The sequence below is a fragment of the Arthrobacter sp. P1_B4 genome (genome assembly GCF_056406555.1).
The window spans coordinates 1-111,508 of sequence record NZ_JBFTZW010000003.1 but is presented as its reverse complement, the minus strand read 5'-3'; the positions used below and the strand labels follow the sequence as shown (position 1 = coordinate 111,508).

General features: G+C 67.9%; 104 protein-coding genes, 1 tRNA gene and 3 pseudogenes (1 of these 108 cut by a window edge). 55 read left to right on the top strand and 53 right to left on the bottom strand.

The window, feature by feature from the left end; genetic code table 11:
- Positions 1-34, bottom strand: partial view of a cation:proton antiporter gene (locus AC1D1W_RS02820; protein ID WP_243181650.1) — the beginning only. It extends 1,307 nt beyond the left edge of the window; only the first 34 of its 1,341 coding nucleotides appear in the window; its start codon is at positions 32-34; its stop codon lies off the left edge, out of view.
- A gap of 112 nt (positions 35-146) precedes the next feature.
- Positions 147-1,232, bottom strand: a complete 1,086-nt coding sequence (locus AC1D1W_RS02815; protein WP_243181651.1) for a LacI family DNA-binding transcriptional regulator — start codon at positions 1,230-1,232, stop codon at positions 147-149.
- Between the two features lie 205 nt (positions 1,233-1,437).
- On the opposite strand from AC1D1W_RS02815, the gene AC1D1W_RS02810 reads away from it, so the two are divergent.
- The 5 genes from AC1D1W_RS02810 (at position 1,438) to AC1D1W_RS02790 (ending at position 6,253) form a co-directional block, all read left to right on the top strand.
- Positions 1,438-2,283, top strand: a complete 846-nt coding sequence (locus AC1D1W_RS02810) for an ABC transporter substrate-binding protein (protein WP_243181731.1) — start codon at positions 1,438-1,440, stop codon at positions 2,281-2,283.
- Positions 2,284-2,425: 142 nt separating this feature from the next.
- Positions 2,426-3,214: an amino acid ABC transporter permease gene (locus tag AC1D1W_RS02805; protein ID WP_018775513.1), complete on the top strand. Its 789-nt coding sequence runs from the start codon at positions 2,426-2,428 to the stop codon at positions 3,212-3,214.
- Positions 3,211-4,008: an amino acid ABC transporter ATP-binding protein gene (locus AC1D1W_RS02800; protein WP_279294383.1), complete on the top strand. Its 798-nt coding sequence runs from the start codon at positions 3,211-3,213 to the stop codon at positions 4,006-4,008. The genes AC1D1W_RS02805 and AC1D1W_RS02800 overlap by 4 nt, the downstream gene beginning before the upstream one ends.
- A complete protein-coding gene (locus AC1D1W_RS02795; protein WP_476942867.1) occupies positions 4,008-5,063 on the top strand; it encodes a Gfo/Idh/MocA family protein in 1,056 nt (351 codons plus the stop codon). Before AC1D1W_RS02800 ends, AC1D1W_RS02795 begins: the two co-directional genes overlap by 1 nt.
- A gap of 68 nt (positions 5,064-5,131) precedes the next feature.
- Positions 5,132-6,253 (top strand): NAD(P)/FAD-dependent oxidoreductase, encoded by a 1,122-nt coding sequence (locus tag AC1D1W_RS02790; protein ID WP_476942866.1) that lies wholly within the window; start codon positions 5,132-5,134, stop codon positions 6,251-6,253.
- Positions 6,254-6,394: 141 nt separating this feature from the next.
- On the opposite strand, the gene AC1D1W_RS02785 is transcribed toward AC1D1W_RS02790, so the two are convergent.
- Entirely contained in the window at positions 6,395-6,982 is a 588-nt protein-coding gene (locus AC1D1W_RS02785; protein WP_476942865.1) for a hypothetical protein, read from the bottom strand.
- A 263-nt stretch (positions 6,983-7,245) separates the two neighbouring features.
- Between AC1D1W_RS02785 and AC1D1W_RS02780 the strand changes: the two genes are divergently transcribed.
- From AC1D1W_RS02780 to AC1D1W_RS02760, 5 genes are all read left to right on the top strand, one after another.
- Entirely contained in the window at positions 7,246-7,656 is a 411-nt protein-coding gene (locus tag AC1D1W_RS02780) for a TOBE domain-containing protein (RefSeq protein WP_476942864.1), read from the top strand.
- The gene (gene modA, locus AC1D1W_RS02775) at positions 7,653-8,471 is read left to right on the top strand and encodes a molybdate ABC transporter substrate-binding protein (protein ID WP_476942863.1); all 819 of its coding nucleotides are present in this window, start codon (positions 7,653-7,655) and stop codon (positions 8,469-8,471) included. Before AC1D1W_RS02780 ends, modA begins: the two co-directional genes overlap by 4 nt.
- A gap of 5 nt (positions 8,472-8,476) precedes the next feature.
- Complete coding sequence (locus AC1D1W_RS02770) at positions 8,477-9,298, top strand: ABC transporter permease (protein ID WP_459385632.1); 822 nt, start codon at positions 8,477-8,479, stop codon at positions 9,296-9,298.
- Positions 9,295-10,344: a sulfate/molybdate ABC transporter ATP-binding protein gene (locus AC1D1W_RS02765; protein WP_459385631.1), complete on the top strand. Its 1,050-nt coding sequence runs from the start codon at positions 9,295-9,297 to the stop codon at positions 10,342-10,344. The genes AC1D1W_RS02770 and AC1D1W_RS02765 overlap by 4 nt, the downstream gene beginning before the upstream one ends.
- 85 nt (positions 10,345-10,429) lie before the next feature.
- On the top strand, positions 10,430-10,876 hold the full coding sequence (locus AC1D1W_RS02760) for an SRPBCC domain-containing protein (RefSeq protein ID WP_476942862.1): 447 nt from the start codon (positions 10,430-10,432) through the stop codon (positions 10,874-10,876).
- A 145-nt stretch (positions 10,877-11,021) separates the two neighbouring features.
- Here the strand turns inward: AC1D1W_RS02760 and AC1D1W_RS02755 are convergent, their stop codons facing one another.
- The 6 genes from AC1D1W_RS02755 to AC1D1W_RS02730 all read right to left on the bottom strand — a co-directional run bounded on the left by AC1D1W_RS02755 (position 11,022) and on the right by AC1D1W_RS02730 (position 17,866).
- Positions 11,022-12,182, bottom strand: a complete 1,161-nt coding sequence (locus AC1D1W_RS02755; RefSeq protein WP_476942861.1) for a glycerate kinase — start codon at positions 12,180-12,182, stop codon at positions 11,022-11,024.
- Position 12,183: 1 nt separating this feature from the next.
- Complete coding sequence (gene dctA, locus AC1D1W_RS02750; RefSeq protein ID WP_476942860.1) at positions 12,184-13,659, bottom strand: C4-dicarboxylate transporter DctA; 1,476 nt, start codon at positions 13,657-13,659, stop codon at positions 12,184-12,186.
- Positions 13,660-13,831: 172 nt separating this feature from the next.
- Positions 13,832-14,929, bottom strand: coding sequence for a tartrate dehydrogenase (locus tag AC1D1W_RS02745; protein WP_476942859.1), 1,098 nt, complete (start codon positions 14,927-14,929; stop codon positions 13,832-13,834).
- Between the two features lie 116 nt (positions 14,930-15,045).
- Positions 15,046-15,978: a LysR family transcriptional regulator gene (locus AC1D1W_RS02740; protein WP_243181659.1), complete on the bottom strand. Its 933-nt coding sequence runs from the start codon at positions 15,976-15,978 to the stop codon at positions 15,046-15,048.
- Positions 15,979-16,165: 187 nt separating this feature from the next.
- Entirely contained in the window at positions 16,166-16,738 is a 573-nt protein-coding gene (locus tag AC1D1W_RS02735) for an MOSC domain-containing protein (protein WP_243181660.1), read from the bottom strand.
- 114 nt (positions 16,739-16,852) lie between these two features.
- Positions 16,853-17,866 carry a medium chain dehydrogenase/reductase family protein gene (locus AC1D1W_RS02730; RefSeq protein WP_476942858.1) on the bottom strand — a complete coding sequence of 338 codons (1,014 nt, stop codon included), beginning with the start codon at positions 17,864-17,866 and terminating at the stop codon, positions 16,853-16,855.
- Between the two features lie 123 nt (positions 17,867-17,989).
- Between AC1D1W_RS02730 and AC1D1W_RS02725 the strand changes: the two genes are divergently transcribed.
- The 3 genes from AC1D1W_RS02725 to AC1D1W_RS02715 all read left to right on the top strand — a co-directional run bounded on the left by AC1D1W_RS02725 (position 17,990) and on the right by AC1D1W_RS02715 (position 19,803).
- Positions 17,990-18,409, top strand: a complete 420-nt coding sequence (locus AC1D1W_RS02725; protein WP_476942857.1) for an ArsR/SmtB family transcription factor — start codon at positions 17,990-17,992, stop codon at positions 18,407-18,409.
- 18 nt (positions 18,410-18,427) lie between these two features.
- A complete protein-coding gene (locus AC1D1W_RS02720) occupies positions 18,428-18,925 on the top strand; it encodes an SRPBCC family protein (protein ID WP_028275161.1) in 498 nt (165 codons plus the stop codon).
- An 89-nt stretch (positions 18,926-19,014) separates the two neighbouring features.
- Complete coding sequence (locus AC1D1W_RS02715; RefSeq protein WP_243181663.1) at positions 19,015-19,803, top strand: alpha/beta fold hydrolase; 789 nt, start codon at positions 19,015-19,017, stop codon at positions 19,801-19,803.
- A 7-nt stretch (positions 19,804-19,810) separates the two neighbouring features.
- Here AC1D1W_RS02715 and AC1D1W_RS02710 read toward each other — a convergent pair whose 3' ends face one another.
- Positions 19,811-20,593 (bottom strand): TetR/AcrR family transcriptional regulator, encoded by a 783-nt coding sequence (locus AC1D1W_RS02710; protein WP_476942856.1) that lies wholly within the window; start codon positions 20,591-20,593, stop codon positions 19,811-19,813.
- Positions 20,594-20,727: 134 nt separating this feature from the next.
- On the opposite strand from AC1D1W_RS02710, the gene AC1D1W_RS02705 reads away from it, so the two are divergent.
- Together AC1D1W_RS02705 and AC1D1W_RS02700 are read left to right on the top strand one after the other, a co-directional pair.
- On the top strand, positions 20,728-21,519 hold the full coding sequence (locus tag AC1D1W_RS02705; protein WP_476942855.1) for a DUF2306 domain-containing protein: 792 nt from the start codon (positions 20,728-20,730) through the stop codon (positions 21,517-21,519).
- Positions 21,516-22,055: a DinB family protein gene (locus tag AC1D1W_RS02700; RefSeq protein WP_243181666.1), complete on the top strand. Its 540-nt coding sequence runs from the start codon at positions 21,516-21,518 to the stop codon at positions 22,053-22,055. Before AC1D1W_RS02705 ends, AC1D1W_RS02700 begins: the two co-directional genes overlap by 4 nt.
- Before the next feature lie 125 nt (positions 22,056-22,180).
- Here the strand turns inward: AC1D1W_RS02700 and AC1D1W_RS02695 are convergent, their stop codons facing one another.
- The 4 genes from AC1D1W_RS02695 to AC1D1W_RS02680 all read right to left on the bottom strand — a co-directional run bounded on the left by AC1D1W_RS02695 (position 22,181) and on the right by AC1D1W_RS02680 (position 28,335).
- On the bottom strand, positions 22,181-23,908 hold the full coding sequence (locus AC1D1W_RS02695; RefSeq protein WP_243181667.1) for a thiamine pyrophosphate-dependent enzyme: 1,728 nt from the start codon (positions 23,906-23,908) through the stop codon (positions 22,181-22,183).
- 298 nt (positions 23,909-24,206) lie between these two features.
- Positions 24,207-25,721: an amino acid permease gene (locus AC1D1W_RS02690; protein WP_243181668.1), complete on the bottom strand. Its 1,515-nt coding sequence runs from the start codon at positions 25,719-25,721 to the stop codon at positions 24,207-24,209.
- A 74-nt stretch (positions 25,722-25,795) separates the two neighbouring features.
- Positions 25,796-26,740: a glutaminase gene (locus AC1D1W_RS02685; RefSeq protein WP_476942854.1), complete on the bottom strand. Its 945-nt coding sequence runs from the start codon at positions 26,738-26,740 to the stop codon at positions 25,796-25,798.
- Positions 26,737-28,335, bottom strand: a complete 1,599-nt coding sequence (locus tag AC1D1W_RS02680) for a PucR family transcriptional regulator (protein WP_243181670.1) — start codon at positions 28,333-28,335, stop codon at positions 26,737-26,739. Before AC1D1W_RS02680 ends, AC1D1W_RS02685 begins: the two co-directional genes overlap by 4 nt.
- 329 nt (positions 28,336-28,664) lie before the next feature.
- Here AC1D1W_RS02680 and AC1D1W_RS02675 point away from each other — a divergent pair, with 329 nt between their 5' ends.
- Positions 28,665-29,660: an MBL fold metallo-hydrolase gene (locus AC1D1W_RS02675; RefSeq protein ID WP_476942853.1), complete on the top strand. Its 996-nt coding sequence runs from the start codon at positions 28,665-28,667 to the stop codon at positions 29,658-29,660.
- Positions 29,661-29,687: 27 nt separating this feature from the next.
- Here AC1D1W_RS02675 and AC1D1W_RS02670 read toward each other — a convergent pair whose 3' ends face one another.
- Together AC1D1W_RS02670 and AC1D1W_RS02665 are read right to left on the bottom strand one after the other, a co-directional pair.
- Entirely contained in the window at positions 29,688-31,727 is a 2,040-nt protein-coding gene (locus AC1D1W_RS02670; protein WP_476942852.1) for a glycosyltransferase family 2 protein, read from the bottom strand.
- Between the two features lie 131 nt (positions 31,728-31,858).
- Entirely contained in the window at positions 31,859-32,092 is a 234-nt protein-coding gene (locus tag AC1D1W_RS02665; protein WP_243181674.1) for a hypothetical protein, read from the bottom strand.
- 245 nt (positions 32,093-32,337) lie between these two features.
- On the opposite strand from AC1D1W_RS02665, the gene AC1D1W_RS02660 reads away from it, so the two are divergent.
- From AC1D1W_RS02660 to AC1D1W_RS02650, 3 genes are all read left to right on the top strand, one after another.
- Positions 32,338-32,958 (top strand): DnaJ family domain-containing protein, encoded by a 621-nt coding sequence (locus tag AC1D1W_RS02660; protein WP_243181675.1) that lies wholly within the window; start codon positions 32,338-32,340, stop codon positions 32,956-32,958.
- Positions 32,959-33,064: 106 nt separating this feature from the next.
- Positions 33,065-33,976: an SDR family oxidoreductase gene (locus AC1D1W_RS02655; RefSeq protein WP_243181676.1), complete on the top strand. Its 912-nt coding sequence runs from the start codon at positions 33,065-33,067 to the stop codon at positions 33,974-33,976.
- Between the two features lie 161 nt (positions 33,977-34,137).
- A complete protein-coding gene (locus tag AC1D1W_RS02650) occupies positions 34,138-34,899 on the top strand; it encodes a DUF4386 family protein (RefSeq protein WP_243181677.1) in 762 nt (253 codons plus the stop codon).
- A 133-nt stretch (positions 34,900-35,032) separates the two neighbouring features.
- Here the strand turns inward: AC1D1W_RS02650 and AC1D1W_RS02645 are convergent, their stop codons facing one another.
- The 3 genes from AC1D1W_RS02645 to AC1D1W_RS02635 form a co-directional block, all read right to left on the bottom strand.
- Complete coding sequence (locus tag AC1D1W_RS02645; RefSeq protein WP_476942851.1) at positions 35,033-35,953, bottom strand: aldose 1-epimerase family protein; 921 nt, start codon at positions 35,951-35,953, stop codon at positions 35,033-35,035.
- 26 nt (positions 35,954-35,979) lie between these two features.
- Positions 35,980-37,146, bottom strand: coding sequence for an ROK family protein (locus AC1D1W_RS02640; RefSeq protein ID WP_476942850.1), 1,167 nt, complete (start codon positions 37,144-37,146; stop codon positions 35,980-35,982).
- A gap of 82 nt (positions 37,147-37,228) precedes the next feature.
- Entirely contained in the window at positions 37,229-38,488 is a 1,260-nt protein-coding gene (locus AC1D1W_RS02635) for an FAD-binding protein (RefSeq protein ID WP_476942917.1), read from the bottom strand.
- 259 nt (positions 38,489-38,747) lie between these two features.
- Between AC1D1W_RS02635 and xylA the strand changes: the two genes are divergently transcribed.
- Positions 38,748-39,938, top strand: coding sequence for a xylose isomerase (xylA, locus tag AC1D1W_RS02630; protein WP_223981120.1), 1,191 nt, complete (start codon positions 38,748-38,750; stop codon positions 39,936-39,938).
- Between the two features lie 19 nt (positions 39,939-39,957).
- Positions 39,958-41,484 (top strand): xylulokinase, encoded by a 1,527-nt coding sequence (locus tag AC1D1W_RS02625; protein ID WP_476942849.1) that lies wholly within the window; start codon positions 39,958-39,960, stop codon positions 41,482-41,484.
- A gap of 75 nt (positions 41,485-41,559) precedes the next feature.
- On the opposite strand, the pseudogene AC1D1W_RS02620 reads toward AC1D1W_RS02625, so the two are convergent.
- Positions 41,560-42,248, bottom strand: a pseudogene (locus AC1D1W_RS02620) (substrate-binding domain-containing protein); the annotation flags it as partial.
- On the opposite strand from AC1D1W_RS02620, the pseudogene AC1D1W_RS02615 reads away from it, so the two are divergent.
- Both AC1D1W_RS02615 and AC1D1W_RS02610 read left to right on the top strand, forming a co-directional pair.
- Positions 42,229-42,528: pseudogene (locus tag AC1D1W_RS02615) on the top strand (ThuA domain-containing protein); the annotation flags it as partial. The pseudogenes AC1D1W_RS02620 and AC1D1W_RS02615 sit on opposite strands and share 20 nt — an antisense overlap.
- Positions 42,513-43,625: a Gfo/Idh/MocA family protein gene (locus AC1D1W_RS02610; RefSeq protein WP_476942848.1), complete on the top strand. Its 1,113-nt coding sequence runs from the start codon at positions 42,513-42,515 to the stop codon at positions 43,623-43,625. The pseudogene AC1D1W_RS02615 and the gene AC1D1W_RS02610, both read left to right, overlap by 16 nt.
- Before the next feature lie 110 nt (positions 43,626-43,735).
- On the opposite strand, the gene AC1D1W_RS02605 is transcribed toward AC1D1W_RS02610, so the two are convergent.
- The 3 genes from AC1D1W_RS02605 to AC1D1W_RS02595 all read right to left on the bottom strand — a co-directional run bounded on the left by AC1D1W_RS02605 (position 43,736) and on the right by AC1D1W_RS02595 (position 46,196).
- Positions 43,736-44,377, bottom strand: coding sequence for an NADPH-dependent F420 reductase (locus tag AC1D1W_RS02605; protein ID WP_476942847.1), 642 nt, complete (start codon positions 44,375-44,377; stop codon positions 43,736-43,738).
- Between the two features lie 213 nt (positions 44,378-44,590).
- Positions 44,591-44,740, bottom strand: coding sequence for a hypothetical protein (locus AC1D1W_RS02600; protein ID WP_164468554.1), 150 nt, complete (start codon positions 44,738-44,740; stop codon positions 44,591-44,593).
- Between the two features lie 97 nt (positions 44,741-44,837).
- On the bottom strand, positions 44,838-46,196 hold the full coding sequence (locus AC1D1W_RS02595; protein ID WP_476942846.1) for an LssY C-terminal domain-containing protein: 1,359 nt from the start codon (positions 46,194-46,196) through the stop codon (positions 44,838-44,840).
- A 122-nt stretch (positions 46,197-46,318) separates the two neighbouring features.
- Between AC1D1W_RS02595 and AC1D1W_RS02590 the strand changes: the two genes are divergently transcribed.
- On the top strand, positions 46,319-47,659 hold the full coding sequence (locus AC1D1W_RS02590) for a sensor histidine kinase (RefSeq protein WP_476942845.1): 1,341 nt from the start codon (positions 46,319-46,321) through the stop codon (positions 47,657-47,659).
- Entirely contained in the window at positions 47,652-48,332 is a 681-nt protein-coding gene (locus AC1D1W_RS02585) for a response regulator (protein WP_476942844.1), read from the top strand. Before AC1D1W_RS02590 ends, AC1D1W_RS02585 begins: the two co-directional genes overlap by 8 nt.
- 153 nt (positions 48,333-48,485) lie before the next feature.
- Here the strand turns inward: AC1D1W_RS02585 and AC1D1W_RS02580 are convergent, their stop codons facing one another.
- From AC1D1W_RS02580 to AC1D1W_RS02555, 6 genes are all read right to left on the bottom strand, one after another.
- Complete coding sequence (locus AC1D1W_RS02580; protein WP_476942843.1) at positions 48,486-49,766, bottom strand: S8 family peptidase; 1,281 nt, start codon at positions 49,764-49,766, stop codon at positions 48,486-48,488.
- A 284-nt stretch (positions 49,767-50,050) separates the two neighbouring features.
- Entirely contained in the window at positions 50,051-51,418 is a 1,368-nt protein-coding gene (locus AC1D1W_RS02575; protein ID WP_476942842.1) for an ammonium transporter, read from the bottom strand.
- A 239-nt stretch (positions 51,419-51,657) separates the two neighbouring features.
- Positions 51,658-52,905, bottom strand: coding sequence for a multicopper oxidase domain-containing protein (locus AC1D1W_RS02570; RefSeq protein ID WP_476942841.1), 1,248 nt, complete (start codon positions 52,903-52,905; stop codon positions 51,658-51,660).
- 105 nt (positions 52,906-53,010) lie between these two features.
- Entirely contained in the window at positions 53,011-54,018 is a 1,008-nt protein-coding gene (locus tag AC1D1W_RS02565; RefSeq protein ID WP_476942840.1) for a CapA family protein, read from the bottom strand.
- Positions 54,019-54,062: 44 nt separating this feature from the next.
- Positions 54,063-54,308, bottom strand: a complete 246-nt coding sequence (locus tag AC1D1W_RS02560) for a DUF2630 family protein (protein ID WP_028276110.1) — start codon at positions 54,306-54,308, stop codon at positions 54,063-54,065.
- Positions 54,309-54,457: 149 nt separating this feature from the next.
- A complete protein-coding gene (locus AC1D1W_RS02555) occupies positions 54,458-56,326 on the bottom strand; it encodes a Na+/H+ antiporter (RefSeq protein ID WP_476942839.1) in 1,869 nt (622 codons plus the stop codon).
- Positions 56,327-56,500: 174 nt separating this feature from the next.
- Here AC1D1W_RS02555 and AC1D1W_RS02550 point away from each other — a divergent pair, with 174 nt between their 5' ends.
- The 4 genes from AC1D1W_RS02550 (at position 56,501) to AC1D1W_RS02535 (ending at position 58,956) form a co-directional block, all read left to right on the top strand.
- Positions 56,501-57,067: a type 1 glutamine amidotransferase domain-containing protein gene (locus tag AC1D1W_RS02550; protein ID WP_243181698.1), complete on the top strand. Its 567-nt coding sequence runs from the start codon at positions 56,501-56,503 to the stop codon at positions 57,065-57,067.
- A gap of 205 nt (positions 57,068-57,272) precedes the next feature.
- On the top strand, positions 57,273-57,686 hold the full coding sequence (locus AC1D1W_RS02545; RefSeq protein ID WP_028276112.1) for a VOC family protein: 414 nt from the start codon (positions 57,273-57,275) through the stop codon (positions 57,684-57,686).
- Positions 57,687-57,781: 95 nt separating this feature from the next.
- Positions 57,782-57,991, top strand: coding sequence for a hypothetical protein (locus AC1D1W_RS02540; protein WP_243181699.1), 210 nt, complete (start codon positions 57,782-57,784; stop codon positions 57,989-57,991).
- Between the two features lie 170 nt (positions 57,992-58,161).
- Positions 58,162-58,956: an alpha/beta fold hydrolase gene (locus AC1D1W_RS02535; protein WP_243181700.1), complete on the top strand. Its 795-nt coding sequence runs from the start codon at positions 58,162-58,164 to the stop codon at positions 58,954-58,956.
- Between the two features lie 25 nt (positions 58,957-58,981).
- On the opposite strand, the gene AC1D1W_RS02530 is transcribed toward AC1D1W_RS02535, so the two are convergent.
- The gene (locus AC1D1W_RS02530) at positions 58,982-59,716 is read right to left on the bottom strand and encodes a GAF and ANTAR domain-containing protein (protein ID WP_028276114.1); all 735 of its coding nucleotides are present in this window, start codon (positions 59,714-59,716) and stop codon (positions 58,982-58,984) included.
- A gap of 243 nt (positions 59,717-59,959) precedes the next feature.
- Between AC1D1W_RS02530 and mgtA the strand changes: the two genes are divergently transcribed.
- Both mgtA and AC1D1W_RS02520 read left to right on the top strand, forming a co-directional pair.
- Positions 59,960-62,695, top strand: a complete 2,736-nt coding sequence (gene mgtA / locus AC1D1W_RS02525; protein ID WP_243181701.1) for a magnesium-translocating P-type ATPase — start codon at positions 59,960-59,962, stop codon at positions 62,693-62,695.
- Positions 62,696-62,813: 118 nt separating this feature from the next.
- Entirely contained in the window at positions 62,814-64,178 is a 1,365-nt protein-coding gene (locus AC1D1W_RS02520) for a phosphoribosyltransferase family protein (RefSeq protein ID WP_476942838.1), read from the top strand.
- A gap of 63 nt (positions 64,179-64,241) precedes the next feature.
- Here AC1D1W_RS02520 and AC1D1W_RS02515 read toward each other — a convergent pair whose 3' ends face one another.
- Together AC1D1W_RS02515 and AC1D1W_RS02510 are read right to left on the bottom strand one after the other, a co-directional pair.
- Entirely contained in the window at positions 64,242-64,928 is a 687-nt protein-coding gene (locus AC1D1W_RS02515; RefSeq protein WP_253906714.1) for an SRPBCC family protein, read from the bottom strand.
- Between the two features lie 10 nt (positions 64,929-64,938).
- On the bottom strand, positions 64,939-65,409 hold the full coding sequence (locus AC1D1W_RS02510; protein WP_230012441.1) for a universal stress protein: 471 nt from the start codon (positions 65,407-65,409) through the stop codon (positions 64,939-64,941).
- A 174-nt stretch (positions 65,410-65,583) separates the two neighbouring features.
- Between AC1D1W_RS02510 and AC1D1W_RS02505 the strand changes: the two genes are divergently transcribed.
- Entirely contained in the window at positions 65,584-66,456 is an 873-nt protein-coding gene (locus tag AC1D1W_RS02505) for an NAD-dependent epimerase/dehydratase family protein (RefSeq protein WP_476942837.1), read from the top strand.
- 19 nt (positions 66,457-66,475) lie between these two features.
- Positions 66,476-67,507, top strand: a complete 1,032-nt coding sequence (locus AC1D1W_RS02500; protein ID WP_476942836.1) for an aldo/keto reductase — start codon at positions 66,476-66,478, stop codon at positions 67,505-67,507.
- Positions 67,508-67,583: 76 nt separating this feature from the next.
- On the opposite strand, the gene AC1D1W_RS02495 is transcribed toward AC1D1W_RS02500, so the two are convergent.
- Positions 67,584-68,348: a FadR/GntR family transcriptional regulator gene (locus tag AC1D1W_RS02495; RefSeq protein WP_243181705.1), complete on the bottom strand. Its 765-nt coding sequence runs from the start codon at positions 68,346-68,348 to the stop codon at positions 67,584-67,586.
- Positions 68,349-68,488: 140 nt separating this feature from the next.
- Here AC1D1W_RS02495 and AC1D1W_RS02490 point away from each other — a divergent pair, with 140 nt between their 5' ends.
- From AC1D1W_RS02490 to manD, 7 genes are all read left to right on the top strand, one after another.
- Complete coding sequence (locus AC1D1W_RS02490) at positions 68,489-69,784, top strand: ABC transporter substrate-binding protein (protein ID WP_243181706.1); 1,296 nt, start codon at positions 68,489-68,491, stop codon at positions 69,782-69,784.
- Between the two features lie 132 nt (positions 69,785-69,916).
- Positions 69,917-70,885, top strand: coding sequence for a carbohydrate ABC transporter permease (locus AC1D1W_RS02485; RefSeq protein ID WP_243181707.1), 969 nt, complete (start codon positions 69,917-69,919; stop codon positions 70,883-70,885).
- Entirely contained in the window at positions 70,882-71,775 is an 894-nt protein-coding gene (locus AC1D1W_RS02480) for a carbohydrate ABC transporter permease (protein ID WP_243181708.1), read from the top strand. Before AC1D1W_RS02485 ends, AC1D1W_RS02480 begins: the two co-directional genes overlap by 4 nt.
- A 7-nt stretch (positions 71,776-71,782) precedes the next feature.
- The gene (dgoD, locus tag AC1D1W_RS02475; protein ID WP_028276125.1) at positions 71,783-72,931 is read left to right on the top strand and encodes a galactonate dehydratase; all 1,149 of its coding nucleotides are present in this window, start codon (positions 71,783-71,785) and stop codon (positions 72,929-72,931) included.
- A 77-nt stretch (positions 72,932-73,008) separates the two neighbouring features.
- The gene (locus AC1D1W_RS02470; RefSeq protein WP_476942835.1) at positions 73,009-73,680 is read left to right on the top strand and encodes a bifunctional 4-hydroxy-2-oxoglutarate aldolase/2-dehydro-3-deoxy-phosphogluconate aldolase; all 672 of its coding nucleotides are present in this window, start codon (positions 73,009-73,011) and stop codon (positions 73,678-73,680) included.
- Entirely contained in the window at positions 73,680-74,711 is a 1,032-nt protein-coding gene (locus AC1D1W_RS02465) for a sugar kinase (RefSeq protein WP_476942834.1), read from the top strand. The genes AC1D1W_RS02470 and AC1D1W_RS02465 overlap by 1 nt, the downstream gene beginning before the upstream one ends.
- Before the next feature lie 166 nt (positions 74,712-74,877).
- On the top strand, positions 74,878-76,107 hold the full coding sequence (manD, locus tag AC1D1W_RS02460; protein WP_243181711.1) for a D-mannonate dehydratase ManD: 1,230 nt from the start codon (positions 74,878-74,880) through the stop codon (positions 76,105-76,107).
- Positions 76,108-76,246: 139 nt separating this feature from the next.
- Here manD and AC1D1W_RS02455 read toward each other — a convergent pair whose 3' ends face one another.
- The 3 genes from AC1D1W_RS02455 to AC1D1W_RS02445 form a co-directional block, all read right to left on the bottom strand.
- Complete coding sequence (locus AC1D1W_RS02455) at positions 76,247-76,456, bottom strand: hypothetical protein (protein ID WP_028276129.1); 210 nt, start codon at positions 76,454-76,456, stop codon at positions 76,247-76,249.
- A 202-nt stretch (positions 76,457-76,658) separates the two neighbouring features.
- Positions 76,659-77,825: a cyclase family protein gene (locus tag AC1D1W_RS02450; RefSeq protein ID WP_476942833.1), complete on the bottom strand. Its 1,167-nt coding sequence runs from the start codon at positions 77,823-77,825 to the stop codon at positions 76,659-76,661.
- The gene (locus AC1D1W_RS02445; protein WP_476942832.1) at positions 77,822-79,480 is read right to left on the bottom strand and encodes a purine-cytosine permease family protein; all 1,659 of its coding nucleotides are present in this window, start codon (positions 79,478-79,480) and stop codon (positions 77,822-77,824) included. Before AC1D1W_RS02445 ends, AC1D1W_RS02450 begins: the two co-directional genes overlap by 4 nt.
- Before the next feature lie 234 nt (positions 79,481-79,714).
- Between AC1D1W_RS02445 and AC1D1W_RS02440 the strand changes: the two genes are divergently transcribed.
- Positions 79,715-80,497, top strand: coding sequence for a phosphatase PAP2 family protein (locus AC1D1W_RS02440; RefSeq protein ID WP_243181713.1), 783 nt, complete (start codon positions 79,715-79,717; stop codon positions 80,495-80,497).
- Positions 80,498-80,503: 6 nt separating this feature from the next.
- On the opposite strand, the gene AC1D1W_RS02435 is transcribed toward AC1D1W_RS02440, so the two are convergent.
- Positions 80,504-80,791 (bottom strand): MerR family transcriptional regulator, encoded by a 288-nt coding sequence (locus AC1D1W_RS02435; RefSeq protein WP_243181714.1) that lies wholly within the window; start codon positions 80,789-80,791, stop codon positions 80,504-80,506.
- A gap of 136 nt (positions 80,792-80,927) precedes the next feature.
- Between AC1D1W_RS02435 and AC1D1W_RS02430 the strand changes: the two genes are divergently transcribed.
- Positions 80,928-81,356, top strand: a complete 429-nt coding sequence (locus tag AC1D1W_RS02430; protein ID WP_476942831.1) for an Hsp20/alpha crystallin family protein — start codon at positions 80,928-80,930, stop codon at positions 81,354-81,356.
- A 65-nt stretch (positions 81,357-81,421) separates the two neighbouring features.
- The gene (locus AC1D1W_RS02425; RefSeq protein WP_243181715.1) at positions 81,422-81,787 is read left to right on the top strand and encodes a J domain-containing protein; all 366 of its coding nucleotides are present in this window, start codon (positions 81,422-81,424) and stop codon (positions 81,785-81,787) included.
- Between the two features lie 17 nt (positions 81,788-81,804).
- On the opposite strand, the gene AC1D1W_RS02420 is transcribed toward AC1D1W_RS02425, so the two are convergent.
- Positions 81,805-82,350: a TspO/MBR family protein gene (locus AC1D1W_RS02420; protein WP_476942830.1), complete on the bottom strand. Its 546-nt coding sequence runs from the start codon at positions 82,348-82,350 to the stop codon at positions 81,805-81,807.
- A gap of 123 nt (positions 82,351-82,473) precedes the next feature.
- Here AC1D1W_RS02420 and AC1D1W_RS02415 point away from each other — a divergent pair, with 123 nt between their 5' ends.
- A complete protein-coding gene (locus AC1D1W_RS02415; protein ID WP_476942829.1) occupies positions 82,474-83,991 on the top strand; it encodes a glycoside hydrolase family 1 protein in 1,518 nt (505 codons plus the stop codon).
- A gap of 42 nt (positions 83,992-84,033) precedes the next feature.
- Here the strand turns inward: AC1D1W_RS02415 and AC1D1W_RS02410 are convergent, their stop codons facing one another.
- Both AC1D1W_RS02410 and AC1D1W_RS02405 read right to left on the bottom strand, forming a co-directional pair.
- Complete coding sequence (locus AC1D1W_RS02410; protein WP_243181718.1) at positions 84,034-85,101, bottom strand: App1 family protein; 1,068 nt, start codon at positions 85,099-85,101, stop codon at positions 84,034-84,036.
- Positions 85,102-85,176: 75 nt separating this feature from the next.
- A complete protein-coding gene (locus tag AC1D1W_RS02405) occupies positions 85,177-85,932 on the bottom strand; it encodes a DUF72 domain-containing protein (RefSeq protein ID WP_476942828.1) in 756 nt (251 codons plus the stop codon).
- Positions 85,933-86,021: 89 nt separating this feature from the next.
- Between AC1D1W_RS02405 and AC1D1W_RS02400 the strand changes: the two genes are divergently transcribed.
- From AC1D1W_RS02400 to AC1D1W_RS02385, 4 genes are all read left to right on the top strand, one after another.
- Entirely contained in the window at positions 86,022-87,809 is a 1,788-nt protein-coding gene (locus AC1D1W_RS02400) for a glycoside hydrolase family 15 protein (protein WP_028276136.1), read from the top strand.
- Between the two features lie 174 nt (positions 87,810-87,983).
- Positions 87,984-88,289 (top strand): DUF1508 domain-containing protein, encoded by a 306-nt coding sequence (locus AC1D1W_RS02395; protein WP_028276137.1) that lies wholly within the window; start codon positions 87,984-87,986, stop codon positions 88,287-88,289.
- Positions 88,290-88,352: 63 nt separating this feature from the next.
- The gene (locus tag AC1D1W_RS02390; RefSeq protein ID WP_243181720.1) at positions 88,353-88,670 is read left to right on the top strand and encodes a hypothetical protein; all 318 of its coding nucleotides are present in this window, start codon (positions 88,353-88,355) and stop codon (positions 88,668-88,670) included.
- Between the two features lie 298 nt (positions 88,671-88,968).
- Positions 88,969-89,730, top strand: coding sequence for an SDR family oxidoreductase (locus AC1D1W_RS02385; RefSeq protein WP_243181735.1), 762 nt, complete (start codon positions 88,969-88,971; stop codon positions 89,728-89,730).
- A gap of 57 nt (positions 89,731-89,787) precedes the next feature.
- Here AC1D1W_RS02385 and AC1D1W_RS02380 read toward each other — a convergent pair whose 3' ends face one another.
- From AC1D1W_RS02380 to AC1D1W_RS02370, 3 genes are read right to left on the bottom strand one after another with little or no spacing between them, the layout of a single operon-like run.
- Positions 89,788-90,207, bottom strand: coding sequence for a sterol carrier family protein (locus tag AC1D1W_RS02380; protein ID WP_476942827.1), 420 nt, complete (start codon positions 90,205-90,207; stop codon positions 89,788-89,790).
- Between the two features lie 13 nt (positions 90,208-90,220).
- The gene (locus AC1D1W_RS02375) at positions 90,221-91,237 is read right to left on the bottom strand and encodes an asparaginase (RefSeq protein WP_079555582.1); all 1,017 of its coding nucleotides are present in this window, start codon (positions 91,235-91,237) and stop codon (positions 90,221-90,223) included.
- Between the two features lie 36 nt (positions 91,238-91,273).
- On the bottom strand, positions 91,274-92,863 hold the full coding sequence (locus AC1D1W_RS02370; protein WP_476942826.1) for a molybdopterin-dependent oxidoreductase: 1,590 nt from the start codon (positions 92,861-92,863) through the stop codon (positions 91,274-91,276).
- Positions 92,864-93,293: 430 nt separating this feature from the next.
- Here AC1D1W_RS02370 and purD point away from each other — a divergent pair, with 430 nt between their 5' ends.
- Positions 93,294-94,604: a phosphoribosylamine--glycine ligase gene (gene purD / locus AC1D1W_RS02365; RefSeq protein ID WP_476942916.1), complete on the top strand. Its 1,311-nt coding sequence runs from the start codon at positions 93,294-93,296 to the stop codon at positions 94,602-94,604.
- Positions 94,605-94,663: 59 nt separating this feature from the next.
- Positions 94,664-95,602 carry a phosphoribosylaminoimidazolesuccinocarboxamide synthase gene (locus AC1D1W_RS02360; RefSeq protein ID WP_028277681.1) on the top strand — a complete coding sequence of 313 codons (939 nt, stop codon included), beginning with the start codon at positions 94,664-94,666 and terminating at the stop codon, positions 95,600-95,602.
- Between the two features lie 75 nt (positions 95,603-95,677).
- Here the strand turns inward: AC1D1W_RS02360 and AC1D1W_RS02355 are convergent, their stop codons facing one another.
- On the bottom strand, positions 95,678-96,943 hold the full coding sequence (locus AC1D1W_RS02355) for a helix-turn-helix domain-containing protein (RefSeq protein ID WP_459385576.1): 1,266 nt from the start codon (positions 96,941-96,943) through the stop codon (positions 95,678-95,680).
- A gap of 131 nt (positions 96,944-97,074) precedes the next feature.
- On the opposite strand from AC1D1W_RS02355, the gene AC1D1W_RS02350 reads away from it, so the two are divergent.
- A complete protein-coding gene (locus AC1D1W_RS02350; protein ID WP_018776166.1) occupies positions 97,075-97,293 on the top strand; it encodes a hypothetical protein in 219 nt (72 codons plus the stop codon).
- 243 nt (positions 97,294-97,536) lie between these two features.
- On the opposite strand, the gene AC1D1W_RS02345 is transcribed toward AC1D1W_RS02350, so the two are convergent.
- The 5 genes from AC1D1W_RS02345 to AC1D1W_RS02325 form a co-directional block, all read right to left on the bottom strand.
- A tRNA-Pro gene (locus AC1D1W_RS02345) sits at positions 97,537-97,613 on the bottom strand.
- Positions 97,614-97,741: 128 nt separating this feature from the next.
- Positions 97,742-99,667: an ABC transporter ATP-binding protein gene (locus AC1D1W_RS02340; RefSeq protein WP_476942825.1), complete on the bottom strand. Its 1,926-nt coding sequence runs from the start codon at positions 99,665-99,667 to the stop codon at positions 97,742-97,744.
- Positions 99,664-101,487, bottom strand: a complete 1,824-nt coding sequence (locus tag AC1D1W_RS02335; RefSeq protein WP_476942824.1) for an ABC transporter ATP-binding protein — start codon at positions 101,485-101,487, stop codon at positions 99,664-99,666. Before AC1D1W_RS02335 ends, AC1D1W_RS02340 begins: the two co-directional genes overlap by 4 nt.
- A gap of 388 nt (positions 101,488-101,875) precedes the next feature.
- On the bottom strand, positions 101,876-102,823 hold the full coding sequence (locus AC1D1W_RS02330; RefSeq protein WP_243181725.1) for a metallophosphoesterase: 948 nt from the start codon (positions 102,821-102,823) through the stop codon (positions 101,876-101,878).
- A 3-nt stretch (positions 102,824-102,826) separates the two neighbouring features.
- Positions 102,827-105,112, bottom strand: coding sequence for a transglycosylase domain-containing protein (locus tag AC1D1W_RS02325; protein ID WP_476942823.1), 2,286 nt, complete (start codon positions 105,110-105,112; stop codon positions 102,827-102,829).
- 37 nt (positions 105,113-105,149) lie between these two features.
- Here AC1D1W_RS02325 and AC1D1W_RS02320 point away from each other — a divergent pair, with 37 nt between their 5' ends.
- The 3 genes from AC1D1W_RS02320 to AC1D1W_RS02310 are packed head-to-tail and all read left to right on the top strand — an operon-like array spanning position 105,150 to position 106,826.
- Positions 105,150-105,305: a DUF4177 domain-containing protein gene (locus AC1D1W_RS02320; RefSeq protein WP_003797879.1), complete on the top strand. Its 156-nt coding sequence runs from the start codon at positions 105,150-105,152 to the stop codon at positions 105,303-105,305.
- Positions 105,306-105,307: 2 nt separating this feature from the next.
- Entirely contained in the window at positions 105,308-105,898 is a 591-nt protein-coding gene (locus tag AC1D1W_RS02315; protein ID WP_243181726.1) for a RidA family protein, read from the top strand.
- Between the two features lie 16 nt (positions 105,899-105,914).
- Positions 105,915-106,826: an NUDIX hydrolase gene (locus AC1D1W_RS02310; protein ID WP_476942822.1), complete on the top strand. Its 912-nt coding sequence runs from the start codon at positions 105,915-105,917 to the stop codon at positions 106,824-106,826.
- Between the two features lie 491 nt (positions 106,827-107,317).
- On the opposite strand, the gene AC1D1W_RS02305 is transcribed toward AC1D1W_RS02310, so the two are convergent.
- Positions 107,318-107,995, bottom strand: a complete 678-nt coding sequence (locus AC1D1W_RS02305; protein WP_011693220.1) for a Crp/Fnr family transcriptional regulator — start codon at positions 107,993-107,995, stop codon at positions 107,318-107,320.
- Positions 107,996-108,210: 215 nt separating this feature from the next.
- Here AC1D1W_RS02305 and AC1D1W_RS02300 point away from each other — a divergent pair, with 215 nt between their 5' ends.
- Positions 108,211-109,395 carry a MarP family serine protease gene (locus AC1D1W_RS02300; protein ID WP_476942821.1) on the top strand — a complete coding sequence of 395 codons (1,185 nt, stop codon included), beginning with the start codon at positions 108,211-108,213 and terminating at the stop codon, positions 109,393-109,395.
- A gap of 51 nt (positions 109,396-109,446) precedes the next feature.
- Here the strand turns inward: AC1D1W_RS02300 and AC1D1W_RS02295 are convergent.
- The 3 genes and pseudogenes from AC1D1W_RS02295 to AC1D1W_RS02285 all read right to left on the bottom strand — a co-directional run.
- Positions 109,447-110,475, bottom strand: a pseudogene (locus AC1D1W_RS02295) (DUF2332 domain-containing protein); the annotation flags it as partial.
- Between the two features lie 123 nt (positions 110,476-110,598).
- A complete protein-coding gene (aroQ, locus tag AC1D1W_RS02290; protein WP_028277671.1) occupies positions 110,599-111,075 on the bottom strand; it encodes a type II 3-dehydroquinate dehydratase in 477 nt (158 codons plus the stop codon).
- Between the two features lie 220 nt (positions 111,076-111,295).
- The coding region (locus AC1D1W_RS02285; RefSeq protein WP_476942820.1) for an AMP-binding enzyme at positions 111,296-111,508 on the bottom strand (213 nt) is incomplete at its 5' end.

Here is a 111,508-nt window from a genome sequence, read left to right as displayed (position 1 = left end):
GCCCGTTTCCGTGGGTGCCGCGTGAGGTCGGCACGATTCCAGCAGCCGGATGCGTCCGCCCACAGGGATCACGCTCCCTCCGCCAATTGCACTAAACGTTCCCCTGCAGTTCAGTGAATCCGCCGGCCCGGGACCGCGCCAGAGAACTAAGCCCTGTCCTGTTCCTGCGCCGGCGGTGCAGCGACCGAGCCGCGGCGGATCAGTGCGGCCGTGAATGTCGGTGCGGCCGCCGGTGCCTTGCGGCCTTCGATCTGCCGGATCAGGGCTGAGGCGGCGGCTACGCCCATGTCGTAGACAGGCTGGGCGATGACCGTGAGCGGGGGCGTGGTCAGGCGCGTCCAGGCGAAGTCGTCATACATGAGGAAGGAGACATCATCCGGAATGGAGAGGCCGAGCTCGTGGATCGCTTCCACCACGCTGAGGCCGATCAGCCCGTCGGAGGCGATGATCGCCGTCGCCGGGTCAGGGCGCTGCACCAGCTCGCGGGTGATCTTCTTGATGGACTCGTCGTCGCCGGCGTTGAGGCGGATCAGATCGACGGGCAGCTCCAGCCCCGCCTCCTCGAACGCGCGTTTCATGCCGTCGCGCCGGTCCGAGATCTGGGACGAGTCCAGCTGCAAGCCGTCGTGGTACGGTCCGGCCGTCTTGAGGGTGGAAATGAAGGCGATCCTCCGGTGGCCGGACTTGAGCAAATAGCTGGTGGATTCATGGGAGATGTCCTCCATGTCCACCGCCACGGTGTCGACGTCGAGCCCTGGCGCCTTGCGGTCCAAAAGGACCAGCGGACGGCCGGATTCGTGAACGCGCCGTAAATGTTGCGTTTCCACGGAGGACGCGGGTGCCACGATCAGGCCGTCAACGCGCTTGTCGAGGAGCACCCTGACGGCGTCGATTTCCGCCTCGGTATCCTCGTCCGTATTGATCAGGATGACATTGAATCCACTCCGCTTGGCGGTGTCCGTAATGCCCCGCGTGGCCAGGCCGAAATGGGGGTTTTCAATGTCGCCGACCACCACCCCGATGGTGTGCGATTTCCCGGTGTTCATGCTGCGGGCGAGCTCGTTGGGCCGGTACTCCAGTTCCTCGGCGGCAGCCAGCACCCGCTCACGCACGTCGTCGCTCACGGCCCCGTAGTTGCCCAGGGCGCGGGCGGCCTGGGCCTTGGAAACCTGGGCTGCTTTGGCGACGTCGGCGACAGTGACATCGCGGCGCCGGGAAGCATCACTATTCATTACGGCCTTTCGTAGCGGACCCTTGACGCCTGATGTGGCTTCGATTACATTTCTAGCAATCGATGTGAGTCCGGTCTCAATCCTAGGGACTGAGACCGGACTCAGCAAGACTTCCATCGACAAAGTCCCACTCCACGGGGCCCACTGCCTGCTTGCCCCGCTGCTCACCCCCACGATTGGAAACGCTGTGAACACAGGAAACAAAATGCGCCCCGGGGCGCTCATCGCCGCTGCTGTTGCCGCGGTCCTGGCACTCTCCGGCTGCGGAGGCAGCTCATCCGCCTCGTCCTCGCCGGCGGACAACCCCTACGGCCTGATTGAAGCCGGCACCATCCGCGTTGCCAGCCTGGGTGATTCGAAGCCCTATACCTTTGCCGACGCCCAGGGCAACTTCACCGGCTTCGACGTCGAGCTCTTCAAAGACGTCGCCCACCGCGCCGGAGTCGACAAGGTCGTCTTCACCGGACAGGACTTCTCCGGACTGCTCGCCGCCGTCTCCAACGGCCAGTTCGACGCCGGCGTTGCGGCTATCGGCATCACGGACAAGCGCAAACAAACCGTCGACTTCTCCGATGGCTACCTGGCCGGCTACCTGACCGTCATCACCACGAAGACCTCGGGCATCACCGGCGCCGACGGTCTCGGCGGAAAGCGACTCGGCGTCGTGCAGGGAACGCTGCAGGAGGCTTACGCGGTCAAGAACTTCACCTCCGCGAGCCTGGTGCGCTTCCCGGACAACAACACCGCGATCGCCGCCGTCAACAGTGGATCCGTTGATGCACACTTCCTGGACTACGAGGCCGCCAAGGCCTACGAAACGCAGTATGGGCTGATCAGCGCCGCGGACATCCCGTCCTTCGACGCTCCCGCCGGCTTCGCCGTGGCCAAGGGCAAAACCGCTTTCAGGGACGCCCTCAACAAGGGCCTTGCCGCAGCCATGGAGGACGGCACCTGGAAGAAGCTCTACCAGAAGTGGTTCCCGGGCTCCCCGATGCCCGAGCAGTACCTGCCCAAGGCCGAGCAGACGGCCAGCCCCACACCCAGCAAGTAAGGCCCAGCCAGTAAGCGGCCGGCAACCAATATGCCCCGAACCATCGGCACGTCCGGCACATAGCCCGGCTCCCACCTGACCGGGCGGGCCGCACTGCGCGGCCCGCCCGGGTTCCACAAGCTACCTACGTCTGAGAGCAACCATGGACTGGTTAAGCACCATCACCCGCACCTTCTTCGACTTCGGCGCAATGGCCGAGGTCCTGCCCCAGCTTCTGGGAGTCGGTCTCCTCAATACCCTCATCATMTCCGTTGCGGCGACCATCATCGGCGTTGCCCTCGGCATGGTCGTCGCCGTGATGGGGATATCTCCCTCGCGGTGGCTTCGGGTTCCGGCCCGGATCTACACGGACCTCTTCCGCGGACTCCCCGCCATCCTGACCATCCTGCTGATCGGCCAGGGTTTCGCCCGCTTCAGCCAATCGATCTTCGGCCCCTCGCCCTACCCCCTGGGGATCATCGCCCTGAGCCTGATCGCCAGCGCCTACATCGGTGAGATCTTCCGCGCCGGTATCCAGAGCGTGGACAAAGGCCAGGGTGAGGCCTGCCGCGCGCTGGGCATGAGCTACGCGAAGTCCATGGCCCTGGTGGTGGTTCCGCAAGGCGTCCGCCGGGTCCTGCCGGCGCTGGTGAACCAGTTCATCGCGATCGTCAAGGACTCCTCGCTGGTCTATTTCCTGGGCCTGCTGGTCACGGAACGCGAGCTCTTCCGCGTGGGCCAGGACGCCGCCGTGCTTTCCGGCAACCTCTCGCCCCTGGTCATGGCCGGCATCTTCTACCTGCTGATCACGGTTCCCCTGACCCATCTGGTCAATTACTTCGATAACCGCTTCCGCACCGGCCGACGCCGCCCCGCTGCACCGAGCAGCGGTCTCAAGGAAGTCAAAGAACTCGCCGCGGCTTCACCGCTGACCACCGGGAGCAACACATGAGCCTCGCCAGCAACACCGCACGCAGCACCAGCAACACCAAAGAACCAGTCCCGGACATCGAGACGTTCCACGGCTCCAGCCTGGAACTGAAAAACCTGACCATGGCCTACGGCGACGTCGAGGTGCTCCGCAACGTCAGCCTCAACGTCGCCCCGGGCACCACCACCTGCATCATCGGTCCCTCCGGCTCCGGCAAATCCACCCTCCTGCGCGGCGTCAACCGACTGCACGAACCCAAGAGCGGGGACGTGCTCCTGGCCGGCGAGAGCGCCCTGCAGGTCAAACCGGACCTCCTGCGCAGCCGCATCGGCATGGTGTTCCAGCACTTCAACCTCTTCCCGGACCACACCGCCCTCGAGAACGTGGCGCTGGCCCTCTGGAGCGTCAAGGGCATGCCCAAGGCCGAGGCCAGGGAACGCGCCCGGCGCCGCCTCGCCGAGGTCGGTCTTGCCGAACGCGCCGATCACCGGCCCCGCGACCTCTCCGGCGGACAGCAGCAGCGCGTCGCGATTGCCCGTGCCCTGGCCATGGAACCGGAAGTCATGCTCTTCGACGAGGCCACCAGCGCCCTGGACCCGGAACTGGTCAAGGGCGTGCTGAACCTCATGGCAGGCCTGGGCCGCCGCGGCATGACCATGCTGGTGGTCACGCACGAGATGGGCTTTGCCCGCAAGGTCGCTGATCAGGTCGTCTTCATGGACGAAGGCGAGGTCGTCGAGTCCGGCACGCCCGCCGACCTCTTCGACAACCCGCAAAGCGAACGCCTCCAGCGCTTCCTCTCGGAAGTGCTCTGATGGAGACCCTGAAGGGAAGCGCCGCCGCGGGACCCATCCGCACCGCCGTCGTCGGGTTCGGCATCTCGGGCAAAGTCTTTCACGCACCGCTGATCGCGGCGGATGCCAACTACTCGCTGGAGGTGATCGTCACGGCGGATCCGGACCGCGCCTCGGAGGCGGCGAGGCTCTACCCGGACGCCCGGATCGTCCCGACGCCGGAGGACCTGTTTGCGCTCTCCGGTGACCTCGATCTGGTGGTCCTCGGGACGCCGCCGCTGACCCACTTCGACCTCGCCGCGACGGCCATCGCCCACGGCCTCCCCGTGGTGGTGGACAAGCCGTTCGTCACCACGTCGGACCAGGGGCAGGAGCTCATCTCCCGGGCGGCCGACGCCGGCGTGCAGCTCACGGTATTTCAGAACCGACGCTGGGACGCGGACTTCCTGACGCTGCGGAAGCTTGTCGGGGAAGCAGCGCTGGGGGAGGTGCGCAGCTTCGAATCGCGCTTTGAATGGTGGCGGCCGGAGGGCTTCGGAAACTGGCGGGACACCGCTGCCGTGTCCGAGGGCGGCGGCATCCTCAACGACCTCGGCGCCCACCTGATCGACCAGGCCATCCAGCTCTTTGGCCCGGTAACCGAAAGCTACGGGGAATCGGCGAACCACAGCCAGGATCCGGGCGGCGCCGACACCGAGGCCTTCGTGTCCCTGCTCCACGAATCCGGGGTCCGCTCACGGTTGTGGATGAACGGCATGGCGGCGCAGGTCGGCCCGCGCTTTCACGTCCTGGGCTCCGAGTCCGGCTACACGAAGTGGGGCCTGGACGGCCAGGAACCGGCCCTCGCGGCCGGAACGACACCCACGGACCAGGGCTACGGCGTCGAACCCCAAACCCATTGGGGGACCGTGGGTGTCGACGGAGACCTGCGGCCAGTCGCATCTGAACCCGGCGCCTATCCGCTGTTCTATGCACAGCTCGCGGCTGCCCTCCGTGGCAAGGGCCCACTTCCGGTCGACCCCGAGGAGTCCCTCGACGTCCTGAGGGTCATCGAAAATATCCGCGCCTTCGCATAGCCCGCACACCGCCTCCCAGTGCCCCTGGCGGGCACCCCTGACACCTCTACTTAAGGAAAGGCAGACCCATGTCCTCCACACCCTCAACCAAGCGCATCGCCATCATCGGCGGCGGCATCCTCGGCGTCTCCACCGCCGTCCACCTGCTCCGCGACGGCGCCTCCGTCACCCTCCTGACCGAACACGGCCTGGCCAGCGAGGCCACCGGCCGCTCGCTCTCCTGGCTGAACTCCGCCGGAGAACGGTCCACGCCGTACCACCAGCTCCGGGTCGCCGGCGTGGACCGCTACCGCACGCTCTTCGCCGCTGACACCGGCCGGGACTGGCTGCAGTTCGGCGGTGGCCTCATGTGGAATCCCGCCGGCCAGGAAGCCGCCACGGAAGCCCGCCACCGCTACGAGAAATCCATCGGCTATGACTCGAAGCTTCTGACACCCGCACAGGTTTCCTCAGCCACCCCCGGCATCGATCCGGTCGCCGTTCCGGAGAACGCCATCTTTAACCCCGGTGAGGGCTGGGTCAGCCTGCCCGATCTGGTGGACTTCCTGATGGAGGAGTTCCACGCCCTGGGCGGTGAACTCGTCCTCAACGCCGGCAAGGTGTCCGTGACGGTCGACGGCGGCCGGGCCACCGGCGTCGAGACGGCCGCAGGGGAAACCTACGAGGCAGACGCTGTCCTGGTGGCGTGCGGTGCCGCAACTCCCGCCGTCGTCGCGCCCCTCGGCGTCGAGATCCCCAACGGATCCCCGGTCTCCATGCTGGTGGTGACCAAACCCGTCGAGCACGAGCTGGAGGCCGTGCTGAACACCCCCAGGGCCGCCGTCCGGCCCAATCCCGGAAACACCCTTGCCCTGGACCACGACTGGTATGAAGGGCACATCACCGAACACGCCGACGGCTCCTTCAGCATCCCCGATGACGTGGTCCAGGAACTCGCCGACGAAGCATCCAAGCTCATCGGCGGCAACCCCGACCTCAAACCGGCCTCCTGGAAGATCGGCTACAAGCCCATCCCGGGCGACGGCGAACCGGTCCTCGGTGAACTCGGCCAGGTGCCCGGCTGCTTCGTGGCCTTCTCACACTCGGGGGCCACGCTCGGCCTCATCGCAGGAGAACTTCTCGCGGGCGAGATCATGACCGGCACGAAGCACCCGATGCTGGCCACCTTCCGGCCGGGACGCTTCTCCTAGCCAGAGCCACAGAGGCTGCCAGGCAGGCAGGGCCGGCGTTCACCGGCCCTGCCTGCCTAAGCCCCGTCCTGCTCCTGCGCCGGCGATGCCACCTTTGGGGCCAGATCCATGGTTGTCAGGCGACTGAGACCGGGCTTCGGGCTACGGGCTGGGGGAGGGGCTGGAGGTGGGGGACCCGGTCCCGGAAGGGGCGGTGGTGTTCCCGGGCAGCGTGGGTGACGGGCTGCCGGAGGCAGTCCCGGATCCGGGCGTCGCGGGCATGTACGACTGGTATTCGGGCAGCGTGGAGTCCAGGACCGGAAGCTGCAGCTCGGCCGACTTACCTGTGGAGTCCTCGCTCACCCGGACCGTGACCAGGGACCCGGGGGATCCCGTGGTGGGGTCCAGCATCATGGCCGGAGGTTGGGCCAAAGAAGTTTCGCCGTTGGCCTTGGCCGGAATCGATACCGTCGATCCGGAAGCGCCGGATATCGTGACAACCGCGTCTTTGGCGGACGTGTTGAATACGGTGCCCATAATCCGTCCGGGCTGGTCCGCTCCGTGGGAGAGGATGAGCATGTCCGCCAGCTTCATCGGACCGACCACGGTGTTGATCCCGTTGGTCGCCGGCGTGATCTTCGTGGTTTCCGCGGGGTTGTCGGAGGAGCAGCCGGTTCCGGTCAGCAGCACCCCCAGCGTGAGGGCGGCGATCGCAGATCTGAATCCTGCCAGCACGGTGGTGGGTGCCATGGCCGGCTCCTCTCGGCAGAAGCTGTCCGGTCACCTCCGATTATCGTCCCGGGCGGCGGGAAAATCGACCCGCCGTCGCCCCTGATGGCCACCCAGCGGGTGGCGCCCGACGGCGGCGCCACCGGCCGGCCCGACATGCGGCTTGAGTTCGAGCATCCCGGGGTCCGGACCCGGCTGCGCCTCGGCTGACACCAAACGAGGATTCTTTACTGATTTGCGGATCAGAATCCCCATAATCTCCGCAAATAGGTGATTATGGAGTCATGCCGAAAATCCGCATCTCCGAAGCAGCACGTTTTCTCGGGGTCAGTGACGACACCGTCCGGCGCTGGACCGAGAACGGGATCCTGACCCCGGTCAAGGATGACTCCGGCCGGCTGGCCGTGGACGGCCTGGAACTTGCCCACCTGGCCCGCGACCAGGCACAGCTTCCCGATGACCCCACCAAGGTGGGCCGCTCCGCCCGCAACCGGTTCGTCGGCCTGGTCACGGGCATCACCGCTGACAAAGTCATGGCACAGGTTGAGCTGCAGTGCGGGCCCTTCCGCGTCGTGTCCCTGATGAGCAGCGAAGCCGTCCGGGAACTGGGCCTGGAGCTTGGCTCCGTGGCGACCGCCGTGGTCAAAGCCACCACCGTCATCATCGAAACGCCCCACGGAAAGAGCATCGTATGAGGACTGCCCGCAAGCACGTCACCGCACTGCTGGCGGCCGGCGTCCTGGCCGCGGGCGTGGCGGGCTGCGCCGCCGGCACGCCCGGGGCAGCCGGAACCGGCTCCAACTCCAGCGCCGGGGCCAGTGAGACCCCCACGCTGTCCGGAGCGATCACCGTTTACGCCGCGGCCTCGCTGAAATCGACCTTCACCAAGCTGGCCAGCGACTTCGAGGCGAAGAACCCCGGCACCAAAATCACTTTGAACTTTGCCGGCTCCTCGGACTTGGCTACGCAGATCACCCAGGGCGCCCCGGCCGACGTCTTTGCCTCCGCCGACACTAAGAACATGGCCAAGCTGACCGATGCGGAACTGATCGACGGCGCCCCGGCCAACTTCGCCACGAACGTCCTGGAGATCGCGGTTCCGCCGTCCAACCCGGCATCGATCAGCTCCTTCGCCGACCTCGCCAAACCGGGCGTGAAGGTGGTGGTCTGCGCACCGCAGGTTCCCTGCGGCGCCGCGGCCGAGACCGTCGAAAAAGCCACCGGCACCACGCTGGCGCCGGTCAGCGAGGAATCGTCCGTCACGGATGTCCTGGGCAAGGTCACCTCGGGTGAGGCCGACGCCGGGCTGGTCTATGTCACGGACGTCAAGAACGCCGGAGACAAGGTCAAAGGCATCCGCTTCGCCGAGTCGGATCAGGCCGTAAATACCTACCCCATCGCCACGGTCGGCACGAGCAAGAACAAGGAGCTCGCCGCTGCCTTCATCGCCGCGGTCACCGGCAGCGAGGGCAAGACGGTCCTGAGCGACGCCGGATTYGGCACCCCGTAAACGGCATGCACAGGCGCAGCGGCACCGGGTACACAGGCATCCCGGCATGGATTTACGCCATCGCGGCAGCAGGGGCACTCTTCGTCCTGCTGCCGCTGGTGGCAATGGTCGCCAGGGTCAACTGGTCCGAGTTCATCCCGCTGATCACCTCCGAATCCTCACTCACCGCGCTCGGCCTGAGCCTGCGTACCTCCGCGGCGAGCACCGCCTCCTGCATCGTCCTCGGGGTGCCGCTCGCACTCATCCTGGCGCGGAGCCCGTTCCCGGGCCAGCGCCTGCTCCGGGCCTTCGTCCTGCTGCCGCTGGTCCTGCCTCCCGTGGTCGGAGGCATCGCCCTGCTCTACACCTTCGGCCGCCAGGGACTCCTGGGCAAAAGCCTGGAACTGGCCGGAATCCAGATCGCCTTCTCCACCACCGCCGTCGTCCTCGCCCAGACGTACGTTGCCCTGCCGTTCCTGGTGGTCAGCCTCGAAGGCGCCCTGCGCACCGCCGGCAACAAGTACGAGGCGGTCGCCGCGACCCTCGGCGCGCGCCCGGGCACGGTGCTGCGCCGGGTGACCATCCCGCTGGTGCTCCCCGGCCTGGCCTCCGGCGCCGTTCTGTCCTTCGCCCGCAGCCTGGGCGAATTCGGTGCCACCCTGACCTTCGCCGGCAGCCTGCAGGGCGTCACCCGCACCCTGCCGCTGGAGATCTATCTGCAACGCGAAACCGACGCCGACGCCGCCGTCGCGCTCTCCCTCCTTCTGGTCGCCGTGGCGGTGGCCGTCGTCGGGCTCTCCTACCGGCGCCCGCGCCTTGGCGTGGCACCGGAGGGGGCATTCCGGTGACCTTTCAGCTGGACGCAACCCTTGCCGCACGGGGCTTCGAGGTCTCCCTCAGCCTCGGACCGGCCGAGACAATCGCCATCCTCGGGCCCAACGGGGCCGGTAAATCGACGCTCCTCTCGATCATCTCCGGCCTGCTGCGCCCCGATGCCGGCAAGGCGACGATCGGCGAAAAAGTTCTCTTCGACCTGAGCGCGGACACCAACATCTGGCGCGCCCCGCACACCCGGGGCACGGCGCTGCTGGCCCAGGAAGCCCTCCTGTTTCCGCACCTCAGCGCACTGGACAACGTCGCGTTCGGGCCACGCAGTGCCGGCGCCTCCAGTGCCGCGGCCCGCGAAACGGCCATGCACTGGCTCACCGAAGTCGACGCCGACGCCCTCGCCTCGCGGCGCCCCGGACAGCTCTCCGGCGGGCAGGCCCAACGGGTGGCCGTGGCCCGCGCCCTCGCCGCCGACCCCGACCTGCTGCTCCTCGACGAGCCCATGGCCGCGCTCGACATCCACGCCGCCCCGCTGCTCCGCCGGCTCCTCAAGCGCGTCCTCGCCGGCCGCCGGGCCATCATCATCACCCACGACATCCTCGACGCCCTCATGCTGGCCGACAGGGTGATCGTCCTCGAGGACGGCCGGATCACCGAACAGGGCCCCACCCGCGAAGTCCTGGAAAAACCGCGCAGCCGGTTCGCCGCCGGGCTGGCCGGGCTGAACCTGGTGGCCGGCACCGTCAGCGACGCCGGGGTGACCACCGCCCAGGGCATGGTCGTCGCGGGCCACCAGGACGAGTCCGTCGAGCCCGGGCAGGACGGCGTAGCGGTCTTTCCGCCCTCGGCGGTATCGGTGTTCCTCACCGAAGAGCACGGCAGCCCGCGAAACTCATTCCAAGTGATCATCACGGACCTCGAGCCCCACGGCGATCAGATCCGTGTCCGTGCCGGTCGACTCTCCGCAGACATCACCCCGGCAGCGTCAGCCGACCTCGGACTCATCCCCGGAATGAGCGTCTACTTCGTCATCAAGGCCGCCGCCATCGCGATCTACCCGGCCTAGGGAGCTTCCGCACGTTCCGCCCGGCGGAGTAGTCTCGGTGCCGGGCGCTGCCGGCGCCGAGCGACTCCGCGAGGAAAGGAAAACCATGCCTGGAATGTATGTGGCGACCTCGACCATCACCATCGAGGCGCCCGCGAGCCGCGTATGGTCCGTGATCACCGACCCCGATGCCGCCAAGGAGTTCATGTTCGGCACCGAACTCGTGACCGACTGGACCGTAGGCGGACCCATCCTGTGGCGGGGCACCTGGGACGGCAAGGACTACGAGGACAGGGGCAGCATCCTCGAGTTTGAACCCGGACGGCGGCTGGTTGTCACGCACTTCAGCCCGTTGAGCGGCCAGGAGGATGCGCCGGAGAACTACCACACGCTGACCTGGACGCTCGAGGACCAGCCCGGTGCCACGCAACTCACCCTCGCCCAGGACAACAACGCCAGTGCCGAGGACGCCGACCACTCCAAGGGCATGTGGGACAGCCTGGTTGAGAGCGTGAAAGGAATCGCGGAGCGGGAAGAGCCAGGGCGCGATTAGGCAGTAGGACCGCGGGGCCAGGTTCCGCTACTGCTGACAGCGGCCCGCCGGTGGGCGGACAACAAGCGGACATCAAAGGGAACGCGACAAGAACGCCCGCCCGGGTGTCCCCAGGCAGGCGTTCCCGTCGTCGGCGGAAGGGCGCCTACAGCAGGCTTGCCGCGATGTCCCTCCCGATCCTCTGCAGCAGGGCGGCGGACAGTCCGGGGTCCTTGGAGGAGTCCTGGTCGGTGTACTCGGCCAGGGTGTAGACCCGGGTGAGCGCCAGTTCGGACCACCTTTCCCGGGGGAGGAGGGAACGGCCGGCCACCGCGATGATCGGGCGGGTTCCGGACCTCCGGGCGACGGCGGCCGGAAGTTTGCCGGCGAGGGTCTGTTCGTCGATGCTGCCCTCGCCGGTGATGACGACATCGCAACTGTCCCTGCGGTTGTTGAAATCGAGCAGGTCCAGGAAGTAGTCGGCGCCCGAGACCTGCTTGGCGCCCAGCAGCAGGCAGGCGAAGCCGATGCCGCCGGCGCTTCCGGCGCCCTCACGCTGCGCCAGTGCCTCGGCGTCCTCAAATCCGGCGTCCGTCAACGTGGCGACGAGGTGCGCCAGCCCGTGCTCCAGCGCCCCAACGTCCTGCGGTCCGGCGCCCTTTTGGGGTCCGAAGATCGCCGGCGCGCCGCCGGGCCCGAGCAGCGGATTGTGGACGTCGCTGGCGACTACGAGCTCCGTGCCGTCCAGTTCGGGGAACCTGGTCCGGCGGATGGTGTGGATCTGCGCCAGCGACTTTCCGCTGCCGTGGAGCTGCCGGCCGCGGACGTCGTGGAAGCCGTAGCCCAGGGCGGTGAGCATTCCCATGCCGCCGTCGGTGCTGGCACTTCCGCCCAGCGCCAGGACGATCCTGGCCGGGTTGAGACTGAGGGCGAACAGGATCGCTTCCCCAAAGCCCCGGCTGGAGGCCGCCAACGGTTCCAGCTGGGCCGCCGGCAGGAGCGCCAGGCCGCACGTGTTGGCGACCTCGACGACGGCGGTGGTGCCGTCGAACGCGATGCCGGCCGGGACGGGCTGGCCGGTGGGCCCGGTGACAGTGTGGCGGTGCCGGGTGAAGCCGGCGGCGACGGCGGCGTCCACACTGCCGTCCCCGCCGTCGGCCAGCGGAAGCAGCTCGCAGTGGACCGCTCCGGCCCCGCCAATGGAGCCGGCTCCGGCGCGGAGCCCTGCGGCCAGTGCATCGGCCACCTCGCCGGCCGTGAGGCTGCCTTTGAACTTGTCCGGTGCGATGAGGGTCCGCACGGTTTTCGGGGCGGTGGTGTGGACCATGTCAGATGGTTTCCGAGTAGGCGGGGCGGCGGTTGTCCTTGGCCGTCGAATCGGCATCGGCGGGTTCTGTGCGCTCCGGGTTGTTGTCCTGGTGCGTGTGGTGGCCGTATTCGATCAGGTCATCGTCGATGTCGCCGTAACCGTCCGGGAGGATCGGATCCTCGCTGGGCAGGGTCTCAACAGTTTCGCCGTTGAAGACGCGGCGGACGCGGTCCGCGTCCAGGGTGCGGTCCCACCAGGCGATGAACAAGGTGGCGACGGCATTGCCGGTGAAGTTCACCAGGGCCCGGCACTCGGACATGAACTTGTCGATGCCGAAGATAAGCATGATGCCGGCGGCAGGGATGGTGCCGAGCGTGGCCAGGGTGGCGGTCAGGGCGATGAAGCCGCCGCCGGCGACGCCGGCCGCGCCCTTGGAGGTGAGCAGCATGACCGCGATGAGGCCCAGCTGCTGGCCGATGGTCAGGTTCGTGTTGGTTGCCTGGGCGATGTAGACGGCGGCCAGCGAAAGGTAGATGGCGGCGCCGTCGAGGTTGAAGCTGTAGCCGGTGGGGACCACGAGCCCGACCGTTTCCTTCTTCACACCGGCGTGCTCGAGCTTGCGCATCAGGCCCGGGAGGGCCGGTTCGGCCGTGGAGGTGCCCAGAATGAGCAGGTACTCCTCTTTGAGGTGGCGGATCATCTTGAAGATGTTCAGCTTCAGGAAGGCCATGACGGACCCGAGGACCACGACGACGAAGAGGATCGAGGTGGCGTAGAAGAGAGCGATCAGCCCGCCCATGCTGGAGAGGGAGGAGACGCCGTACTTGCCGACGGCGAAGGCCATCGCGCCGAACGCGCCCAGCGGGGCGGCCTTCATGATGAAGCCCAGGATTTTGAACATGACCCCGGTGAGGCGCTGGACACCGTCCAGGACGGGCGCTCCGATCTTGCCCATGGCGTTCAGCGCGACGCCGAAGATCACGGCGATGAAGATGATCTGGAGGATGTCGCCTTCCACGAAGGGCGCGACGATGCTGGTGGGGATGACGTGGGTCAGGAACTGCCACCATTCCTGGTGGGCGCCGGCGTCGATGAGTTTGGCCGCGGAGTCCGTCGTCTTGATCGCGCTGGCGTCTGCGTTGACGCCGTCGCCGAGGCGGAAGATGTTGATGGCGACCAGGCCAAAGAGCAGGGCAAAGATCGTGCCGATCTGGAAATACGTCAGGGCCTTCAGCCCGGTCATGCCGACCTTCTTCAGATCCGCGACGCTGGCGATGCCGCCGACGATGGTCAGGAACACGATCGGGCCGATCAGCATTCTCATGGCGTTGACGAAGGTGGTGCCGATCGGTTCCATGGCAATGCCCGCGGCCGGGGCCAGCCAGCCCACCAGAATGCCGAGGACGATGCCGGTCAATACCCAGAAGTACAGCTGCCTGTACCAGCGTTTCTTGGGGGCGGGGATGTCCGTGCCCGCGGTGGTGATGTGTCCCATGATTCCTACCTCATTGTGGAATGTCTCTGGAGATGCTTTAAGTGGGGGGGGTTTGCACGGGGCGGGAGCCAGTTGGGCGCAGCCGCCCCGTGCGGTGTGTAGCGTTCGACGGCGGCCGCGCGGCCGGCGTCGTCCGTTTCAGTGCCGTCGTCCGTTTTAGTGCGCCTCAGCGCTAAACGGCCGCCAGGGTGCGGGCCAGGGCCTCGATGATGGCATCGGTGACGTCCGCGGTGGTGGCGTCGCCGCCGACGTCGCGGGTCAGGTGGCCGGCGCCGGTTGCCTCTTCGATGGCGGCCTCGACGCGGCGGGCTTCCTCGTGGAGGCCAAAGTGGTCCAGCATCAGGGCTGCGCTGGCGATCGCGCCGATCGGGTTGCTGATGCCCTTGCCCGCGATGTCCGGGGCCGAGCCGTGCACCGGCTCGAACATGGACGGGAAGCGGCGCTCCGGGTTCAGGTTTGCGCTGGCCGCCAGGCCGAGGCTGCCGGCCAGGGCCGAGCCGAGGTCGGAGAGGATGTCGGCGTTCAGGTTGGAGGCGACGACCACGGAGAGGTCTTCCGGGTGCAGGATGAACTTGGCGCTCATCGCGTCGACCAGGACGCTCTCGGTGGCGACATCGGGGTAGTCCAGGGCAACACGCCGGAAGGTTTCGTCCCAGAGGACCATGCCGTACTGCTGGGCGTTGGACTTGGTGACGGAGGAGACCTTCTTCACCGTCCGGGTCCGGGCGAGATCGAACGCGAAGCGCATGATGCGCTCGCAGCCCTTCTCGGTGAACAGCGCGGTCTGCAGGGCGACCTCGTTGCCCGGGCCGCGGCCGCCGAGGTTGCGCCCGCCGAGGCCGGCGTACTCGCCTTCACTGTTTTCGCGGACCACAATCCAGTCGAGCTCGGTGGTGTCGGCCTTGCGCAGCGGGGACTGGACGCCCGGGAGGAACTTCACCGGACGGATGTTGGCCCACTGGTCAAAGTTCTGCGTGATATTCAGGCGCAGGCCCCAGAGGCTGATGTGGTCCGGGACGTTTTCCCAGCCGACAGCGCCGAAGTAGATGGCGTCGAAATCCTTGAGGGTGTCCAGTCCGTCGGGGTCCATCATCTGGCCGGTCTTGGCGTAGTACTCGCAGCCCCATGGGAACTCGGTCCATTCGAAGGCGAACTTGCCGCCGGAATTCTGCGCCAGGGCGTCCAGGACCCGGCGTCCGGCGGAGACGACCTCTTTGCCGACCCCGTCTGCGGGGATTGAAGCGATGCTGAATTTCTGGGTGGCGCTCATGTGCCTACCTCCTCGTTGAGTGTGTTAGCAGCGTCACACTGCCTTCCTCTTCAAGTAGACGGGCCGGCACCACATGCCGTCCAAGACCAAGATCCGATCCGCTAGATAGGTTCAGCCTATTGATGATGTGCCGGGGGAGGCGTGTCTGTCCTTCCTTGCGGTTGCGGGGCCGCGTGCAGCCGCGCCACCGCCAGGAAGGACCGGGCCGCGGGGGTCAGGTCGTCCCTCCGGCTGAGAACGGCAACATCCAGGTAGGATACGGGTTCGATCAGCAGCGTCCGCAGCCCCGATTTGTGCGCCAGGGGCGCCCACGACGACGGCATCACGGCGTGGCCGACCCCGGCCAGGACCAAGGGCAGGATCGAGGTCCGGTGGGCGACCTCGACGACGATTTCGGCGTCGATCCCCCGCGCCAGTGCATCGTCCACAAGCCAGCGCATCAGCGAGCCGCGCTGGCTCGCGACCAGGCGGTGGCCGGCCAGCTCCTCGCGTTGAATCGTTGTTGCGGCGCCAAACGTATCGGACTGGGGATTGATGAGAAGGATCAGCGGCTGGCGATCGAGCTCCAGCACCTCAACGCCGGGAACCTTGATGGGCGTGGGGGAGCCTGCCAGCCCGATCTCCGTACTGCCGCTTCGGACAGACTCGATGACGTCCTCCGGGGTGAAGGCGGCGCTGACATTGAGCCTGACCAAGGGATGAGCACGGGTGAAGGCGGCGATCATCGAGGACAGGGGCTCGATCCCGGGTGAGGGCATCGTGACGATGTCCAGCCGTCCGCTGCGCAGCCCGCGCACCGACTGCACCGCGGACTGCGCCGCATCGAGGTTGCGCATCACGAGCCGGGCCGGCCCGATCAGCTCCTTGCCCGCCTCGGTGAGCACCGCCCGCCGCCCGATCCGGTGGAAGAGCGGCACGCCCAGCTCCTTCTCGAGGGCGGCGATGGTCTGCGAGAGCGATGGCTGGGCGATGAGCAGGTGCTCCGCGGCCCGGCTGAACCCGTCGTGGTCAACAACAGCCAGAAAATACTTCAGCTTTCGGGTGTCCACCCTGGCTCCTTCACCGGTTTTTGCACTTGACGGTTGCCGTGCGGCCGCCTGATCGATGAGTCCGAGCCTATTTCCTGCGGACGATTCGGATGCGCATTTGTTCCACATCCGCGGCAAAGAGCATGATCGCCGCTCGCCGGATCACGCAACGCCCGCCGTCGTCCGCGCCGCTCGGGTCTTCGCCGCGCTACGGCAGCCGGGAGGGGCGCAACAGCGTGGGGACGCCGGCCTGCCCGGGGTCGAGCGGGACGGGGCTGACCAGCACGGCCGGGCCGCGGCTCAGGAGGCCGGTCGAAAGCGGCTGGCAGCGCACGCCTCCCCGGCCGCGCATGGCGTCGTGCGCGCCCGGGGCAAGCATCCGGTCCATCCACGCGCAGGGGTGGGCTGGCCGTCCGGCCCGGAGCCGGACCACGTTGCCCTTCGATTCAAGCGCGAACTCTTCGCCGAGCAGGGGAGCGAGGTGGGCGCCCCGGAGGACCACATTGCGCCGGGTCAGGAGCGGGTCAAAGGGGCCGGCTCCCAGCTTTTCAGCCATCGCCTCGAGGGCCTCGATCGAGAGGAGGGTGACGGCGGCGTCCATGTGCGCGGCCTTGCCGAAGAACCGGTCGCCGACGATGCCCTTGCCGGCCACCAGTTCCACTTGGTCCGCGTCCGTCGTGGGGACCTGCGCCGCACCATCGCGGGCGCGGCCGAAGTAGGCGTGTGCCGGCGAGACGAGGAGGTGCAGAATCTCGACGTCGTACGTGTAGCTTGCCGTCATGCCCTAAAACTATCCTCCCTCGTGGCGTTGGGCCGCGAAGTCGCCGGAAACGTGCGGACTCGCCGGAACCTTCCGGCGACCTCGCAGGCTTCCCGCGAACCCGGCGGGGCCCGATCAGGGTACGAGCACGATCTTCCCTTTCGCCGCGGTGCTCCCCAGCAGCTCATGGGCGCGACGAACGTCCGAAAGCGGCAGGCGCTCGGCCACCACCGGGTGAATCTCGCCGCGGCGAAGCAACTCGAGCAGCGCGAAGAAGTCTGCCCTGAACCAGTCCTGGTGGTGGATGCGCAGCTTCTGGATCCGGTAGGACAGCACCTTTCGGCGGGGTGACAGCCAGCCCCAGAGTGCGACGCTCCCCGTTGCCGCGTACCAGGCGATCACGCCCGGCCAGTTCTTGCGCCCCTGCGCGATGGTGGCGTAGCGGCCAAACACAACGAGCCGGCCGCCGGGCCGCAGCGCCCGGAAGGAGCGCAGAGACAACGGCCCACCGATCCCGTCGAGGGCAATGTCTACGCCGTCGCCGGTGAGCCCGCGCACTCGGGCCAGGAAATCCTCGTTCTGATAGTCGATCGCCACCGCGCCCAGCCGCTCCACTGCGGCGCGGTCCCGGCCGGAGGCGGTCCCGTAGAGGCGGAGGCGGGCCAGTGCTCCGAGCTCGAGGATGGCGGCGCCCACCCTGCCTGCCGCGCCGTGAACCAGAACGCTCTCCCCGGGCTTCGCCTGGGCCGTCCGGTGCAGCAACTGGTAGGCGGTCATGTAGGGGAAGACGAGGCTTACGACCTCGGCCGGGTCGAGGTCCTCAGGCACATCCACCGCGTATGCCTCCGGCACACAGACGCGCTCGGCGTTGGCGCCCCACACCGTCAGCGCGCCGATGCGGTCCCCGACCCGCACCCGCGAGCAACCGGGCCCGAGCTCATCAACGATGCCGACGAGCTCGTATCCGGGCGTGAACGGCGGCTTCGGTCCGCCGAGGTAGGTGCCGGCGCGGAGCTGGGCATCGGTGAAAGAGACCCCCGAAGCCAGGACCCTGACGCGGACTTCACCCGGGCCGGGCCGTGGATCGTCGACCTCCACCACCTGCAGGACTTCGGGGCCGCCGAAGCGGTCGATCACCACACGCTTCATGGGCTCACTCTACGCTCGGCATACGCTCCGCACACCGGTCACTTTGCCGCCCAGCGCCGAGGCCGCTGGGGTCGATTCCCGACACATTGACACCCCCGAGCAGTCGGACTATCCTACAACCAAATGGTTGTAGATCAGCTCCGAACCCAGCTCAACGACGACGAACTCGACCGCCTTTTCCAGGCGTTCGCCGACGCGACCCGCAGGGACATCGTGCGCCGGGTGACGGTGGGCGAGTACTCGATCTCCGGGCTCGCTGCCCTCTACGCCATGAGTTTTGCGGCCGTCCAGAAGCATGTGGCGGTGCTGGAACGCGCTTCCCTTGTCTCGAAGGAGAAGCGGGGAAGGGAGCAGATCGTGCGGGCCAACCATGACGGCCTGCAGCGGGCCCGCCGCCTGCTGGACGACTACGAGGTCATTTGGCGCCAGCGCGCCGACCGGATTGCGGACCTGCTGGCCGAATCGGCCGCCCCGGAACCTGACGAGACGCAGGCAGGCGCCAGAACAACGAATAAATCGCAAGGCCAAGCTGAAGGAAACTGAAGGATAGGAGAGTTCGTCATGACGGTTGTCAGTTCAGTCAAGAATCTTGAGGCGCTGAGCCTCACCGTGGTCGCCGAGTTTGATGCCGGAGTTGGGCGCGTCTGGCAAATCTGGGAAGACCCGCGCCAGCTCGAGCGCTGGTGGGGGCCGCCCACGTGGCCGGCCACCTTCGAAAAGCACGAGTTCGTCCCGGGCGGCGAGGCCAGCTACTACATGACGGGACCCGAGGGGGAGAAAGCCCGCGGCTGGTGGCGGTTCGTGACCATCAACGCCCCGCACCGGCTGGAGTTCGATGATGGCTTCGCGGACGACAACGGCGACCCCGTGGCCGACATGGGCACGATCCATGGAGTTGTGACACTGGAGCCAATCGGCGACCGCACCCGAATGACCATCATGTCCACGTTCGAGGCGGAGGAGCAGATGGAGAAGATCGTCGCCATGGGCATGGAAGAAGGCATGAGGGAGGCGCTGGGCCAGGTCGACGCGATCATCGCCGAGTCCGTCAACGCTTGACCTGCAACGCAACACGACGACGGCGGGAATCTCCCGCCGTCGTCCGCAAGGCCCTGTTCAGCCCGGCATTAGCGGCGGTAACATGCCGTGTGACATTCACCCACGGTTACGCGGCGAACGGCGACCTCCGCATGTACTACGAGGTCCACGGTCACCCGCGGGCCGGCGAGCCCCCGCTGTTGCTGATTCCCGGCGGAGGCTCGAGCATCGAGACCAACTTCGCCGGCCTCATCCCCGCGCTGCTGGCCGAGAGCCTGCAGGTGATCGCCGTCGAAGAGGAAGGCCACGGCCGGACCGCGGCTACCGCCCGGCCGCTCACCGCCGAAGGATCGGCAGAGGACATCAAAGCCGTGCTCGATGAGCTCAACGTGGACTCCGTGGATGTGCTCGGGTTCAGCGCCGGGGGCCACACCGCGCTCGCGCTGGCCATGGGGCATCCGTCCATGGTGCGGTGCCTGATTGCCGCCTCCACCTTCGCCAGCCGCGACGCTGTGGGCGATGAATTTTGGGAGGGGATGGAAAAGGCAACCCTCGATGACATGCCGGAGGTGTACCAGGACGCGGACCGCCGGCTGAACCCGGAGCCCGGACACCTCGAGCGGATGTTCGAACTGGACCGCCAGCGGATCCTGACCTTCCCCGGCTGGCCGGACGAGGACCTGCGCCGCATCACGGCCCGCACCCTGGTGCTGAGCGCCGACCGCGACGTCGTCAGCGCTGACCATGCCGTGCAGATGTCACGGCTCATTCCCGGGGCACGTCTGATGATCGTGCCGGGCAGCCACGGCGATTATTTGGGCGAGCTGGCCGCGAGCGGGGGCGACCTGCGGGCCATGCGGACCACTCTTCCGTACCTGCTGCGGTTCCTGGAGGAGTAGGGGCCGGTCAGGGCGTTGCCGGCGTGGAGGTCTGCGCCGGACTGGTTTGTGCCGGGCTGGTCTGTGCCGGGCTGGTTTGTGCCGGAGTGGAGCTCCAGTGCTGCCGGTGCAGCCGCTCGAAGCCGTCCAGGAGCAGGTCCAGGGCGAACTCGAACTCGAACTGGTCATCGCACCCCTGGCCCACCACGGAGTCCTGGTGCGCGGAGGCGGTGGCGACCTTCAGAATGTTCGGATACCGCTCGGCCATCTCCCGGAACATGGCCGCCTGCGCTTCCGGCGGAAGGGTCGCCAGCCCTGCGGCGTCCCCGCCGGCGGAGTCGTCGAACAGCTCCTGGGTAAACCCCCACATGCGGCTGCCGAGGGCGTGCATGACGTGATGGGTCAGGTCCACGGAGAAGCCTCCGGCCAGGAACATGCCGATGAACGAGTCCATGTAGCCAAGGACCGCCGGCGTTTTATTGGTGCGCGATTCCAGCACTTGCCGGGCCCACGGATGCCGCAGCAGCGCCCCCCTCGCCGAGAGCACCCTCAGGCGCACGGTGTCCTTCCAGCCGGCATCACGGACGGGAGGATCGATCTCGCTGACAAGGGCGTCCACCATGCAGTCAAGGAGTTCCTCCTTGTTTGCCACGTGCTTGTACAGCGCCATCGGGACGACGCCGAGTTCCTGCGCCAGCCGGCGCATGCTCAGCGCCTCGATCCCCACCTGATCGGCCAGCACGACGGCGGCAGCCAGGACGCGGTCCCGGCTCAACGGGATCCGGCGCGTGCGCTCCGCTTGCTGGGTCATCCGGCCACCCTTCCCTAACGGTTCTCTATTGACAAGTGTACGCCGTACACCTAACGTGGCCGCATCAGGTGTACGCCGTACACCGCGCGATTCATGTACCACCGCCACCAGCCATCCCAGCCAAGGACCACGCCGTGACAACACACGCCAGCAGCGCCCCCGTCCCCCGTGTCCGCCGCCGCCCCCAGTGGCCAGTGGCCGCCGGATTGATCCTTCTCAGCCTCATCCCGGTGATCGCCGGCGCGGCGCGGCTGACGGAACTGACCGGCGGTGCCGCCATCACCGCCCAGAACGCCCGGTTCTTCGCCTCGCCCGTGCCTGTGGTGACGCACATCCTTAGCGTCACCACCTACAGCCTGCTCGGTGCGTTCCAGTTCCTCCCCGCGCTGCGGGGCCGCCGCGGCTGGCACCGGGTCGCCGGCCGCATCCTCGCGCCGGCGGGCTTGCTGGCCGCCCTGTCCGGCCTGTGGATGGCCGTCTTCTATCCGCTGCCGCCCGGGGACGGACCGGCGCTGTTGGTGCTGCGGCTGGTCTTCGGCTCGGCCATGGCGGCGAGCATTGTCCTGGGAGTCGTGGCGGTTGTGCGCCGCGACTTTGTGCGGCACGGCGCGTGGATGACGCGCGGCTACGCGATCGGCGTCGCCGCGGGAACGCAGGCGCTGACAGGGCTGCCGTGGATGCTGCTGGTGGGCCCGCCCGACGAGCCGACCCGGGCGGTGCTCCTGGGGGCAGCCTGGGTGATCAACCTTGCGGTGGCCGAGTACGTCATCCACCGGCGCGCCAGGCGGACCGTGCGCACCAGACGGACCGTGCGCTTGCCCGCCGTCGTCGAAGTCGCCGGAAGCGTGCCGGCTCGCCGTACTCTTCCGGCGAAGCGGACGGTTTCCGGCGACGTGGAGGCCGGGCGGCTAGACTCACGCGCATGACAATTGTGGACGATCAGGGCCGCCCGGAGCCTCCCCTCGCCTCCGACGAAACCGCGACCCTCCTGGGTTTCCTGGACTACCAGCGGGCCACGCTGGCGTGGAAATGCGCAGGGCTGGACGCGGCCGGCTTCGTGGCTACTACCGCTGCCTCATCGATGACGCTGGGCGGGCTCCTAAAGCACATGGCCTATGTGGAGAGCGAATGGTTCTCCCGTTCCCTGCACGCCCGGGACCGGGAGGCCCCGTTTGCCGCCGTGGATTGGAAGGCCGACCCGGACTGGGAGTGGCACTCCGCCGCCGGGGACACCCCGGACCAGTTGCGCACCCTGTGGCAGGACGCCGTGGACCGGTCCCGGGCCAGCGTCACGGAGGCCCTGGCCGGCGGCGGCCTGGACCAATTGGCTCGTCGCCCGTGGCCCGACGGTTCGGCACCGAGCCTGCGCTGGATCCTGTGCCACATGATCGAGGAGTATGCCCGGCACAACGGCCACGCCGACCTCCTCCGCGAGGCCCTAGACGGCGAGACGGGGGAATAGGCGGCGAAACAGGGGAGTAGCCTCGAGRCACCCCTCCAACCACTTGTTGCGCTATCGGTCATGGCTGTTATGGACGCCGAATGACGACCAGGACTGATAGCGCAACCAGGTTAGGCAGCTTGGATTTAGTAGGCCTTGACCCGYTGTTCGACGACGAGGTGGACCAGGGCGAACACACCGTCCCGGTCGATGGCGGCCAGCGCCGCCTCGAGGGCGGCCGGCACGTCCTTATCCTCGGTGACGGTGATGCCGAAACCGCCGAACGCCCGGGCCATCATGCCGAAGTCGGGGTTCTTCAGCTGCGTCCCCGACACCCGGGACGGGTAGTGGCGTTCCTGGTGGGTGCGGATGGTGCCGTACTCCTGGTTATCCATCACGATGATCAGCGGCGTGGCTCCGTACTGGGCGGCCGTGGCGAGCTCCTGGCCGTTCATGAGGAATTCCCCGTCGCCCGCGATGGTGACCACCCGGCGCTCCGGGCTGGCCAGCGAGGCGGCGATGGCCGAGGGCACCGAGTACCCCATGGAACCGTTCCGGGCGCTGATCATCGAGGCGTAGCGCCGGGTGGGGAAGTACCGGTGCGCCCAGTTGGTGTGCTCGCCCGCCCCAAACGTCACCAGGGCGTCCTCCGGCAGCAGCGGCACGAGGTTGGCCATCAGGGTGTCCATCTTCGCGGGCCCGTCGCCGGGGACCGACGGCGGCAGGCTGGCGAAGGAGCGCTGCTCGGCGCGCATCCGGGCCGTCCACGCCTTCCACTCCTCCTTGACGGGCAGGTCGATGTTGACCAGGTCCCGGACGAAGGCGTCCGGCTTGGCCAGGATCTGGCGGGAGACCGGACCGGAGCGGCCGCGCAGCGAGGGATCGATGCTGACGAGGAAGTTGTTCTTGTTCCAGTCCTGCCGGCACACGAAACCGTCCGTGATCACGTCCCCCGGGACCGTCCCGACGAAAACGAGCAGGTCGGTTTCCTCCAGGAGGTCATAGGTGGGGCGGGGCCGGCCGTAGCCGATCGGCCCCACGTAGCTGGGCGAATCAAAGGAGACGGTCCCCTGTGTCCGCCACTCCGCCGCGGCCGGGATGTGGTGCTTTTCGAGCCAGCGGGTTAGTTCCGAGGCGGCTTCCTGGGTCCAGTCATTCCCGCCGGTGACAAAGAGCGGCTTCTTCGACTGTGCCAGCGCCTCAGCCAGCGCACCGGCATCGGTGCTGCTCATCCCGCCCGCGGCCACCGGGATGGCCGGGTGCAGGGCCGGATCAATGGGGACCCGGATGATGTCCTCCGGCAGGCCCACTACCACGGGCCCGGGACGGCCGCTCATGGCCGCGAACATTGCCTCCGCGACAATTTCGGAGGCCCGCTCGGGGTGGTCCAGGACCATCACGCGTTTGGCGCCCGTGTCGAACCACGCCTTGATGTCGAACTCCTGGAACGCCTCGCGGTCCCGGTGCGCGAACGGAATCAGTCCGACGAAGAGCAGCATCGGGGTGGAGTCCTGCCACGCGGTGTGCAGGCCCACGTGGGCGTTCGCTGCCCCGGGGCCGCGGGTGACCATGGCGACGCCGGGACGCTGGTTCATCTTGCCGTCGGCCTCGGCCATGTAGGCGGCACCGCCCTCGTGCCGGCAGACCACGGTCTCGATCTCAGAGCCGTGCAGCCCGTCGAGGACGTCCAGGAAGCTTTCCCCGGGGACAACAAACGTGCGTTCTACCCCGTGCGCCGCGAGCGAATCAACAATCACGTGGCCGGCGGACTTGAGGGTGCTGGCGCCGTTGCGGTTATCCAGGACAGCCCCTGGGGCCGTCTGCACGGGTTTGATGGTGTCGCCTTCAACTGGGTGCGTGTCGGTTGCGGTCATTATGGATGCAGACTCGGTTTTCATCACTACTTGTCTTCTTGGGTTGGGTTGGGTTGGCGGGCATGGCATGTCCACTGAATCCAGCGGAACGGTGGCTAGTCTGTTTCCGGTCCGGTGCAGAAGAAGCAGACGTCCTCGCAGCTGTCGTTCGACGCCGGCGGCTTGTCTTTGTGCGCAGCTGGCGGGTCGAGTTCCTGCAGAGTGCTGGTTCGGCCGGGACTCAGCGGGTTTCGTGGCTTCATGAAGGCTTTCGCGTTGGGTGCCGGGTTGCGGGATTGGTCGGCACTGGGATGTTCGATTAGCGGATTGGAGTCCGGTTGGCCAGCACGGGCGCGGCGCCAGTGAAGCCGTCGCGGGTTTCGGCGATGTCGTGGATTTGTTTCCGGCAGGCGTACCAGCCGCCTACCATCAGCGCGCAGGCCACCAGGGTCACCAGCAATGTGAGCGGGGAATCGATGAAGACCATGACGAGGACGCCGAGCAGGAATACCAGGGAGAGGTAACCGGTGTAGGGGGCGCCGAACATCCGGAAAGTGGGGCGCTCAAGCCAGCCTTTGTCTGCCCACCGTTTGAGCTGGATCTGGCAGAGCACAATGGTGGCCCACGTGACGACGATGCCTACAGCGGCGACGTTCAGGACGATCTCGAAAGCCTGGCCGGGGACCAGGTAGTTCAGCGGGACCCCGAGGAGGGAGACGCCGGCGGTGATGGCGATGCCGCCGTAGGGGACACCGGCCTTGTTCATCCGCTGGGCGAACTTCGGGGCCGATCCGGCCACTGACATGGAACGCAGGATGCGGCCGGTGGAGTAAAGACCGGCGTTCAGCGAGGACAGGGCGGCCGTGAGGACCACGAGGTTCATGATGACGTCCACGCCCTGGATACCGATGGATCCGAAGAACGTCACAAACGGGCTGACGCCTTTTTCATACGAGGTGTAGGGCAGCAGCAGGGCGAGCAGAATGACCGAGCCGACGTAGAAGACGGCGATCCGGAAGACCACGGAGTTGATGGCCTTGGGCATGATTCTTTCGGGGTTTTCGGTTTCGCCGGCGGCGGTACCGATCAGTTCGATCGAGGCGTAGGCGAACAGCACGCCCTGCATAAGGATGATCATGGGCAGCAGCCCGTTGGGGAAGAGGCCGCCATTGTCGGTGATGAGGCTGAATCCGACTTCCTGGCCTTCCACGGGCGTGCCGAACATGACGAAGTAGGTGCCGACCAACAGGAATGCGACCAGGGCCGCGACCTTGATCAGGGCGAACCAGAACTCGAGCTCGCCGAACACCTTGACGGAGACGAGGTTGAGGCAAAGGACCACGACGAGGGCGATCAGCGCCCACGCCCACTGCGGTACGGCCCCCATCCAAGGGATGTATTTGCCGAAGAAGTTCATGTAGAGGGCCGCGGCGGTGATGTCCACGATGGTGGTGGTGGCCCAGTTGATCCAATAGAACCAGCCGGAGATGAACGCGGCTTTCTCTCCGTAGAATTCGCGGGCGTAGGACACGAACGATCCTGACGAGGGCCGGTGCAGCACCAGTTCACCCAGGGCGCGCAGGATCAGGAACGCGAAGAAGCCACAGACGGCGTAGGCGATGACCAGTGACGGGCCTGCCGCGTTGAGCCGGCCGCCGGCACCCAGGAACAGGCCGGTCCCGATGGCCCCGCCGATCGCGATCATCTGGATCTGCCGGGGCTTCAGGCTCTTGTGATAGCCCGAGTCCTCCGCGTGGATCAGGGAATCCGAAGCGTGGGCGTGGCCGCCATCGGCCTGGTACAAGCCAACCTCGTCATTGGGGTTGTTGGGCATGGGTGTTCCTTTCGATCTGTCAGAGATCTAAATGGGGTTCTGGAGGGAGATTGTGGGGACAGCCGGACGTCAGATCAGAAAATCGACCACCCGGTCCGGTCGGACAGGTCAGCGAGAGCCGCCGTGCCTGCCAGGGAATTTCCTTTGGAATCCAGCCGCGGGCTCCAGACGCAGATGGCGCACTGGCCGGGGACAATCGCCAGGATGCCGCCGCCTACACCGCTTTTCCCGGGAAGTCCCACGCGGTAGGCGAACTCGCCGGCTGCGTCATACATGCCGCAGGTCAGCATGATGGAGCCGATGCGCTTAGCCTCGCTCCTGGAGATCACCGCGCCTTGTACTCCACGACCATCCTGCGCGAGGAATAGACCTGCCTTGGCCACCTCCACGCAGGTCATCATGATTGAGCACTGCCGGACGTAGTTCTCCACCACGGCTTGTGCGGGCTGCCGCAGGTTGCCGAATTCCTTCAGGAAGTGGGCGAGGGCCAGGTTGCGGCTGCTGCTGGAGAGTTCACTCTTTGCGGCCGCCTCGTCGATGAACGGACCCTGTCTTCCATTCTGGTGACCCACCTGGCCGGTGAGGAAACGCAGGACCTGGGCGGCGGCGTCGGGAGTTCTTTCCATCAGATGGTCGGTGACCACCAGGGCGCCCGAGTTGATGAACGGGTTCCGCGGGATCCCGTGCTCGACTTCAAGCTGGACCAAAGAGTTGAAGGACGTCCCTGAAGGCTCGCGAAGGACCCTGGACCACAACGAGCCGGAGTCATCGGCGCCGAGCGCCATCGCCAGGGTGAAGACCTTGGAGATGCTCTGGATCGAGAACGGAAGATCGGCGTCGCCGGAACTGAATAGCTCCCCGGACGTTGTGGCAACCGCGATGCCGAAACGGTCGAACGGCGGGGACTGCAGGTGGGGAATGTTTGCGGGGACTGACCCCGCTTCCGTCCGGGGCCGGTGGCCGCGGACAATGTCATCCAGTAATAAGGCAAGCGGCGGCGAATCAAGTGTTGTCATCATTTCTTGCCCACGTGCTCCTTCTGTGTGCCGGACCACTCCTGAACATGCAGCAGCGCGACCAGTGCATGGCGGGGATTGCCGAAGTCCAGGCCGGTGACCCGGCTGACCTTGCCGATCCGGTAGTAGACGGTGTTCTTATGCAGCTGCATCCGCTTCGCGCACTCGGCCACGTCGAGTGACGCGTCGAAGAAGGCACGCAGGGTTACGGCCAGTTCCGCGTCGTCGCGGAGCAGGGCCCAGAGGCTGCGGTGCCGGAAGGCCGCCGTCGTAAAGTTCTCCACTGCGTCGTGGAAGAGGATCTCGGCTTCGAAATCGTCCACCGTGGCAACCGAAACTTCGCCGGAGCGGCGCATGCAGCCCAGCAGCGCTTCGCATATTCCGGTCACGGAATGGATTGATAGCAGATCGGGAACAGCGGGGCCGACGGCGGCAAAGGGGCTGATGCCGAGGTGCTTGTTGGCGTCCTTGACGATTGCCTCGGCCAGACTCCGCAGACCGGCCCCGGCGTTGGCGGACTGCAGCCCGGGAAGGATCACGGCGGTGTCGCCGTGGAACTGTCCCACGATGGCTGAAGGCTTGTAGGCGGCTGCATGGATTGAAGCGAGGTTGGCCAGCTCGCCGTGTTTGAGTGCGGCGTCGTTCTCCTGGGCTTCGGACGCGGAGAGGCCAATCAGGATCAGGGCCGCAGGGCGGTCCGCTGGGATTTTCTCGCTGTGCGCGCTCGCCGCAGCCTCCGCGGGACCCGAAAGGAGGCGCACGATCCGGTCCTCGCGCATGTGCACGGATTGCTGGTTGCGGTACCGGATCAGCTCGGCGGAGGCCCGCGCGGCCGAGCCGGTGAGCACATAGTCGACGTCGTCGCCRAAGCCCCCGCCGGTTTCCTGGAGCCAGATGTAGCCCATGATGCGGTCACCGGCGAACAGGCTGATGGCGACGCGCTCCCGCAGGCCGTCCTGGGGCCGGGCGGGAACCCGGACCGGCAGGCGCGTCCGGTGCAGCTCGCGGTAGGCGCCGAGGTCCTTGAGCAGGAGTTCGTATTTGCGCGGGCCGCGCCGGGCCAGGATCGAGGCCTTGCGCAGCTCGTCAATGGCGTTGGTGACCGTGGAGTAGGCCAGGACCTTGTTGGCGGCGTCCTCGATCACCACGTGGCTGGAGGTCAGGCGGGCCGTGGTCTGGGCGATGGCGAAGAGGTCTTCTTCGAGCAGGGTCAGCACTTCGCGCTGGTAGCTGGGCGGCTGGATCCGGTCCTTGGCGATGGACAGCAAGCGGTCCCAGTCTGCCGCCGGGTCCACCAGCAGCAGGCCGGTTCCGGCGGCGCGGAGCAGCTCTTCGGCTTCCGCCAGTTCGTCGGGGCTGCCCTTGACGGCCAGGACCAGGGGCGGGCTTTTCAAGAGGCGCCGCACTGCGGGCAACGCGGAGCGTCCGCGAACGCCGATCAGCAGGACGAACGCAGTCGCGCCGTCGGCGGTCTCGTCATCGGCGTCGACGATCAGAAAGCGTTCGATCACAGCATCCGTGCGGGAAGGCCGAAGCATCAGGCTGGCGAAACCCAGCGGAAGATCCGCGAGGATGTCGTCCACTGTAGCTGCGGCCATGGGCTTCTTTCTGACATTGGCACCCTTCCCGGACGGCTTTGTCCGGACACCTCAGCCTATCCAGCAGGCATCGCCCAAAGTATGGAAAAGTTCCTAAATTACGCGGCCCGTTTTAGGTCTACGGACCAAGGTGAGGTCTGCAGAGCTGCGGGGGCCTCATCGATTGCTCCGTAGGTGCCGTAATCACTCGTCAAAAGGGCTTTTACGGAGCAACCGACGGGGTTTGAGGACCGGAAGGGGACCGGTCATCATGGAGTGTTGGTGCGTCACTGCGGAACCGACGTCCGCCGCACCCGCCGCCACTGGCGCTGACGCCCTTAGGAGAACGCATGGAGACGCCCCCCGACCTGATCGACTTCACGGCAGGCGGCGCCCGGTCCGGAGACCTGGAGGTGGCCTGGATCCACGGCTCGGAGTCGGCGAAGCACAACACGGACCCGGACATCCAGGTCCACGCCTACGACGGGCACACGTTCATCCTGCGCCAGAACATGGCGGTCAACTACGAGGCGCCGTTCATGTTCCTGCTGTTCGGCAACGCCAGGGCCGTCCTGATCGATACCGGCGCGACCGCATCCGCGGACTTCTTCCCGCTGCGCCGCGTTGTCGACGGCCTCATGGACGCGTGGCTCGCCGCCCATCCCCGCGACGGCTACGGCCTCCTTGTCCTCCATACCCACCCGCATGGCGATCATGTCGCAGGCGATGCCCAGTTCGCCGGCCGTCCCGACACCGTTCTGGTGGATGCGGCCCGGGACAACGCCTGGGAATTCTTCGGATTCACTGACGCCAGTGACCCGGACGCCAGTGACCCGGACGCCGGCGACCCGGACGCCCGTGACTCGGACGACGGCGACCCGGACGCCAGTGACCCGGACGCCGGCGACCCGGACGCCCGCGGCGGCGCCGGTCAGCCCGCGCAGGTGGACCTCGGCGGGCGCGTCCTGGCATGCTGGCCCAGCCCGGGGCACCACAACGCGGCCGTGACGTTCTACGATCCCCACACCGGGTTCCTGCTCACCGGAGACACGGTCTATCCCGGCCGGCTCTACATCCAGGACTGGCCAGCGTTTGTGAGCACCATCGAACGGCTGATCGGGTTCTGCGCCACCCACACCGTCACCCATGTCCTGGGCTGCCACATCGAAATGTCGCGGCAGCCCGGCGTCGACTATCCGATCTTCACCACCTACCAGCCCGACGAACCACCGCTGCAGATGACCGTGGAGCAGCTCCGGCAGATCCGCCGGGCCATCGACGAGGTGGGCGGACGCCCCGGCCGGCATGTGTTTCCCGGGTTCATCCTCTGCCTCGAGGGGGAGTGAGCGGACGGTAACGCCGGCCTCCAGCCCTCAGCGCCCCCGCAGCGACGCCGCGGCCGGGACGCCGGGCGGGAAATCGGGCAGCGCCCCTGCGGGCGTGTGGAAGATCCACAACGAGAGCGCACGATAGGTGGCCCAGTCGTCGTCGGCCGCCCGCAGGGACGCGATCTCGGTGCCGTCGGGTTGCCTGGTGGTGCGGATGACCTGCAGCCGGACCGGCGCGGCCTCCGGCAACCGGAGCGTGACTGTCCCCGAAGCCGGCAGCGTGCCGTGCGGGAAGCGGACTGCGGCGCCTCCGACCGAAATGTCCAGCAGCTCTCCGCTGGTGCCCTCGGCCTCCACCGGCGCGGACACCTCCATCCGGTAGGCGTTGCGGCGGGATGTGGCGAATTCGGCGGCCCGGATCCTGCGCGTCCCGAGCACCAGGACCGCGCCGGCGAGCACCAGCCAGGCACCGGACGCCACCGTGGAACCGGGCGTCGTGCGCCAGGGCACCAGCCCGGCCAACCCGGCGGCCGCGTAAAGAATCACCGCGGAGATGAGGACAACCATCACGATCAGGATGCGCGGGGTCCGGCCCCGGAGCCGGAGGTCGGCGGCGCCCTTGGGCGTCACCTGGAACTCCAGGATGTTCCGGGACATGAGCCACCAGAGGCACGCCAGGCCGACCGGGACGCGGAAAATCCGCAGGGCGAAGGCCGTGGGCCAGTGGATTTCGTTGCGCATCAGCTGCTTGGACCCCCACAGGCGCACGGTGAACATGACCAGGAAGACCCCGGTGAAAAGCAGCGGCCCGGCGGTGGAGGTCTGCGCCCCGGACAGCATGATCACCACCGGAATCAGGAAGGCCACCAGCGTGGCGATGCCCTCCAGCCACCACAGCGTGCCGTTGAGGTACTCGTGGTAATTCCGCCACGACAGCCACCCCTTCGCCGCCCACAGCTTCTCGCGGACGAGGATCTGCATGGCGCCCATGCCCCAGCGCCGGCGCTGCAGCAGGTACTGGTCCGGCGTCGCCGGCGCGAGCCCGACGGCGAGCGTCTGGTGGTGGTAGACGGTCCGCCAGCCGCGCCGGATGAGTTTGAGCGTGGTGTGCATGTCCTCGGTGATGGTCTCGGTCGCCACGCCGCCCACCTCCTCCAGGGCGCTCAGGCGCAACAACGACGTCGACCCGCACCAGAAGGGTCCGGCGCCGGGTACGTTGCGGGACGCCATGAGGACGTTGAAGAAGGTGCCCTGCTCACCCGTGATGCCGTCGTCGTCGAACGCGCCGCCGTTGTAGAAGGACTGCGGACCCTGGATCAGGGCGATCCCGGGGTCTTCGAACCAGCCCAGGGTGGCGGTGAGGAACGTGGGCAGCGGGACGTGGTCGCAGTCCAGGACCGCGATGATGTCGATTCCCGGGCCGCCGGCGGCCTTCTCCGAGGCCATCAGGGACAGTGCGTGGTTCATGTTGCCGGCCTTGGCGTGGTCGTGGACGGCCCGTCGGACATACCGGGCGCCGTAGGCGACGCACATTTCTTCGACCCAAGGCCGGTCGCCGTCGTCGAGGACCCACGTCTCATGCGCCGGGGCCAGTTCGCAGGCCGCCGCAACCGTGGGCGTCAGAACCTCGATGGGCTCGTTGTACGTGGGGATCAGCACCGCCACCCGCATGCCGTTCGGGGCCTCCGTCACGGGCGCCGGCGGATGGCTGTCGATGTTCCACACTGACCACGCCTTCAGGATGAGTCCGGCCAGCGGCAGGGCCTCGAAGGTGACCAGGATCCAGGCGATGGCCAGGTTCCATTCACCCGACGGCATCGTGAACAGGACACGCCACGTCAGGTAGAGGACCAGGGCGGCGTTGGCCGCGATACCGCCGACATGGGCCAGCCTCCGGGACCGGGGTGCTTCCGCTCCGGGAGGGCCGAGCCGGGCGGCCCAGCCGGCAATGCCGGCCCGGGTCAGGGCTGTGGCGTCCGGTGGTACGGGCCGCGGCGCAGCGGATGTGGTTCCGTCGGACAGCCCTTGAGCCGATGCATTCTCGGCGCGCTGCCGCAGATCTTCACGCAGATTCTCACGAGGCACGTGATCTCCCTCAGCTAGATCCGGTGCTCAATGTCCGATCAGCGTAGCCGCGGCGTGGCACCCGGGACCGGATCCGCCGGAATCCTTGCGCAAAACTGCGTAGGGAGTCCGCTTCGTCCTACTGCTTTGATCTATTGCTTTGCAACGTGCTCCGCGTCCTCGGGTCCGACGAAATTGCACGAGCCGGGGTGGCGCTTGGGCAACGTGCACGTGCGCCCGGTGGGCAGGTGGACGTTGGCGCACCGGCCCGCCATGGCCACGTCTTCGCGGACATGCGTGACGTGCGTGCTGCTCTGGTCCTCGGGCGCTTCCTCGCTGCTGGTTTGTAGGGGGCTTCCGGACGCGCTCTGGTTTTGGCTGTTCACGGCTGCAACTCCTCGGGATCTGCTGTGCAGAAAAGATGGGAAGGACGCTTAGTTTTATCCGAAGTCCCCAGCTTCGCACGGGTGGGTTAACACCGGGTTACGGGTGTGTAAGGATCCCGTCTCGGCGAGGGGGCGGGTTGCAATGGCCGCGGTTTGCTGCCGCGCGGACCTTTTGCCGCCGCCCGGCTGTTCCTCATACTGGAAGGCAGATCCGCGATTCCGACAGGCGAGGACGGTGGTGACTGATGAGCAGCGGGGTCAGTGGTTCCAACAGCGCTTTCCGGCGCCGGGTGGAGCGTGCCGCGGAACTCCGGGCCGTGCGGGCCTCGGGCAGCACCGCGCAGGAGAACGACGAGCTCAACACCGCCGAGGAGGAACTCCGGCAAAAGCGCGCCAAGATCGACGACGCCGCCAAGGCCGAGTACCTGATCCGGGATGCCATGGCGCAGGGCAAGTTCGACAACCTCAAGTACGCCGGCAAACCCATTCCCGGGCTGGGCGAGGCGTACGACCCCGACTGGTGGGTCAAGGGCCTGATCCAGCGGGAGAACATCTCCGGCCTGGGCCCGAAGGCCATCCTGCTCCGCACCGAGGACGCCGAGCTCGACGCGCGGCTCGATGCCCAGTTCAGCGAAAAGCAGGTCCGCGAGATCGTGGAGGACTTCAATGCCCGGGTCATCGACGCCCGGCGGCAGCTACAGGGCGGGCCGCCCGTGATCACCAAGACGCGGGACGTCGACGTCGAACTGGACCGCTGGCGGGGCCGCCGGGCTGCCGCGGCCGCCGTCGCCCCTCCGGAGCCGGAGCCGAAGCGGCCCTGGTGGCGGCGGCTGTGGAGCGGGGCGGGCCAGGCGCCGCCGAACTAAACGCCCACAGGCTACGGGCGCCGTCGAACTCCTTCGGCTTATTACCCGGGTTACCCGGGTGCCCGCCCTTCGCAGCTGCCGCAGAGAAAACATCTAGGAGATAACAATGTCTGAACAGGAACCCGTTCTGGTTGTCGGTGCAACGGGATCGCTCGGTGGGCAGGTCGTCGACCGGCTTTTTGACCGGGGCAAGAAGGTGCGGGCGCTTGTCCGCCCGAGCTCGGACGCGGGCAAACTCGAGGCCAAGGGCGTCGAGATAGCCCGCGGCGACATGCTCGACCTCGATTCGCTCATCGCCGCGATGACCGGCGCCGCCGCTGTGATCACGACGGCGGCCGGGTACACCGGGAAGAACAAGAACGCCCACGAGATCGACACGCGGGGCAACGCCAATCTCGCCATCGCCGCCAGCAAAGCCGGGGTGCCGCGCTTCGTGCTCACCAGCATCCTCACGAGCGACCAGACACCGAATGTGCCGCATTTCTGGCACAAGAAGCTCGCCGAGGACAAACTCGAAGAACTCGGCGTCCCGTTCGTTGCCCTGCGTCCCGGTGCATTTTTCGATCAGATCGCCCAGATGGGCGGTGACCCGTTCGAGAAGGGCCGGATCGTCTGGCTTGGCTCTAAAAGCGTGCCCCTGACATTCGTTCTGGTCAGCGACGTCGCGACTTATCTCGCGGAAGCCGTTGACGCGGACATCGCCGCCGGGGAACGCATCGATCTGGGCTGGAGCCGGCCGATCAGCATGCAGGAGGGCGCTGGGCTGGTGTCGCGGCTGGCGAATAAGAAAATCAGGGTCGTGTCCATTCCCGCCGGTCTGCTCCGCGCTGTGGGCAAGGTTGCGGGAAAGTCAGCCCCGCTCATGAAAGACATGGGAGCCATGGCGGCCTGGTTCGATACCGGCCGCTACGTGGCCAAGACGAGCCGCCAGGCAGAGCTCTTCGGTCCCGCGCCAACTCCGGAAGACGCGGTCGCGCGCTTCGCTGCGCGGTTGGGCCATGGAGGAGCGCAGTCCTAATGGGTGTGGCGGGGTCCAGACTAACGGGCGGTCCCGCCGGGTCGCACGTGCGGCCGCGAGATGCCGGTCAAAGGTCCGTGGCTCCGCGGACGCAATCGGCGTAGCCTGCGCTTAGGGGAGCACTTCGCGCACCCGCGCGTCGGCACGAAACGGACGATGCCATGAAGAAATACGGCACAGATCATGATCCGCGGCCGGCGGCTTCGGCCGGGTCTGGGCGCCCGTCATCAGCCCGTGCACCGCTTCGCCTCGCCGCCACCCTGGCGTTTGCCGGCTTCACCCTGTCCGTGGTCGCCGGGTTGCTCCATGCCGATACGGCCAGCGCAAACGACCACCCGACGACGTTCGCGGAGTACGCCCGCAGCGGTATTTGGACGGCGGTCCACCTCGGCCAGTTCGCCGGCATGGCGCTTCTCATCTCCGGGCTGCTGGTCCTGCTGGTGGTCCTGAAAGCACCGAATGGGGCCATGGCCTGGACGGCCCGCTTCGGCGCTGTCGCCGTGGTCGCCGCGCTGGCACTTTACGCCGCGCTCCAAGCCGTCGACGGCGTTGCCCTCAAGCACGCCGTGGACGCCTGGGTTGCGGCCCCGGAGCCGGAGAAAGCTGCGCGGTTAGCGACGGCCGAGGGTATCCGTTGGCTGGAGTGGGGCATGCGCAGTTACCAGAGCTTCGTGCTGGGCGTGGCCCTGATCCTGACCGGTGCCGTGGTTGTCGGGGCGCGCCGCGTCTCCCGGCCGATCGGCTATCTCATGGCGCTGTCCGGGCTCGCCTACCTCGCGCAGGGCTGGATCATCGGGGCCGAAGGCTTCTCCCCGGCGAACACCATTCCCACGCTGGCGGGCATTGTCCTCATCCTCGTGTGGTCCGTGTGGCTGCTGGTCAGTGCCTGGTTCGGGAAGGACGCTCCACCCGGCGACAGGTGACTCGGCTGGCGGACCCTGTCCCCGCCCGGCCGAATTCGCCGGAAGCCTGCCAGTTCGCCGGAAAAGTCCGGCGACTTCGGAGGCATCCGGCGAATTCGCGCCCTTCAAGACCGGCGGCCGTCGGCTACTTGGCTCAGGGCAGCCGGTAGCGGATGCCCCAGCTGAGGTGCCAGGTCTCGCCGGGGGCCAGCCAGCGCAGGCCTTCGCCACTGTTGAAGGCGTCCGCCGGGGCCGTCATGGGCTCCAGCGCCACCGCCGTTACCGGGCCGCTCTCGCTGGGGAAGACACGGGTGGTGAAGGCCTGGACGTAGCCGAAGGACGCATCCATGAACAGTTGCACCTGGCGGCCGTCCGGGGCTTCCAGATAGTGCAGTGAGCTGCCGTCCGGTTCCCGGAGAACGCCGCTCCAGGCGTCGTCGAGGGCGACCTCGCGAATTAGCTGCCCTGCCCGGAAGTCGTGCTTAGTTCCGTGGACAGCCGTGGTGGCACCGGTCGGATTAAGTCGGTCGTTGACTTCGAGGTGGGCGCCGGCATTGATGACGAGCTTGAGGTCTTCCGTGGGCACAGCACCCACCCGGAGGAAAGGGTGGGCCCCCACGGCGACCGGGGCGGCCTTGGAGCCGGTATTGGTCAGGCTGTGGGTGACAAGAAGTCCATCTGCCGTGAGCTGGTAGCCGACCGAGGTCGCGAGTTGAAAGGGGTAGCCCGGTGCTGAGGTGATATCGGCGGCCAGCGTAATGCTGGCCGCCGTCCGGCGTGCTACCCGGTACGAGGCGCCGGACAGCAGCCCGTGCAGGGCGTTGCCGTTGCCGGGTTCTGTAATTTCCAGCTGCTGCGGGACACCGTCGTAGGTCCACTGGCCATCGGCCACCCGATTGGGCCACGGCACCAGGACCCAGCCGGCGCACGAGGGCGGAGCGGACTGGGCGGGGTAGTCCTGCAGGAGGGCGAGGCCGTCGATTTCCAGCGCGCGCAGGCTGGCGGCGATTTCCGTGACGACGGCTTTTTGGCTGCGGCCGTCCAACATTCCCTGCAGTTCGTAGTGCTCACCCATCGGCGAAGTTCCCTGCCTTGGCACGGTCAGCCTGTCCGTGACGCGGGTGCGGGGATGGTGCCGGGGGTTGGGCCGAGGCCTGCGGGATCGGCCAGGAATGGGGTGAAGGCCAGTTCCGCGGCGCCGATCATCATCAGATCTGACCCGAGTGCTGCGCGGTAGATCTTCGCCTGGCCCGCGGGACCGTCCATGGCCTGCGACCGCAGGATTGCATCCAACGACGCCGGGGCGAGCGCGTGCAGCGTTCCCAGGAAACCGTCCAGGACAATCGCATCGGGGTTGAAGATGTTCACGGCGTTGCGCAGGGCTATACCCAGATACGTGAGCTGGCGGCCGACTTCATCGTCCACCGCGGCGCTGCGGCTGTTCCCGAGCGCCTCTTCGAGGTCGGCGGTATCGCCGCTGCTCAACCCGGCCAGTTCCATGAGGCGGGACTGGGAGACTTCGGTTTCCAGGCAGCCCGTGGCACCGCAGTGGCAGGCGCTGCCGCCGGAACGGACAAAGGTGTGGCCGAGTTCCCCCGCGTAGCCGGAGGCACCCCTGAGCAACTGTCCGTCGGCGATGATCCCGCCGCCGATGCCGCTGGCGCCGCCGTTGAGATAGATCAGGTTCCCCTGCCCGGCACCGGCACCCGCGCCGAAAATCAGCTCGGCTTCGGCTCCGAGGGAGGCGTCGTTCGCGGCCTGGCACGGATAGCCGGTGGCCTCGCTCAGCATCCGGGCGACCGGTTCATTGCGCCAGCCCAGGTGCGGAGCGTGCCGCACGACGCCGTCGTCGCGGTTGACCAGGCCCGGCACGGCCATGCCAACGCCGGTGATCCGGTAGGACGCATCCAGCTCGGACCGCATCCCGGCGATCACGGCCGCTGCGATATTCACCGCTTCCCGGGCGCTCGGAATCCGTTCCGTTTCGAAGCGGATCTTCTTTTGCACTTTCCCGCCGAGGCTGACCAGGCCGATGGTGACGGCGTCGACCTCCGGGTTGACGGCCAGCGCCGCAATCGACGGGCTGGGGTGGACCTCGGGACTGGGCCTGCCTACCTGCCCCTCGCCGGAGGGCGCCGATTCATAGACCAGGCCCAGGGACGTGAGGTGGCCGATCAACGTTCCGACGGTGGAGCGGTTCAGCCCCGTTTGGCGGGTCAGTTGGGCGCGGCTGAGGACCCCGTGGTGATGGACGAGGGAGGTCAGCAACGACAAATTGTTGCGGCGCGACGGATCGGGCTCGCCCGTCGGCGCGGAAGCTTGGGTACGTGGAGGCATCATCGTGACAATATCAGCGGCCGAATACCGTGCGGTCCAGGAACGCGTTGCGGAATTTTCCGGCCGGATCCAGCCTGCCGGCCAGGGCTGTGAAGTCGGCAAAGCGCGGATACAGCGGGGCGAGGGCGGCGGCGCCGCCGTGGAACAGTTTGCCCCAGTGCGGCCTGGCGCCGAACGGGGCCAGTTCCGCTTCGAGGCGGGGCAGGATCGCGGTGACCGCGGGCTCGTCCCGGCGCCAGGTGAAGTGCAGGCCGATTCCGTCGCGGCCGTAGTTGGGGCTGAGCCACAGCTGGTCTGCTGCGATCGTGCGGACTTCCCCGACCAGGAGCAGGGGAGCGACGATTTTTGACAGGCCCCGCATGGTGCGGATGGCCTCCACGGCGTGCTCGCGGGGGATCAGGTATTCACTCTGCAGCTCCTCACCCTTGCTGGGGGTGAATTCCATCCGGAAGTGCGCGAGCCGGTCGGACCACGGCCCGGGAACGCCGAGTTGCTCCGTGCAGTTACTCCCGGACACGCCGGGCAACGGGTGCCGGGCCTGCGTGGCCGGGGTGCCGGAGAAGAATTCCGGGAATCCGGCGGGCAGCACCGCCTGGTCCGTGCGGTTCTTGAGCCATGCCTGGCCCACCTTCGTCCCGCTCCAGTCAGTGAACAGGCTCACGCTGTAGGCCGCGGACGTCACGTCGTCGAAGCTTTCCAGGACCTGTTCCCAGCCCAGGCCCTCAAAGACGCTCTGGACAATCTCGAAGCTGGGTTCAATGTCCAGGGTCAGGCGGCTGACGATGCCCAATGCGCCCAGTCCCACCACCATGCCGGCAAAGTCCGGGTCGCCGCGGCGCGCGGTGACCACGGCGCCGTCGGCGGTGATCAGCTCCAGCGCCGCCACGGCGGTGGCGAGGTTGCCGTTGCGGTCGCCGGAGCCGTGGGTGGCGGTAGCGACGGCGCCCGCCACCGAGATGTGCGGCAGCGAGGCGAGGTTGTGCAGGGCGAAGCCCCGGCGCTGGAGCTCTGCGGCGAGCGTCCCGTAGCGCGTGCCACCGCTGACGGTGACGGTCATGTTCTGCGCATCGACGCTGATGCCCGCGTCGAGCCTGTCCAGCACCACCAAGGTGCCGGCGGTGTCCGCAATGTCGTTGAACGAATGGCGGGACCCCAGCGCACGGATCTTCGCGGCACCCGTAACCAGGTCCTGCAGCTCGGCCACGCTGGCCGGATGGGCTATCTGCGGTGCCTGGTAGCCGTAGTTCCCCGCCCAGTTGCGTTCGGTCACCATCTGATCGATCACGGTTGCATCCTTCGCTCGGGGCTCTTTGCCCACGTCACAGCCATAGTGGTGCCGCGGACACGGCCGGTTTTGCTGTTTGTCACAACATAACAGTCGCGCAAAGATTCCGCTACAGCGAGTACCACATTGCCGGATTGGCACTGGAGCGAGTGGTTGACATCACGAAAATCCATAATATGTTTGTCTCTAGAACAATTCATTCTGAACCTGACCAATCGACGACCACCCCCTACCCTCGGAGCATTCAATGGCGATTCAGCCCACCCGTGACGACAAGTTTTCCTTCGGCCTCTGGACGGTGGGCTGGGAGGCCCAGGACCAGTTCGGCTCCGCCACCCGCCCGCCGCTGGACACGGTGGAAGCCGTCAACAGGCTCAGCGACCTCGGCGCCTACGGCATCACCTTCCACGACAACGACCTCTTTCCCTTCGGCTGCTCCGCGGCTGACCGCCAGCGCGAAATCGACCGGCTGACCGGCGCGCTGAAGGCCACCGGGATGATCGTCCCGATGGTCACCACCAACCTCTTCAGCCACCCCGTCTTCAAGGACGGCGGCTTCACCAGCAACGACCGCGGCGTCCGGCGCTTCGCCTTGCGCAAGGTCCTGGACAACATTGACCTCGCCGCCGAACTCGGTGCGGAAACCTTCGTCATGTGGGGCGGCCGGGAAGGCAGCGAATACGACGCCGCAAAGGACATCCGCGGCGCCCTGGAACGCTACCGCGAAGCCGTGAACCTGCTGGGCGACTACGTCACGGACAAGGGGTACAACATCCGGTTCGCCATCGAGCCCAAGCCCAACGAACCCCGCGGCGACATCCTCCTGCCCACCCTGGGCCACGCCCTGGCGTTCATCGAAACCCTCGAGCGCCCCGAGCTGGTGGGCATCAACCCCGAGACCGGGCACGAGCAGATGGCCGGACTGAACTTCACCCACGGCATCGCCCAGGCGCTCTACCAGGGCAAGCTCTTCCACATCGACCTCAACGGCCAGCGCAGCATCAAGTTCGACCAGGACCTGGTGTTCGGCCACGGCGACCTGCAGAACGCGTTTTCCCTCGTGGACCTGCTCGAAAACGGCGGCCCCGACGGCGGACCGGCCTACGACGGCCCGCGCCACTTCGACTACAAGCCCAGCCGCACCGAGGACATCGACGGCGTATGGGACTCCGCGGCCGCCAACATGCAGACCTACCTGCTGCTCAAGGAACGCGCCAAGGCCTTCCGCGCCGACCCCGAGGTCCAGGCCGCGCTGCAGGCCTCCCGCGTGGCGGAAATCAACGAACCCACCCTCAACCCGGGCGAAGGCTACGAACAGCTCCGCGCCGACCGCGCCTCCTACGAGGACTTCGACGCCGACGCCTACTTCGGCGGCAAGGGCTTCGGCTTCGTGAAGCTGCAGCAGCTCTTCATCGAGCACCTGCTCGGCGCCCGCTAAGACCGTGACGGCTGCTCCTATGAACCTTGTTGCCGGCGTCGACTCCTCCACCCAAAGCTGCAAAGTGGTGGTCCTCGACGCCGGCACCGGCACGCTGGTCCGCCAGGGCCGGGCCGCCCACCCGGACGGAACGGAAGTCCACCCGGACCACTGGTGGCGGGCCTTGTCAGCGGCGTTCGACGACGCCGGCGGGCTGGCGGACGTCAGCGCGCTCTCGGTGGGGGGCCAGCAGCACGGCATGGTGCTGCTGGACCACGCCGGCAACGTAGTGCGCCCGGCGCTGCTGTGGAACGACACCCGATCGGCGTCGGCGGCGGCCGCACTCACCGATGAAGTGGGGGCGGAGGACTTTGCCCGCAGGACCGGGCTGGTCCCGGTGGCCTCCTTCACCATCACCAAGATCCGCTGGGTCCGGGACCACGAACCGGACCTGGCGGACCGGGTGGCGGCTGTTGCGCTGCCCCACGACTGGCTGACCTGGCGGCTCCGCGGTTACGGTCCGGCAGCAGCCAGCCCGCTGGGCCCGGATCTGGACCAGCTCACCACCGACCGCTCCGAGGCCAGCGGCACCGGATACTGGAGCCCTTCGGCCGGCGAATACGATCTGGAGCTGTTCAAACTGGCCTTCGGCCGGGACGCCAGGCAGGCCAGCGGGGGTGCCGGGCACCGGGATCCAGGCACCGTGGTTCTGCCGCGGGTGCTTGGCCCCGGGGACGCCGCCGGGGCGGTCCACCCCGGCTGCTTCGGTTCCGCGACTCAGTTGCCCGGCCAGTCCGGATCAAGCCCGGCCGGACCCGGTCACCGCATTCTCCTCGGCGCCGGCGCCGGGGACAACGCGGCCGCCGCCCTCGGTCTGGGGGCCGAACCCGGTGACGTGGTGGTGTCCGTTGGCACCAGCGGCACGGTGTTCTCGGTGGCGTCCCGTGCCGTCGCCGATCCCAGCGGAACGGTGGCGGGCTTCGCGGACGCCAGCGGAGAATACCTGCCCATCGCCGTCACGCTGAATGCCGCGCGCGTGCTCGGCTCCGTGGCAGGCATCCTGGGCGTGGACTTCGACGAACTTGCGCGACTTGCCCTGGGCGCCGAACCCGGCGCCGGCGGCGTGGTGCTGGTGCCGTATTTCGAAGGTGAGCGCACGCCCAACCTGCCCCACGCCAAAGCCAGCTTCCACGGGCTCAGCATTGCCTCCAGCACCAGGAGCAATCTGGCCCGGGCCGCCATCGAAGGCATGCTCTGCGGGCTGTCCGGCGGCCTGGATGCCCTCCGCGCCCAAGGGAGCCCCGCAACACGGCTGCTGCTGATCGGCGGCGCCGTGCAGAACCCCGCGGTGCAGGCCATCTCGGCCCAGGTCTTCGACCTGCCGGTCGTGGTCCCGAGCCCGGGGGAGTACGTGGCCAGGGGTGCTGCCGTCCAGGCAGCCTGGGCGTCCAGCGGCAACCGGCCGGCCTGGCCGGTCGCGGTGGACGCCGCGCCCGCCCCGGACTTCCACCCAGCCATCAGGCAAAACTACCTGCGGGCGAGCAGTCGCGATGACCCCGGCAACTGAGCCGCTGCTGGCCGTAACAGTGCTGCTGGCCTCCGGCCACCAGGATCCGCCCGGTTTCCGCCGTGCCAACGGCGACTAGTGCCGCGGAATCTCCGGTTCCGGGTCCCCGGCGGCGGGAGCGGCCGTCGACTCCCGGACCACCAAGTGGGTGGCGAGTTCGACCCGCCGCGAGTCGAGCTCCTCGTTGTTGGCCAGCCGGAGGACGGCGCGCAGTGCGGCGCGGCCCATCTCCTGCAGCGGCTGCGTCACGGTAGTCAGGGCGGGGATGGACTGCTCCGCTTGGTACGTGCCGTCGAAGCCCACCACGCTCAGGTCTTCGGGGATCCGCAGCCCGTGCCGCCGGGCTTCGGCCAGGACGCCGAGGCCAATGCTGTCACTCCCCGCGAAGATGGCGGTGGGGGCTCGGGGAGGGCCATGAGCGCCTTGAGCGAGCGGATTCCGTGTTCGGGGCGGAATTTGTCCAGCATGACGTAGTCGGGCCTGATCTGGACTCCGCCGGCCGTGAGTGCCGCCATATAGCCATGGAGGCGGGCCTGGTTGCATTCGGCCGATTCCGGTCCGCCAATGTAAGCGATCCGCCGGTGGCCGAGGCCGAGCAAGTGCTCCGTGGCTTCCTTGCCGCCCGCCCAGTTCGTGGCCCCCACACTGACAACCTCCGACGGCGGCGGGTTGAGCGGATCGATCACCACCACCGGGATGTGCCGCCGGCGGAAGGCGCTCAACTGGGCCGTACTGAAGCCGGACGTCACCACAATCCCGGCGGCCGCGGACCATCCGATCACTGCCGGTCTCGGCGACTTCGATCTCGTCACCGAACAGTACTGGGTCCTCGCCGACGACTACATCGACGTCCTGGCCACCACCACCCAGAAGGTTCGCGAATGGGACCCCTGGCACCGGGAAGTCACCTCGCCCGCCGTCTGGACCCGGCAGTGGGGCAAGGGCAGGATCTTCGTCTGCACCCCGGGACACCGCGTCGAAATCCTCCAGGACAGCAACGTCCGCACCATCATCGAAAGGGGCCTGCTGTGGGCAAGCCGTTAAACGTTGGAATCATCGGCTGTGGAGCCATCATCGCCCAGTACCTGGTCAACTTCCGCCGGCTCGAGGACATCAACCTCGTCGCCGTCGCGGACCTTGACCCGTCCCGGGCGCAGGCAGTTGCCGACTCGTACGACGGCGTCCGGGCGCTCACAGTCGACGCGCTCCTGGCCGCCGACGACGTCGAACTCGTCCTGAACCTGACCATTCCCGCGGCGCACGCCGAGATCGCCCTCCGCGCCATTGCCGCCGGCAAATCCGTCTACGGCGAGAAGCCGTTGGCGGCAACCACAGCGGAGGCCTGCCAGGTCCTCGACGCCGCCCGGGCAGCCGGCGTCGTGGTCGGCTGCGCCCCGGACACCGTGCTCGGGACCGGGATCCAGACCGCACGGAAAGCCATCGACGACGGACTGATCGGCCGGCCCATCTCCGCGACCGCCACCATGGTCACCCCGGGGCATGAGCGCTGGCACCCGAACCCGGACTTCTATTACCAGCCCGGCGGCGGCCCGCTGCTGGACATGGGACCCTACTACGTCTCGGCCCTGGTCACCCTGCTCGGACCCGTGGTCTCGGTGATCGGTGCGGCCAGCCACACCCGCGACGAGCGGACCATCGGTTCGGGCCCACGCGAAGGCCAGAACGTGCCCGTGGCAACCGACACCCACGTCACCGGCGTCCTGGTCCACGCCTCGGGCGCCCTGTCCACGCTGGTGATGAGCTTCGACGCCGTGAAGACCAAGAGCCCCAACATCGAAATCCACGGTGAGCACGGCTCCCTCGTGGTCCCGGATCCCAACCACTTCGACGGCGACGTGCAGCTCTTCGCCCTCGGTGCAGACGACTGGGAGACCCTGCCCGTCTCCGCGGGCTATGTGGAATCGGGGCGGGGCTTCGGCATCTCCGATCTCATCCGCACGCCTGCGGGCCAGGAACCCAGGGCGGGCGGTGCCCTGGCATTGCACGCCCTGGAGGTGATGGAGTCCGTGCTGGAGTCGGCGCACACGGGTGCGCCGGTCCGGATCGGCAGCACGGTTGCCCGCCCTGCCCCCGTTGAGCTGACCGACCTGACTGCGGCGGCCGTGGGGGTCTCCTCCTAGCGCCCACTCAGGCACGCACGGCTGAATTCGCCGGAAACCTGCCCGTTCGCCGGAAAAGTCCGGCGACCTCGCAGCCTTCCGGCGAATTCGTGCGCCCGGGCCAGGGCGGGTCAGATGGTGCGCTGAGCCTTGGCGAGGTTCTCCGTGAGCTCGGCCGCGTTCTGCCGGATCACGTAGGCCGGGCGGTCCCGTTCCGTGCGCCAGCTTTCGGCGAGCGGGCCCATGTTGACGGTGTCGAAGCCGAATTCGTCGTAGAGCCTGGTCACCAGCTCGGCCGCTTCCGGGAAGTCGCTCGCCGTGGCCATGGCACGGCGGTTCGGGGTGCCGGCCGGCGTCCCGTCCGTGGTGATCTGGGAGAACATGATGTGGTTGAAAGCCTTGGCCACCTTGGACTGGGGAAGGTGCTCCTGCAGCAGGCCGGAGGTGGTGGCCTCGCCGGCATCCAGGGCCGGGATATGCCCGTCACGTTCCCAGTAGTAGTTGTTGGTGTCGAGGACGATCTTGCCGGCCAGCGGTTCCACGGGGACGTCCGGGAGGCTCCTGAGCGGCACGGTGACGACGGCGAAGTCGCCGGCTGCGGCCGCCTCGGCCGGCGTCGCGGCCCGGGCCTTGGGCCCCAGTTCCGCGACGAGGTCCGCCAGGGTCTCCGGACCGCGCGAGTTGCTGATCACGACGTCGTAGCCGAGCTCCACGGCCTTGCGGGCGATCTGGCCGCCGATGTGTCCTGCACCGATGATTCCGATTGTTGTCATGCCGGAGCAACACCCGGGCAGGCGAAGATATTTCGCCGGTTAAGGACGCTGTGCGGCTGGGACCGTCAGGCCACCGGCCGGGGCAGGCGAGTCCAATTCGCCGGAAGCCTCCCCGCTCGCCGGAAAGTTCCGGCGAGCCCGCAGGGTTCCGGCGAATTCGCGCGTAGAGAGGCTAGCGCGCAGGGAGGCTGGCGCGTAAGGGGGGGGGGGGGGCTAGGCCGTGGGGCCCGGTTCGTCGTCGGTGTCCGGGCCTTCTGCCGCGTCCTGGGAATGGGCGCGGTCGTCGAAGGGTTCAGCCGTTGCATCACCTTCGGCGGGGGTCTCGCTGTGATGACGCTCGGGCGCCTGTGAGTCGTCGCTCATGTCCGCTCCTTAGCTGCTCCTGCGGTGGATTGCTGGCTATTTGAACATCTAGCTCCCGCAGCGAGAGGGCTGTCAAGGGCCCCTGGATCCTGGGGATTCAGGGCGTCCGGCCGCCGGGACGGCTGGAATCCCGTTTGACTTCCTTGCGGGGACGCAGGGCATAGTCGCGGGACCGCTTGCTGGAGAGCGCCAGAAGCAACAGGATGTCCAGGGTCAGGCCGGGGAGATTGGACTTCAGGGTGATGTCCGGGCCGCCGTAGAAAACATCGACGGCCTGGAAGCAGATGGCAGCCGTGCTCAGCGCCATGGCCACCGTCCGGGCCCAGTTTCGGCCGAGGAACACGAACCACGCCAGCAGGATCTCGGCCACGGCAAAGAGCAGGACAAGCACCGTTGCGGCGCTGACGGCCAATTCCGCCTGGGCCTCCGTGACCGCCGGGCCGGCCACGGGCTGCACCAGTGAGCCGACGTGCGCGTCCTTGAAGAGCACCAGCGACAGGGCCAGCAGCACGGCCGCCGCCGCGCGGGCACCGACGAAGGCCGCCCCGACAATCGTGGTCGAAGGACGCCTGGTGCGGCCCTCGCCCGGGGCCGTGACGGACGCAAGCAAGCCCGCAGCGGTCGGCTCCGCGACGGTCTGCCTGAGATCGACGATCGGGAGATTGCCGTCGGTGGTGATGGTGTCACCCCCGCCGTTGCGCGCGTGATAGCCGGTGGAAAAATCACGGATCACCCTGAGCCCGGCCGCGGGATCGGCCCCGGTAATGGCGCCGACCACATGGTCGCGTTCGGCGTCGGTGTTCTCATCGATCTTGTGGGTGATCTGCAGGGTAAACAGGGACAGCCCGACGCTGCGGTCATACGTGCCGGCCGCCAACCAGTCGACGGCCAGCCCGCCCGGCAGCAGCCAGCCGGGCGGGCACCGCCAGAAGCGGACGTGGTGCCGTTTGCCCGGGGTGCCGTCGACTTCCTGCTGGTAGGCAAAATCCTGCTGGCGGCCGAACAGGAACAGCGGACTGACCGGGGCCTCGAGATAGCTGCGGCGCAGGAGGGTAGAGGAGACGATCCGCCGGCTGCTGGCCAGGGTCACGTCATCGGCCCTTGTCCAGCCCGCGGACCGCATCACGCCATGGATCTGCGGTTCCGATCCCAGCAGGGCTATGTTCACGGGATCACCCAGCAGCCCGTCGCTGGTGCGCGCCCGGCCGATGAAGTAGTCCGGAACGTAGAGCCGGGTCAGGATCCGGTGCAGACGGGGAAGCACCAGATAGGCGAGCAGGGCCCAGAAGATGAAGAGGAACCAGACCTGCGCCCAGCCCCATTCGAAGCTCAACTGCACCAGCAGCGCGGTCAGCCACACAGCCGCAACGCCGCCCACCACGAAGAACACGCTGTCCAGCACGGAGTACGGCACCGCTTCGGCGGGAGCTGTGACCTCAACCGCTGCCTTGGTCATGGCCGCCATACTACGCCCGCTATCGACGGAGGGCTGGCTCGAAAGATGAATCTTCTGGCCCCAAGGTGGAGCGCGGCCGGATGTGACCTGCCTGTGACAGCCGCCGTGGATAGGGTGACAGCATGGAACCACTACTGAAAGTTTTGCGGCATTGGGGCGCCCCCGCGGCGGCCGTTCTCTTCTTCACGCTGTGGTGCGTGGCCGAGGCCGGGCGGATGGGCCCGGGCCTCCACGCCTGGGAGGGGACGTGGCCGCTGATCCTCATGACGGCAGCGATTGCCTGCGCCGCCTGGAAGCCCTACGCGTCGCTCGGATTCACGGCAGGGCTGCTCGCGGGCCAACTGGGGTACGCCATTCCCGCGATGCACGCCAACCACTGGGCCATCTACCTCGGGGCGTTCGTGTCCCTGGCCTTCATCCAATGGACGGCCCGGCGAAGGACACGCTTCATCGCCGCGGCCGCCAACGTGGTGTTCGCCGGCGCCATGGCCTTCCTGATGCTGTCCTGGCGCTACGGCAACGGCGTCGGCTGGTTCCTTCCGCTGTACATGGGCGACCGGTGGACCTTTCAAGCCTACGGCTGGCAACTCTTTTCGCTGCTCCTGGTGATCGCGGCAGCCTGCGCCGCCGTCGGACTTCTGCTGGCGATGTACCAGGAACGCGGCAGCCTGTTCCAGGCCAGGACCATCGCCCAGACCAGCCTCAGGGAAGCCGAAGTGGACCTGATCGTGGAGCAGGAACGGACCCGGATCGGCCGGGACCTGCACGACGTCCTGGCCCACTCACTCGCCGTGATCGCGGCGCAGGCGGATGGCACCCGCTACCTGAGCAAGGACCAGCCGAGGGCAGTGCTAAACGCCCTGGAGAACATCGCGACGTCGGCCCGGAGCGCCCTGGTGGACGCGCAGCGCGTCATCGAGGGGGTGCACGACGACGGCATGGTCACGCCCCAGCCCCGGCTCAGCGACGTCGGGCCCCTCGTGGCGCGCATGCAGGGCAGCCTCGAGATCGAACAAAGCGAGTCCGGCACGCCCGCCGAGCTCTCCGCCGGGCAGCAGCTCGCCGTATTCCGGATCATCCAGGAATGCCTGACCAACGCCCTGAAACACGGCGGCCGCGGCACCGCGGTGCGGCTGCACCTGGACTGGAGCGGCCCGGGGCTGACCCTGCATGCGGCGTCAGGGATTCCGGAGACCGCAGGCAGGGACAGTCCGGACCCCGCCGCCGAAACGCGGGTGGGCCGCGGCCTCGCCGGGATGCGGGAACGCGCCCACCTCGCAGGAGGCTGGATGACGTCCGGCCCGGATGGCGAGCAGTACCGGGTGACCGTCTTTATCCCCTACGGCACAAGGACGGCCGACGCCGACGCTGCCGCCGCCAGCGCGGAGCCGGACCTGGTTCCCGTGGGAAGCCCTGCAGCGCGCCCGGGAATGCCGCTGGCCGAAGCCGGCGACCGTGGCTGATGCCGGGGCGGCCATTACCGTGGCGATCGTCGATGACCAGGCCCTGTTCCGGGCGGGAATCCGGATGCTGGTGGAGAGCCAACCCGACATGGCGATGGCCTGGGATGCCGGCGACGGCGCGCAGGCGGCGGCATTCGCCGTCGAACGGTGCCCCGACGTGATGCTCATGGACCTGCGCATGCCGGTCCTTGACGGCGTCGGCGCCACACGGCGGATCGTGCGGCAGGCGGAGGCCGCAGGCACCGGCGCGCCGAAGATCATCGCCCTGACGACGTTCAACCGGGACCAGGCGGTGGTTGACGCCGTGCACGCCGGGGCCAGCGGCTACCTGCTCAAGAGCGCCGAACCGGAGTTCCTGCTCGCCGCGATCCGGACGGTGTACTCCGGGTACTCCGTGATTGCGCCGGGATCAGTGCAGGATTTGTTCCAGCATGCCGCCCGGACCGTGCCGGCCGGAGGACCGGACCTGTCCGCGCTGGAGGTGCTGTCTGCCCGGGAACGGGACGTCTTCCTGCTCGCGGCCAAGGGGCTGGCCAACGGTGAGATCGCCGGAAGCCTGTTCGTATCCGAGGCGACGGTCAAGACACACCTCAGGAGCGTGCTGGGCAAGCTGGGCCTCGGGACCCGGCTCCAGCTGGTGKCCTTCGCCTATGAACGCCGGCTGCTGGGCTGAAACCCGCGGCTGGGCTGAAACCCGCGGCTGGGCTGAAACGCTGCTGGGCTGAAACCCGCTGCTGGGCCGAAACCCGGCTGGGCCCCCGGCTGAGACTCGCCGAGGGCCGCTGGCGCGGCGACTTGCGCCGCCGGATTCCTCACCGCCGCAGCGTCAGAAGCTCACCGTCTGGGTCAGGTATCCGTAGTACTGCCCCGAGATCGGGTGGATGGGATCGCCGCCGAAGCCGTAGTCGTGGTGCCGCTTCGAGTACGACTTTGTCAGGTCCAGGTACTGCTCCATGACGTGCTCGGCTGAACCCGTGCAGGCCTTCTGGCTGATGCAGAGGGCCACGGACCCTGCCACGGCCGGGCTGGCGAAGCTGGTGCCGTTGCTTACGTTGTAGCCGCCGGGCCAGGTGGAGAGCATGCACACGCCGGGGCCGGCGACCGTGTGGGCCTTGTCGTCACTCGTGGTGGCGAAGTTGGAGAAGAACGCCGGCTGGTCATCCTTTTGCCCGTACTTCGAAAAGTCGTCGGGGCCGCAGATCGGGGCGGCATCCCCGCCGGACTTTCCGTCGAAATCGCCCATCGCGGTGGCGGTCAGTACTTGGTCGTACGTGGCCGGCACGGTGTTGGCGAAGTCCTCACCGGCGTTGCCGGCCGCGACGGCATAGGTGACACCGGCCCGGACCGAGCGGCAGATGGCGTAGTGCATTGGGTCCGTGCCCTTGCCGCAGTTGGGTGTGTCCGCGGCGCCGCCGGCGATGCTGATGTTGGCCACGGCGATGTCGTTGCTGTCGTCATGGTCCTTGCGCGTCGAGGTCACCCAGTCAATCGCGCAGATCAGGCTTTCCTCGGAGATCAGGCCGGCGTCGTCAACCACCCGGACAGACCAGAGCGGAGTGCCCGGGGCGGTCCCGATGACGCCCAGGCGGTTGTTCCGGGCGCCGATTACGCCCGCGACGAATGTTCCGTGCCCCAGGACGTCAACGGGGGTCACATCGACGGGGGAACCGGACTGGCAGTCAACGCCGCCCTTGACGTTCAGGTCCGGGTGGGTCGCATCGATGCCGCTGTCGATCACGGCGACGTTGACGTTGATCCGGCTTGGCCCCCGGTCGAGGGCCTTCCGGACGTCTGAGCTGGTTCCGGCGATCCGCTTGCGCCACAACGGCGTCTCCTGGGTGGCCGCGGTTCCAAGATCCCGCGGTTGCTGGAAGGTCCGGCCCGCCGTGACGAAGTCGACATTGGGGTCGGCCTGGACGCGTTGCGCCTGGGCCGCCGTCAGGTTGGCAGAGTAACCGTTCACAGCGTTGCGGTAGACCTTCGATGCCGTGAATCCGTAGGCGCTTTGCTGGGCGGCTGCCGCCGCTCCGGCGTCCACGACCCCGTCCTTGAGCACCACGATGTAGTTTTGTGCCGGATTGACGGCGTTCGAAGGGGCTGCCGCCACCAGGCCGCCGCCAGCCGCCAAGGCAAAGGCCGCCAGTGAGGCCAGCCCGCGCCCGAACCAAAATGTGTCCGGTCTGGGAAGGGAGCTGCGCCGGTGTCTGCGCGGGGTCCGCGCCACCGATGTTAGCTTCGGTTTTGATGCCTTGCGGCTGGCTTGGCTGAACATCGTGGCCTCCCATTAAGCGAGTTCGCTAATTCGAGTGCCCCCCGCCCATATCTTAAGCCTCCGACCGCGTCTTACACCCGGGCCCTTTGGAAAAACTTGAGCCGGCCCCGGCGGCCGGCTCAGACGAGGCTGTCTTCCTTTGCGCGTGCGGAGGCGCTTTCCGGTGCCCGGCCGGCCGCGTGGGCCGACGCCGCCGCGTGGGCCGATGTCGCGGCGTGGGCCGCACCGGTGTGGTGGCCGAACGGGTTGAACCGGCTGAAACCCAGTTCGGCAAAGGCATACGCGGTCTCGGCGTGCTCGGACCGGTCGACTCCGGCGAGTTCGTCCTCGCGGCTGACCCGGAAACCCATCGTCTTGTGGATGGCGAGTCCGATCACCGCGGTCCCGAGGCCCGACACGGCCACCGTGATGAGGACGGCTACGGCCTGCGCGATGACCTGGTGGAGCCCGCCGCCGTAGAACAGCCCGCCGCCGGCACCGTCCACCGGGAGCGCAATGAAACCGAGGGCGAGCGTGCCGATCAGGCCGCCGCCGAGGTGGACGCCGACGACGTCGAGCGAGTCATCGAAGCCAAACTTGAATTTCAGGTCCACGAACACGGCGCAGGCCGCACCGGCCACGAACCCAAGGCCCAGCGCGGCGAGCGGGCTGATGTTGGCGCACGACGGCGTGATCGCCACCAGGCCGGCGACGGCGCCGGACGCCGCGCCCAAGGAGGTGTGGTGGCCGTGGCGGACCTTCTCGGTCACCAGCCAGCTGATCATGGCTGCGGCAGGGGCGGCCAGGGTGTTCACCCAGATCAGGCCGGCCTGCTCCACGGTGGTGGCGGCGCCGGCGTTGAAACCGAACCAGCCGAACCACAGGATGCCCGCGCCGAGCATGATGAAGGGGATGTTGTGGGGGCGGTGGCCGGGGTCCTTGCCGAAGCCGTGCCGGTTGCCCAGGATCAGGACCAGGACCAGCGCCGCGGTTCCGGACGCGATTTCCACTACGGTGCCGCCGGCGAAATCGATGACCTGGCCGAAGACGGCACTTACGGCGCCGCCGGCACTCATGAGGCCTCCGCCCCAGACCATGAAGGCCAGGGGGCAGTACACGAGGGTGATCCAGATGGGGACGAAGAGGGCCCAGGAGGTGAACTTCGCGCGGTCCGCGATGGCGCCGCTGATGAGGGCCACGGTGAGGATGGCAAAAGTGGCGCTGTAGCCGGCCTTGATCAGGTCCGGCGAACCAATGAGGCCGCTCAGGCCGAAGCTCGCGAACGGGTTGCCGGACACGCCGAGGACACCCTGTCCGGTGCTCATCGAGTAGCCCCAGAGGACCCACACCACGCCGACGATCCCCACCGAGACGAAGCTCATCATCATCATGTTGAGCGAGGCCTTTGCCCGGGTCATCCCGCCGTAAAACAGRCCCAGGGCCGGGGTCATCAGCAGAACCATCGCTGCCGACACAATCATCCAGACGCTTCCAGCAGTGAGCTCCACCGGCGGGTCCCTTCTCGTCAGTCTTCCGTACCGGGACACGTCGCCGCCGGCCCCCCGATCCGGATTTAATCCTCGCGGAGCCATGTTTCCGGCAGTGAGGTGAAAAGTTGCGGGCACGTTACGGGAATCGCGACGGCGTGAAGTTCGCGTGACCGGCATGTTTCAGGAATGTAAACAGGACCGCATGTGGCCGCCGGACGCAGGACGCGCCGCGGGCCACCGGCGCGACGAATTTCCGGTTACGACATGTGGCCGGAGTGGACGCTGTTGCCGTTGCGGGGGGCCGTTGCGTTGGTTATCCGGTAGCGGACCAGCATTCCGGCGCTGATGTGATCGTTGACGTGGCAGTGGAACAGCCACGTGCCGGGGTCGTCAGGGACCATGTCGGCCGTCACCATGGTCGCCGGGAGCAAGCTCACTACATCGGTGCGCATTCCCAGGGCCGTCACGGTGTTGCCGTGCCAGTGAGGGGTGTGCAGGTCCACCTCAGTGCCCATGCCCATAAGGTACCAGCGGACCCGTTCGCCCTTTTTCATGGTCATGGCGTCCAGTGGCAGGTTGCCGAAGACGTAGCCATTGACGGAGTGCATCAAGTTGCTCTCCCCGAACTCTTCATTGCCCGGGTCCACCGAAGCCGGGTCCCCGGCGAACCTGGTGATGTTGCGTTGCAGGTATGGGCTGGCGTTCTCGTCGCTGACCTTGAACTGCACGAAAAATTCGCGGTCCACATCCTCCGGGGTGCCGTCCGTGCGCGCGGCGCTGGCCTTCGTTATGACCATGGGACCAACCAGGCCGGCGTAGTCATCGCCAACTTCATCCGTGTGCGAGTGGTACATCCACATTACGGAACTGCCGTCCATCGGGCCGGGGCCGGCACGGTCCGGAACTTTGTAGCTATAGGTGTAAACGGTCCCCGGGGCGACAGCGTCGTCCCGGTGATCTGCCGGGCTGGTCCCGTCGTTGTACGGGGCACCTTCACTGCCCTTGTCATAGAAGACGCCGTGGGTATGCACGGAGACGGGGCGGTCCAGGTTGTTTTTGAAGACCACCTTGATCGTGTCTCCGACGACGGCGCGGATGACCGGCCCCAGCATGCCTAGATGCCGATCGGCAGCGGTCCGGGGCTTGAGCGTCCTGAATGAGGAATTGGTGTACTCCCGGTACAGGGACTTGATGTAGGTGCTGCCGATGCGTTGCGGTCCCTGCTGAGTGAAGACGGCGGCGGTTTCGTCGAACGGTTCACCCGTGATCTGGTCACTGCCGGTCGGCGCGTAGTTCCAGTCGACCTCATCCGCGCCGATGAAGTACGTGCGCGTCTGCGGCACGTAGTTCCCCTTGGCCGGGGCCGTCGCCGTGGCTGATCCGGAGATGATGATAATTGGGGCCAAGACCGCGACCATCCCCACAACCATGATGAGTACGATCCATCGCGGCCAGTAGAACGGTGCCATCCGGGCTTGCTGAGGCGTCATGGCGTGTTCGCCCATGATGCTGTCCCCTTTCAAATCCGGCCTACCGGATGACACGGCCTGACGGAACGGTAACAGGGGGATCTTTGACCAACCTTGGGTCTGCTTTCCAGAACCTGTGATTTAGAACGCCGGCCTGTCGAGCGGAATCTCAAGGCAGCGGGCGGAGGCGTTCCAGTAGCCCAGCGTGCCCAACTGACCGCTCAGCCGCTGCATCCGGGCGGCAATGCCGGGTGCCGATCCGCGGGCCAGGCGCGCCTGGAATCCGGCGATGATGGTCGGATGCAGCCGAAGCGTTCGGGGTGCGCCGGCGTCGGTGTCGAGCATGAACACGAAAGACTGGTCATTGCGCTCGACCGGGTCCACAGCGTAGTCGTCAATGAAGTCCCCGGCGCTGAAGATGATGGGACGGTTCCGGTGGATGCCGACGCCGCGAAATATGTGCGGCGAGTGGCCGAACACGACGTCGGCCCCGGCCTCGATGAGGTCCCGGGCAAGGTCCTGGTGCCCGGCCGGGACGTCGTAGCCCCAGTTGCCGCCCCAATGGGCTGACACGATGAGGACCTGGACGCGGGCCTTGGTCCTGGCGACCAGTTCCAAGAGTCCGTCCCGCCGGCCGTCCCGCCGGCCGCCCTCATCAACGGAAACATCCTCCACCGGGACGTAGTAGACCCCGGGAGCCGCGGTGCCCGCCTCCCAGCCGGGCTCGTTGTCCGTGAAGGCAATGAATCCGACGGCGACGGCGCCCACGCGCCACGCGGCCGGGCGGCGGGCGGACTCCAGGTCGGGGCCGGCCCCGGCATGGAGGATGCCGCAGCCGTCCAGCGCCGGCAGCATCTCCCCGAACGCGTCCTGGCCGAAATCCAGGACGTGGTTGTTGGCGAGCGAGACGACGTCGATCCCGGCCGCGAGGAGGCTGGCCACGTTCTTCGGGTCCGAGCGGAAGTGGAAGATCTTTCCGGGTTCGGGCTCGCCGCCGGCTGCCAGGACACACTCGAGGTTGGCGACGCGGACATCGGCCTGCTCCAGGACCGCCAGCGTGTCGCCCCACGGATAGGCGGGCCGGGCCGCTGCCAGGTGCCGGTTCACCAGCCGGCCCAGCATGACGTCTCCCAGCAGCGCGATCAGCATGGACTGCCTGCCTGCCTGCCTGTCTGTCAGGTCAGGGCCGGGGGCTAGCTTTGGTAGCCTTCGACCTCGCTGACCGGCCGCACTTCCGCCTCGTCAGGATTCTCGCCATAGTCTTTTTTCGCGCGCCGCTGGCGGAGCAGGTCCCAGCACTGATCCAGCTGTTCTTCCACCTGCTGCAGCCGGAGGATGTCCGGGCTTCCGGTCCCGCCAGACTGGGTTGAGCCTTCGCGGAGGCCGTGTTCCTCCTCCACGAGGTCCTTGATGCGCTCCAGGATGTCTTGGTTGTCCACGGTGTCCTCTTTTCGTCCGACGGCGGCGGGCCGCCTTCTCTTCGCAGGGTCCACTTCCAGCAGGTCCCCTTCCAGCCTACGGAGGGGAGGGTGCGGTGAACAGGGGCGCCCGGGCCCTGCGCCGGACGGCGCTGTCCGGCGTCTGCGGCCTAGCCAAGGAGTTCGTCCGGGTAGCACCAGCGCCAGTCCTCGCCCGGCTCGGCGCTGCGCATGACGGGGTGGCCGCTGAGCTGGAAGTGTTTGTACGCGTGGGTTCCCGGCGAGGAATCGCAGCAGGCCACGTTACCGCACTGCAGGCACATCCGCAGATGCACCGTCGTCGTCCCCTCCCGTTCGCACGCCTCACAGAAGGGACCAGACGGGACGGTGAGATCCGGGGCGGACTCCAGGTGCGGACAAACGCCGCGGGGCCGGGCGATTCCCTCGCCGCCGCTGCCGCCGTCCGGTTCTTCCAGTGCGGCGTCCAGCATGGACTCTTCGACGTCGAGGCGGTCAAGGACGTTGACCAGGACCTCGTGCGCGTATCCGCCGCCGCGCCGCAGCTCGAGGACCTTGGTGCGCTCGGCGTCCAGCATCGCCAGCCGGAGTTGGGCGTACCGCTGGCTGGGGGTGGCGGCTTCGGCGGACGGCCGGCCCAGCCGCTCCCATGCGGCCAGCCCGCGCTCCTGGGTGCGCCGTTTCAGCATCGCCACGACTTCGGGGGGATCGGCGTCCGAACGCAGTTCCTGGAGCCGCTGCACGCCCGCCGCCGTCGCCATCTGCATCAGCGAGGCCTCGTTGAGCGCGTCCTCGCGCGGGTCCGGTCCCTTCACGTGCAGCAGCCTGACCAGGGCTGGGAGCGTGAAACCCTGCAGGGTCAGCGTGCCGGCCACCACCACGAGGGCCATCAGGATCAGGACCGACCGGTGCTCCAGCTCCGCCGGCAGGATCAGGACGGCGGCCAGGGTCACCACGCCGCGCATGCCGGCCCAGGAGACGATCGCCGCAAACTGCCAGGGCGGCGCGGGATCTTTGCGCCGGACCGCGGGAATGAGCCGCGGCAGGTATGTTGCGGGGAAGACCCAGACCGGGCGCAGGACCAGCACGGCCAGCAGCACGGCGGCACAGCCGAACCAGATCCGTTCCGGCCCCAGCGAGTCATCCCGGACGCCCTCGATGATGGTCCGGACCTGCAGCCCGATCAGGAGGAAAACGGAGTTCTCCAGCAGGAACTGGACCGTGTGCCAATTGCTGCGCTGGCTCAGCCGGGCCGCCCCGTTTGGCATGGACGGCGCCTTGGTCCCCATGATCAGGCCGGTGACGACGACGGCCAGGACGCCGGAGGCGTGGATCGCTTCCGCCGGGAGGTAGGCCACAAGCGGGGCGATCAGGGACGTGGAAGTGTTGATGGCCACGTTGCGGATCCGTTTGCGGAGCGCGGTGAGCACGAAGGCCGCGGCAACGCCCACCGCCACGCCCCCGCCGGCCGCCAGGACGAAGCCGCCGGCAATCTCCGCGGCGGAGACAGCTCCGGCGATCGCGGCGATGGCAGCACGCAGGCAGACCAGCGCCGTGGCGTCGTTGACCAGCGATTCGCCCTCCAGGATGGTGACAACCCTGCGGGGCATGCCCACCTTTCGCGCAATCGCCGTCGCAGCCACGGCGTCCGGGGGCGCGACGACGGCGCCCAGGGCCATGGCGGCCGCCAGCGGGATCTCGGGAAACAGCCAGGCGACCACCAGCCCGATGCTGACGGTGCCGAAAATGACGTAGCCGACCGACAACAGGCCGATGGAGCGGCGGTTGGAACGGAAATCGAACAGCGAGGTCTGCAGCGCCGCCGCATAGAGCAACGGCGGCAACAGCCCGACCAGAACGATTTCGGGGTTCAGCTCGATGGTCGGAACGAACGGCAGGAACGAGCACACCACGCCGGCCAGCACCAGCAGCAGGGGGACGGAGATGTTGATCCTTTGGCCCAGTGCGCTGCAGGCACAGACGATGGCGACGAGGGCCAGCAGCCCGAAAGCGACTTCCATGGGCCCATTCTCTCAGCTTCCCGTCCTGTGCCGGCGGGGTCCCTGCAATGCATCATCAGCTTGCTTACGACTTGGCGGCTTTCTAGAGTTAGGTCTGCAAACCAAGTGGGACACTGCGCTGGCGCCGGCACTGAACGAATTTTGCCCGGCCCGCGCCCGGCACGAGGAGGACACATGTCAGAGCACAATCTTTCCGGCAAGAAAGTCGCGTTCCTGCTGACGGACGGTGTGGAGCAAGTGGAGCTGACCAGCCCGTGGGATGCCGTCAAGGAAGCTGGCGGCGTGCCAACCCTGGTCTCGCCGAAGAGCGGAGAGCTGCAGGGCTATGACGGCACCGAAAAGGGGCAGCGGTTCGCCGTCGACCTCGCCGTGGGGCGGGCCGACGCCGCCGATTTCCACGCCCTGGTCATCCCCGGCGGCGTGGTCAACGCCGATCACCTCAGAGTCGACAAGGAGGCCCAGGCGTTCACGCGTGCCTTCTTCGAGCAGCACAAGCCCGTCGCCGCCATCTGCCACGGCCCGTGGCTGCTCATCGACGCCGGCGTGGTCAGCGGCAGGAACCTGACCTCCTACCACACGCTGCAGACGGACCTGAAGAATGCCGGCGCGATCTGGACTGACGAGGAGGTCGTGGTGGACCAAGGCCTGGTGACCAGCCGCAGCCCGCGTGACCTTCCGGCCTTCAACGCCAAACTCCTTGAGGAAATCGCCGAAGGCGAGCACGCAGGCCAGACGCCGTAGCCGCAATCCCGCCGCATCGTCCGACGGCGGCACCGGCCGCCGCCGGACGCTCTCGGCCGGCCGTTCACCTGCTTAGTCCCGGGCTGCCCGGTTCCGCGGCCGGACACCTACCCACGCTGTTGGTTTTGCGGCAGGATATGCCCTGTACCGTGCACCGTCGTCGTTGYCGCCCGGCCGGCGCCCCCAACAGCAAGGAGTTTCGGACATGACTACGCTCAATCCCTACCTCGGCTTCCGCGACAACGCGAAAGACGCCATGACCTTCTACCAGTCGGTGTTCGGCGGGGAACTGACCATGAGTACCTTCGCCGAATACCACGCCAGCGAAGACCCGGCGGAGCAGGAGAAAATCATGCATGCCCAGCTCAGGACGGACGCCGGCATGGTGCTGATGGGCGCGGACACGCCCAACAGCATGGACTACACCGCGGGCAACAACTTTTCCGTGTCCCTGAGCGGATCCAACGAAGCTGAGCTCCGCGGCTACTTCGACAAGCTGGCCGATGGCGGCACAGTCGCCATGCCGCTGGAGAAGGCACCCTGGGGCGACGTCTTCGGCATGTGCAAGGACAGGTTTGGCGTGGACTGGCTGGTGAACGTCGGCTCCGAGCCCGCCTAAATCGGGCCCTCGGCCGCGCCGGCAGTAAGGGCTATCCTGAATGCAGCCAGGACAGTGCAAGCGCGAGTCCATCCCCTGGCCAAGGGAGCCATGCAATGACCGAGAAGCTGCACCTCAGCCCGGAAGATGACTTCCCGGACGATCTCAGCAAGTTGCCGGACAAGGATCTTCAGGTCCTCGACAGCCAAGTCGAGCGCCAACTGGACTATGAGTACGTGGTGGAGGGCGAGCCGAATCCGGAGACGGAGTTCCGGCACTATGACCTCGATGAGGAGTTCGAGGAGCGGGACAAGCGGGACAACTGATCCGCCGGATCATCCTGAAGGGCCGGCTGCCCCGCACGGCGTCAGGGTTCTAGCCAGCAGGCTTACTAGACTGGGCTGACCACCCGGCGACGAAACGAGCCCTTCATGACCCCGGCAGTTGCCACGCGGTCCCTCCTGTACCCGTGCTCCCCGCCGCGGTCGTTCACAGCATGACCGGTCCGGTCCGCCTGGAGATTTCAGCCGCGGGCCACGCCGGCCACGTCTTCGCCTCGCGCGAAATGGCCGGCGGGTCCGCGCCCGCCGTCGTGCTCATCCACGGAATCGGCGCGTCACACCGCTACCTGCGCCGGCTGCACCGGCTCCTGGCCGGGTCGATGGAGACCTACTCCATCGACCTGCCGGGATTCGGCGCCACACCCAAGCCCGCGTACCAGCTGTCCATTGCCGACCACGCCCGTTACATCCTCGGCGCCATGGAACAGCTGGGCGTTGCGGAAATAGTGCTGGTGGGGCACTCAATGGGAACACAGATGGCCCTGGAGGCGGCCCTTCAGCAGCCGGAACAGATCTCGAATGTGGTGCTGATGGGTCCCGTGGTGGACCCCAGGCACGGATCCGTGGCACAGATGGCCCTGGCGCTGGGCCGTGACTGCCTGTTCTACGAGAGCCCCTCCTCGAACGCCTTGGTTTTCACCGACTACCTGCGTTGCGGTCCCTCCTGGTACTTGAAGACCCTGCAGGTCATGAAGGAGTACCCCATGGAACAGAAGATCGCCGGCGTCAGCGCACCGGTCCTCGTGGTGCGCGGCGCCAACGACCCCATCGCGGATGCAGACTGGTGCCGCCGGCTGGCCGGGCTCGCCAGCCGCGGGCGGCTGCTGGAAGTGCAGGGAACCGGTCACGTCGTCCAGCACAACCGGGCACTCGAAGTGCGGGACGGCATTCTGGCGTTCACGGGCCTTGGCGCGGCGGCGGGCGAGCCGCTGCCCGGAAGCCCGGCCTGACCGCACTGGCTGCCCGGGGCCGGGGTTAGACGTCGAAGTGGGTCCGGGTGGGGCCCTGCCCGAGTGACTCAACCACGCCGGCCGCGACGGCGTGGAGCTTGATGTTCCGGGCGCTCGAGGCCGACTTCAGGAGCTCGAACGCCTCGTCCTGGCTGCAGCGGTTCTGCGCCATGATGATGCCGACGGCGACGTCGATCACGGTCCGCGTCTCCAGGGTGGCCTTGAGGTTGGCGGCTGTATCGCTGCTGTGCGCGAACCGGACGGCGAGGCGCAGGGCCATGGAGGTCTGGTGGACGAAGTCACGGGCCAGCTCCGTGGCGCGGTGATCGAACCGGCCCGGCCGGTGCGAATAGAGGTTCAGGGCGGCCCGGGTCTCGCCTTCCAGCAGGAACGGCAGCGCCAGGATCGACCGGAAGCCGTGCCCCCGTACCGCCGCGGCGTACTCCGGCCAACGGCCATCGAGTTCAAGGTCCTCAACGTGGACGGTTACCTGTTCCCGGGAAGCCGTCATGCAAGGGCCGTCACCGAAGGTGTACTGGATTTCGTCCATGGCCTGCGCGGCGGGGCTGCTGCTCGCGACGGTGGCCGCCTTCTTTTCCCGAAGGAGCGTGATGCCGCACAGGATCTCGTCCCCTGGCTCGGACAGGCTGCGCGCGGATACGCGGGCCAGCTCCCAGAGGAAATCCTCGACGTCGGAGCTGCTGAGCACCAGTTCATGCAGCTGCTGGTTTATTGAATTTGCGGTTGACTCGCTGACCACTTATCTGTTGTGCCGTTTCACTCAGGTCAAGACGACCCGGCTGTGCTTCCCACCGCGGCAAGGGGCGGATACGGCAGCGGCCGGATCGAAGAACAATCCAACGGCTCGCTGCAAAACCGTACCGGGAGAGTATATACATCCGGGAAACGCAGGTTCCACACGGGCTCCGGACCCGACGGCTCCTGAACCGTTCGTCCCGGGCATAAGCTGTGCCTTAGGCGAAATGTCGCGAACGGATTCCGTATGCCAGAGCTGGATGTCAAGGACTCACCCTCCGCCCCGCTGGCGATCGCCCGCGCCGCGGGCCGGCCCGTTGCCGCCGTGTTGGACGAGCTGGGCTCGGGCGGGAACGGACTGACGGGTGCCGAAGCGGGCAGGCGCCTGACGGAAATAGGGCCGAATGCGGTGCGGACCCACATGGCCAGCGGGTGGTCGGTGCTGGGCCGGCAGCTGGCGAGCCCCATCCTGCTCCTCCTGCTCATCACCGCCGGGCTTTCACTGTTTCTCGGGGACGCCACGAACGCGATCGTCATCGGCGTGATCCTGTTGGTCAGCGTCGGGCTGGGGTTCAGCAACGAATACCGGGCCGAACGCGCTGCGGAGGCCTTGCATTCCCGCGTCACGCACCGCGCCGTCGTCGTCCGCGACGGAAGTCCGGGCGAAATCGACGTCACCGCGCTGGTGCCCGGCGACGTCGTCCACCTGGGGATCGGCGCGATCATTCCGGCGGACATGCGGGTGCTGACGGCCAAGGATCTCCTGTGTGATGAAAGCATCCTGACCGGGGAATCGCTGCCGGTCGCCAAGGATCCTGCGCCCGTGCCGCAGGATGCCCCGCTGGCGGACCTGACCAGCTGCGTCTTCATGGGGACCGTGCTCCAGTCCGGCAGCTGCACGGCGGTGGTGGTCGCCACCGGAGGCCGGGCGGAATTCGGCCGGATTGCACTGGGCCTGGGCGAACGGCAGCCGCAGACCGAGTTCCAGCTGGGCCTCAAACGGTTCTCCTTCCTGCTGCTGCAGGTGGCCATCGGACTGAGCTCGCTCATCTTCGTCGCAAACCTGCTGCTGCACCGGCCCGTGATCGAATCCCTGCTGTTCTCCCTGGCGATCGCGGTCGGCATCACTCCGCAGCTGCTGCCCGCGGTGGTCAGCACCAGCCTGGCCACGGGCACCCGGCAACTGGCCCGGCGCAAGGTCCTGGTGAAACGCCTGGTCTGCATCGAGGACCTGGGCGACATGGACATCCTGGTCACGGACAAGACCGGGACGCTGACCGAGGGCCGGATCAGCTTCACCGCCGCGTTGCCCGTCGGCGCGGGCATCGGGCCCGCTGAGCTGCTCACGCTCGGACTGCTGGCGACAGAGGCCGAATACGCCGAGGCGAGGCTCTCTACGGTTGGCCTGAACCCCTTGGATGCCGCACTCTGGGAATCACCCGACGCGGCGGGCTTCCGGCCGGAGCGCTACGAACGGCTGGACGTCATAGACTTCGACCACCAGCGCCGCCGGACCAGCGTGCTGGTGCGCGAAGCGAACGGACCTGCCCGCATCATCACAAAAGGCTCGCCGGAAGATGTCCTGGCGCTCTGCGTGGGCACGCCGGCGGACGTGCAGGCGATGCTGGACAAGCAGTTCGACGCCGGATCCCGGGTGGTGGCTGTCGGAACGCGACCCGCGGGCGGCATGGAGGACCTGACGCCGCCCGACGAGAAGGATCTGGTCCTTGCCGGTTTCCTCATCTTCCTGGACCGGCCCAAAGCCAATGCACGGGCCTCCCTTGACCAGCTCGAGGCGCTCGGCATTACGGTCAAGATCGCCACCGGCGACAACGCCAGGGTCGCCGAAAAGGTCTGTGACGAACTCGGCGTGCTCTCCGGCGGGACGCTCAGCGGCGCTGCCGTGGAGGCCATGTCCGATCCGGAGCTGGCTGCCGCCGCACGGGAGGCGAGCATCTTCGCCCGCGTGTCGCCGGAACAGAAGGCTCGGATCATCCGGCTGCTGCGGCTAAGCGGCGGCGCCGTCGGGTTCATGGGCGACGGCGTCAACGACGCCCTTGCACTGCATGCCGCGGACATCGGCATCTCGGTCGACAGCGCCACCGACGTCGCCAAGGACGCCGCCGACGTCGTGCTGCTCGACAAAGACCTGGGGGTGTTGGCCGAGGGCGTCATGGAAGGCCGGCGGATCTTCGCCAACACCATCAAGTACGTTCTCATGGGCACGTCCAGCAACTTCGGCAACATGTTCAGCGCGGCCACGGCCTCCGTGGTGTTGAGTTTCCTGCCGATGCTGCCGGGCCAGATTCTGCTCAACAACCTGCTCTACGATGCCGGCCAGCTGGCCATTCCGGGCGACCGGGTGGACAAGGAACAGCTGGTGGCCCCATCGCACTGGGACATCGGCTTCATCCGGCGTTTCATGTTCCTGTTTGGCCCCATCAGCTCCATCTTCGACTTCGCGACCTTCGCCCTCATGCTTTTCGTCTTCGACGCGGTTCCGGGCGAATTCCGGGCCGGCTGGTTCATCGAGTCCATCGTGACGCAGACCCTGATCATCTTCGTCATCAGGACCCGGCGCGTGCCCTTCTTCCGGAGCAGGCCGTCGCTGGGCCTGGTCGGGGCCTCCCTGGGCGTGGTGGCCCTCGGGGTGTACCTGCCGTTCTCGCCCCTGGCCGGCGTGCTGGGCTTCGATCCGCTGCCTGTGCCGTTCTTCCTCGCCTTGCTCGGGATGGCAGTGGTGTACCTGGTGCTGGTGGAAATGGCGAAAGTCTGGTTCTACTCCCGGGCCGCCCAGCAGCCTGTCTCACGCGGGCCGGCGGCGCTCCGGCACCGCGGCCAGACCCACCGCATTGCCCGCCGGGCCGCCCGCTTCAGCATCCCGGCGGCCAGGCCGCTGCTCGTCCACCGTGGGCCGGGCTGGCGCCGTCGACGCAAACTCGGGCACAAAGGCCCTCACAGGGTTTCGGGCGCGGGCGGATAGTTGGAGGCAGCGGCCACCTGGTCCTGTTCGGGTTAGGGGAACCCGTAGGAGCGCACCAGTTTCAGCAGCACACGACTGATGGCCGATGGCCCACGCTTCGACTTGAAAGCCATAGCCCATGAGCATCTTTGAAGACAGGGTCGACGCCGGCAGGCAGCTCGGCAGGCGTCTGGCGGAATTGCGTGGCCAGGACATTGTGGTCCTGGGCCTGCCGCGCGGCGGCGTGCCCGTGGCCTTCGAAGTCGCCGCCGCCCTGGATGCTCCCCTGGACGTGATTGTGGTGCGGAAACTTGGGCTTCCCTACCAGCCCGAGCTCGCCATGGGGGCAATCGGTGAAGGCGGCGCCAAAGTCCTGGACGAGGAGGTCCTGGCCCATGCGCGGGTCAGCGGTGAGGAACTCCAGGCTGTTGAAGAACGCGAACGCGGCGTGCTGGAAAACCGGGTGGTCCTGTTCCGGAAGGGCCGGACCCGGCACGACCTGACCGGACGCATCGCGGTGATCGTCGACGACGGGATCGCCACCGGCTCCACCGCCCGCGTGGCCTGCCGGGTCGCCCGCAAACAGGGTGCGGCCCGCGTGATCCTGGCCGTTCCGGTTGCCCCCGCCGAGACCCTCGCCGACCTGACGGAACCGGACGAGGTGGTCTGCCTGGCGACGCCGCGCCAGTTCACCGCCGTCGGATACCACTACCGGGACTTCTCGCCGACTGACGACGACGAGGTGCTGCGCCTGCTCGATCTTGCGGCCAAACGCGTCGAGGCCGCACCGCCGCCTTTCTGGACCTCGACGGCGACCCGCGCCGACAACGCCGCCGACGTCGACGAGGAAGTGGAGATCCCGTCCCGCGGGGTGCGGCTCCAGGCCCAGCTGCACCTTCCGGTGCCGGCCAGCGCCGTGGTGCTGTTCGCCCATGGCAGCGGCAGCAGCCGCCACAGCCCCCGGAACCGGTACGTGGCCGGCGTCCTGCAGCAGGCCGGTCTCGGCACGCTGCTGCTGGACCTGCTGACGCCGGCGGAGGAGCGCCACCGCGCCAACGTCTTTGACATCGAACTCCTGGCCCGCAGGCTGTCCTCGGCCACGGACTGGCTTTCCACCCGGGCGGACACGGCCTCCTGCGCTCTGGGGTACTTCGGTGCGAGCACGGGAGCCGGGGCTGCGCTGTGGGCGGCGTCGGAGCCGTCGGCGCGGATCGCGGCTGTCGTGTCCCGCGGCGGCCGCCCCGACCTCGCCGGCCCGCGGTTGTCCGCCGTCAAGGCGCCCACGCTCCTGATTGTGGGGAGCCTGGACCACGAGGTCCTGGAACTGAACCGCCGGGCGAAGGCGATGATGCGCAGTCCCAGCCAGCTCGCCGTCGTGCAGGGGGCAACGCACTTGTTTGAAGAACCGGGCACGCTCGCGGCGGCGGCCATCCTGGCGCGGGACTGGTTTATCGACTACCTGCTGCCGCCGAACGGTGCCGGCGCGCGGGCCGCGGGCGTCTGAGGGGCCGCGGGTGTCTGAGGGGACCAGAACCGGGGAAGGCCGGGACCACGAAGTCCGCGGACCCTAGCTCCGGCGGCCCTCTGCCCTGGACCGGATCCCCAGGAGCATCCGCCGTTCCATCAGGAACTGCACCGGTTCCAGCAGTGCACGCAGGGCCAGACCCTCCGCCAGGGGCGAAAAGTCGTAGCGGGTGCGGGACAGCAGCCTGGTGGCCTGGGGCCCGGCAGGGCGCAACACGAACGTCCAGCCGACGTCCAGCCGGCGCCCGGTGGGACGGACCCCTGCCGGCGACATCCTCCCCGTGCGCAGATCGATGGTTCCGCCCAGCCCCAGCGCCGCCCCGGACTGGATGAGCCGGACCGGAAGGCCGCCGTCGGGGGACAGCGGAACGACGTCGCCAACTTTCAGGCGCTGCAGCTCCGGGAGAATCCGGTCCGCACTCCGGATGCCCAGACCCGCGCCGCGTTCGAGCCAGTCGTAGGAGTAGAAGCCGCCCCGCCCGGCGCCCATCTGGACAAGCCACGGCCAGACCTCTGCCACGGGGGCCGCAATAGTGATCGCGCGGGTGCTTTGCATGCGCGGGGCGGGCACGATCTCGTCCCCGGCGAGCGGGCCGGCGGCCTCCTGGGTGGTGGCCCCCCAGCGCAGGAGCCGCGGCCGGACAGCCAGGACGTAGGCTGCGCCCGCCGATGCCGCGGCCAGCGCCGCGAGCGGTCCGCGCAACCGGCCGGGGACGTGCTGACCGCTCACGCGAGGGACCTCATGCGCTGGTCCGGCCCCTGGGGTCGTCCGATTCCGGCCCGACCACCACCACCGGGCAGTGGGAGTGGGCCGCGACGGCCGCGCTCACCGAGCCCATGACCTGATGGAGGAAGCCGCCCTTGCCGCGCCGGCCCACCACGAGCATTTCGGCGTGCTGGCTTTCCTCGACGAGGACCTTGGCGGGCGCCCCGAACTTGACCGAGCGGTTAAGTCCTTCCGGACGCGATTCGCCGAAGGCCCGCTCCAGTGCCTGGTCCACGAGGCGTTCGGCCGTCTCCTCCAGCTCATCGAGGGTGGGCGTTCTGTCCTCGGGCAGGTGGGAGGCCAGGAAGAAATCAGAAGTTCCCAGGCAGGTGATGACTTCCAACGGGATGTTCAAAGCGGTGGACATGCGCCCGGCGAGGCGGAGCGCCGTCGTCGAAAACTCCGAACCGTCCACACCCACGACAATGCGCTGATCACCGTTCATGGTCCCCAGCCTTGCCCCTGCCCCCGGGACTGCCTAGGGCCGAAAGTCACGCGGGGCTGGGCACCGCGGCCGCCTCCGCTTAGGGTGGAACGGTGATTGCCGGCACCGGAGCAGGTGCCGGCCCATTGGCCGGACCATGACGTCCAGCCGAGCCTGCCACCCGAGGAGTTCCTGATGAAAGTTGCTGTTACCGGAGGAAGCGGAAAGCTGGGCCGAAACGTCGTGCGGCGGCTCAGCGATGACGGGCACGAGGTGACCAACCTGGACCGCACCGGTGTGCGCGGCCGCGGCTTCACGGAGGTGGACCTGCGCAACTACGGCCAGGTGGTGGACGTGTTCCTCGGCCTGGAGGACCGCCATGCCGGCTTTGACGCCGTGGTGCACCTGGCCGCGATTCCTGCCCCGGGCCATGCCCCTGATGCCGCCACCTTCGAGAACAACATGCAGTCCACCTACAACGTGTTCCAGGCTGCCCGCCGGGCCGGGATCAAGAAAATCGTCTACGCGTCCAGTGAGACGGTGCTGGGGCTGCCTTTCGACGTCGACCCTCCCTACATCCCGGTCGATGAGGACTACCCCGCCCGGCCGGAAAGCACGTACTCCCTGGTCAAACACCTTGAGGAGCAGATGGCCATCCAGCTGACCCGCTGGGACCCGGACCTGAGCATCACCGGCCTGCGGTTCTCCAATGTGATGGACCCGGAGGACTATGAGGAATTCCCCTCCTTCGACCACGACGCGCGGGCGCGCAAGTGGAATCTCTGGGGCTACATTGACGGCCGGGACGGCGCCCAGGCCGTGGCCCGAGCCCTGGAGCACGGCAAGCCCGGGTTCGAGGCGTTCATCATCGCCAACGAGGACACGGTGATGAGCCGCTCCAGCGCAAGCCTGGCCGCCGAGGTGTTCCCGAACGTCAAAGTGGTCAAGGACCTGGCCGAGCACGAGACCATGCTCTCGATCGACAAGGCCAAGCGGCTGCTGGGCTACGCGCCGGAGCACACCTGGCGGAACTACCACCCGCTGCGCACCACCCCCACGGAAGACTGACCCCAACTTGAGGAGCTCCATGCAATACCGCACCCTGGGCAACAGCGGCGCCGTCGTCTCCAACTATGCGCTGGGCACCATGACTTTTGGCGCCGAGGCCACCGAGGAGCAATCCCGCGCGATCCTGGATGACTACTTCGCGGCGGGCGGCAACTTCATCGACACCGCCGACGTCTACAGCTCGGGGGTGTCGGAGGAAATCATCGGCCGGTGGCTGGCGGACCGGGCCGCGGTCCGGGACCGGGCGGTGGTGGCCACGAAGGGCCGCTTCCCGATGGGCCAGGCCCCCAACGACGTCGGAACCTCCCGACGGCACCTGGTCCGGGCACTCGATGACTCGCTGCGCCGGCTCGGCGTAGAACAGATCGATCTCTACCAGCTGCACGCCTGGGATCCTGTCACGCCCCTCGAGGAGACCCTCCGGTTCCTGCACGACGCCGTCACCAGCGGCAAAATCGCCTACTACGGCTTCTCCAACTTCCTGGGCTGGCAGTTGACCAAGGCCGTCCATGTGGCGAAGGCCCATGGCTGGAGCGCCCCGGTGACGCTGCAGCCGCAGTACAGCCTGCTGGTCCGTGAGATCGAGTCGGAAATTGTGCCGGCCGCACTCGACGCCGGGATCGGGCTCCTGCCATGGTCGCCGCTGGGCGGCGGGTGGCTGTCCGGCAAATACAAGCGCGACCAGCCGCCGGCCGGGGCCACCCGTCTGGGCGAAAACCCGAAGCGGGGGATGGAGGCCTGGGAGGCCCGCAACGCCGATCCGCGCACCTGGGACGTGATTGCCGAGGTGGAGCAGACCGCCGGACGCCACGGCGTGAGCCCCTCCCAGGTGGCGCTGGCCTGGCTGGCGGACCGGCCGGCGGTCACCTCGGTGATCCTGGGCGCCCGCACCACCGCGCAGCTGGCGGACAATCTCGCGGCCGCGGATCTGCGGCTCACCGCGGAGGAGACGGAGCGGCTGACCGAGGCCAGCCGGCCGCGCGTCGGCGTCTATCCGTACGGGCCGATGGCCCAGGAACAGCGCAGCCGGAAGCTCGAAGGCGGCCGCTAACAGGCAACGGGCTAACAAGGCAACGCGGGGTCACTTAGCGCCGGTCCGGGGATGGGCCGGAAGTGTCCCCGCGTTGTCATTCGGGGAAGCGCTGCCCTTCGGGGGAGGCGGGGCCGCCGGCATGATAGCTGGACCAGATGTCGCCCATTTCCTCCGTGGACTGCTCCACGATCCTGCTCATGGCGGCGTGCGCGGCGTCCGCCTCGCCGCGCTGAATGGCGCTGGCCACATCGACGTGCAGCTGCAGGGCCTCGTGGTGTGGCAAGTGCGGCATGAGTCCGTGCTGGGTGCGCCCGGTCAGCACCTCGGTCACCAGGTTATGCAGCTGGGCGAACATGGCGTTGCCGGAGGCCCGGAGTACCGACGCGTGGAATTCGATGTCGAGCCGCAGGAACTCGTCCCGGTCTCCGCGCTGGCCGGATGCCCACAGCCGTGCGGCCAGCGAGACGAGGTCGCTCCCGGCATCCCAGGAAGCCCTCCCGGCAGCGAGCCGGGCGGCCGCCGGTTCGATTGCCCCGCGGAGCTCGTTCAGGGCCTGCAGCTGCTCCAGCCGCTTTGACGAGGCCAGCCGCCAGCGGATTACCTGCGGGTCGTACGCGTTCCACGATTCCTCCGGCTGCACCACCGTCCCCAGCCGCCGCCGCGACTCCAGCATCCCCTTGGAGGACAGCACGCGGGTGGCTTCCCGCACCACGGACCGGGAGACGTTGTGCCGGGCCTCGATCTCGTCCAGGCGCAGGATCGAGTGCGGTGCCAGCGTCCCTTCGGCGATGGCAAGCCCCAGGTTCTGGAGCAGCACGGCATGCAGGTCTGCTGTTGGCTCCGCCTTTGGAGTTTTCATAAATAAATCATACTGGCGGCCCACAAGGTCTTGTATAAATCTGCTTTATTTACCTAAGATCACTTCCAGAGCAGATGTAAAGATGCATTTGCAGCCGGCTGGACAGAGACGCCCAGCCCTGAAAACCAAAGGAAGTCGTAATGAAGCGACGTTCAATTGCGAAGTACGCGGCCGTCGCCGCCGTCCTGTCCCTGGGCCTGACCGCCTGCGGCGGGGCCAGCGGCAGCGCCGACGCCAAGACCTCCGGCACCGTCCGGGTCACCCTCGCCAACCACGTCTGGACCGAGGGCATCAAGGCAGCCATTCCGGAATTCGAGAAGTCCAGCGGACTCAAGGTCGAACTGACCCAGCTGGGCGAAGACCAGCTCTCGGACCAGTACAACGTCAAGCTCAACGCCGGCAGCGACGAGATCGACGTCATGATGTACCGCCCGCTCCAGGAAGGAAAGGCGTTCGCGAAGAACGGCTACCTCGCGGACCTGACGTCCAAGGTCTCCTCGGACGCCGCGTGGGACTGGAAGGACTACCAGGAGGGCCCGGTCAAGGCCACCACCGCTGACGGCAAGGTGGTCGGCGTCCCGATCATCACCGAGCGCGAAGTCCTCTACTACCGCAAGGACCTGCTGAAGGCCGCCGGCCTGGAGGTTCCCAAGACGATGGACGAGCTCGAGGCCGCGGCCAAGGCCATCAAGGCTGCCTCCCCGGGCACGGCCGGCTTCGTGGCCCGCACCGGCAAGTCCGCCGCCGTCACCCAGTTCTCCAGCTTCCTGTACAGCTTCGGCGGCGACTTCACCGACGCCAGCGGCAAGTCCGCCGTCAACTCCGACGCCGCGAAGAAGGCCTACGCGTTCTACGGCGGCCTGATCAAGAACTATGGCCCCGACAACGTCAGCACCGACATGAGCTGGCCCGAGGCAATGGCGATCTTCACCCAGGGCAAGGCCGCCTTCTACACGGAGGCCGACTCGCTCTACAAGAACGCCACCGACCCGGCCAAGTCCAAGGTCGCCGACACCGTCGGCTTCGCCGCACTGCCCGCCGGCCCCGCCGGTTCGAAGCCGTACAACATCCCGTCCTGGGGCCTCGCCATCAACCAGGCATCCAGCAACCAGGACAACGCCTGGAAGTTCATCCAGTGGGCCACCAGCAAGGAACGCACCCTCGAGGCACAGAAGGCCGGAGTCCCCGGACCCCGCGCGTCGGTCTGGGCTGACCAGGCCGGCACCTCCACCTACCCGAAGGACCTCGCCGAGGCCATCTCCGCCAGCGCCAAGAACGGCGTCGGGCACGACCGTCCCCAGGTTGTCACCGTAGGCAAGGCCCGCGAAATCGTGGGCGGCCCGATCGTCGCCACCATCACCGGCTCTGACTCGTCCGCCGCAGCCGACACGGCGCACGACGCCTTCCAGAAGTTCCTGGACAGCGAAAAGAAGTAACGCCCCAGCGCGCCAGCCAGGCTTCGCGCCTGAGCACTGCGCCTGAGCACCAAACAGCCCGGCGGGACGGCGGTCCGATGCCGTCCCGCCGCGGCCAGCTTTTCACTTCACCCCCAACTCCTTAGGTGAACCATGTCTGTATTGACCACTCCCCGCAGCGCCCAGACCCAGCCGCCGTCCGGCCGTAAGGGCGCCCGCACCCCCGGTGCACGCGAGAACTTCTCCGGCTGGGCCAACCGGCACCGCAAATGGCTCTTCGCCGCCCCCGCCATGATCTTTGTCGGCGTCCTGATCGTCTTCCCCCTCGGCTGGACCCTGTACCTGAGCCTGACCGATTCACAGGGCTCCGTCCGGGCGGCCTCCGAGTTTGTCGGCGTGCAGAACTACCTCACGGTCCTCTCCGACGTCGAACGCTTCTGGCCCGCCGTCGGCCGCACGCTGAGCTTCACCGGCGTTGCACTTGTCTGCGAAGTGGTCCTCGGCATGTGCATTGCGCTGCTGCTGTGGCGCCCGTTCCGCGGCGAAAAATGGGTCCGCGTGGCCATCCTGCTCCCGCTCGTCGCCACTCCCGTGGCCGTCGGCATGATGTGGCGGCTGATCTTCGATCCCAACATCGGCTTCGTCAACCAGCTGCTCGGCATGGTCGGGATTCCCGGCCAGCCCTGGCTCTCCGGCCAGGACACGGCGCTCGGCACCACCATCTTCATGGACGTGTGGCAGTGGACCCCCATGGTGGTCCTGATCCTCCTGGCCGGACTGACCTCGCTCTCCGAGGAACCCGACGAGGCGGCCCGGATGGACGGCGCCAACGCCTTCCAGCGCTTTTTCTTCATCACGCTGCCCCTCATGATGCCGACCGTGATCGTCGCCATCCTGCTCCGGGGCATCGACGCCCTGAAGACCTTCGACATCCTCTACGCCACCAAGGGCAAGGGCGGCGGGTCCTTCCACGAAGTGGAAACGCTCAACGTCTACGCCTACGGGCTGAGCTTCGACTACAACCAGTACGGGCTCTCCTCCGCGGTGCTGATCCTGTTCTTCATGATCATCATCGGCTCCATGTGGCTGCTGACCATGCGCAAGAAAGCGGTAAGCAAATGACCGTAGTGTCCGAAAACACCGAACCCCAAACGGTCGCCGCCGTGCCGGCCAAGATCGCGCCGCGCCCCCGGAAGCCGCTGGGCACCCGCGCGTACAAGGTGTTCCGCGTGGCGGCACTGGTGGCCGTGGTGCTGTTCCTGATCGCCCCGCTGTTCTGGATGCTGCTGGCATCCCTCAAGACCAACGTGGACATCTACGACACCGGCAAGTCGTTCCTGTTCACCCCCACGTTCGAGAACTACGCCAATGTGCTGCAGCGGAACAACTACTTCGTCTTCATCTTCAACAGCTTCTGGGTGGCCTTCGTCTCCACTGCCCTGTCGCTGGTCCTGGGCGTGCCCGCCGCCTACGCCATGAGCCGGTTCACGATGCACCGCTCGGCCCTTGTGGTCCTGATGGCCCGTGTCATCCCCGGCGTTTCCCTGCTGGTGCCCTGGTACTACGTCTTCTCCAACCTGAAGATGGTGGGCGGCTTCGAGGTGCTGATCCTCAGCCACATGTTCGTCGCGCTGCCGCTGATCGTGTACATCATGATGAGCTACTTCGATTCCCTGCCGCTGGAGCTGGAGGAGTCGGCCCAAGTGGACGGCCTCACCCCGATCGGCGCCTTCCGCCGCATCACCCTGCCGCTCTCCGTCGCCGGCATGGCCACCGCCGGCATCCTGTCCTTCATCTTCTCGTGGAACAACTTCATGTTCGCCCTGGTGCTCTCCGGCTCCAAGACCAAGACCCTGCCGGTCGCGATCTTCGACTTCGTCTCCTACGCCAGCATCGACTGGGGCGGACTCATGGCGGCCGCCACCGTGGTCACCATTCCGATCATGATCATTGCGCTCTTCACGCAGAAGTACATCGTCTCCGGCATGACCGCCGGCGCGACCAAGGGCTAGGCAACAGATGACACTCATCAGCAGGATTGAAACGTTCCTCGTCGCGCCGCGCTGGCTCTTCGTCCGGGTCGAGACCGAGAGCGGGATCGTCGGCTGGGGCGAGGCGAGCTGCGAAGGCCGCAGCGAAACCGTACGCACCGCCGTCGACCAGCTCTCGGAGCTGCTCATAGGCAACGATGCGCTGCGGATCGAGGACCACTGGCAGGTCATGACCAAGGGGTCCTTCTACCGCGGCGGGCCGATCCTGGCCAGCGCCGTGTCCGGCCTGGACCAGGCGCTCTGGGACATCGCGGGCAAGCACTTCAACACGCCCGTGCACCAGCTGCTCGGCGGCCATGTCCGGGACCGGATCCGGATGTACGGCTGGGTGGGCGGGGATGAGCCCAATGAGGTGGCGGACCAGATCAGCGCGCAGCTGGAGGTCGGCCTGACGGCGGTCAAGATGAACGCCAGCGGCCGGATGAGCCCCATCGCCTCCGTGGCCGAGCTCGACGGCGTCGTCCGCCGCGTCGCCGCCGCCCGCGAGGTCCTCGGCGACCACCGCGACGTCGCCGTCGACTTCCACGGCCGCTTCAGCCTCGCCAACGCCCGCCGGGTGGCGCCGCTGCTGGAACCGTACCGGCCGTTCTTCCTCGAAGAGCCGGTGGTCCCGGAAAACACGCACCTGCTGCGCGAGTTCACGTCCTCCACGACGACGCCGGTCTCCACCGGTGAGCGGCTCTACAGCCGGCAGGAATTCCTGCCCGCGCTGCAGGCCGGCATCGCCGTGGCCCAGCCGGACCTCTCCCACGCCGGCGGCATCACCGAGGTCCGCAAAATCGCCTCGCTCGCCGAAATCTACGAGGTCCAGCTCGCCCCGCACTGCCCGCTGGGCCCGCTGGCGCTCGCCGCCTGCCTGCAGGTGGGCTTCGCGACGCCCAACTTCCTGATCCAGGAGCAAAGCATCGGCATCCACTACAACCAGGGCGCCGAAGTCCTGGACTACGTGGTGGACAAGTCCCCGCTGAAGTTCGTGGACGGACACATCGAACGGCTCACCGGCCCGGGCCTGGGCATCGAGATCGACGAGGCCGTAGTCCGGGCCGCGGACAAGCGCGGGCATGCCTGGCGCGGTCCCGTCTGGCGGCACCCCGACGGCGCCTTCGCCGAGTGGTGAACGCCGGAACGCTGGGACCGGACCTGTTGCCCCGACGTACTTGCCCCGACGTATTTGCCTTGAAGGAGAAGCCTGACATGGAGAACACCCTGACGCCCGAACTGCTGCTGGCCGGGATCCAGGAAAGCCGGCTGGTGGCCATTGTGCGCGGCACGGACGGCGCGGCCGCCGCGAAGGCAGCCCTCGCGGCGATGGAGGAGGGCTTCCGGTATGTCGAAATAGCGCTCACCACACCCCGGGCCCTTGAAGCCATCCGGGAAGTCCGCGCGGCCGCCCCCGCGGGCTGCTTCGTCGGTGCCGGAACGGTGCTGACGGCCCAGGACGTTGCCCGCGTCGCCGAGGCGGGCGGCCAGTTCATGGTGACCCCGTCGCTGGCAGAGTCGATTGCCGAGTCGGCCCGGCTGGCACTGCCTGTGCTCGCCGGTGCGCTGACACCCAGCGAGGCCCACGAAGCCATGAACCGCGGCGCCACGGCCGTCAAGCTCTTCCCCGCTTCCATCGGCGGTCCGGGCTACCTCAAGGCACTCCGCGACCCGTTCCCCGGGATCCCGTTCATCGCCGTCGGCGGCGTCGGGCTGGATGAAGCCGAGGGCTACTGGGAAGCCGGCGCCATTGCCGTGGGGCTCGGCGGACCGCTGTTCGGCGATGCCGGCTCCGGCGGCGACCTCGCCTCGATGCGGGAGCGGGCCCGCGGTTTCGTGACCCTGGCCGCCGGGTTCGGCCGCCCGCGCGCGGAGAGCGTGCGGTGATGGCCGCCGTCGGCCCGGCTTTGGCCGGGGAGGGCGTCGACCTGCTGACGTTTGGCGAGTCCATGGTCTCGCTGCGGTCCACCGGCCCGCTGTCCGCCGGCGGCAGCCTCGGCATGCACGTGGCCGGGGCCGAATCGAACGTGGCCGTCGGGGTCGCCCGGCTCGGGCACAGCGTCACCTGGGCCGGGGTTGTCGGCGCCGACCCGCACGGGGAGTACATTCTGCGGCAGCTGCGCGCCGAGGGAATCGGGCTGCGGCACCGGATTGACGCGGCAAGGAACACCGGGGTGATGTTCCTTGAACAGCGCACCGCGGATGTCACCCGGGCCTTCTACTACCGCGCCGGATCCGCCGGGTCCACCCTCGGCCGGGAGGACCTGGACCGTGCCCTGGCGGCCGGGGCCCGGATCCTGCATCTGACCGGCATCACCGCCGCCCTCAGCCCCGACGCCCGCAAGGCCGTGGAGTACGCGGCCGAGCGCGCCGCCGCCGAAGGCATGGAGGTCTCCCTCGACGTCAATTACCGCAGCAAGCTCTGGACCCGGGAGGAGGCCCGCGCCGCGCTCACGCCGCTTGCCCGGCACGCCAGCATCGTGATCGCCTCCGACGATGAGCTCGGGCTGGTCGCGGCCCCGGTGGGAGCTGGCCCGGAGGAATCACCGCACCCCGGCGATGCCGATACAGATGCAGATGCCGCCGAAACAGCCATGGCCGCCGAACTGCTGGAGCGCGGCGTCCGCGAAGTCGTGGTCAAGCGCGGCGCCTCCGGTGCCGGTGTCCACACCGCCGACGGGCGATGGGAAGTGCCCGCCGTGCCTGTGACCAGCATCGATACCGTGGGCGCCGGGGATGCCTTCACCGCCGGCTACCTGTCCGCCCTGCTCGACGGCGCCGACGTCGCCGGCCGCCTGCAGCGCGGCGCCCTGGCGGGAGCCTTCGCCGTCAGCACCGCGGGGGACTGGGAAGGCCTGCCCGGCCGTGCGGAGCTGGCACTGCTCGGGACCACGCCGGGCGGAACCACCCAGCGCTAAGCCCCCGCTTTAAGCCCGCCGTACCGGCGTTGACGGTTCTTCGGCCGGCGTCCGGCCGTCCGGCGCCGCCGGCACCGCCGGCGGCGCTCCCACCGTTCCGGCCGGCGCCGGGCCGCTGGCGCCGGGCAACTAAGACACCCCCTGTAAGAGCAGAAAAGGACCTGTTGTGAAAATCATTGCCGCTGAAGTGTTCGTCACCAGCCCCTCCCGGAACTTCGTGACCCTGCGGATCACCACCGAGGACGGCGTGACCGGGATCGGGGACGCGACCCTGAACGGGCGCGAGCTCGCCGTGGCCGCCTATTTGAAGGAGCACGTCGCGCAGCTGCTGATCGGCAAGGACCCGCACCGGATCGAGGACACCTGGCAGTTCCTGTACCGGTCCTCGTACTGGCGCCGCGGCCCGGTCACGATGGCCGCGATCGCGGCCGTGGACATGGCGCTGTGGGACATCAAGGGCAAGCTCGCCGGGATGCCGGTCTACCAGCTCCTGGGCGGGGCGTCCCGGAACGGGCTGCGCGCCTACGGGCACGCCTCCGGCGCGGACCTGCCCTCGCTGTTCGATTCGGTCCGTGAGCACCTGGAGCTCGGCTACAAGTCGATCCGGATCCAGACCGCGGTGCCCGGGATCAAGGCCGTCTACGGCGTCGCGGCCCAGGCCCAGGCCTCCGGGGAACGCTACGACTACGAACCGGCCGGACGCGGCGCGTTCCCGCAGGAAGAGGACTGGGACACCCGCGCCTACCTCCGCCACCTGCCCACCGTGTTCGAGGCCGTGCGCAACGAGTTCGGCCCGGACATCCCGTTGCTGCACGACGGGCACCACCGGATGACCCCGATCCAGGCCGCGAAGCTGGGCAAGGCGCTCGAACCCTACGACCTGTTCTGGCTCGAGGACTGCACCCCGGCCGAAAACCAGGAAGCCCTCCGCCTGGTCCGGGCGCACACCACCACCCCGCTCGCGATCGGGGAAATCTTCAACACCGTCTACGACTACCAGGCCCTGATCAAGGAACAGCTGATCGACTACGTGCGGGCAGCCTCCACCCACTTCGGCGGGATCAGCCCGCTGAAGAAGGTGATGGACTACGCCGCGCAGTACCAGATCAAGTCCGGCTTCCACGGCCCCACCGACATCTCCCCGGTCGGGTTCGCCGCGCAGCTGCACGTGGGCCTGGCGATCCACAACTACGGCATCCAGGAATACATGCAGCACTCGGACAAAACCAACGAGGTCTTCGAACAATCCATGACCTTCGTCGACGGCTACCTGCACCCCGGCGACAAGCCCGGCATCGGCGTCGAATTCAACGAAGAAGCCGCCGCCGCGTTCCCCTACCAGCAGGCCTACCTGCCCTACAACCGCCTCGTCGACGGCACCGTCCATGACTGGTAACCCGGCCACGACAGGTAACCGGCACTGGCGGCTGGCAGTGCCTTAAGCACCAAAAAGGTCCCGGGCGGCGAGTCGATGCTCAGCCGCCCGGGACCTGGCTCTTTTGAGTCCGGCTCTCAGCGTCCGGTGTGCTGGTTGCTTAGTGAACCTGTTCCCGGGTCATGCCGAAGGGGACCTGGTCGGAGAGGGCCGCGGTGTAGTGGCCCGGCTTGTGCCGCGTGAGCAAAATGCCGTGCGTCCCGGTTGTCATGGCGAGCTGCTGCAGCCCGCGGACGGCGTCGTTGAGTCGGTCGTCGAGCACGCGCCGGTTGTCGACCTGGATCTCAATGGGCTCGGTAATGGTGGTCATCGCTCTGTCTTTCTTGGAGTACTTCTAGTCGGCCCCAATGGATTCAGGAACAGTAACGTCATATTTATTGGCCCGTCAAATCACCACGCCGCATGAGCGCGTGGCCCGTGCGGACGCCAAATGCCCGCACATTGCGGCCCGGGCGGCTGACCTGCAGATCCACCCAGGCCCGGGTGGTCCCAGTGAGTCTAATCACCCGGCATCACTGCGGGCAGGCCGAAAGATGCTCGTGCATGCAAACAATGCCGCCGTCGGGGGCGCGGGAGAAGATGATGGTCTCCCGTTCATCGCTCGTATCGCGGCCACCGTCCCGGTCAACCCGGACCGTCGTGGCCACGCGGTGTGAAAACACCGCGGTAGCCCCGAGGAGCTGGATATCCTGCTCGCTGCTCCGGCATTCGAGCACACGCCAGCCACCGGCGAGCCAGCTGTCCCACAGGGTGCGGTAGGCGGAGCGGGACCCAAGGCGCTGGGCTTCCGGATGGAAGATGAAGGTCGCCTCCGGGCTGAAGGCCGCAAAGTAGGCCTCGGTGTCCGTGGCGGCGAAGGCGGCGACCAGGCGGTCGGCTGCCTCCTGGACCTCTTCGCGGCTGAGGTCGCGGGGCGCTGCCGGCCGCAGCACCGCTGCCGGCAGCGGCCGGGCCACGGCCCGGATCGGGGCGCCGTCGGCCCCGGGGATACGGAGGGGAAAGAGGAAGAGCTCGACGTCGGATCCTGCGTCTGTGGCCCGCTGGACCTGCTCCAGTCCGGTGAGGTTTTCCACGATGCTGCAGCCGTTCCCGGCCAGAATGTCGTGGGCGGGGAAACCGCCGCCGGCCGGGCCGCCGTCCTGGTTGCCCTGCTGGTCGCCGTGCGTGGCGCCGGGGGAGGTGGGATCCACGCTGAGGGCATCCAGGCCTACGGCGCGGTAGCCGCGGTCCACGATCAGTTGCGCCGCCGCAGCCTCCAGCCACGGGTGCTTGAGGTACTCCTCCGTTCCCCACGCCGCAGCGCAGCCGGTGTGCAGCAGGAGGATCTTCTCTGGACTGCCCGGATACCCGGGTTTCCCTGGCTCCCCGGCTGAGCCCGCCGGGGCGATTCCCGCCAAGTGCGCGGCGGTGATGGCGCCGCCGCGGGCCACGTCCCGGACGTCCACGATTTCGGCGACGCCGCCGAAAAGGGACAGCGGCAATTCGTCCAAAGCTGCCCAGCCGTTGCCCACATGCAGCGGTGCGTCGGCGTGGGTACCCGAATGGGAGCCCAGTCCGAGCGAGAGCACGTTGGCGCCGTCGGCCTCCACGGTCAGTGCCGATGCGATCCGGACCTCCGGGTCGCCGGGATAGACAGGCATTCCCGTGCGCAGCGGGACGCTGAGATCGAACCACGTCACCGCTGGCCCACCAGTTCCGTGTCGAAGTCGCCGTGCAGGTCCGGCGCGGCTGCCTCCGCTGTTCCGGCGGCGACCGTGTTTCCAGCCGCATCGATGACCGGCGGCACCGGGGTGTCCTTCGCGGGGATCCAGCGCGGCCCGGCGGCCGGGAACACTCCGCGCGGCTCCGGGAAGATCCACAGCAGCCCGAGGTAGAGGACGGCTGCAAGCCCCAGCGATGCCGGCAGACTGATGTCCACACCGCCGGCCAGGTTGCCCAGGGGCCCCTGGAACTGGCCGGGCATGTTCACCATGCTCAACCCGGCGCCGGCGCTGACCAGCCAGGCCGCCATGCCGCGCAGGTTCCAGCCGTGGTTGAACCAGTACCGTCCGCCGGTCTGGCGCCGGTTGAACACCTGGAGGGCATCGGCGTCGTACCAGCCGCGGCGGGTGATGAAACCGATGATCATCACCACCATCCAGGGCGCGGTGCAGGTCACGATCAGGGTGGCGAACGTGGAAATGCTCTGGACGAGGTTGAAGGCGAAGCGGCCGGCGAAGATGAAGGCGATCGCCAGGACCCCGATGAACAGGGTGGCCTGGACCCGGTTGAACCTCGGGAAGACGCTGCTGAAGTCAAGGCCGGTCCCGTACAGCGAGGACGCCCCGGTGGACATGCCGCCGATCAGGGCGATGGCGCAGAGCGGGATGAAGTACCAGGCGGGGGAGACCGCCAGCAGGCCGCCGACGTAGTTCGGCGCCGCCGGGTCCATGAATTCCGGCGCCTTGGTGGCGATGATGGACGCCGTGGCCAGGCCAAAGACGAACGGAATATGGGTGGCCAGCTGGGCCAGCAGCGCCGCGCCCATGACCTTGCGCTTCGGGGTGGCGGTCGGGATGTAGCGCGCCCAGTCGCCCAGGAACGCGCCGAAGGAGATGGGGTTGGACATGACGATCAGGGCCGCGCCGATGAACGCCGGGATGAACCCTGCGACGCCGACGCCGTCGAATCCGGTTCCGAAGGCACCCTCGAAGTTCAGGTTGAGGTCGCCCGCGAAGGCGATGAAGCCGACAACGAACAGCAGGGTGGCCGCGGTGACGGCAATCTTGTTCACCAGCAGCATGAACTTGAACCCGTAGACGCAGACCACCAGAACGAGTCCACCGAAGAGGCCGTAGGCGACGGCGAACGAGCCCATGTCCTGCGGCAGGCCGACCAGCCGGTTCAGCCCGCCGACCAGGGCATCGCCGGAGCTCCAGACCGAGATGGAGAAAAATGCCAGCGCGGTCAGCAGTGACAGGAATGACCCGACCACCCGGCCGTGCACGCCCAGGTGGGCGGAGGAGGACACCGCGTTGTTGGTTCCGTTCGTGGGGCCAAAGACGGCCATGGGCGCCAGCAGGAGGGCGCCGACAACCAGGCCCGTCACCGTCGCGGCGAGCCCCTGCCAGAACGACAGGCCGAACAGGATCGGAAATGCGCCCAGGAAGGCGGTGGCAAAGGTGTTGGCACCGCCGAACGAAACCCTGAACAAGTCAAAGGCGCTGGCATTGCGGTCCTTTTCGGGGATCCGCTCAATGCCGTAGGTCTCCACGTCCGTGACCTTGCCGCGGTTCCGCCCTGCGCCGGCGCCGTCAGGCTTTTCCTCGACCATGTCGTTCTCCATCCAGCTCATCATTGATTCCTAAGAGTTGCTTTATAAGCATCACAAGTTGTGTTGGAGGCTACACTGTGAAGCGGCTCACAGCAAGGCCCTGCCCTGTCCGGCCGGCGGTTTACGCAACCGGCCGCCGGACCGGGACCCTGCCGCGGGAAGCCCGGGCGGCCGATGTGCCCGCCGCCCGGTGAATAACAGGGATAATCTTCAACGGGGACCATCCACAACACGGCGCAAAGGCGGCACAGCGACATGGCACAGGCTCAAGCAGGCAAACCCCAGGGACGGTGGCGGACCTTCCACGAAAAGTTCGTCGTGGAGGAGCGCTTCATGAGCGTGACGGCGCGCCGGAATCTCTACCGGACCGCCGTCGTCCTGATGATCGCGGGCGCCGTGCTGTTCGTGGTAATCCTCGCCGGAGTCCTGCAGCACGGCGGCATCTCGGCGGCGGATGAGCCCGTGCGGACCTGGCTCCTGACCCTGCGCGCGGAACCCACCACCATCATCATGATCATCCTTGCGATCATCTTCGGCCCTATCGGCCTGCCAATCATCGTCCTAATCGTGACGGTGGCCTGGGGCCTGCTCGCCAAGCACGCCTGGCGGCCGATGCTCCTGGCCGGCGCCATGCTGACCGGCGTCATTCTGGCGCAGGTCATCGGCCACATCGTCGAACGCCACCGGCCTCCGATCGACCTCATGCTCTTCGGCGCCGACTCCACGTTCTCGTTTCCGTCCGGCCACGTCCTTGGCGCGTGCGACTTCCTGCTGGTCACCACGTATCTGGTCTTTTCGCGCCGGAAGAACCCCATGTCCGCTGTCATCGCCTTCATCGTGGCGGGGATCGGCATCTTCTTCGCCGCCGTCAGCCGCCTCTACCTCGGCTACCACTGGATGACCGATGCCCTGGGCGCCTTCTCGATCTCGCTCGTGATCCTGGGCGGCGTCATTGCGCTGGACACCTGGCGGACGGCGCGGATTCCGGGCGAACAGGTCACCGGGACGCTCTCCACCGCCGACACCAGCCAGGACTGAGCACCGTCAGCGGCTGCGCGCCCGCTTGAGTTCGGTCCGCAGCCGGGCGTTGGCGGCCTCGAGTTCCATCACCTTGGCCACGCCGGCCAGGTTAAGCCCCTCTGCCAGGAGTTGGCCGATCCGCCGCAGCACCACAAGGTCTGCGTCGCTGTATTGCCGGGTGCCACCCGCAGTGCGGTCCGGCGCGAGGAGCCCCCGGCGCTCGTAGAGCCGGATATTCTGCTGCCCCGTGCCCACCAGCTGCGCCACCACCGAGATGGCGTACAGGCCTGAATTCGCGCCTCGGTCCGCCATGGTCTTCCTCCCGTTCCGGAAATTCCCTTGCATCAGTGTTTCACCGGTGCTATAAAAAATCTATACCCACTACCACACAAAAATTGTGGTGGGCTGTAGAAGGAATGCAGATCAAGTCTCGCTGAAGGAGTGGGAAATGATGTTGATTCGGACGGACCCGTTCCGTGACTTCGACCGGCTTGCGCAGCAGGTGTTCGGGACGGTGGCACGCCCGGCGCCCATGCCCATGGACGCGTGGCAGGAAGACGGCGTATTCGTCGTCGCGTTCGATCTTCCGGGCGTCAATGTCGACTCGATCGGACTCGACATTGAGCGCAACGTCCTGACGGTCCGGGCGGAACGGCGGGACCCGGCGCGGCCCGACGTGGAACTGACGGTCTCGGAGCGCCCCCGTGGAGTGTTCAGCCGCCAGCTGATCCTCGGCGACACCCTGGACACGGAGAACGTCAAGGCAAACTACGCCGACGGCGTCCTGACGCTCCGCATCCCGGTGGCGGAGGCCGCCAAGCCGCGGAAGATTGAAGTCACCCGTTCGCAGGACAAGATGCAGGAGATCGGGAAGTAGCCCCCGGGCCGGCGCGGCGCCCGCAGCGTCGCTCCGGCTCCGGCTGCAGGCAACGGAGACCGACCATGGCCGGCAGGAACCCTGATCCCCGAGGCTACTACGCGCTATTGCACGTCTCGCCGGAGGCGGGCCGGCAGGAGATTGGCCGCGCCTTCCGGGCGCTGATGCGCCGGCACCATCCCGACGTCGGCCAGTCTGACCCCGACCCTCCCGATGTCGGCGCCATCCTGCACGCTTTCGCCGTGCTGCGGGACGCCAGGAGCCGGGCGGACTACGACGCCGGCGGCTGGCGTCCCGCCGTCGAGGACGACACCTTCCATCACCGGAACGACCATGCCGGCCAAGGCAGCCGCGACATCCCGGTGCACATCATCCGGCGTCGGGATCCCCTTGTGCGCGTGCTCCCCGTCCGCTGGGAACCCGGGCCGTGACCGGGAAACACTTGGGATCAGTTGCTGGCGGCGGCATAGGCGTTCAGGCTCAGCGAGAACACGATCCAGGAGAGGTACGGCAGCATGAGCAGTCCCGCCGCCCGGCTGATCAGGCCGAACCGGACCACCGTGACGGCGGCAGCCACCGTATGGACGGCGATGAGCAGCAGGGCCAGCCAGAGCGCGGCCCCGCCGGCCATGGGGTACATGCCGAAGAACAGGGGCGCCCAGGCGAGGTTGACGAGCAGCAGGATGGCGTAAACGGTCATGGCCCCCCGGCCGCGCCCGGAGCGAAGTCCTGTTCCCCGGCGCCAGACCAGCCACGCCGCCACTGCCATGGTCGTGTAGAGCACCGTCCAGACCGCTCCGAAGGCCCAGCCCGGCGGAGTCCAAGGAGCTTTCTCTGCCGCCGCGTACCAGCCGCCGGCGTTGCCGATAATGACCAGCGACGCCACGAAGGACACCCCATGGGAAACCGCCAGGAAGCAAAGGAGGGCTGCCGCCTGCCGGCCGGGGCTGGGCGGCGCCGGCGGCCGGCGGTTGACGCCCTGTTCAATTTTCACGTGCACCGATCAACAGTGGCCGTTGGCATCGCGTCCGTCAAACGGCCAGGGTCGTGGCGCTCACCCCCGGGGGAGCCTAAGATCAGTCAACCAACCACCGAAACTACATAGAGGTCCCCGTCGATGAACGCTTCCGCCAAGGATCTGGCTTCCCTTCTTCCGCCCGGCTTCACCCTGGGTGTGGCGACCTCCGCCTTCCAGATCGAGGGTGCACTCGATGAAGACGGCCGCGGCCCTTCCGGATGGGATGTCTTCGCCGCGAAGCCGGGGTCGATCGTGGAGGACCAGAGCCCGGCCGTTTCCTGCGATCACTACCACCGGGTGCCCGAGGACGTGGCTCTGATGAAGGAGCTGGGGATCGACTCGTACCGGTTTTCGCTGTCCTGGTCCAGGATCCAGCCCGGCGGGAGCGGACCCGCGAACCCTGCCGGGCTGGACTTCTACGACCGGCTGATCGACCTGTTGCTCGCCAACGGCATTTCCCCGATGGCCACGCTCTACCACTGGGACACCCCATTGCCCCTGGACGAGGCCGGCGGCTGGATGAACCGTGACACGGCCTACCGGCTGGGGGACTTCGCCGCCATCGCCGCGTCTGCCTTCGGGGACCGCGTGAGGCGCTGGGTGACTGTCAACGAGCCCGCCACAGTCACCACCAACGGCTACGCCCTGGGCATGCACGCGCCCGGGGAGGCCCTCATGCTCAAGGCCCTCCCCAGCGTGCACCACCAGCTGCTGGGCCACGGCCTGGCGCTCCAGGCGCTGCGTGCCGCCAAGGTGCCGGGCGACATCGGCATCACCAACGTCTACTCACCGATGGTCCCGGCCACCGCGAACCCGCTGGACAAGGTCAGTGCCGGACTCATGGATGTGGCGCAAAACCGGCTCTACGCCGATCCGGTGCTGCTCGGCAAATACCCGGATGTTATCCGGGCCGCCACCTTCTTTTCGTCGTCCTTCAGCCCGTCCAGCGAAGACATGGAGCTGATTTCCCAGCCCCTGGATTTCTATGGCCTGAACTACTACATGCCCACCCTTGTCGGGGCGGGTCCGGGTGAGGGGGCCGTGCCGCCCGGAATGGCCGAGGCCATGGGGGACGACCTCAGCGGGACACCCGGTGCGCCCTTCCACATCGCGCAGTTCCCGGACACCGAGACCACGGCCTACGGCTGGCCGGTCAAGCCCGAATTCATATCCGTCGCCCTGGCCGAGATGGCCGACCGCTACCCGGATCTGCCCCCGGTCTTCATCACCGAGGGCGGGGCCAGTTTCGAGGACGTCGTGGTCCAGCCTGTCGGGACGGACCGCCGGATAATCCCGGACGAACGGCGTCTGCGTTACCTCGCAGACCACATCGGCACGGCCCTGGAAGCGACGCGTCCCGGCGGCGCCGCCGAGGCCATCGACCTTCGCGGCTACTATGTGTGGTCCTTCATGGACAACTTCGAGTGGTCCGCCGGCTACAAGCAGCCGTTCGGTCTGGTGCACGTCGATTTCGATACCCAGGTCCGCACGCCGAAGGCCTCCTACTACTGGCTCCAGGAGGTCATTGCGGCCCGCAGCGCGGCGTCCGCCGGAGAGCCGGGCAGCGCCGCGCAGCCCGGCGGCGCCGGCGGGCAGGACGAAACCGCCGACGTCTGAGAGCCGCACCCGGCAGCCTGACGCCCCTCAAGCCGGGTCAACCTAGAGCAGATCCAGGTCCTGCAGGCCCTTGGCGAGCCCCGCGCCGTCGGGCGAATAGAACCACGGGACGGAGGACTCCGAGTGGTCTCCGGTGTCGGAGTGGCCGCCGGCGAAGACGGCCTCGCTGGCCGAGAGCTGCCGGATGCCGATCGCGGCCACCTGGTCGGGGTGCTTCTGCGCGAAGCCGGAGTAAATCTCTTCATCGTGCTGGCCGTTGTCGCCGAACAGCAGCCAGCGCATGTTCGGGAACTCCTGGGCCAGCAGCTCAAGGTTCCGCCGTTTGTGTTCCTGGCCGCTGCGGAACCAGCGGTCGTGCGTCAGTCCCCAGTCCGTGAGCAGCAGCGCGCCGGAGGGATAGAGGTTCCGGGCAATAAAACGGGCCAGGGTGGGAGCTGCGTTCCACGGCCCCGTGGACAGGTAGATCACCGGCGCCTCCGGGTGCTCCACCTTGAGCCGATCCAGCAGGACGGCCATGCCGGGTGTCGCCATCCGTGCCCGTTCGTTCAGGACGAAGGTGTTCCACAGCGCCAGGAAGGGCCGGGGGAGGGCGGTGACCATGATGGTGTCGTCAATGTCCGAGACGATGCCCAGCCTGGTGTCCGGCGAGATCACGAAAATCCTGGCCTCGACCGGTTCCGTTCCCTCGGCGCGCAGCACGGCCGTATGCCAGCCCGGGGTCAACGCCACGTGAACCAGGGTGTCCACCAGGCCGCCGCGGTCCGCATGCACGCGGGTGGCGACGCCGCCGATCTGGATCTCCACCTCGGTGAACTGGACCGGGACGCTCGTGAAGGCACGCCAGCCGCGGAAGTTCTGGTTGCCGTTCAGGGCCAGCCGCTCCGCCTTGCCGCCGGGCACCGGCCGGCTGGTGAGGACCACCCGGCCCAGTACCCTGACCCACTCGGTCGAGCCGTAGCCCTGATAGGCGACTGTCTGCGGGCTGAACTTCCAGCGCCGGGCCGTCTTGAGCCGGAACCCGTTGACGGTGTCCGACACCCAGTGGGCGAGCCGGAAGGCCCTGTTGCCGGACACGGGCAGCTGCTGCGCTGGTTGCGAGGCCAATTCCATGCCTCCACTCTCCCACAGTGCCGGGCTCCGGCCGTGCCGGCGGGGTCCCCGGACCCGGGCCCCCGCCGCGCCGGATTACCAGCGTGGCGGCTGACCCAGCAGCCCGCGCAGTGTGGCGGCGTTGCGGACGGCGTTGCCGCCGCCGTCGTTGTTGAAATACGCGTAGACGTCTTTGCCGCCGGCCTGCCACTCGCGGATCCGGTCCGCCCACCAGCGCAGGTCGTCATCGGAATAGGACCCGCCGTACAGGACGTCGTGGTCGGGGCCGTGCAGCCGGATATAGACGAACGCCGCGGTGGCGCGCAGGACGCACGGTAGCCCGGCGCCGCTCATGATGCAGTAGGCCGCGCCGTGACGTTCCAGCAGGTCGTATACGGCGTCGTCGTCCCAGCTGGGGTGGCGAAACTCCACGCACACGCGGATCCAGCCGGGCAGAGCCGACAGGAAGTAGTCCAGCCGGGCGTCGTCGCGCGCCAAACCCGGGGGCAGCTGGACGAGCAGCACGGCCCGCTTGTCGCCGAGTTCGTGCCAGCACCGGGTGATCCGGTCCGCCCAGACCTCGGGGGCGTAAAGCTTCTTGGCATGCGTCAGGCCGCGGGGCGCCTTGACGGACAGGGCGAAACCGTCGGGCAGGCGGCGGCGCCAGCTGGCGAACGAGTCCTCTTTCGGCCAGCGGTAGAAGCTGGCATTCAATTCCACGGTGTCGAAGCGGGCCGCGTAATATGCCAGCCTGTCCCGGGCCGGCAGGCCCGGCGGATAGAGGACCCCGTCCCAGTGGTCATAGCTCCAGCCGGAAGTGCCGATCCGCACAGCGGCCACGTGCCCTGCCATGCCCCTTCCCCTTCCGCCCTCCGCCGTGTGCCCTCCACCGTGCTCCCTCCACCGTGCCGGGGGGATGCCGGTGTGGCACTGTAAGTGTCATGGTACGCATCGAGGATTACGCAATGGTCGGCGATCTGCACACCGCTGCCCTGATCAGCACCGAAGGCTCCATCGACTGGCTGTGCCTGCCGCGCTTCGACTCGCCGGCCTGTTTCAGCGCCCTCCTCGATTCCCCCGCGGCCGGCCGGTGGCTCCTGGCGCCGGCGGGCGGCGGGGAATGCACGCGCCGCCGCTACCGGAAGGGCACGCTGATCCTTGAAACCGAGTGGGATTTGCCCGAGGGCAAGGTCAGGATCATAGACTTCATGCCGCCCCGGGACGAGGTGGCGGATATCGTGCGGATCGTGGTCGGTGTCCGCGGTACGGTGCGGATGCGCGGCGAACTGGCTCTCCGGTTCGACTACGGCCATATTGTGCCGTGGGTCCGCCACGACGAGCTCGGGATCCACGCCGTCGCCGGGCCCGATGCCGCCTATCTGGTGACCGAGGCGCCGCTGCGCGGTGAGCGGATGCATACCGTCAGCGACTTCACGGTCAAGGCCGGGGAGCGTGTGCCCTTCGTGCTGACCTGGAGCCCCAGCCACCTCCGCCGGCCGCGGTCGGTGAACCCGGAAACGGTCCTGGCGTCCACCGAGGAGTTCTGGCTTCGCTGGTCGGCGAAGTGCACGGTCACCGGGCGCTACCGCGACGCCGTCCAGCGCTCGCTGATCACGCTCAAGGCCCTGACGTTTGCCCCCACCGGCGGGATCGTGGCCGCCGTCACGACGTCGCTGCCGGAGGAGATCGGCGGCACCAGGAACTGGGACTACCGCTTCTGCTGGCTCCGCGACGCCACGCTCACGCTGCAGGCGCTGCTGGCCGCGGGCTACACGGAGGAGGCCGGCGCGTGGCGCGACTGGCTGCTCCGCGCCATCGCCGGGGACCCGGCGGATCTGCAGATCATGTACGGGCTCCACGGCGAACGCCGGATGCCGGAGCTCGAACTGCCGTGGCTGAAGGGCTACGAAAACTCCGCTCCGGTGCGGACCGGTAACGGTGCGGCCGGCCAGCTGCAGCTCGACGTCTGGGGCGAGGTCCTCGATTGCCTGTCCCTGACCCGGAACTCCCTGCTCAAACACACCGACGACGCCTGGGACGTCCAGGTGGCCCTCATGGAACATCTGGAGACGGCCTGGCGCCAGCCGGACAACGGGCTGTGGGAAATGCGCGGCCCGCAACGCCACTTCACGCACTCCAAGGTGATGGCCTGGGTGGCGGCGGACCGCATGGTCAAGGGCGTCCGGGACTTCGGCCTGACCGGCCCGGCGGACCGTTGGGAGGAGCTGCGTGACGCCATCCACGCCGAGGTCATGGCCAACGGGTTCGACGCCGACCGCAACACGTTCGTGCAGTCCTACGGGCGGCCGGAGCTGGATGCGAGCCTCCTGCTGCTGCCCCGGGTGGGGTTCCTCCCGCCGGATGATCCGCGCATCATCGGAACCATCGACGCGGTCCAGCGCGAGTTGACGCACGACGGCTTCCTGCGCCGCTACCTGCCGGCACAGAGCGATGACGGGCTGCCCGGCGAGGAGGGGGTGTTCCTGGCATGCTCCTTCTGGCTGGTCGAGGCCCTGATCGGGGCTGGCCGGCGCCACGAGGCCCGGGAGCTGTTCGAGCGCCTGCTGGCGCTGCGCAACGACGTCGGGCTCCTCAGCGAGGAGTGGGGCGTCGAGACCGGCCGGCAGCTGGGCAACACGCCGCAGGCCTTCAGCCACTTCGCCCTCGTCATGAGCGCGCTGGAACTGCATGAAGACGGCGTCCGCCGTAGCGACACCCCGCTTCCGTGATCCGCGCCCGCGGCCCCTCAGTGGCCCCCGCGGCCCCTCAGTGGCCCCCGCGGCCCCGCCGCGGCGACCGCCGACGGACGAAGAGCGGGACCTTCAGCACTTTCCCCGCACCGTAAAATAAGTACACTTACTAATATCCCGGCGGGGGATACGAGGGAACTAGGAGTGTTGCAAATGGCGGGATATTTTGAGCTCGTGGACGCGCCCGACGGCGGCTACCGCATTCGGATGATGGACGGGGCAGGGCAACTGATGGCAGTCTCAGTGACGTTTCCCACCAAGAAAGCCGCCGTTGCCGGCGTCGCCCAGGCAAGGGAAATCGCCGGAACCGGCCTGATCAGGGACCGCAGCGCCGATGGCCGGGCCGCCGTGCCCGGATCGTCCGCCCGGGTGATCAGGGGGCGGCGCGGCGGTGCCGGGCGCTCAAACTCCACCCTGGGGGGCTCGCTGGCGGGCAAGAGGGCGCAGGCCCGTACCTGACCTGATCATCGAGTAGGCCGTTTCCCCAGCCGGTTCGCCGCGCCGAACGGTTACAGTATGGCCATGGAGCAGCGGGGGAATCGGAACTCCGGCCGTGCCCGCAAGAATCTGCTGGGCCGTGTGGCGGTGCCGCTCACTGCCGCGGCCATGCTCCTCGCCGGGCTGGCCCTTCTTGCCCGGCCGGGGACGCAGGAGGACTTTGGCTGGGTCGCGTATGCTCCGCTGGCCACGGGGCCGGTCGTGCTGCAGGGGCTCATGATCATGGGCCCGTGGATCTGGGCAGGGGTCGCGCTGATCAGCACCGGGTTGCTCCTGCTGGCGTTCTGGTCCGGCTACCGCACGGGCCGGCAGGCCCGGGACCGCGGCGACGACTCCCGCTAGACGGCTGCCGCTCGGCCGTCCGCCCCGCAGCCGGGCTGAAGCGCCTCCCGCCGCTCTGCCGTCCGCCCCGCAGCCGGGCTGACGCGCCTCCCGCCGCTCTGCCGTCCGCCCCGCAGCCGGGCTGAAGCGCCTCCCGCCGCTCTGCCGTCCGCCCCGCAGCCGGGCTGAAGCGCCTCCCGCCGCTCTGCCGCCGCCGCAGACAACACATTTCGCGGCAGTCCGGGCGCGAAACACTGCCGTGATGTGCCGTCTCGGCGGTACGCTGGCCGGGCAGCGCGTAACCGTCGAGGAGGACCTCATGAGCCAGCACCACACCCCCGGAAGGGTCGCCGTCGTCACCGGAGCCGGTTCCGGCATCGGCCGCGCAGTGGCCAGGCTCATGCTGGCCGAGGGATACCGGGTGGTCCTGGCGGGGCGGCAGGAAGAAACGCTCCGCGAGACCGCGGCCGGCCACCGCCAGGCGCTCGCGGTCCCGTGCGATGTCACCGTCCCCGCCGACGTCGAACGGCTTTTCGCCGCCGCGCTGGGGCAGTGGGAGCGCGTGGACGTGCTCTTCAACAACGCCGGCGTGTTCGGCCCCGCCGCCGCGGTGGACGAGATCACCGTGGAGGACTGGGACGCGACCCTCGCCGTGAACCTCACAGGGTCCCTTCTCTGCGCCGCTGCCGCCGTCCGGGCCATGAAGGCCCAGTCGCCCCAGGGCGGGCGGATCATCAACAACGGTTCGGTCGCGGCGCATTCGCCGCGGCCGCGGACGGTGGCCTACACGGTGACCAAGCACGCCATCACGGGGCTGACCAAAAGCATTGACCTGGACGGGCGGGGCTTCGGCATCAGCTGCGGACAAATCGATATCGGCAACGCGGCGACGGAGCTCATGGAGGAGATTGGCGTCGGTACCGGGGCGGCCCAGGCGGACGGCAGCCTGCGGGCCGAGCCGACCTTTGCGGTGCAGGACGCCGCCCGGGCCGTGCTGCTGATGGCCGGGATGCCGGCGTCGGCCAACGTGGGATCCCTCGTGGTGACAGCTGCGGGCATGCCGTTCATGGGGCGCGGCTAAGGCGCGGCTGGGGGCGCGGGCCCGGCTGGTGGGTCCTGCGGGACGCCGCCGGGGGACCTAGAGGGGCAGGAGGGCGGACAGGTCCGCGCGCAGTCCCGAGGCGGCGACACGGCCGGCGGCGACGGCGTCGGCCCAGCTCAACCGTCCGCTGACCATCGCCAGCCAGGTGTCGGCGTCGCACTCGATGACGTTTGGCGGGGTGCCGCGCGTGTGCCGCGGGCCCTCGACACACTGGGTGACGCCGAATGGGGGGACGCGCACCTCCACGGAGTTCCCGGGCGCCCGCGCGGTGACTTCCTCCAGGCAGTAGCGCACTGCCGTCGCGATCGTGGTGCGCGGGACGGCGCCGGGTCGTCCAGAGCCCGTGACTCCGGCGGCCGGCACGTTCGGGTCCGGTGCGGTCGCCGTGGCTTCCTGCCACGCGGCGAGGGCCGCGCGGCCCTCGTCCACAGCGATTCGACGGCGCGATACAGCCACTTTCCCGAGTCTCCTAGTCCAGCAGCGCCGCGACGGCCCGCCCGAGCCGGATCTTGCCCACCGGGCGTCCCCCGCCCAGTACCGGGTCCACCACCTTGTCCAGGACGCTGGACACTTCAGGGATTTCGACGGCACCGGAGGCCGCGAGGAGCGTCAGGCCTACCAGCGTAGTGGCCCGGATGTTGCCGTCGAGCATCTTGATGGCAACCGAGACGCCCTGGCGGGTGGCCATGACCAGGACGCCCTCGGCGCCGATCTTGGCCAGGATGCCGAGTTCGTCCATGACGATCGTGTTGGCCTGCCCGCGCCCCTGGACGGCCCACGGGTAGTCCAGCATGGACGTGGCAATGGTGGCTGCCCGCGCGTTCGAGTTCTTGTCGCCCGGGGCCTTGGCCAGCTTCGAGTAGGCCCGGGCCAGGCCGATCAGGGAGACGGCGGCAACCGGCGCGCCGCAGCCGTCGATGCCCAGGTGGGTGATGCGTTCGCCGCAGTACTCCTCGATCACGGAGCGGATGCGCTGCTGCAGCGGGTGGTTGGGTTCGAGGTAGCTGTTCTTGTCCCAGCCGTTCTCCGTGCACGCCCAAAGGAACGCGGCGTGTTTGCCCGAACAGTTGAAGGCCAGCCGGGACTTGCCGCGCTCGGTCTGCACGAGCCAGTTCCGGGCCGTCTCATCCTGGGGCCAGTCGGCCGGGCACTGCAGCTGGTCTTCCTTGGCCCCGGCCGCCTTGAGCATGCCCTCGACCACGTCCATGTGGTCCAGGGATCCGACGTGGCTGCCGCACGCGATGGCCACCTGGGCGCCCCGCAGGGGCACGCCGGACTGCATCGAGGCCAGGGCCTGCAACGGTTTGAGCGTGGACCGGGCAAAGATCGGGGCGTTCACATCGCCGAGCTCGATCACTACCGTCCCGTCCGCGGCCAGCACCACGGCCGAGCCGATGTGGCGGGACTCCACGAAGCCGCTGCGTTCGATGACTGCCAGTTCGACGGCGGAGTCGACTGTGAATGTTGCATGCGGGTTCAAAGCCATGCTGCAAGTCTATGGTGCCCGGTGCTGATACCCCGGTTATTCCACGGTCACCATCACCGACTGCCAGCCGGAGGCGCCGTCCGGGACCGGATCCGCTCGCTTGTCCGTCTGGACCTCGCCCTTGCCGTCCGTGGCGCGCACCTTGATGTAGTGCGGGCCCGGCGTGGCATCCCAGTCCAGGGACCACTGCCGCCACGTGATGAGGGAGGCCTCGGCGGAGAGTACCGCCTCGGTCCAGGGCCCGCTGTCGATCTGCACCTCGACCTTGGTGATCCCGCGGGTCTGGGCCCACGCGGTGCCGCCGATGGCGATCTTTCCGGCAGGGACCTTGGCGAAGGACTTGGGCACCTCGACCCGCGCCATGGTCTTGATCGGGCCGCGTTCGGACCAGCCGCGCTGGGTCCAGTACGCCTTGCTGTCCGCGAACCGGGTCACCTCCAGGTCCACCACCCACTTGGTTGCGGAGACGAAGCCATACAGGCCGGGAACCACCATCCGCACCGGGTAGCCGTGCTCGAGCGGGAGCGCCTCGCCGTTCATGCCGATCGCCAGCATCGCGTCGCGGTCGTCCTGGAGGACCTCCAGGGGCGTGGAGGCGCTGAAGCCGTCAGCCGAGGTGGAGAGCACCATGTCCGCGCCCTGTGTGGGGCGGGCCAGCTTCAGGGCGTCGCGGATGGGCATGCCCAGCCATTTGGCGTTGCCGGCCAGGTTGCCGCCGACCGGGTTGGACACGCAGGTCAGGGACACATGGGATTCGATGAGCTGGGCGTCGAGCAGGTCCTGGAAGGTAAGCCGGACCTCTTGTTCCACGAGGCCGTGGATGCGCAGTTCCCAGTCCTGGACGTTGATCTCCGGCACGCTCAGCGCCGTGTCGATCCGGTAGAAGTCCTTGTTCGGGGTCAGCCACGGCGTGACGCCGGGCGCCTTGGACTGGACCCCGGCCGGGACCGCGGCGGCGGCCTTGGCGGGCGCGGGCAGCTGCAGCGACTCGCGGGCCGCGGCCACGTTGCTGCGGGCCGCGCTCAGCAGGCGGCCGCCGGTGGCGGCAACAGCCGAGGCGGCCGCGGTGATGCCGGCGGCGGCGAAGAACCCGCGCCGCGTGGTCGCCGGGCGCTCGGGTTCCTTCGCGGCGACGTCGGCGGCCCGGTCCGGCCATTCCTGCATCCGCCACAGCCGGGTGATCAGGAGCCGCAGCACCACCAGCCCGGCGACGGTGCCGATCAGGGAGGGAATGGCATCGACCGGCTTGACGCTGGCCCGCGTCACCACGCTGCCGACGATCACGGCGCCCATCAGCACCACCCCGGCCACACCCAGGGCCCATTTCCGGTACGCCACGATGCCGAGTACGCACGCCAGGAGCAGGATCGTGACCGCCATGCCGACGAACAATGCGGCCTTGTCGTTGGTGCCGAACGTTTCAACGGCGAAGTTCTTCATCCACAGCGGCGTGAAGTCGATGAACGTCGATCCCAGCGCAATCAGGGGTGTCGCCCGTGTGGTGAAGAACGCCCCGATCAGTTCCGCGACGGACAGGACGACGGCGGCCGCAGCCACTCCGGCCACCGCGGCCAGGGCTGTGGCGCCGCGGGACCGCTTGCTGGGCTTCATGCTGGGTTTGTTCATACATGCCATTCGTAGCCGTGCGCCCCGCGGATTGTCCGGCGCCGGGCTTGGCTCCGGCGCGTGGGCATGCCCTCCTGCCGGACCCTGGCGTGGACATGCCCCGCGGTCCCCGGGACATGTCCAGCCTTGGGGCCCGGGCGTGGGCATGTTCTCCGGCACCACGGGACATGTCCAGCCCTGGGGCCCGGGCGTGGGCATGATTTCCGGCACCACGGGACATGTCCAGCCCTGGGACCCGGGCATGGGCATGGTGGCATTGTGCCCATTGGACGTGGCCGGGACTGGGCATATCCGCGGGTGGCCCCGGTGCCCGGCGCCGCCGAGCCGCGGATTGCCCGGTGCCCGCGAGGCGCCGCGGCGAAAATTGAGCATGTCCAGCGGCCGACACAGCTTAGGAGCCTTCGGGGTGCACCACGTACCCTTGGAGACTGTGAAGGTACTTGTCATCGGCCCCGGCGGCCGCGAACACGCCATTGTCCGATCCTTGCTTGCAGACCCGAACGTTTCCGAGGTCCACGCGGCCCCGGGCAACGCCGGCATCAGCGCGCTGGTCCCCACATACGAGATCGACGCGAACGATCCCGACGCCGTCGCCGCGCTGGCCCTCAAGCTCACCGTTGACCTGGTGGTGGTCGGTCCGGAGGCGCCCCTCGCCGCCGGCGTGTCCGACGCCGTCCGCGCCGCCGGCGTCCCGGTCTTCGGCCCCAGCAAGGCCGCGGCCCAGCTGGAAGCGTCCAAGGCCTTCGCCAAGGAAGTCATGGCCGAGGCCGGCGTGCCCACCGCAATGGCCCGCGTCGCCTCCAACGCCGGGGAAGCCGCCGACGCCCTCGATACCTTCGGCGCCCCGTACGTCGTCAAGGACGACGGGCTCGCGGCCGGCAAGGGCGTCGTGGTCACCTCCAACCGCGACGAGGCCCTCGCGCATGCCCAGACCTGCTTCGACGCGGGCGGCACCGTGGTGATCGAGGAGTTCCTGGACGGACCCGAGGTCTCCGTGTTCGTCCTTTGCGACGGCACCAACACCGTTGCCCTGTCCCCGGCGCAGGACTTCAAGCGCATCTTCGACAACGACGAGGGCCCAAACACCGGCGGCATGGGCGCGTACACACCGCTGGAATGGGCCCCCGAAGGCCTCGTGCAGGAAGTGATCGACCGCGTCGCCCAGCCCACGGTCAACCAGATGGCGCACCGCGGCACCCCGTTTGTGGGCGTCCTCTTCGTCGGCCTCGCCCTGACCTCGCGCGGCACGCGGGTCATCGAATTCAACGTCCGGTTCGGCGATCCCGAAACCCAGGCCGTCCTCGCCCGGCTCAAGACGCCCCTCGGCGGGCTGCTCATGGCCGCGGCCAAGGGCGAGCTGGACAAGGTGCAGCCGCTGCGCTGGTCCAAGGACACGGCCGTCGCCGTCGTCGTGGCCGCCGAAAACTACCCCGACACCCCGCGGACGGGCGACCGCATCCGGGGCCTGAAGAAGGTCGACGCCCTGGACGGCGTCCACGTGATCCACGCCGGGACCAAGCTCGACGGCGAAGGCAAGGTCGTGTCCGCCGGCGGCCGCGTCCTGGCTGTGGTGGCGCTGGGCACGGACCTCGTGGAGGCCCGGGAGCGGGCGTACGACGGCGTCGAGCTCGTCCAGCTGGACGGCAGCCAGTTCCGCACTGACATCGGCGGCAAGGCCGCCCGCGGCCAGATCCGGGTAGCCGGGCCGGGAACCGCGGCCGCGTCGAAAGCGAAGGCATGAACGTGACCGAATCCGCAGCGCCGACGCCCGGCACCCAGCCCGAGACCACGCCTGAGACCATGCCTGAGACCGTGCCCAAGGGCGGGCTCGACACCGCCACGCAGGACCTGCCCGGCTGGCGGCACGTCTACTCCGGCAAGGTTCGCGACCTTTACGTCCCCGCGGATCCGGCCGTCGCGGAACGCTTCGGCCAGGATTGTGTCCTGGTGGTGGCCAGCGACCGGATCAGTGCGTTCGACCACGTCCTGGCCAGCGAGATCCCGGACAAGGGCCGCATCCTGACCCAGCTGAGCCTGTGGTGGTTCGACCAGCTCGACGTCGCGCACCACGTCCTCGCCTCCACGGCCGACGACGGGGTCCCCGCCGCCGTCGAGGGCCGGGCAATGATCTGCAAGAAGCTGGACATGTTCCCGGTCGAATGCATCGCCCGCGGCTACCTCACCGGCACCGGGCTCGCTGAGTACCGCGCGTCGGGCACAGTGTGCAGCATCCCGCTGCCAGCCGGCCTGGTTGACGGGTCACGGCTGCAGGAGGCGATCTTCACGCCGTCGGCCAAGGCCGAGGTGGGCGAGCACGACGAGAACATCACTTATGACGCCGTCGTGGGCCTCGTGGGTGCGGACGTCGCGGCGGACCTGAGCAGGCTGACCCTGAAGATCTATACCAAGGCCGAGGAAATCGCGCGCGGCCGCGGCATCATCCTGGCGGACACCAAGGTGGAGTTCGGCCTCGACGCGGCGACCGGTGTCATCACCCTCGGCGACGAAGTGCTGACCCCGGATTCCTCACGGTTTTGGGATGCGGCCACGTACCAGCCCGGGCAGGCGCAGCCGTCCTATGACAAGCAGTATGTGCGCGACTGGCTGACCTCGCCGGAGTCGGGCTGGGACAAGGCCTCGGACACGCCCCCGCCCGTCCTTCCGGCCGACGTCGTGGCGCGCACCCGCAGCCGCTACGTGGAGGCCTACGAGAAGCTCACCGGCCGGACGTTCGCCTAATCTAGCCCGGCCGGCCGGCCGTTCGCCTAGCCGAGACGTTCGCCTTGCCGGGCCGTTCGCCTGGCAAGGCCGGGGCTAGGCTTCCGCGGAAGCGGCCTCGGCCCGGCGCTGGGCGAGCTTGATCTCGAGCACGGCGTCCAGCGCCTGCTGGACCCGGTCCGAGGCGCCCGCCGCGCTGAACTCCTTCTGGGCTTCCTCGAGGTACACCAGCGCCTCCGCGGCCTCCCCGGCAGCCTTGAGCGCCTTCCCCAGCAGCAGGGAGACCTCGCCGGCCGTGTGCCGGGCCAACGCCTCCCGCTCGGCATGGATCTCGCGCAGCTTCTGGACGGCGGCAACGATGTCGCCCGTGAGGTAGAGCCAGCGGGCCCGGATGAAGGCGACCTCCAGCTGGTCGGTCTTGTTGCCGCCGACAATCGACAGGGCAAGTTCGGCGCGCTCGATCGATGAGAGCGTCTCGGGTTCGACGATTCCCGAGGACAGGCGGACGGCGGCGGAGGCCTTGTTGAACCGGGCCCACAGGTCGATGTCGTTGGCCGGGGAGAGCAACCGGCCGGCCCGCTCGTGGTACTTGATCCCCTCGGGGTAATCGTGGCGCATGAAGGCCACGTTGCCGATCACCCAGGCCACCTCGCCGGCGAGCTGGGACATCGAGTGGTCGTCCATCTGGTCGTTCATGGCCTGGCAGTACTCCCAGGCCTCATCGAGCCGGCCGCTCTCGGCCAGGGCACCAATCAGGGCGCGGAGGGCACCGATGATCATGGTGGAGCCTTTGGGCAGCTGCGCGCAGAGCCGCACCGCTTCCTGCGCATGCTCGACGGCGGCGGTCAGCTGCCCCTGGCCCTGCGAGGCTGCGGCGAGCATCTGCTGGGCCCGGACGCCGAGCCCGGCAGACTCCGCGGCCATCGGGTGCTCCAGGAGATTCTGGACCACGTCCTTGCACTCCTGCCAGAGGCCCTGCTTGATCAGGCACTCGGCCTGCATATAGGTCATGTTCCACCACGCGCTGGTGTTCTTGGCCTCCAGGGCGATCTTGGCGGCGGCGGCGGCGTGGGTGGCGGCCACGGGGTAGTCCCGGAGGTCCCAGGCCTGCCGGGCATACAATCCCGCGAGCACGTATTCGGCGTCGCTGACGGACACCGGCTGGCTCCAGGCCTCGAGCGCCTTGGGGGCCAGTTCAAGCCGGCGGGCAAGCTCCTCGATGACATCGGCGGTCGGCTCGCGGCGTCCGGTTTCCAGCAGAGAAATGTAGCTGGGGGAGTACAGGTCACGGCCCAACTCCGCCTGCGTCAGGCCCCGTTCGAGCCGTTCCGCGCGGAGCTTCTCCCCAAATCCGTTCCCCACGGATACCTCCTAATTCCGGACATTCTTTGTACTAAATGCTTGACAGTCTCTGTAGAAACCATTTTACAATGTGTGTCAACAAGGGTAGTGCTGACTTGGTTAAGGAACCCCAACCCATATTGAGGAAACTTATGTTGAAGAAGATTGCAGCCGGCGCCGTTTTGGCGGGCGCACTGGCATTCTCCGCCGCGGCCCCGGCCGTGCTGTCCGCTGCTTCACTTACCGATGTCTCAGACGTTGCCGCCGTCGGCAATTGGCCCGATCCCATGCGCACCGCCCAGGCGGTGGGCAACTGGCCCGACCCCATGACCCACTCGCTGAACGTCGGCAACTGGCCCGACCCGATGTAACAAGCCCGATGTAAGCCCGATACGGCAGGCCCGGCGCAGCAACGGCCGGCTGCCTGCGGCACGGATATCCGGCACAGCCCCGGGAGGTTTCCTCCCGGGGCTGCGTTGTGTCCGGAGGCGGGGCAGGGCGCCGGGCCGGGCCGATCGCCGGTGCCGGGTCATGAAATCGCGCCGGACCTGCAGCCGGACCTGCAGTCGGACATACAAAAGAGGACCCTCCGTGTGGAGGGCCCTCTTTGTGTTTGGTCGGGATGACAGGATTTGAACCTGCGACCTCGTCGTCCCGAACGACGCGCGCTACCAAGCTGCGCCACATCCCGATCCGTTGCTTCAAAAGCAACTTCACAAGAGTATCCGATCATGGCCCCGGATGTGAAATCGGGCGTCGGCCGGGATGTGTCCCGCCGTCGTTCCGGCCCGGACGCCGACCGGTCCCGGCAGGCGCTGTTCAGACCAGCGAGTCTTTCCAGGCGCCGTGGAGCCGGGCGAAGGCGCCGCCGTCGCCGATCAGTTGCTCCGGGGTGCCGTCCTCCACGACGCGTCCGTCGTGCACCACCAGCACCCGGTCTGCCGTCTCCACGGTGGAGAGCCGGTGGGCAATGATCAGCGCTGTCCGCCCGGCACCGGGGGCCGAGTCCGGGCCGGGGGCCGGGTCTGCAACGGGTTGTTCGCCGCCCGCCTGTCCACCGGACGGCCGCTGGCCTGCCTCCCGGGTGCCGGCCTCCCGCGTCCCGCGCAGGAGCCCCGCGAGGCCCTGCTGGACCATGCGCTCCGACGGGATGTCCAGCGAGGACGTTGCCTCGTCCAGGATCAGCACGGCCGGGCGGGCCAGGAACGCGCGGGCGAAGCTGATCAGCTGGCGCTGCCCGGCGGAGACGCGGCCGCCGCGCTTGTTGACGTCGGTGTCGTAGCCGTCCGGCAGTTCCATGATGAAGGCGTGCGCCCCCACTGCCCGGGCCGCCTCTTCGATCTCCGCTCGCGAGGCTTCGGGCCGGCCCAGGGCGATGTTGTCCGCCACGGAGCCGCTGAACAGGAAGGCCTCCTGGGTGACCATGACGACGTTCCGGCGCAGGTCCTCGGTGCTGAGCTGGCGCAGGTCCACACCGTCGAGGGTCAGGGACCCGGCGGAGACGTCGTAGAAGCGGGCGATCAGCTTCGCGAGGGTGGATTTGCCGGCGCCGGTCTGCCCGACGAGCGCGACCGTCTGCCCGGCGGGGATGTGCAGATCCAGCTGCGGGATGACCACCGGGCCTTCGCCGTAGCGGAATTCGACGCCGTTGAAATCGATGCTGCCCCGCGCGTCGTGCAGGGCCGCGGGTGTTTTCGGCGGTCTGACAGTGGGCCGCTCCTCGAGCAGGCCCGAGACCTTTTCCAGGGCCGCCTGTGCGCTTTGGAAGGAGTTGTAGAACATGGCCATCTGGTCCACCGGCTGGAAGAAGCGCTTGGCGGACAGGATCAGGGCCAGGAGCACGCCGACCTCCAGGTCGCCGCTGAGGACCCGGAAGCCGCCGGTGAGCAGCACGAGGGCCACGCACACGTTCCCGATCAGCACCAGTCCCGGCTGGAAGATGCCGTTGAGGTTGATGGAGCGGACGGTCGCGCGGCGGTAGTCCTCCGACAGTTCGGAGTAGCCCGCGGCATTCTCGCGTTCCTTCCGGAAGGCCTTCACGGCGCGGATCCCGGTCATGGTCTCCACGAAGTGCACGATCAGCCGGGCCGAGACCACCCGGGATTCGCGGAAGGCGATCTGGGAGTGCTTCTGGTACCAGCGGGCCAGGAAATACATCGGCACGCCGGCGGCCAGCACCAGCACGCCGCTGCGCCAGTCCAGGGCGAACACCGTCACGGCGGTAAACGCCATGAACAGCATTCCCGAGGCCAGCGAGCTCACGCCGGAATCCAGGAGTTCGCGCAGGGCCTCCAGGTCCGAGGTCTGCCGGGCGATGATGCGCCCCGAGGTGTATTTCTCGTGGAATTCCAGGCTCAGCCGCTGCGTGTGGCGGAAGACCCGGACGCGGAGGTCCAGCAGCATCGCCTGGCTGAGCCGCGCCGTCGAGGTCACGTACAGGGCGGTCAGGCCGGCCGCCACGACGGCCGCTGCAAGGTAGGCGGCCCCGGTCAGCACCAGGGGAAGGTTGTCGCCGGCGCGCACGGCGGGCAGGGCGTGGTCGATGCCGAAGGCGATCAGGGCCGGCCCGGCCACGCGGGCGGCCTGGGACAGGACGACGGCGCCGATCGTCAGCCAGAACCGGGCCCGGACGGGGCGGATCAGGGAGCCCAGGAGGGTCAGGGAGCGCCGCCGGACGGCCTTGCTTTCGTTCCTGCTGAGGTGCGCGTTGTCCTCATTGGCGGTGCCGAACGTTGCGCTGCTCATCGGGAAATCTCCTCGGACTGGTCCTCGAGGGCGGACAATTCTGAATCCAGGTCCCGCGGTTCCGGGTCCAGGCTGGCGATCACGTAGCGGTAATGGCTGTTCCTGGCGAGCAGCTCCGCATGGGTTCCGACGGCGGCGATCCGGCCGTCCTCGAGCAGGGCCACCCGGTCGGCCAGCGCCACCGTGGAAGGCCTGTGGGCCACGATCAGCGTGGTCGTGTCCGCGAGGACTTTGCGCAGCCGGGCCTCGACGAGGACCTCGGTGTTCACGTCCAGCGCCGAGAGCGGGTCGTCCAGGACCAGCACGGCCGGTTTCGCGGCGATGGCCCGGGCCAGGGCGATGCGCTGGCGCTGGCCGCCGGAGAGGCTGAGGCCCTCCTCGCCGATCAGGGTATCCACCCCGTTCGGCAGGGAGTAGGCGAAGTGGGCCTGGGCGACGTCGAGGGCTTCCTCCAGGGCCGCGTCGCGGCCCTCCGCCGATCCGGCGTCGGGCGCGCCGAGCAGGACGTTGTCCCGGACGGAGCTGGAGAACAGCGTGGTGTCCTCAAACGCCACGGAGACCACGGTGCGCAGGTCCTCCACCGCGAACTCGCGCAGGTCCACCCCGTCGATGGTGATGGCACCGCCGGTGACGTCATAGAGGCGGGGGACCAGCTGGAGCAGGGCGCTCTTGCCGCCGCCCGTGATGCCCACGAGGGCCATGGTTTCGCCGGGGCGGATGTCCAAGGTGATGTCCTTGAGGATCGGCTTGTCCGGGGCGTCCTCGAACGCGAACGAGGCATTGCGGAAGCTGAGGGCACCCTTGAGGCCGGCGGGGCGGCGGGGCTGGTCCGGGCTGGTGATGGTGTTCTGCGCGTCCATGACCTCGAAGTGCCGGTCCACCGCGGACTTCGCGGTGAGGGCCATCGCCAGCAGCATGCCGCAGAACTCGACCGGCGCGGCAACCACGGCGGCGGTGGCGAAGAAGGCCACCAGGGACCCGATGGAGAGCTGGTCCGTGGAGGCCAGCAGGATGCCGACGACGAGGCCGGCCCCGAGCGCGAGTTCGGGCAGGAGCGTCACCACCAGGCTGAAGGTGGCCAGGTGCTTGGCCTTGGCGATCTCGGTCTGGCGGAGTTCCTCGGCCTGTTCGTTGAAGTTCTCCAGGGCCTCCCGGCTGCGGCCGAAGGCCTTCAGGACGCGGATGCCGTGCACGGATTCCTCGACCGTGGTGGCGAGGTCCCCTGCCTGGTCCTGGCTGCGCCGGGCCACCTTGCTGAACCGGGTGCGGAAGCGGAATCCGTAGATCATGATCGGCACGGCGGCGGCCAGGAAGATCAGGGCCAGCTGCCAGCTCATGGCAAACATCACGGCGACGCCGATCACCACGGTGAGCGTCGTGACCACCAGCATGATGGCGCCGAAGGCCATCCAGCGGCGCAGGAAGTTCAGGTCCGTCATGGCCCGGGACAGCAGCTGACCGGAGCCCCAGCGGTCATGGAAGGAAACCGTGAGGTCCTGCAGATGCCCGTAGAGCGAGACCCGCATCCGGGTCTCGACGGTGGTGGCGGGATTGATGACGAACTGCCGGCGCAGGGCCACGAGGCCCGCCTCGGCGATGCCCAGGACCAGGATGAGGAGCGAGGCAGTCCAGACGGCTTCCGCGTTGCCGCCGGGGGTCAGGGACTCGTTGACCAGCACGCGCAGCACCTGCGGGATGGCCAGTGCCATGACGCTGGCCAGCAGCGCACAGAGCAGGCCCATGACCAGCCGGGGCAGGATTGGCCTGACGTGCGGGTAGAGACGGCTGATGGAGGTGAAGAATGAGCTCTGCTTGGCCATGCCTGCTTCTTAAGACGCCCGTGCATAGATCGCACCGTTGAATGTAGTTTCCTGTAGCAACTACCCTAGGCCATCGGGTGACGGGATTCACACGTTGTTCAGCGCTCCCAGCATCTCGCCCAGTCATTGCGATCCGCAATGGGGTACGGATGGCTGGGCACCCCGGGACATGTCCAGTGGTGCCGCGCCCGGTGGGACATGTCCAGTGGTGGTGCCGCGTCCGGTGGGACATGTCCAGTGGTGGCCGTGGCGGGTGGGCATGGTGGGTCTATGCCCATTGCTCGCGACCGGGGGAGGGCATGTCCCGTGGGGGCGGGCGCGAGGGGAGGACATTTCCACCCGCCAGACCGCCAGACCGCAGGGCGGGCAGGACTGGCCGCGGCCAGGCCTAGGCGCGGGAGGTCAGCGTCAGCAGAACGGCTTCGGGCCGGCAGGCAATGCGGACCGGGGCGAAGCGGGACGTGCCGATGCCGCCCGAGACGTTCACCGGCGTCGTCCTCCCGTTGCTCTCCCAGGTGTGCAGCCCCCGGGCCCGCCAGGTGGGCAGGTCGCAGTTGGTGACCAGGGCCCCGTAGCCCGGGACGCAGATCTGGCCGCCGTGGGTGTGGCCGGCCAGGAGGAGGTGGGCGCCGGCTTCAGTGAAGTGGTCGAGGACGCGCTGGTAGGGTGCGTGCGCGACGGCGATGCGCAGGTGCGGGTCGGCGTCCCTGCCCTTGGTCCCGCGTGGCCAGCCCGCGTACCGTTCGAGGCGCAGGTGCGGATCGTCGACGCCGGAGAAGTCGAAGCGCATGCCCTTGAGTACGACCGACTGGCAGCGGTTGGTCAGGTCCACCCAGCCGGACATGCCGAACTCGGAACGCAGCCGGGGCCAGTCGAGCCTTTCCGGGTGCTTGCGCTCGCCCGAGGGCCCGAGCAAATATGACGCCGGGTTCTTCAGGCTCGGGCCAAAGTAGTCGTTCGAGCCGGGGACAAACACGCCGGGAAATTCCAGCAGGGGTCGCAGAGCCGCCACGAGGGGGTCCACGCCCTTGGCATGGCTGAGGTTGTCGCCCGTGTTCACCACGAGGTCCGGCCGCAATTGCGCCAGGGAGGACAGCCACTGCGCCTTCCGGTGCTGGCCCGGAACGAAGTGGATATCGGACAGGTGCAGTATCCGGAACGGGCCGAACCCGGCCGGCAGAATGGGGAGGGTTTCCTCCCTGACCACAAACTGGTTCTTCTCCCACAGCCCGTAGCCGGTAGCGGCCGCCCCCGCCGCCGTCCCGATCGCGGCGGTCACGGCAAAGCCGCGTCCGATGCTTCGAACGCGGCTCGCCAGATCATTGCCCAGGGTCATCGGCTACTTCTTGCCGGAGGACTTCGTGGGTGCCGGTGTCGGGTCGGCGGACGGTTGCGTGGCCGGCTCGGTGCTCTTCCCGGTCGGAATGGTGGTCCGCGGCACTGTTACCGGGTCCGGGACCGGGGCCGGGGAGTACAGCATGTCCGACGGCGGGTCCGGGAACGGATCGGTGCCGTAGGCCGGTGCCACCCGGGCCATGTAGTTCGAGAACTGCGGCCCGGCGATCATGTAACCGTCGATGCCCTTGTAGAAGTTGCCGTTGATCGTGACATTCTGCCCGGCACGCTTCTGGTCGCCCAGGGGATCGCCAAACCACGTGGCCGTCGCGAGGCCGCTGGTGTAGCCCGCCACCCAGGTAGAGCTGTTGTTGTCGTTGGTGCCCGTCTTCGCCGCAATGGGGAAAGTGGTCCGGGTCGAAATCCGGGGCACAATGAGCGAGCCCGAGCCGCGGTTGAGCACTTCCTGCATAGCGTACGCGACGCCGTGGGCCACCTCGGGCTTGATCGCGTCCCTGCAGTTGGGTGATTGGGCCGGCAGCTGGGCGCCGGTCGCGTCTGTTACCGACTCGATGGCCATCGGTTCACAGTACTTGCCATTGTTGGCGAAGGTGGCGAATGCGCTGGCCATGGTCAGCGGCGCCGTCTGGGTGGACCCGATGAGGTTGCCGAGGGTGGTCATCGGCACCGGGGGGTTGGGGTTGTCCGCGCTCGGCAGCCCGCCGTGGATGCCCACTGCGTCCACGACCTTCTGGATCCCGCAGAGGTCCACCTGGGCGGCGGAAGCGAACGTGATGGTGTTGATGGAGTTCGCCAGGCCGTCAAGGACGGACATGTACTTGTAGTGGGTCTCGTCGGCGTTCTGTAGGTCGTAGCTCCCGTTGGACGCGTCATACCAGCCGGTGGTCGGTGCCGGGCAGGTGTTCTTCCAAGGGAAATTCTGTGGATATCGCCGCACGGCGCCGTTGAGCTGGGTGCTCATCGACTTGCCCTCGTTGAGCCACTCCGCGAACGTAAACGGCTTCATCGTGGATCCGGGCTGGAAGCCGCCGAGGCCGTTGAGGTCATTGCCCTTGGCATCCTGCACGTCCACGTTGAAATTCTGGGTCTGGTCGAACTTGCCGTCGGCCGGGAACCAGACGGTGTTCTGGGCCATGGAGACGATCTTGCCGGATCCCGGCTGCACGGACACCAGCGAGGCGCCCCACTTGTCCGGGTTCGCGCCGGCCGACCCGTCCACCTGGGCCTGCGCCACGGACTGGGCCTTCGGATCCAGCGTGGTCTTGATGGTCAGGCCGCCGCGGAAGATCTTCCGCTCACGCTCGGCCGCGTCGGCCCCGTAGGCCGGGTTGTTCAGGAGCAGGTGGAGCACGTAGTCGCAGAAGTACGGCGCCGTCTGTGAATAGGCACAGCCCTGGCGGGGCTGGGTGACCTTGGTCTGCACCGGTGTCGCGACCGCTGCGTCGTAATCGGCCTGCTTGATCTTGCCCTGCGTCAGCATCGCGCGGAGCACGAGGTCGCGACGGACCTTGGCGTTCTCCGGATTGGTGATCGGGTCATAGTAGGAGGGGCTGTTCACGACGCCGGCCAGCAGGGCCGCCTGCGGCAGGGTCAGGTCCTTGGCCGTGGTGCTGAAGAAGAACTTGGACGCGGCTTCGATGCCGTAAGCGTCCCGGTTGAAGAAGACGATGTTCAGGTAGCCCTCGAGGATCTGCTCCTTGGTGAACTTCTTCTCCAGCGCGATGGCCAGCTTCATTTCACGGAGCTTGTCCCCGACGCCCTTGTTGACGCCGTTGAGCAGGACCTCGCTGCCCTTGCCTTCGGCCTCCAGCGAGGAGTTGATGACGTTGTTCACGTACTGCTGCGTAATCGTGGACGCGCCCTGCTTGTTGCCGCGGGCGGTGCTCACGAGCGCGCGCAGGATGCCGGTGGTGTCCACACCGCCGTGCTCGTAGAAGCGGCTGTCCTCGATGGCGATGATCGCGTCCTTGATGTGCGGTGACATCTGGTCCAGCGAAACACGGGTGCGGTTTTCCGCGTAGAGGTTGGCGATCGGGCTGCCGTCGGACGCCAGGATCGTGGTCGACTGGCTCGGCGGATCGACCTTCAGCTCTGCGGGGAGCGTGTCAAAGAACTGGATCGAACCGCTCGCCGCGCTGCCCGAAACGGCCGCCGCGGGGACCAGGAGGCCCGCCACCAGGACACCGCAAATAGCGCTCACGCCCAGGAAAAGAAAGATCTTTCCGAGGGTGGTGGCCGTGTCGAATAAAGGGTTCTTGCCAGTCGCCATGTTTTCCACTTTACCGGCAACGACTAGGCTTTATGTCATGACCAAATGGGAGTACGCCACGATTCCGCTCATTATTCACGCCACAAAGCAGATCCTGGACCAGTGGGGTGACGACGGCTGGGAGCTCGTCCAGGTTGTTCCGGGACCCGATGGAAACGGCCTGGTTGCCTACCTGAAGCGGGAGAAGCAGTAGCCATGAGCACCCCCTCAGAAGCCGTTCCGGCCACGCCGGCGGGCGCGGAAAACATCTCCGAAAACACAGCCGGCGCAGCGAGCCCCACGGCCGGCGCGGGCGCGTCGTCCGCCGTCGAACAGCGCCTCGCGGAGCTGGGCCTGACGCTCCCCGACGTTGCGGCTCCGGTCGCGGCGTATGTTCCGGCCGTGATTTCCGGCAACCACGTCTACACATCCGGGCAACTGCCGTTCATCAACGGCAAGCTCGAGGCCACCGGAAAGGTTTCCACCGGTTCGGCGGGCGCCTCCGACGAGTCCACGGTGTCTCCGGAGGACGCGAAGGCCTACGCTGCCGTCTGCGCCGTCAACGCCCTGGCCGCCGTCAAGAGTGTGATCGGCGACCTCGACCGCATCACGCGGATCGTCAAAGTTGTCGGATTTGTATCCTCCGACCCTTCCTTCACCGGCCAGCCCGGTGTCATCAACGGCGCCTCGGAGCTGCTGGGCCAAGTCCTCGGCGACGCCGGCCAGCACGCACGTTCCGCCGTCGGCGTATCCGTTCTGCCGCTCGACTCGCCTGTCGAAGTCGAACTGATCGCTGAATTCGCCTAGTAGACCGGTTACTTAGTTGCCTCAGTTAGAACGCCGCCTGTTCGTCCTGCCCCCGGATCTTGAGGGAGCAGCCCGCAGCTGGATTGAACACGGTGAGCGGACGCCCCGCGCGCCCCGTTTGGCCTCCTCGGTGATCCTCCTGCGGGATTCGCCCACGGGCCTGGAGACCTGGCTCGGCTACCGGACGGGGTCCTCCCCGCTCGGTGTCCTCGCCTTCCCCGGCGGATCGCTGGAAGCCACCGACGACGACGCCGTCGGCTGGCTGGGCCCCTCACCCCAGCACTGGGCCGAGCAGATGGGGACGTCCGACGTCGGGCTGGCGCGCCGACACGTCGTCGGTGCCATCCGTGAACTGTTCGAGGAGACCGGCATCCTGCTGGCCGGCCCCGACCTGTCCACCACGGTGGAGCTGACCTCCAGCGCCGACTGGATGCGCGCCCGCGAAGCCGTGGCCGAGCAGGAGAAATCCTTCACCGACCTGCTCGCCAAGCGCGGGCTCTCGCTGCGCACTGACCTGCTCAAACCCCTGGTGAACTGGCTCAGCCCCGATTTCGCGCACCGCCGGTTCAATACCCGGTACTTTGCCGCGACGGTGCCCGTGAACCAGCAGCCTTCCCTGCTGGCCAGCAAGGGCGTCTGGGGCCGCTGGGTGTGTGTCCGGAAAGTCGTGAGCGGGCGGGACAGCACCGTGCTGGGTGACGAGGTGGGGCAGGAGAACACCGTCGGCCGGACCCTGGGCGAACTCCTGGTCCCTGGCTCGGAGATCATGCTTGAGAAGATGGCCAAGGCCAACGGCTGCATCGCCTACCTCAGCTACAAGCGCAAGGCCCACGTCTACCAGCCGAAGCTGGTCGAGGAAGACGGCCGTCTCATGCTCGAAGTCGAAGCAGCCAAAACGATCGCCGGCGAACCGCAGCGGGAACGCTAGGCCCGGGGAGCGCCGACGCCACGGAAGGCTGGCTCCATGCGGGCGGCCTGTTAGGGCTTGGCTGCACGGGGAGCCCGGGACGTGGCCCGGGACATGCCCCGCGCTGCTCCTAAGGACTGGACATGTCCCTTCGTGCTGCGTGCCGGCCCGGGGCATGTCCCGCACTCCTCCTGAGCGCTGGACATGTTCCTTCGTGTTGCGTGCCGGCCCGGGACATGTCCTCCGGTCGGCCTGTCCGGTGGACATAGTGGCGTTATGTCCAGTCCTCGCAGCCGGGGCTGGACATGTCCCTTGATGCCCGGTGCGAGCCCGGGGACATGCCCCGCCCTGCTCCTGAGCACTGGACATGTCCCTTCGTGCTGCGTGCCGGCCCGGGACACGTCCCGCGGACAACCAGCCGGGGACCTGCTCCGAGAATTAACGGCAGAAGATTAACGGCAGAAGGCCGGTCCCGTTTCCGGGGCCGGCCTTCTGGTTGCTGCTGGGGATCCCTAGCGGGAACGCTGGCGCAGGCGCTGCATGTCAAGAATGACGACGGCGCGCGCTTCCAGGCGCAGCCAGCCGCGCTGCACGAATTCTGCGAGGGCCTTGTTGACCGTTTCACGGGAGGCGCCGACCAGCTGGGCGAGCTCCTCCTGCGTCAGTTCGTGGGCGACCAGGACGCCGTCGGTCGCCGGGCGGCCGAAGCGGTCGGCCAGATCCAGCAGCGCCTTGGCCACACGGCCCGGCACGTCGGAGAAGACGAGGTCGGAAAGGGAATCGTTGGTGCGGCGCAGGCGGCGTGCCAAGGCCTGCAGCAGCTGGGCCGAGACCTCGGGGCGGGTGCGCAGCAGCGCGTTGAGGCTCTCGTTCTTCAGGCCGGCGAGACGCGTCTCGGAAACGGCAGTTGCCGTGGCCGTGCGCGGGCTGGGGTCGAACAGCGCCATTTCGCCGAAAAGTTCGCCAGGGCCGAGGATGGCCAGCAGTGATTCGCGACCGTCCGGCGACGTGCGGCCGAGCTTCACCTTGCCGGAGACGATGAAGTAAAGCTGGTCACCCTGGTCGCCTTCCCGGAATACCGAGGCACCGCGTGAAAGGTCCACCTCGGTAAGTTCGTCCGTCAGCAGACGGAACGCCTCGTCGTCGAGCGTGGCGAAAAGGGGTGCGCGGCGCAATACCTCGATATCCATGAAATCTCCTGATTAGCTGTGTCGGCTGGGGCGCTTCAGCCATTCTTTCAGAATTTTGGAGCTTCTGTGACGTAGTTGGCACGGAAACGCCCGAAGGGGCCGAAAGCGCACGGCTCGGGAAGTCCGCGCAGATCCCTGTGCAGGCTGGCGGCCGGTCGGCAAACGTTCAGCTTACACCGGTAGAATCGTCGCTGAACTGTCTGTGAGGAGCCCCGGTGTTTGGCTTGACCATTTTGGACCTGGTGTTGGTTGTGGCGCTCTTGTCCTACCTGATTCACGGTCTTCGCAACGGCTTCCTTGTGACGCTCGGAGGCATCGCGGGATTCGCGGCAGGCGCCGTCGCCGCCTTCGTCTCCGTGCCCATCGTCAGCGGCCTAGTGGAGGACAGCGGCTGGCGCCTGACGGCGATCGTTGCCACGGCGGTCCTTCTGATGATCGTAGGCAACGGCCTCGGCACCATGATCGGGCGGCGAATCCGCAGCGTGGTCCCGTTCAGCCCCCTGCGGGCGGCGGACCGCCTCGTGGGCGGAGGCGTGAACGTGGTGGTGTCCGCCCTCGTGATGTCGATGCTGGCGTTCAGCATCGGGGCCCTCGGTGTGCCGTTGGTGTCCCAACAGCTCGCGGAATCCAAAGTCATCAGGTTCATCGACGGCGTGACGCCGATGCCGGTCAAGGCATCAATGGCGCAGCTGCGTTCCGCCGTGATCGGCGAGGGAATCCCCACCCTGCTGGACGGCTTCGGCCAGAGCCAGCCCGTTGCCGTTCCGGACACCAGCACGGACACGCCGGCGCTGAACAAGGCCGCCGCGTCCGTGCTCAAGATCGCCGGAACCGCCTACCAGTGCGGCCAAAACCAGACCGGAACAGGCTTCGTGGTCGCCCCCGGGCGCGTGGTGACCAACGCCCATGTGGTCGCCGGGGTCGACGAACCGGTGGTGGAAACGCCCGGTGGCCGCGCACTGCCTGGGCGCGTCGTGTACTTTGACTCCCAGCACGACCTCGCCGTCGTGGCCGTTGACGGTCTGCGCTCGGAACCCTTGGCGCTGGCTGCCGACCTGCCGTCCGGCAGCGCCGCGGCCTTTGCCGGCTATCCGCACGGCGGGCCTTTCCAGTCCAAACCAGCCACGGTGCAGGACATCGCCACCGTGCTGGTCCCGGACATCTATGGCAAGGATGCGTCGCCCGAGGACGTCTACCGGCTGGCCGGCGACGTGCAGCCGGGCAACTCCGGGGGTCCGCTCCTGACCATGGACGGGCAGGTGGCGGGGGTGGTCTTTGCCAAGGCCACAACCGAGTCCTCGCTCGGATTTGCGATCACCATGAATGACCTGAGCCCCGTGGCGGCTCAGGCGCCGGGTCTGGGCAGTGCCGTTTCGTCCGGACAGTGCATCAAGAAATGACCGGACTGCCACGCAGGCCCTAGCCACAGTCAGGCTCGAGCCGCACGCAGGCTAGAGCCACTCCAGGCTCTGCCCGTGCGGGCCCGTGATGGCTGCCGGCTGGCCGTCCTGCAGCAGCAGGAACCGGCCGCGGAGCCGGGCGTCATCCATTTCCGGGACCACACTGGACCCGTCTGCCTGCACTACCACCATGAGGCCTTCGTTCGAGAGCCAGTGGCAGCCCCGCTCCGCGGCAAGGTCCGCCATGGTGCGCCGGAACCGGGAGCGGCCGCCGGCATCCAGGTACGCCATGACGGCGCTGTGGAATACCACCAGGGCGGCGTCGGCCGGGGCTCGGCCGGCGCGTTCCACAAGTTGTTCGTTGACGTCGCCGGCCTCCAGCAGCGGCGGCCGTTCCCTGGCAATGGCGGTCGCCTGGCGCAGCCGTTCAAGCCGGAACTCCTGCTCCGGCCAGACGAGGGCTTCGAGCCAGGCGACGTCGGCCGGGTCGCGCACGTCCAGGGGGTTGAGGTCGATCCCGGCACGCCATGCCACCCGGGGACTTTCCGCCGGCAGCGGCACCGGGCCCGCGGTGAGGCAGCGCAGGACCGGAAACGTCCCAGGCTGGGCGCCATCCGGAACCAGCCGCGTCGTCCTTGCTTCCGCCGCCGGGTCCGCCGCCGACTCATCCGGTGCCCCCGCCCCGGTGTCGACAAACTCGTAACCGTAGCGGTCAGGGAACAGTGCCAGCCCCGCCGAGGCGCCCACCTCGATGAGGGCCAGCGGCCGGCCCTCTGCCGCGGAAATCTGCGCGAGTGAGGGCAGCAGGGTGGCGCAGCGTCCGGCCTCGTTCGTCTGCGTGGAACGGGACAGCACGATTTCCGAGACCGCGTCCCAGTGATGGTCCAGGAACCTCCGGAAATCGCGGTAAGGGCTGATCTGCGCGCCGAGGAACCGGGCCGCGGCGACGATCAGCAGCGGCTGGCGCTTGTTGTGCGGCCACTGATCAATCCGCCGAATCACCTCGGCGTCCCCGGCGATCCCCACGGACCACGCGGCATAGCAGGGGGAGGAACCGGGGGCGTCGACCGTGCCGAAGTGCCGGTACCACTGCGCTGTGTCTGTAGCCGTAGCCGCGCCCGGTGCTGTGTCCGAAGCAGCGCCCGTGGCCGGGTCCGGAACTGCGGATGCTTCCGCCGCCGCGGGTTCCGCGGGGGGACATGCTCAGTCCCCGGCCGCGTGCAGCCCGGCGAGGTATTCCACCGCGAAGCGGTAGCCCAGGATCCCGGCGCCGGCGATCACGGCCTTACTGATGTCCGAAAGGTAGGAATGGTGCCGGAAAGGCTCGCGGGCGTGAACATTGGTGATGTGCACCTCGACCGTCGGCAGGGCAACAGCGGAAATGGCGTCCCGGATGGCCACGGACGTGTGCGTGTAGGCGCCGGCGTTAAGCACGATTCCCACCGCCTTCCCGCGGGCGGCGTGGATGGCGTCCACCAGGGCCCCTTCATGGTTGGACTGGAAGCACTCGACGTCCAGGCCGTGCGCGGCACCGGCGTCTTTGGCGAGCTGTTCGACGTCGGCCAGCGTCGCCGTCCCGTATTTCTCGGGCTCGCGGGTGCCAAGCAGGTTCAAATTGGGTCCGTTGAGAACCAGGATGGTGCCGCGGCCGGCAGCGGTGGCGGAGGTGGCTTCAGTCATGTCTGCAAATCTATCGCGCCGCGGCCCGCCCGCGCCGTTCGTTACTGCCAATCGGTTCGTTACCGCCGCATTCCTCGCTTCTGCGGATGTTCCCGCCGCGGCCGCGTCGACAGACAGGACCAACGACGACGGCGGCGCGGCCCACCGCGGTGGGCGGCGCCGCCGTCGGACAAACAGGCCAGCCAAACACCGCCGACGAACCCCTATCGGAACGAGCCGGCTATTTCTTCAGTGACTGGGCGATCTGGGTCATGACCGTGTTGTCTGCCAGGGTGGTCGCGTCGCCAACTTCGCGGCCTTCGGCGACGTCCTTGAGCAGGCGGCGCATGATTTTGCCGGACCGGGTTTTGGGCAGTTCCGGGACCACGAGGATGATCTTGGGCTTGGCGATCGGGCCGATTTCCTTCCCCACATGGTTGCGGAGCTCCTGGAC

What these genes read in the sequence shown, in the direction of transcription:
- AC1D1W_RS02710 (WP_476942856.1), bottom strand. Translation starts at nt 20,593, where the DNA reads ATGACCCAGCAAGCGGAGCGCACGCGCCGGATCCCGTTGAGCCGGGAC.
- AC1D1W_RS02330 (WP_243181725.1), bottom strand. Translation starts at nt 102,823, where the DNA reads ATGACCCTGGGCAATGATCTGGCGAGCCGCGTTCGAAGCATCGGACGC.
- AC1D1W_RS02650 (WP_243181677.1), top strand. Translation starts at nt 34,138, where the DNA reads ATGAAGAAATACGGCACAGATCATGATCCGCGGCCGGCGGCTTCGGCC.
- AC1D1W_RS02535 (WP_243181700.1), top strand. Translation starts at nt 58,162, where the DNA reads ATGACCGGTCCGGTCCGCCTGGAGATTTCAGCCGCGGGCCACGCCGGC.
- AC1D1W_RS02435 (WP_243181714.1), bottom strand. Translation starts at nt 80,791, where the DNA reads ATGGCGGACCGAGGCGCGAATTCAGGCCTGTACGCCATCTCGGTGGTG.
- AC1D1W_RS02655 (WP_243181676.1), top strand. Translation starts at nt 33,065, where the DNA reads ATGTCTGAACAGGAACCCGTTCTGGTTGTCGGTGCAACGGGATCGCTC.
- AC1D1W_RS02790 (WP_476942866.1), top strand. Translation starts at nt 5,132, where the DNA reads ATGTCCTCCACACCCTCAACCAAGCGCATCGCCATCATCGGCGGCGGC.
- AC1D1W_RS02810 (WP_243181731.1), top strand. Translation starts at nt 1,438, where the DNA reads ATGCGCCCCGGGGCGCTCATCGCCGCTGCTGTTGCCGCGGTCCTGGCA.
- AC1D1W_RS02510 (WP_230012441.1), bottom strand. Translation starts at nt 65,409, where the DNA reads ATGAACGGTGATCAGCGCATTGTCGTGGGTGTGGACGGTTCGGAGTTT.
- AC1D1W_RS02505 (WP_476942837.1), top strand. Translation starts at nt 65,584, where the DNA reads ATGAAAGTTGCTGTTACCGGAGGAAGCGGAAAGCTGGGCCGAAACGTC.
- AC1D1W_RS02315 (WP_243181726.1), top strand. Translation starts at nt 105,308, where the DNA reads ATGAGCACCCCCTCAGAAGCCGTTCCGGCCACGCCGGCGGGCGCGGAA.
- AC1D1W_RS02685 (WP_476942854.1), bottom strand. Translation starts at nt 26,740, where the DNA reads ATGATGACAACACTTGATTCGCCGCCGCTTGCCTTATTACTGGATGAC.
- AC1D1W_RS02625 (WP_476942849.1), top strand. Translation starts at nt 39,958, where the DNA reads ATGAACCTTGTTGCCGGCGTCGACTCCTCCACCCAAAGCTGCAAAGTG.
- AC1D1W_RS02725 (WP_476942857.1), top strand. Translation starts at nt 17,990, where the DNA reads ATGGTTGTAGATCAGCTCCGAACCCAGCTCAACGACGACGAACTCGAC.
- AC1D1W_RS02340 (WP_476942825.1), bottom strand. Translation starts at nt 99,667, where the DNA reads ATGAGCAGCGCAACGTTCGGCACCGCCAATGAGGACAACGCGCACCTC.
- dctA (WP_476942860.1), bottom strand. Translation starts at nt 13,659, where the DNA reads ATGGGACACATCACCACCGCGGGCACGGACATCCCCGCCCCCAAGAAA.
- AC1D1W_RS02645 (WP_476942851.1), bottom strand. Translation starts at nt 35,953, where the DNA reads ATGGGTGAGCACTACGAACTGCAGGGAATGTTGGACGGCCGCAGCCAA.
- dgoD (WP_028276125.1), top strand. Translation starts at nt 71,783, where the DNA reads ATGACACTCATCAGCAGGATTGAAACGTTCCTCGTCGCGCCGCGCTGG.
- AC1D1W_RS02425 (WP_243181715.1), top strand. Translation starts at nt 81,422, where the DNA reads ATGGCCGGCAGGAACCCTGATCCCCGAGGCTACTACGCGCTATTGCAC.
- AC1D1W_RS02375 (WP_079555582.1), bottom strand. Translation starts at nt 91,237, where the DNA reads ATGGCTTTGAACCCGCATGCAACATTCACAGTCGACTCCGCCGTCGAA.
- AC1D1W_RS02760 (WP_476942862.1), top strand. Translation starts at nt 10,430, where the DNA reads ATGCCTGGAATGTATGTGGCGACCTCGACCATCACCATCGAGGCGCCC.
- AC1D1W_RS02320 (WP_003797879.1), top strand. Translation starts at nt 105,150, where the DNA reads ATGACCAAATGGGAGTACGCCACGATTCCGCTCATTATTCACGCCACA.
- AC1D1W_RS02455 (WP_028276129.1), bottom strand. Translation starts at nt 76,456, where the DNA reads ATGACCACCATTACCGAGCCCATTGAGATCCAGGTCGACAACCGGCGC.
- AC1D1W_RS02480 (WP_243181708.1), top strand. Translation starts at nt 70,882, where the DNA reads ATGACCGTAGTGTCCGAAAACACCGAACCCCAAACGGTCGCCGCCGTG.
- AC1D1W_RS02605 (WP_476942847.1), bottom strand. Translation starts at nt 44,377, where the DNA reads ATGACAACAATCGGAATCATCGGTGCAGGACACATCGGCGGCCAGATC.
- AC1D1W_RS02565 (WP_476942840.1), bottom strand. Translation starts at nt 54,018, where the DNA reads ATGCTGATCGCGCTGCTGGGAGACGTCATGCTGGGCCGGCTGGTGAAC.
- AC1D1W_RS02635 (WP_476942917.1), bottom strand. Translation starts at nt 38,488, where the DNA reads ATGGTGACCGAACGCAACTGGGCGGGGAACTACGGCTACCAGGCACCG.
- AC1D1W_RS02690 (WP_243181668.1), bottom strand. Translation starts at nt 25,721, where the DNA reads ATGCCCAACAACCCCAATGACGAGGTTGGCTTGTACCAGGCCGATGGC.
- AC1D1W_RS02400 (WP_028276136.1), top strand. Translation starts at nt 86,022, where the DNA reads ATGGTACGCATCGAGGATTACGCAATGGTCGGCGATCTGCACACCGCT.
- AC1D1W_RS02465 (WP_476942834.1), top strand. Translation starts at nt 73,680, where the DNA reads ATGGCCGCCGTCGGCCCGGCTTTGGCCGGGGAGGGCGTCGACCTGCTG.
- AC1D1W_RS02735 (WP_243181660.1), bottom strand. Translation starts at nt 16,738, where the DNA reads ATGACGGCAAGCTACACGTACGACGTCGAGATTCTGCACCTCCTCGTC.
- AC1D1W_RS02780 (WP_476942864.1), top strand. Translation starts at nt 7,246, where the DNA reads ATGCCGAAAATCCGCATCTCCGAAGCAGCACGTTTTCTCGGGGTCAGT.
- AC1D1W_RS02395 (WP_028276137.1), top strand. Translation starts at nt 87,984, where the DNA reads ATGGCGGGATATTTTGAGCTCGTGGACGCGCCCGACGGCGGCTACCGC.
- AC1D1W_RS02415 (WP_476942829.1), top strand. Translation starts at nt 82,474, where the DNA reads ATGAACGCTTCCGCCAAGGATCTGGCTTCCCTTCTTCCGCCCGGCTTC.
- AC1D1W_RS02500 (WP_476942836.1), top strand. Translation starts at nt 66,476, where the DNA reads ATGCAATACCGCACCCTGGGCAACAGCGGCGCCGTCGTCTCCAACTAT.
- aroQ (WP_028277671.1), bottom strand. Translation starts at nt 111,075, where the DNA reads ATGACTGAAGCCACCTCCGCCACCGCTGCCGGCCGCGGCACCATCCTG.
- AC1D1W_RS02390 (WP_243181720.1), top strand. Translation starts at nt 88,353, where the DNA reads ATGGAGCAGCGGGGGAATCGGAACTCCGGCCGTGCCCGCAAGAATCTG.
- AC1D1W_RS02800 (WP_279294383.1), top strand. Translation starts at nt 3,211, where the DNA reads ATGAGCCTCGCCAGCAACACCGCACGCAGCACCAGCAACACCAAAGAA.
- AC1D1W_RS02385 (WP_243181735.1), top strand. Translation starts at nt 88,969, where the DNA reads ATGAGCCAGCACCACACCCCCGGAAGGGTCGCCGTCGTCACCGGAGCC.
- AC1D1W_RS02600 (WP_164468554.1), bottom strand. Translation starts at nt 44,740, where the DNA reads ATGAGCGACGACTCACAGGCGCCCGAGCGTCATCACAGCGAGACCCCC.
- AC1D1W_RS02570 (WP_476942841.1), bottom strand. Translation starts at nt 52,905, where the DNA reads ATGGGCGAACACGCCATGACGCCTCAGCAAGCCCGGATGGCACCGTTC.
- AC1D1W_RS02485 (WP_243181707.1), top strand. Translation starts at nt 69,917, where the DNA reads ATGTCTGTATTGACCACTCCCCGCAGCGCCCAGACCCAGCCGCCGTCC.
- AC1D1W_RS02405 (WP_476942828.1), bottom strand. Translation starts at nt 85,932, where the DNA reads ATGGCAGGGCACGTGGCCGCTGTGCGGATCGGCACTTCCGGCTGGAGC.
- AC1D1W_RS02445 (WP_476942832.1), bottom strand. Translation starts at nt 79,480, where the DNA reads ATGAGCTGGATGGAGAACGACATGGTCGAGGAAAAGCCTGACGGCGCC.
- AC1D1W_RS02430 (WP_476942831.1), top strand. Translation starts at nt 80,928, where the DNA reads ATGATGTTGATTCGGACGGACCCGTTCCGTGACTTCGACCGGCTTGCG.
- AC1D1W_RS02795 (WP_476942867.1), top strand. Translation starts at nt 4,008, where the DNA reads ATGGAGACCCTGAAGGGAAGCGCCGCCGCGGGACCCATCCGCACCGCC.
- AC1D1W_RS02470 (WP_476942835.1), top strand. Translation starts at nt 73,009, where the DNA reads ATGGAGAACACCCTGACGCCCGAACTGCTGCTGGCCGGGATCCAGGAA.
- mgtA (WP_243181701.1), top strand. Translation starts at nt 59,960, where the DNA reads ATGCCAGAGCTGGATGTCAAGGACTCACCCTCCGCCCCGCTGGCGATC.
- AC1D1W_RS02755 (WP_476942861.1), bottom strand. Translation starts at nt 12,182, where the DNA reads ATGGTCCACACCACCGCCCCGAAAACCGTGCGGACCCTCATCGCACCG.
- AC1D1W_RS02590 (WP_476942845.1), top strand. Translation starts at nt 46,319, where the DNA reads ATGGAACCACTACTGAAAGTTTTGCGGCATTGGGGCGCCCCCGCGGCG.
- AC1D1W_RS02335 (WP_476942824.1), bottom strand. Translation starts at nt 101,487, where the DNA reads ATGGCCAAGCAGAGCTCATTCTTCACCTCCATCAGCCGTCTCTACCCG.
- AC1D1W_RS02660 (WP_243181675.1), top strand. Translation starts at nt 32,338, where the DNA reads ATGAGCAGCGGGGTCAGTGGTTCCAACAGCGCTTTCCGGCGCCGGGTG.
- AC1D1W_RS02700 (WP_243181666.1), top strand. Translation starts at nt 21,516, where the DNA reads ATGACAATTGTGGACGATCAGGGCCGCCCGGAGCCTCCCCTCGCCTCC.
- AC1D1W_RS02305 (WP_011693220.1), bottom strand. Translation starts at nt 107,995, where the DNA reads ATGGATATCGAGGTATTGCGCCGCGCACCCCTTTTCGCCACGCTCGAC.
- AC1D1W_RS02370 (WP_476942826.1), bottom strand. Translation starts at nt 92,863, where the DNA reads ATGAACAAACCCAGCATGAAGCCCAGCAAGCGGTCCCGCGGCGCCACA.
- AC1D1W_RS02360 (WP_028277681.1), top strand. Translation starts at nt 94,664, where the DNA reads ATGCCTGAGACCGTGCCCAAGGGCGGGCTCGACACCGCCACGCAGGAC.
- AC1D1W_RS02350 (WP_018776166.1), top strand. Translation starts at nt 97,075, where the DNA reads ATGTTGAAGAAGATTGCAGCCGGCGCCGTTTTGGCGGGCGCACTGGCA.
- AC1D1W_RS02410 (WP_243181718.1), bottom strand. Translation starts at nt 85,101, where the DNA reads ATGGAATTGGCCTCGCAACCAGCGCAGCAGCTGCCCGTGTCCGGCAAC.
- AC1D1W_RS02540 (WP_243181699.1), top strand. Translation starts at nt 57,782, where the DNA reads ATGACCGAGAAGCTGCACCTCAGCCCGGAAGATGACTTCCCGGACGAT.
- AC1D1W_RS02495 (WP_243181705.1), bottom strand. Translation starts at nt 68,348, where the DNA reads ATGAAAACTCCAAAGGCGGAGCCAACAGCAGACCTGCATGCCGTGCTG.
- AC1D1W_RS02730 (WP_476942858.1), bottom strand. Translation starts at nt 17,866, where the DNA reads ATGAAGCGTGTGGTGATCGACCGCTTCGGCGGCCCCGAAGTCCTGCAG.
- AC1D1W_RS02490 (WP_243181706.1), top strand. Translation starts at nt 68,489, where the DNA reads ATGAAGCGACGTTCAATTGCGAAGTACGCGGCCGTCGCCGCCGTCCTG.
- AC1D1W_RS02770 (WP_459385632.1), top strand. Translation starts at nt 8,477, where the DNA reads ATGCACAGGCGCAGCGGCACCGGGTACACAGGCATCCCGGCATGGATT.
- AC1D1W_RS02325 (WP_476942823.1), bottom strand. Translation starts at nt 105,112, where the DNA reads ATGGCGACTGGCAAGAACCCTTTATTCGACACGGCCACCACCCTCGGA.
- AC1D1W_RS02675 (WP_476942853.1), top strand. Translation starts at nt 28,665, where the DNA reads ATGGAGACGCCCCCCGACCTGATCGACTTCACGGCAGGCGGCGCCCGG.
- AC1D1W_RS02720 (WP_028275161.1), top strand. Translation starts at nt 18,428, where the DNA reads ATGACGGTTGTCAGTTCAGTCAAGAATCTTGAGGCGCTGAGCCTCACC.
- AC1D1W_RS02545 (WP_028276112.1), top strand. Translation starts at nt 57,273, where the DNA reads ATGACTACGCTCAATCCCTACCTCGGCTTCCGCGACAACGCGAAAGAC.
- AC1D1W_RS02555 (WP_476942839.1), bottom strand. Translation starts at nt 56,326, where the DNA reads ATGGAAGTCGCTTTCGGGCTGCTGGCCCTCGTCGCCATCGTCTGTGCC.
- AC1D1W_RS02550 (WP_243181698.1), top strand. Translation starts at nt 56,501, where the DNA reads ATGTCAGAGCACAATCTTTCCGGCAAGAAAGTCGCGTTCCTGCTGACG.
- AC1D1W_RS02745 (WP_476942859.1), bottom strand. Translation starts at nt 14,929, where the DNA reads ATGAGCGCCACCCAGAAATTCAGCATCGCTTCAATCCCCGCAGACGGG.
- AC1D1W_RS02785 (WP_476942865.1), bottom strand. Translation starts at nt 6,982, where the DNA reads ATGGCACCCACCACCGTGCTGGCAGGATTCAGATCTGCGATCGCCGCC.
- AC1D1W_RS02815 (WP_243181651.1), bottom strand. Translation starts at nt 1,232, where the DNA reads ATGAATAGTGATGCTTCCCGGCGCCGCGATGTCACTGTCGCCGACGTC.
- AC1D1W_RS02520 (WP_476942838.1), top strand. Translation starts at nt 62,814, where the DNA reads ATGAGCATCTTTGAAGACAGGGTCGACGCCGGCAGGCAGCTCGGCAGG.
- xylA (WP_223981120.1), top strand. Translation starts at nt 38,748, where the DNA reads ATGGCGATTCAGCCCACCCGTGACGACAAGTTTTCCTTCGGCCTCTGG.
- AC1D1W_RS02595 (WP_476942846.1), bottom strand. Translation starts at nt 46,196, where the DNA reads ATGACCAAGGCAGCGGTTGAGGTCACAGCTCCCGCCGAAGCGGTGCCG.
- AC1D1W_RS02440 (WP_243181713.1), top strand. Translation starts at nt 79,715, where the DNA reads ATGGCACAGGCTCAAGCAGGCAAACCCCAGGGACGGTGGCGGACCTTC.